The 110,642-nt window shown below is 70.7% G+C and carries 114 protein-coding genes (2 of these 114 only partly in view); 67 read left to right on the top strand and 47 right to left on the bottom strand.

Going from position 1 to position 110,642, the window contains the following annotated elements; all coding sequences use genetic code 11:
* Positions 1-227, top strand: the final stretch of a protein-coding gene (locus tag E3328_RS09675) for a thioredoxin domain-containing protein (protein ID WP_342775080.1). It extends 511 nt beyond the left edge of the window; 227 of the gene's 738 nt are visible here — the last part of the coding sequence; its start codon lies off the left edge, out of view; the stop codon is at positions 225-227.
* Between the two features lie 42 nt (positions 228-269).
* On the opposite strand, the gene E3328_RS09670 is transcribed toward E3328_RS09675, so the two are convergent.
* Positions 270-2,351, bottom strand: coding sequence for a methyl-accepting chemotaxis protein (locus tag E3328_RS09670; protein ID WP_246022951.1), 2,082 nt, complete (start codon positions 2,349-2,351; stop codon positions 270-272).
* 183 nt (positions 2,352-2,534) lie between these two features.
* On the opposite strand from E3328_RS09670, the gene E3328_RS09665 reads away from it, so the two are divergent.
* The 3 genes from E3328_RS09665 (at position 2,535) to acs (ending at position 9,144) form a co-directional block, all read left to right on the top strand.
* Complete coding sequence (locus E3328_RS09665; RefSeq protein ID WP_135364357.1) at positions 2,535-4,451, top strand: acetate--CoA ligase; 1,917 nt, start codon at positions 2,535-2,537, stop codon at positions 4,449-4,451.
* A 155-nt stretch (positions 4,452-4,606) separates the two neighbouring features.
* Positions 4,607-6,952 (top strand): bacterio-opsin activator domain-containing protein, encoded by a 2,346-nt coding sequence (locus E3328_RS09660; RefSeq protein WP_135364356.1) that lies wholly within the window; start codon positions 4,607-4,609, stop codon positions 6,950-6,952.
* Positions 6,953-7,140: 188 nt separating this feature from the next.
* Positions 7,141-9,144 (top strand): acetate--CoA ligase, encoded by a 2,004-nt coding sequence (acs, locus tag E3328_RS09655; RefSeq protein ID WP_135364355.1) that lies wholly within the window; start codon positions 7,141-7,143, stop codon positions 9,142-9,144.
* A 266-nt stretch (positions 9,145-9,410) separates the two neighbouring features.
* Here acs and E3328_RS09650 read toward each other — a convergent pair whose 3' ends face one another.
* The 8 genes from E3328_RS09650 to E3328_RS09615 all read right to left on the bottom strand — a co-directional run bounded on the left by E3328_RS09650 (position 9,411) and on the right by E3328_RS09615 (position 15,746).
* A complete protein-coding gene (locus E3328_RS09650; protein ID WP_135364354.1) occupies positions 9,411-10,055 on the bottom strand; it encodes a hypothetical protein in 645 nt (214 codons plus the stop codon).
* A gap of 108 nt (positions 10,056-10,163) precedes the next feature.
* Positions 10,164-10,379 (bottom strand): hypothetical protein, encoded by a 216-nt coding sequence (locus tag E3328_RS09645; protein ID WP_135364353.1) that lies wholly within the window; start codon positions 10,377-10,379, stop codon positions 10,164-10,166.
* A gap of 302 nt (positions 10,380-10,681) precedes the next feature.
* On the bottom strand, positions 10,682-11,212 hold the full coding sequence (locus tag E3328_RS09640) for an HTH domain-containing protein (RefSeq protein ID WP_135364352.1): 531 nt from the start codon (positions 11,210-11,212) through the stop codon (positions 10,682-10,684).
* 150 nt (positions 11,213-11,362) lie between these two features.
* Positions 11,363-11,824 (bottom strand): NuoI/complex I 23 kDa subunit family protein, encoded by a 462-nt coding sequence (locus tag E3328_RS09635; protein ID WP_135364351.1) that lies wholly within the window; start codon positions 11,822-11,824, stop codon positions 11,363-11,365.
* A gap of 52 nt (positions 11,825-11,876) precedes the next feature.
* Positions 11,877-12,950 (bottom strand): complex I subunit 1/NuoH family protein, encoded by a 1,074-nt coding sequence (locus E3328_RS09630; RefSeq protein WP_135364350.1) that lies wholly within the window; start codon positions 12,948-12,950, stop codon positions 11,877-11,879.
* A complete protein-coding gene (locus E3328_RS09625; protein ID WP_135364349.1) occupies positions 12,950-14,641 on the bottom strand; it encodes an NADH-quinone oxidoreductase subunit D in 1,692 nt (563 codons plus the stop codon). Before E3328_RS09625 ends, E3328_RS09630 begins: the two co-directional genes overlap by 1 nt.
* Positions 14,638-15,336, bottom strand: coding sequence for an NADH-quinone oxidoreductase subunit B (locus tag E3328_RS09620; protein ID WP_135364348.1), 699 nt, complete (start codon positions 15,334-15,336; stop codon positions 14,638-14,640). The genes E3328_RS09625 and E3328_RS09620 overlap by 4 nt, the downstream gene beginning before the upstream one ends.
* A 2-nt stretch (positions 15,337-15,338) precedes the next feature.
* A complete protein-coding gene (locus E3328_RS09615; protein WP_135364347.1) occupies positions 15,339-15,746 on the bottom strand; it encodes an NADH-quinone oxidoreductase subunit A in 408 nt (135 codons plus the stop codon).
* A gap of 174 nt (positions 15,747-15,920) precedes the next feature.
* Here E3328_RS09615 and E3328_RS09610 point away from each other — a divergent pair, with 174 nt between their 5' ends.
* Complete coding sequence (locus tag E3328_RS09610; protein WP_209452151.1) at positions 15,921-16,721, top strand: class I SAM-dependent methyltransferase; 801 nt, start codon at positions 15,921-15,923, stop codon at positions 16,719-16,721.
* Between the two features lie 33 nt (positions 16,722-16,754).
* On the opposite strand, the gene purE is transcribed toward E3328_RS09610, so the two are convergent.
* Positions 16,755-17,408: a 5-(carboxyamino)imidazole ribonucleotide mutase gene (purE, locus tag E3328_RS09605; protein ID WP_135364346.1), complete on the bottom strand. Its 654-nt coding sequence runs from the start codon at positions 17,406-17,408 to the stop codon at positions 16,755-16,757.
* 152 nt (positions 17,409-17,560) lie between these two features.
* Here purE and E3328_RS09600 point away from each other — a divergent pair, with 152 nt between their 5' ends.
* Positions 17,561-19,027, top strand: a complete 1,467-nt coding sequence (locus tag E3328_RS09600) for a PAS domain-containing protein (RefSeq protein ID WP_135364345.1) — start codon at positions 17,561-17,563, stop codon at positions 19,025-19,027.
* 116 nt (positions 19,028-19,143) lie between these two features.
* On the opposite strand, the gene E3328_RS09595 is transcribed toward E3328_RS09600, so the two are convergent.
* Positions 19,144-20,361 carry a 5-(carboxyamino)imidazole ribonucleotide synthase gene (locus tag E3328_RS09595; RefSeq protein WP_135364344.1) on the bottom strand — a complete coding sequence of 406 codons (1,218 nt, stop codon included), beginning with the start codon at positions 20,359-20,361 and terminating at the stop codon, positions 19,144-19,146.
* A gap of 76 nt (positions 20,362-20,437) precedes the next feature.
* Positions 20,438-22,177 carry a flippase activity-associated protein Agl23 gene (locus E3328_RS09590; RefSeq protein ID WP_167837357.1) on the bottom strand — a complete coding sequence of 580 codons (1,740 nt, stop codon included), beginning with the start codon at positions 22,175-22,177 and terminating at the stop codon, positions 20,438-20,440.
* A gap of 217 nt (positions 22,178-22,394) precedes the next feature.
* On the opposite strand from E3328_RS09590, the gene ribH reads away from it, so the two are divergent.
* Together ribH and E3328_RS09580 are read left to right on the top strand one after the other, a co-directional pair.
* On the top strand, positions 22,395-22,805 hold the full coding sequence (gene ribH / locus E3328_RS09585; protein WP_135364342.1) for a 6,7-dimethyl-8-ribityllumazine synthase: 411 nt from the start codon (positions 22,395-22,397) through the stop codon (positions 22,803-22,805).
* A 29-nt stretch (positions 22,806-22,834) separates the two neighbouring features.
* A complete protein-coding gene (locus E3328_RS09580) occupies positions 22,835-24,016 on the top strand; it encodes a pyridoxal phosphate-dependent aminotransferase (RefSeq protein ID WP_135364341.1) in 1,182 nt (393 codons plus the stop codon).
* Between the two features lie 87 nt (positions 24,017-24,103).
* Here E3328_RS09580 and E3328_RS09575 read toward each other — a convergent pair whose 3' ends face one another.
* The 3 genes from E3328_RS09575 to E3328_RS09565 all read right to left on the bottom strand — a co-directional run bounded on the left by E3328_RS09575 (position 24,104) and on the right by E3328_RS09565 (position 25,961).
* Positions 24,104-24,841 carry a hypothetical protein gene (locus tag E3328_RS09575; RefSeq protein ID WP_135364340.1) on the bottom strand — a complete coding sequence of 246 codons (738 nt, stop codon included), beginning with the start codon at positions 24,839-24,841 and terminating at the stop codon, positions 24,104-24,106.
* A gap of 95 nt (positions 24,842-24,936) precedes the next feature.
* Entirely contained in the window at positions 24,937-25,416 is a 480-nt protein-coding gene (locus E3328_RS09570) for an FAD synthase family protein (protein ID WP_135364339.1), read from the bottom strand.
* A complete protein-coding gene (locus E3328_RS09565; RefSeq protein WP_135364338.1) occupies positions 25,413-25,961 on the bottom strand; it encodes a JAB/MPN domain protein-containing protein in 549 nt (182 codons plus the stop codon). The genes E3328_RS09570 and E3328_RS09565 overlap by 4 nt, the downstream gene beginning before the upstream one ends.
* A gap of 318 nt (positions 25,962-26,279) precedes the next feature.
* On the opposite strand from E3328_RS09565, the gene E3328_RS09560 reads away from it, so the two are divergent.
* From E3328_RS09560 to E3328_RS09550, 3 genes are all read left to right on the top strand, one after another.
* Positions 26,280-27,038 (top strand): creatininase family protein, encoded by a 759-nt coding sequence (locus E3328_RS09560; RefSeq protein WP_135364337.1) that lies wholly within the window; start codon positions 26,280-26,282, stop codon positions 27,036-27,038.
* A 72-nt stretch (positions 27,039-27,110) separates the two neighbouring features.
* Positions 27,111-27,398 (top strand): amphi-Trp domain-containing protein, encoded by a 288-nt coding sequence (locus E3328_RS09555; RefSeq protein ID WP_135364336.1) that lies wholly within the window; start codon positions 27,111-27,113, stop codon positions 27,396-27,398.
* 227 nt (positions 27,399-27,625) lie between these two features.
* Positions 27,626-29,536: a Hef-associated nuclease gene (locus tag E3328_RS09550; RefSeq protein WP_135364335.1), complete on the top strand. Its 1,911-nt coding sequence runs from the start codon at positions 27,626-27,628 to the stop codon at positions 29,534-29,536.
* 12 nt (positions 29,537-29,548) lie between these two features.
* Here the strand turns inward: E3328_RS09550 and E3328_RS09545 are convergent, their stop codons facing one another.
* The gene (locus E3328_RS09545; protein ID WP_246022949.1) at positions 29,549-31,213 is read right to left on the bottom strand and encodes a phospholipase D-like domain-containing protein; all 1,665 of its coding nucleotides are present in this window, start codon (positions 31,211-31,213) and stop codon (positions 29,549-29,551) included.
* A 155-nt stretch (positions 31,214-31,368) separates the two neighbouring features.
* Here E3328_RS09545 and E3328_RS09540 point away from each other — a divergent pair, with 155 nt between their 5' ends.
* Entirely contained in the window at positions 31,369-32,637 is a 1,269-nt protein-coding gene (locus E3328_RS09540; RefSeq protein WP_135364333.1) for a tripartite tricarboxylate transporter permease, read from the top strand.
* A 407-nt stretch (positions 32,638-33,044) separates the two neighbouring features.
* Here the strand turns inward: E3328_RS09540 and corA are convergent, their stop codons facing one another.
* Together corA and E3328_RS21950 are read right to left on the bottom strand one after the other, a co-directional pair.
* A complete protein-coding gene (corA, locus tag E3328_RS09535) occupies positions 33,045-34,022 on the bottom strand; it encodes a magnesium/cobalt transporter CorA (RefSeq protein WP_135364332.1) in 978 nt (325 codons plus the stop codon).
* Positions 34,019-34,189 (bottom strand): hypothetical protein, encoded by a 171-nt coding sequence (locus E3328_RS21950; RefSeq protein WP_167837356.1) that lies wholly within the window; start codon positions 34,187-34,189, stop codon positions 34,019-34,021. The genes corA and E3328_RS21950 overlap by 4 nt, the downstream gene beginning before the upstream one ends.
* Positions 34,190-34,335: 146 nt before the next feature.
* On the opposite strand from E3328_RS21950, the gene E3328_RS21945 reads away from it, so the two are divergent.
* Positions 34,336-34,509, top strand: a complete 174-nt coding sequence (locus E3328_RS21945; RefSeq protein ID WP_167837355.1) for a hypothetical protein — start codon at positions 34,336-34,338, stop codon at positions 34,507-34,509.
* 38 nt (positions 34,510-34,547) lie between these two features.
* Here E3328_RS21945 and E3328_RS09530 read toward each other — a convergent pair whose 3' ends face one another.
* The 3 genes from E3328_RS09530 to E3328_RS09520 all read right to left on the bottom strand — a co-directional run bounded on the left by E3328_RS09530 (position 34,548) and on the right by E3328_RS09520 (position 37,295).
* On the bottom strand, positions 34,548-35,195 hold the full coding sequence (locus tag E3328_RS09530) for a DUF6517 family protein (protein ID WP_135364331.1): 648 nt from the start codon (positions 35,193-35,195) through the stop codon (positions 34,548-34,550).
* Positions 35,196-35,273: 78 nt separating this feature from the next.
* Positions 35,274-36,758 carry a cysteine--tRNA ligase gene (gene cysS / locus E3328_RS09525; protein WP_135364330.1) on the bottom strand — a complete coding sequence of 495 codons (1,485 nt, stop codon included), beginning with the start codon at positions 36,756-36,758 and terminating at the stop codon, positions 35,274-35,276.
* Positions 36,759-36,821: 63 nt separating this feature from the next.
* Positions 36,822-37,295, bottom strand: coding sequence for a DUF7523 family protein (locus E3328_RS09520; protein ID WP_135364329.1), 474 nt, complete (start codon positions 37,293-37,295; stop codon positions 36,822-36,824).
* 121 nt (positions 37,296-37,416) lie between these two features.
* Here E3328_RS09520 and E3328_RS09515 point away from each other — a divergent pair, with 121 nt between their 5' ends.
* Positions 37,417-38,292: a CbiX/SirB N-terminal domain-containing protein gene (locus tag E3328_RS09515; RefSeq protein WP_135364328.1), complete on the top strand. Its 876-nt coding sequence runs from the start codon at positions 37,417-37,419 to the stop codon at positions 38,290-38,292.
* Between the two features lie 78 nt (positions 38,293-38,370).
* Here E3328_RS09515 and E3328_RS21940 read toward each other — a convergent pair whose 3' ends face one another.
* Positions 38,371-38,526 carry a hypothetical protein gene (locus E3328_RS21940; protein ID WP_167837354.1) on the bottom strand — a complete coding sequence of 52 codons (156 nt, stop codon included), beginning with the start codon at positions 38,524-38,526 and terminating at the stop codon, positions 38,371-38,373.
* 103 nt (positions 38,527-38,629) lie between these two features.
* Here E3328_RS21940 and E3328_RS09510 point away from each other — a divergent pair, with 103 nt between their 5' ends.
* Both E3328_RS09510 and E3328_RS09505 read left to right on the top strand, forming a co-directional pair.
* The gene (locus E3328_RS09510; protein WP_167837353.1) at positions 38,630-38,974 is read left to right on the top strand and encodes an ArsR/SmtB family transcription factor; all 345 of its coding nucleotides are present in this window, start codon (positions 38,630-38,632) and stop codon (positions 38,972-38,974) included.
* Positions 38,971-39,309 (top strand): DUF7521 family protein, encoded by a 339-nt coding sequence (locus tag E3328_RS09505; RefSeq protein WP_135364327.1) that lies wholly within the window; start codon positions 38,971-38,973, stop codon positions 39,307-39,309. Before E3328_RS09510 ends, E3328_RS09505 begins: the two co-directional genes overlap by 4 nt.
* A gap of 20 nt (positions 39,310-39,329) precedes the next feature.
* Here E3328_RS09505 and E3328_RS09500 read toward each other — a convergent pair whose 3' ends face one another.
* On the bottom strand, positions 39,330-40,430 hold the full coding sequence (locus E3328_RS09500; protein ID WP_135364326.1) for an outer membrane protein assembly factor BamB family protein: 1,101 nt from the start codon (positions 40,428-40,430) through the stop codon (positions 39,330-39,332).
* Positions 40,427-41,452 (bottom strand): M48 family metalloprotease, encoded by a 1,026-nt coding sequence (locus E3328_RS09495; RefSeq protein WP_209452150.1) that lies wholly within the window; start codon positions 41,450-41,452, stop codon positions 40,427-40,429. Before E3328_RS09495 ends, E3328_RS09500 begins: the two co-directional genes overlap by 4 nt.
* Before the next feature lie 236 nt (positions 41,453-41,688).
* Here E3328_RS09495 and E3328_RS09490 point away from each other — a divergent pair, with 236 nt between their 5' ends.
* A complete protein-coding gene (locus E3328_RS09490) occupies positions 41,689-42,879 on the top strand; it encodes a DR2241 family protein (protein WP_135364325.1) in 1,191 nt (396 codons plus the stop codon).
* A gap of 29 nt (positions 42,880-42,908) precedes the next feature.
* Here the strand turns inward: E3328_RS09490 and E3328_RS09485 are convergent, their stop codons facing one another.
* Together E3328_RS09485 and E3328_RS09480 are read right to left on the bottom strand one after the other, a co-directional pair.
* Positions 42,909-43,484, bottom strand: a complete 576-nt coding sequence (locus E3328_RS09485) for a DUF7524 family protein (RefSeq protein ID WP_135364324.1) — start codon at positions 43,482-43,484, stop codon at positions 42,909-42,911.
* Positions 43,485-43,534: 50 nt separating this feature from the next.
* Entirely contained in the window at positions 43,535-43,729 is a 195-nt protein-coding gene (locus tag E3328_RS09480; protein WP_135364323.1) for a methytransferase partner Trm112, read from the bottom strand.
* Positions 43,730-43,936: 207 nt separating this feature from the next.
* On the opposite strand from E3328_RS09480, the gene E3328_RS09475 reads away from it, so the two are divergent.
* On the top strand, positions 43,937-44,116 hold the full coding sequence (locus E3328_RS09475; protein WP_135364322.1) for a hypothetical protein: 180 nt from the start codon (positions 43,937-43,939) through the stop codon (positions 44,114-44,116).
* A 48-nt stretch (positions 44,117-44,164) separates the two neighbouring features.
* Here the strand turns inward: E3328_RS09475 and E3328_RS09470 are convergent, their stop codons facing one another.
* Positions 44,165-45,274, bottom strand: coding sequence for a glutamate-cysteine ligase family protein (locus E3328_RS09470; protein WP_135364321.1), 1,110 nt, complete (start codon positions 45,272-45,274; stop codon positions 44,165-44,167).
* Positions 45,275-45,545: 271 nt separating this feature from the next.
* The gene (locus E3328_RS09465) at positions 45,546-46,931 is read right to left on the bottom strand and encodes an adenylosuccinate synthase (protein WP_135364320.1); all 1,386 of its coding nucleotides are present in this window, start codon (positions 46,929-46,931) and stop codon (positions 45,546-45,548) included.
* A gap of 329 nt (positions 46,932-47,260) precedes the next feature.
* Between E3328_RS09465 and E3328_RS09460 the strand changes: the two genes are divergently transcribed.
* Positions 47,261-47,566: a hypothetical protein gene (locus E3328_RS09460; RefSeq protein ID WP_135364319.1), complete on the top strand. Its 306-nt coding sequence runs from the start codon at positions 47,261-47,263 to the stop codon at positions 47,564-47,566.
* Positions 47,567-47,608: 42 nt separating this feature from the next.
* On the opposite strand, the gene E3328_RS09455 is transcribed toward E3328_RS09460, so the two are convergent.
* Complete coding sequence (locus E3328_RS09455) at positions 47,609-50,560, bottom strand: DUF7527 domain-containing protein (protein WP_135364318.1); 2,952 nt, start codon at positions 50,558-50,560, stop codon at positions 47,609-47,611.
* Positions 50,561-50,804: 244 nt separating this feature from the next.
* Between E3328_RS09455 and E3328_RS09450 the strand changes: the two genes are divergently transcribed.
* The 10 genes from E3328_RS09450 (at position 50,805) to E3328_RS09405 (ending at position 60,778) form a co-directional block, all read left to right on the top strand.
* On the top strand, positions 50,805-51,212 hold the full coding sequence (locus tag E3328_RS09450) for a DUF7541 family protein (RefSeq protein WP_135364317.1): 408 nt from the start codon (positions 50,805-50,807) through the stop codon (positions 51,210-51,212).
* 118 nt (positions 51,213-51,330) lie between these two features.
* Positions 51,331-51,576, top strand: a complete 246-nt coding sequence (locus E3328_RS09445; RefSeq protein WP_135364316.1) for a DUF6684 family protein — start codon at positions 51,331-51,333, stop codon at positions 51,574-51,576.
* Positions 51,577-51,808: 232 nt separating this feature from the next.
* The gene (gene ctaD, locus E3328_RS09440; protein WP_135364315.1) at positions 51,809-53,605 is read left to right on the top strand and encodes a cytochrome c oxidase subunit I; all 1,797 of its coding nucleotides are present in this window, start codon (positions 51,809-51,811) and stop codon (positions 53,603-53,605) included.
* 335 nt (positions 53,606-53,940) lie between these two features.
* On the top strand, positions 53,941-54,225 hold the full coding sequence (locus E3328_RS09435; RefSeq protein WP_135364314.1) for a DUF7520 family protein: 285 nt from the start codon (positions 53,941-53,943) through the stop codon (positions 54,223-54,225).
* A gap of 328 nt (positions 54,226-54,553) precedes the next feature.
* Entirely contained in the window at positions 54,554-54,823 is a 270-nt protein-coding gene (locus tag E3328_RS09430; RefSeq protein ID WP_135364313.1) for an NADH-quinone oxidoreductase subunit J, read from the top strand.
* A complete protein-coding gene (locus E3328_RS09425; RefSeq protein WP_135364312.1) occupies positions 54,820-55,212 on the top strand; it encodes a hypothetical protein in 393 nt (130 codons plus the stop codon). Before E3328_RS09430 ends, E3328_RS09425 begins: the two co-directional genes overlap by 4 nt.
* The gene (gene nuoK / locus E3328_RS09420; protein WP_135364311.1) at positions 55,212-55,517 is read left to right on the top strand and encodes an NADH-quinone oxidoreductase subunit NuoK; all 306 of its coding nucleotides are present in this window, start codon (positions 55,212-55,214) and stop codon (positions 55,515-55,517) included. The genes E3328_RS09425 and nuoK overlap by 1 nt, the downstream gene beginning before the upstream one ends.
* Before the next feature lies 1 nt (position 55,518).
* Positions 55,519-57,636, top strand: coding sequence for an NADH-quinone oxidoreductase subunit L (gene nuoL, locus E3328_RS09415; protein ID WP_135364310.1), 2,118 nt, complete (start codon positions 55,519-55,521; stop codon positions 57,634-57,636).
* Positions 57,636-59,249 (top strand): complex I subunit 4 family protein, encoded by a 1,614-nt coding sequence (locus tag E3328_RS09410; protein WP_135364309.1) that lies wholly within the window; start codon positions 57,636-57,638, stop codon positions 59,247-59,249. Before nuoL ends, E3328_RS09410 begins: the two co-directional genes overlap by 1 nt.
* Positions 59,243-60,778, top strand: a complete 1,536-nt coding sequence (locus E3328_RS09405; RefSeq protein WP_209452149.1) for an NADH-quinone oxidoreductase subunit N — start codon at positions 59,243-59,245, stop codon at positions 60,776-60,778. Before E3328_RS09410 ends, E3328_RS09405 begins: the two co-directional genes overlap by 7 nt.
* 97 nt (positions 60,779-60,875) lie before the next feature.
* On the opposite strand, the gene E3328_RS09400 is transcribed toward E3328_RS09405, so the two are convergent.
* A complete protein-coding gene (locus tag E3328_RS09400) occupies positions 60,876-61,511 on the bottom strand; it encodes a hypothetical protein (protein WP_135364308.1) in 636 nt (211 codons plus the stop codon).
* 45 nt (positions 61,512-61,556) lie between these two features.
* Positions 61,557-62,030: a redoxin domain-containing protein gene (locus E3328_RS09395; RefSeq protein WP_135364307.1), complete on the bottom strand. Its 474-nt coding sequence runs from the start codon at positions 62,028-62,030 to the stop codon at positions 61,557-61,559.
* A gap of 167 nt (positions 62,031-62,197) precedes the next feature.
* Between E3328_RS09395 and E3328_RS09390 the strand changes: the two genes are divergently transcribed.
* Positions 62,198-63,145 (top strand): mechanosensitive ion channel family protein, encoded by a 948-nt coding sequence (locus E3328_RS09390; RefSeq protein ID WP_135364306.1) that lies wholly within the window; start codon positions 62,198-62,200, stop codon positions 63,143-63,145.
* Positions 63,146-63,212: 67 nt separating this feature from the next.
* Here E3328_RS09390 and E3328_RS09385 read toward each other — a convergent pair whose 3' ends face one another.
* On the bottom strand, positions 63,213-63,515 hold the full coding sequence (locus tag E3328_RS09385; RefSeq protein ID WP_135364305.1) for a DUF7521 family protein: 303 nt from the start codon (positions 63,513-63,515) through the stop codon (positions 63,213-63,215).
* 315 nt (positions 63,516-63,830) lie between these two features.
* Here E3328_RS09385 and E3328_RS09380 point away from each other — a divergent pair, with 315 nt between their 5' ends.
* The 8 genes from E3328_RS09380 (at position 63,831) to E3328_RS09345 (ending at position 72,250) form a co-directional block, all read left to right on the top strand.
* Positions 63,831-64,361: a DoxX family protein gene (locus E3328_RS09380; protein ID WP_135364304.1), complete on the top strand. Its 531-nt coding sequence runs from the start codon at positions 63,831-63,833 to the stop codon at positions 64,359-64,361.
* A gap of 157 nt (positions 64,362-64,518) precedes the next feature.
* Positions 64,519-65,964, top strand: coding sequence for a hypothetical protein (locus E3328_RS09375; protein ID WP_135364303.1), 1,446 nt, complete (start codon positions 64,519-64,521; stop codon positions 65,962-65,964).
* Positions 65,964-66,935: an ABC transporter substrate-binding protein gene (locus tag E3328_RS09370; RefSeq protein WP_135364302.1), complete on the top strand. Its 972-nt coding sequence runs from the start codon at positions 65,964-65,966 to the stop codon at positions 66,933-66,935. The genes E3328_RS09375 and E3328_RS09370 overlap by 1 nt, the downstream gene beginning before the upstream one ends.
* 112 nt (positions 66,936-67,047) lie before the next feature.
* Complete coding sequence (locus E3328_RS09365) at positions 67,048-67,497, top strand: SRPBCC family protein (protein ID WP_135364301.1); 450 nt, start codon at positions 67,048-67,050, stop codon at positions 67,495-67,497.
* Positions 67,494-69,800, top strand: a complete 2,307-nt coding sequence (locus tag E3328_RS09360) for a xanthine dehydrogenase family protein molybdopterin-binding subunit (protein ID WP_135364300.1) — start codon at positions 67,494-67,496, stop codon at positions 69,798-69,800. Before E3328_RS09365 ends, E3328_RS09360 begins: the two co-directional genes overlap by 4 nt.
* Complete coding sequence (locus E3328_RS09355) at positions 69,793-70,689, top strand: FAD binding domain-containing protein (protein WP_167837352.1); 897 nt, start codon at positions 69,793-69,795, stop codon at positions 70,687-70,689. Before E3328_RS09360 ends, E3328_RS09355 begins: the two co-directional genes overlap by 8 nt.
* Entirely contained in the window at positions 70,686-71,156 is a 471-nt protein-coding gene (locus tag E3328_RS09350; protein WP_135364298.1) for a (2Fe-2S)-binding protein, read from the top strand. The genes E3328_RS09355 and E3328_RS09350 overlap by 4 nt, the downstream gene beginning before the upstream one ends.
* Before the next feature lie 95 nt (positions 71,157-71,251).
* Entirely contained in the window at positions 71,252-72,250 is a 999-nt protein-coding gene (locus E3328_RS09345) for a substrate-binding domain-containing protein (RefSeq protein ID WP_135364297.1), read from the top strand.
* Between the two features lie 60 nt (positions 72,251-72,310).
* Here E3328_RS09345 and E3328_RS09340 read toward each other — a convergent pair whose 3' ends face one another.
* From E3328_RS09340 to E3328_RS09330, 3 genes are all read right to left on the bottom strand, one after another.
* Positions 72,311-73,420 (bottom strand): ABC transporter ATP-binding protein, encoded by a 1,110-nt coding sequence (locus E3328_RS09340; RefSeq protein ID WP_135364296.1) that lies wholly within the window; start codon positions 73,418-73,420, stop codon positions 72,311-72,313.
* Between the two features lie 190 nt (positions 73,421-73,610).
* On the bottom strand, positions 73,611-75,383 hold the full coding sequence (locus E3328_RS09335; RefSeq protein WP_135364295.1) for an ABC transporter permease: 1,773 nt from the start codon (positions 75,381-75,383) through the stop codon (positions 73,611-73,613).
* A gap of 130 nt (positions 75,384-75,513) precedes the next feature.
* Positions 75,514-76,806, bottom strand: a complete 1,293-nt coding sequence (locus tag E3328_RS09330; protein WP_135364294.1) for a transporter — start codon at positions 76,804-76,806, stop codon at positions 75,514-75,516.
* Positions 76,807-76,982: 176 nt separating this feature from the next.
* Between E3328_RS09330 and E3328_RS09325 the strand changes: the two genes are divergently transcribed.
* Positions 76,983-77,555, top strand: a complete 573-nt coding sequence (locus E3328_RS09325) for a hypothetical protein (RefSeq protein ID WP_135364293.1) — start codon at positions 76,983-76,985, stop codon at positions 77,553-77,555.
* A 31-nt stretch (positions 77,556-77,586) separates the two neighbouring features.
* Here E3328_RS09325 and E3328_RS09320 read toward each other — a convergent pair whose 3' ends face one another.
* Positions 77,587-78,123 (bottom strand): SRPBCC family protein, encoded by a 537-nt coding sequence (locus tag E3328_RS09320; RefSeq protein WP_135364292.1) that lies wholly within the window; start codon positions 78,121-78,123, stop codon positions 77,587-77,589.
* 24 nt (positions 78,124-78,147) lie between these two features.
* Positions 78,148-79,164: a hypothetical protein gene (locus tag E3328_RS09315; RefSeq protein WP_246022948.1), complete on the bottom strand. Its 1,017-nt coding sequence runs from the start codon at positions 79,162-79,164 to the stop codon at positions 78,148-78,150.
* 105 nt (positions 79,165-79,269) lie between these two features.
* On the opposite strand from E3328_RS09315, the gene E3328_RS09310 reads away from it, so the two are divergent.
* Positions 79,270-79,956 (top strand): hypothetical protein, encoded by a 687-nt coding sequence (locus E3328_RS09310; protein ID WP_135364290.1) that lies wholly within the window; start codon positions 79,270-79,272, stop codon positions 79,954-79,956.
* Positions 79,957-80,103: 147 nt separating this feature from the next.
* Here E3328_RS09310 and E3328_RS09305 read toward each other — a convergent pair whose 3' ends face one another.
* Complete coding sequence (locus E3328_RS09305; RefSeq protein ID WP_135364289.1) at positions 80,104-80,412, bottom strand: Hsp20/alpha crystallin family protein; 309 nt, start codon at positions 80,410-80,412, stop codon at positions 80,104-80,106.
* Between the two features lie 165 nt (positions 80,413-80,577).
* Between E3328_RS09305 and E3328_RS09300 the strand changes: the two genes are divergently transcribed.
* The 9 genes from E3328_RS09300 to E3328_RS09265 all read left to right on the top strand — a co-directional run bounded on the left by E3328_RS09300 (position 80,578) and on the right by E3328_RS09265 (position 88,517).
* Positions 80,578-83,619 carry a PAS domain S-box protein gene (locus tag E3328_RS09300; RefSeq protein ID WP_167837351.1) on the top strand — a complete coding sequence of 1,014 codons (3,042 nt, stop codon included), beginning with the start codon at positions 80,578-80,580 and terminating at the stop codon, positions 83,617-83,619.
* A gap of 92 nt (positions 83,620-83,711) precedes the next feature.
* A complete protein-coding gene (locus E3328_RS09295) occupies positions 83,712-84,071 on the top strand; it encodes a winged helix-turn-helix domain-containing protein (RefSeq protein WP_135364287.1) in 360 nt (119 codons plus the stop codon).
* Positions 84,072-84,079: 8 nt separating this feature from the next.
* Complete coding sequence (locus tag E3328_RS21935; protein ID WP_167837350.1) at positions 84,080-84,256, top strand: hypothetical protein; 177 nt, start codon at positions 84,080-84,082, stop codon at positions 84,254-84,256.
* Between the two features lie 13 nt (positions 84,257-84,269).
* Complete coding sequence (locus tag E3328_RS09290; protein WP_135364286.1) at positions 84,270-85,061, top strand: electron transfer flavoprotein subunit beta/FixA family protein; 792 nt, start codon at positions 84,270-84,272, stop codon at positions 85,059-85,061.
* Positions 85,058-86,104 carry an electron transfer flavoprotein subunit alpha/FixB family protein gene (locus tag E3328_RS09285; RefSeq protein WP_135364285.1) on the top strand — a complete coding sequence of 349 codons (1,047 nt, stop codon included), beginning with the start codon at positions 85,058-85,060 and terminating at the stop codon, positions 86,102-86,104. Before E3328_RS09290 ends, E3328_RS09285 begins: the two co-directional genes overlap by 4 nt.
* Positions 86,101-87,495: an FAD-dependent oxidoreductase gene (locus E3328_RS09280; protein WP_135364284.1), complete on the top strand. Its 1,395-nt coding sequence runs from the start codon at positions 86,101-86,103 to the stop codon at positions 87,493-87,495. The genes E3328_RS09285 and E3328_RS09280 overlap by 4 nt, the downstream gene beginning before the upstream one ends.
* Positions 87,492-87,806 carry a ferredoxin family protein gene (locus tag E3328_RS09275; protein ID WP_135364283.1) on the top strand — a complete coding sequence of 105 codons (315 nt, stop codon included), beginning with the start codon at positions 87,492-87,494 and terminating at the stop codon, positions 87,804-87,806. Before E3328_RS09280 ends, E3328_RS09275 begins: the two co-directional genes overlap by 4 nt.
* A gap of 23 nt (positions 87,807-87,829) precedes the next feature.
* Positions 87,830-88,222 (top strand): succinate dehydrogenase, cytochrome b556 subunit, encoded by a 393-nt coding sequence (sdhC, locus tag E3328_RS09270; RefSeq protein ID WP_135364282.1) that lies wholly within the window; start codon positions 87,830-87,832, stop codon positions 88,220-88,222.
* An 85-nt stretch (positions 88,223-88,307) separates the two neighbouring features.
* Entirely contained in the window at positions 88,308-88,517 is a 210-nt protein-coding gene (locus E3328_RS09265; RefSeq protein ID WP_135364281.1) for a hypothetical protein, read from the top strand.
* A gap of 15 nt (positions 88,518-88,532) precedes the next feature.
* Here E3328_RS09265 and E3328_RS09260 read toward each other — a convergent pair whose 3' ends face one another.
* Entirely contained in the window at positions 88,533-88,910 is a 378-nt protein-coding gene (locus tag E3328_RS09260; protein ID WP_135364280.1) for a group I truncated hemoglobin, read from the bottom strand.
* Between the two features lie 177 nt (positions 88,911-89,087).
* Here E3328_RS09260 and E3328_RS09255 point away from each other — a divergent pair, with 177 nt between their 5' ends.
* From E3328_RS09255 to E3328_RS09240, 4 genes are all read left to right on the top strand, one after another.
* Positions 89,088-89,672, top strand: a complete 585-nt coding sequence (locus E3328_RS09255) for a hypothetical protein (RefSeq protein ID WP_135364279.1) — start codon at positions 89,088-89,090, stop codon at positions 89,670-89,672.
* Between the two features lie 526 nt (positions 89,673-90,198).
* Entirely contained in the window at positions 90,199-90,411 is a 213-nt protein-coding gene (locus tag E3328_RS09250) for a hypothetical protein (RefSeq protein ID WP_135364278.1), read from the top strand.
* Complete coding sequence (locus E3328_RS09245) at positions 90,408-91,094, top strand: DUF7504 family protein (RefSeq protein ID WP_135364277.1); 687 nt, start codon at positions 90,408-90,410, stop codon at positions 91,092-91,094. The genes E3328_RS09250 and E3328_RS09245 overlap by 4 nt, the downstream gene beginning before the upstream one ends.
* Before the next feature lie 82 nt (positions 91,095-91,176).
* Positions 91,177-91,365 (top strand): DUF5786 family protein, encoded by a 189-nt coding sequence (locus E3328_RS09240; RefSeq protein ID WP_135364276.1) that lies wholly within the window; start codon positions 91,177-91,179, stop codon positions 91,363-91,365.
* Between the two features lie 151 nt (positions 91,366-91,516).
* Here the strand turns inward: E3328_RS09240 and E3328_RS09235 are convergent, their stop codons facing one another.
* A complete protein-coding gene (locus tag E3328_RS09235) occupies positions 91,517-92,368 on the bottom strand; it encodes a hypothetical protein (protein WP_135364275.1) in 852 nt (283 codons plus the stop codon).
* Between the two features lie 149 nt (positions 92,369-92,517).
* Here E3328_RS09235 and E3328_RS21930 point away from each other — a divergent pair, with 149 nt between their 5' ends.
* Positions 92,518-92,685 carry a hypothetical protein gene (locus E3328_RS21930; RefSeq protein WP_167837349.1) on the top strand — a complete coding sequence of 56 codons (168 nt, stop codon included), beginning with the start codon at positions 92,518-92,520 and terminating at the stop codon, positions 92,683-92,685.
* A gap of 83 nt (positions 92,686-92,768) precedes the next feature.
* Positions 92,769-92,987 carry a hypothetical protein gene (locus E3328_RS09230; RefSeq protein ID WP_135364274.1) on the top strand — a complete coding sequence of 73 codons (219 nt, stop codon included), beginning with the start codon at positions 92,769-92,771 and terminating at the stop codon, positions 92,985-92,987.
* Positions 92,988-93,068: 81 nt separating this feature from the next.
* On the opposite strand, the gene E3328_RS09225 is transcribed toward E3328_RS09230, so the two are convergent.
* On the bottom strand, positions 93,069-93,494 hold the full coding sequence (locus tag E3328_RS09225) for a CBS domain-containing protein (protein ID WP_135364715.1): 426 nt from the start codon (positions 93,492-93,494) through the stop codon (positions 93,069-93,071).
* A 326-nt stretch (positions 93,495-93,820) separates the two neighbouring features.
* Between E3328_RS09225 and E3328_RS09220 the strand changes: the two genes are divergently transcribed.
* The 7 genes from E3328_RS09220 to E3328_RS09190 all read left to right on the top strand — a co-directional run bounded on the left by E3328_RS09220 (position 93,821) and on the right by E3328_RS09190 (position 103,679).
* Positions 93,821-94,987 (top strand): mandelate racemase/muconate lactonizing enzyme family protein, encoded by a 1,167-nt coding sequence (locus tag E3328_RS09220; RefSeq protein WP_209452147.1) that lies wholly within the window; start codon positions 93,821-93,823, stop codon positions 94,985-94,987.
* A gap of 141 nt (positions 94,988-95,128) precedes the next feature.
* A complete protein-coding gene (locus E3328_RS09215) occupies positions 95,129-96,370 on the top strand; it encodes an MFS transporter (RefSeq protein ID WP_135364272.1) in 1,242 nt (413 codons plus the stop codon).
* A 269-nt stretch (positions 96,371-96,639) separates the two neighbouring features.
* The gene (locus tag E3328_RS09210) at positions 96,640-97,977 is read left to right on the top strand and encodes an RNase J family beta-CASP ribonuclease (protein ID WP_135364271.1); all 1,338 of its coding nucleotides are present in this window, start codon (positions 96,640-96,642) and stop codon (positions 97,975-97,977) included.
* A 169-nt stretch (positions 97,978-98,146) separates the two neighbouring features.
* Complete coding sequence (locus E3328_RS09205; protein ID WP_135364270.1) at positions 98,147-100,525, top strand: type II/IV secretion system ATPase subunit; 2,379 nt, start codon at positions 98,147-98,149, stop codon at positions 100,523-100,525.
* Positions 100,515-102,437 carry a type II secretion system F family protein gene (locus E3328_RS09200; RefSeq protein ID WP_135364269.1) on the top strand — a complete coding sequence of 641 codons (1,923 nt, stop codon included), beginning with the start codon at positions 100,515-100,517 and terminating at the stop codon, positions 102,435-102,437. The genes E3328_RS09205 and E3328_RS09200 overlap by 11 nt, the downstream gene beginning before the upstream one ends.
* Positions 102,434-103,177: a DUF7289 family protein gene (locus tag E3328_RS09195; protein WP_135364268.1), complete on the top strand. Its 744-nt coding sequence runs from the start codon at positions 102,434-102,436 to the stop codon at positions 103,175-103,177. The genes E3328_RS09200 and E3328_RS09195 overlap by 4 nt, the downstream gene beginning before the upstream one ends.
* On the top strand, positions 103,170-103,679 hold the full coding sequence (locus E3328_RS09190) for a DUF7266 family protein (RefSeq protein ID WP_135364267.1): 510 nt from the start codon (positions 103,170-103,172) through the stop codon (positions 103,677-103,679). Before E3328_RS09195 ends, E3328_RS09190 begins: the two co-directional genes overlap by 8 nt.
* 1 nt (position 103,680) lies before the next feature.
* Here the strand turns inward: E3328_RS09190 and E3328_RS09185 are convergent, their stop codons facing one another.
* Positions 103,681-103,890 carry a hypothetical protein gene (locus E3328_RS09185; protein ID WP_135364266.1) on the bottom strand — a complete coding sequence of 70 codons (210 nt, stop codon included), beginning with the start codon at positions 103,888-103,890 and terminating at the stop codon, positions 103,681-103,683.
* Between the two features lie 75 nt (positions 103,891-103,965).
* Here E3328_RS09185 and E3328_RS09180 point away from each other — a divergent pair, with 75 nt between their 5' ends.
* From E3328_RS09180 to E3328_RS09170, 3 genes are read left to right on the top strand one after another with little or no spacing between them, the layout of a single operon-like run.
* On the top strand, positions 103,966-104,688 hold the full coding sequence (locus E3328_RS09180; RefSeq protein ID WP_135364265.1) for a DUF7263 family protein: 723 nt from the start codon (positions 103,966-103,968) through the stop codon (positions 104,686-104,688).
* Complete coding sequence (locus E3328_RS09175; protein ID WP_246022944.1) at positions 104,681-105,130, top strand: DUF7262 family protein; 450 nt, start codon at positions 104,681-104,683, stop codon at positions 105,128-105,130. Before E3328_RS09180 ends, E3328_RS09175 begins: the two co-directional genes overlap by 8 nt.
* A complete protein-coding gene (locus E3328_RS09170) occupies positions 105,127-105,672 on the top strand; it encodes a DUF7261 family protein (RefSeq protein WP_246022942.1) in 546 nt (181 codons plus the stop codon). Before E3328_RS09175 ends, E3328_RS09170 begins: the two co-directional genes overlap by 4 nt.
* Positions 105,673-105,678: 6 nt before the next feature.
* Here the strand turns inward: E3328_RS09170 and E3328_RS09165 are convergent, their stop codons facing one another.
* The 4 genes from E3328_RS09165 to E3328_RS09150 are packed head-to-tail and all read right to left on the bottom strand — an operon-like array spanning position 105,679 to position 109,011.
* The gene (locus tag E3328_RS09165) at positions 105,679-106,203 is read right to left on the bottom strand and encodes a DUF7519 family protein (protein WP_135364264.1); all 525 of its coding nucleotides are present in this window, start codon (positions 106,201-106,203) and stop codon (positions 105,679-105,681) included.
* A complete protein-coding gene (locus E3328_RS09160) occupies positions 106,200-107,636 on the bottom strand; it encodes a DUF58 domain-containing protein (protein WP_135364263.1) in 1,437 nt (478 codons plus the stop codon). Before E3328_RS09160 ends, E3328_RS09165 begins: the two co-directional genes overlap by 4 nt.
* The gene (locus E3328_RS09155; RefSeq protein WP_135364262.1) at positions 107,633-108,160 is read right to left on the bottom strand and encodes a DUF7269 family protein; all 528 of its coding nucleotides are present in this window, start codon (positions 108,158-108,160) and stop codon (positions 107,633-107,635) included. The genes E3328_RS09160 and E3328_RS09155 overlap by 4 nt, the downstream gene beginning before the upstream one ends.
* Entirely contained in the window at positions 108,160-109,011 is an 852-nt protein-coding gene (locus E3328_RS09150; protein WP_209452146.1) for a DUF4129 domain-containing protein, read from the bottom strand. Before E3328_RS09150 ends, E3328_RS09155 begins: the two co-directional genes overlap by 1 nt.
* 206 nt (positions 109,012-109,217) lie before the next feature.
* Between E3328_RS09150 and E3328_RS09145 the strand changes: the two genes are divergently transcribed.
* Positions 109,218-109,454, top strand: a complete 237-nt coding sequence (locus tag E3328_RS09145; RefSeq protein ID WP_135364261.1) for an HTH domain-containing protein — start codon at positions 109,218-109,220, stop codon at positions 109,452-109,454.
* 203 nt (positions 109,455-109,657) lie between these two features.
* Here E3328_RS09145 and E3328_RS09140 read toward each other — a convergent pair whose 3' ends face one another.
* Entirely contained in the window at positions 109,658-109,984 is a 327-nt protein-coding gene (locus E3328_RS09140; RefSeq protein WP_135364260.1) for a NifU family protein, read from the bottom strand.
* 236 nt (positions 109,985-110,220) lie between these two features.
* Here E3328_RS09140 and E3328_RS09135 point away from each other — a divergent pair, with 236 nt between their 5' ends.
* Positions 110,221-110,642, top strand: the 5' end (the start) of a protein-coding gene (locus tag E3328_RS09135; RefSeq protein WP_135364259.1) for a HEAT repeat domain-containing protein. 613 nt of this gene lie beyond the right edge of the window; 422 of the gene's 1,035 nt are visible here — the first part of the coding sequence; the start codon lies at positions 110,221-110,223; its stop codon lies beyond the right edge, outside the window.

Here is a 110,642-nt window from a genome sequence, read left to right as displayed (position 1 = left end):
AGGCCATGAAGGAGGAGGTCGACGAACTGCTGGCGGCGCTGCCCGACGGCGTCGCAGTCGCCGGGCTGGACGGCGAGAGCTGTCCCGACTTCTGCCGCGAGAACGCGGTCAACGCGGCGCCCGCGGTCGCCTTCTTCGCCGACGGCGACCTGCTGGAGGCCGTGACCGGCCGCCGGAGTCCGGGCCCGCTCGGCGAGCGCGCCGCGGAGCTGTACGGAACGGACTGAGCGGACTTCTTTTCGGCGGGAAAGTGCGGTCGGCCGGTCCCTTCAGCGGCGGTCGGCGCCGTGGAGCTGGTCGACGCTGTCGACCAGATCCCGGACCGACTCGGTCTGCTGGTCGGTCGTCTCGACGATGCGGCGGGCGGCCGTCTCGGCGGCTTCGGCGTGGTCGCGGGCGTCCTCGATGGTGGTCGTGACGCCCTCGATGGCGTCGGCCTGGCTGTCGTTGGCGTCGGCGACCTCCTCGATGCCGTCGGCGGTCTCGTCGACGGCCTCGGCGATCTCGTCGAGCGCGTCGAGCGCCTCGCCGATCCCCTGTTCGGCCTGCTGGATCTGGGCGCTGGACGCCCGGACGCTGTCGACGGTCTCGGTCGCCTGTGACTGGATCTCCGTGACGGTGCGTGCGATCTCGTCGGCGTGTTCGCTCGTCTCGGAGGCGAGCGTCTTCACCTCGTCGGCGACGACGGCGAACCCCTCGCCGGACTCGCCGGCGCGGGCCGCCTCGATGTTGGCGTTCAGCGCGAGCATGTTCGTCTGCTCGGCCACGTCCGCGATGATCTCGATGATCTCGCTGACCTCGTCCATTCGCTCCTCCAGCTCGGTCACGTCGTCGACCAGTTCGTCGCTGGTGTCGGTGAGCTCGTCCGTGACGGCCTGGGCGCGCTCGCCGGCGCGCTCGCCGTCCTCGACGGCCTCTCTGGCGCGGTCGGCGGCGGCCGACACCTGGTTCGAGGTGGCCGCGATCTCCTCCATCGTCGCGCTCACGTCCTGGATGTCCTCGGCGGCATCGGCGAGGATCCTGTTTTGCTCGGTGACCGCCGACTCGATCTCGTCGGCGGCGTCGGCCGACTCGTCGGTCGCCGCGGCGAGGTCCTCGGCGTTGTCGTCGACCCGCTCGATGAGGTCCGCGAGCGTGCTCGCCATCTCGTTGAGCTCGTCGACGACCTGCAGCAGCGACGCGTCGACGTGGCCAGCCTCGTTGTCGAAGGCGGCGCGGGCGTCCAGGTCCCCCGCCTGGATGGCCTGCATCGTCTCCTCCAGCTCGGTCACCAGGTCGGAGGTCCGCTCGTGGCGGAGCACGTCCGCGGTGCGGTCCTGGACCATCTCGACGACGGCGATAACGTCCCCGTCGTCGCCGTAGATGGGCGCCGCCGAGAAGGAGATGTGGGCCTCCTCGCCGTGCTGGTCCTGCATGACGCTCGTGTCGCGGTAGAGGGTGAACGAGGCGTCGTCGACCTTCGGCACGTCGTAGACCTCGTGGGTCCGCTCGGGGGCGTCGAGCACCTTGTCGGCCAAGGTCTTGCCGCGGCGGCCGTCCGGGTAGAACGCCATGCTCGCCATCTCCATGGCCTGGGCCTCGGCCTCGGAGACGCCGGTCAGCTGTTCGAGCTGGGCGTTCCACGTCAGGATCTCCCCTTCCGCGTCGAGGACGAACAGCGGTGTCCCGATGTGGTGGAGCACGTCGTGGTAGTCCAGCGCGCCGGGACCCGACTCCTCACCGGCGGGTCCCGCGTCCGCGTCGCCGGTCTCGGCCGCGGCGTCGGCCCCGTCCGCGCCGCCGGAGTCGCCCGCCGCCCGCTCCTCGTAGGCCGCGGCGCCGGCCGCGAACACGTCCGTCGTTCGGGCGAGCCCGTCCCGCAGGTCCGAGCGGGCTTCGGCGAGGGTCCCGTGGTCCGACTCGTCGAGGTCCTCGCGGAGCCGGTCGAAGACGGCGTCGACGACGGCGCCGGTCACGACGCGCTGGGAGGCGGCGAACGGACCCGCACCGATGCCGGCGGCGCGGTACTCGTCGACGAGCGCGCCGACCTCGTCGGTGTCGAAACCGAAGGGGTCGCGGACGTGTCGGTCGCCCACGGCCGCCAGGTCCGCGTCGCCGTACACGTCGCCGAGCGCGTCGAGGTCCGGGTCGTATCGACCCTCGAACGGCCGCCCGCCGCGCGCCTCGACCACCGACCCGCCGTCCGGTTCGACGCCCGCGTCGCCGTCCCGGGTGAGGCCCGAGTCGCCACCTGGGCCGACGCCCGAGGCCCCGTCCGGTTCGCCGTCCGCGTCGGTCCGTGCCCCGTCGCTGCTGCCGCCGACCCGCTTGCGAACCCGGCGGAGTATCGACTCCGGTGTGCGCCGTGTCATCGTGCCGGACCCAACAACGAACCGGTACAAAAGCTCACGGGACAAATTATCGCTGGAGATAACGGATCTCGGCCGTCTCGGGCCGGTCGCGGGCGGGTTCGGGCGACCGCGCGGACCCGGCGCCGGGTCGACCGGTCGTTTCGCGCGGATCATTTATGTCGCTGCCCGCGCCAGTCCCACGGGATGGACGACGACTCGGTCGTCGAGACCAACCCGCGCGACCGGGGCGGGGTCGACCCGCCGGCCGCGTTCGCCGAGCAGGCCAACGTCTCCCCGGGGGACGCGGCGGCGTTCGAGGGCGAGTGGCCCGACTGCTGGGGGCGGGCCGGCCGGATGCTCGACTGGCTGGAGCCGCCGGCGACGACCTACGAGGCGACCGGCGAGCGCCGGCGGTGGTTCCCGGACGGGGAGCTGAACGCCGCCGTCAACTGCGTCGACCGCCACCTCGACGACCGCAAGACCCAGGCCGCGATCAAGTGGATCGGCAAGCGCGGCGAGCGGCGCACCTACACCTACCTCGACCTGTACCACGAGGTCAACGAGTTCGCCGCCGGCCTCCGGTCGCTGGGCATCGGCGAGGGCGACGTGGTGACCCTCTACATGCCGGCGATCCCGGAGTTGCCGATCGCGATGCTGGCCTGCGCGCGGATCGGCGCCCCGCACAACGTCGTGTTCGCGGGGTTCTCCGCGCAGGCGCTGGCCGACCGCATGGAGCGGGCCGACTCGGAGTACCTGGTCACCTGCGACGGCTACTACCGCCGGGGGTCGGCGATCCACCAGAAGAACAAGGCCGACAACGCCCGCCTGTCGGTCCCCCAGGAGGTGACCGAGACGGTGGTCGTCGAGCGACTCGACGACGAGAGCGTCCAGCTGGGCGACGAGGACCGCGCCTACGACGACCTGGTCGCCGACCACCGCGGCGCCGAGGTCGACCCCGTCGCGCGGGCCGCCGACGACCCCCTGTTCGTCATCTACACCTCCGGGACGACCGGCGAACCCAGCGAGGTGCGCCACACCACGGGCGGCTACCTCGCCCACGCGACGTGGACGAGCCACGCCGTCCTCGACCTGAAACCCGAGGACACCTACTGGTGTTCGGCCGACATCGGGTGGATCACCGGCCACACCTACCTCGTGTACGGCCCCCTCTCGCTCGGGACGACCACGATGCTCTACGAGGGGACGCCCGACCACCCGGAGAAGGACCGCGTCTGGGAACTCATCGAGCGCAACGCGGTCGACGTGTTCTACACGGCGCCGACGGCCATCCGCGCGTTCATGAAGTGGGGGACCGAGCATCCCCAGTCCCACGACCTGTCGAGCCTGCGACTGCTCGGGTCGGTCGGCGAGCCGCTCAACCCCAGCGCCTGGTGGTGGTACTACGAGCACGTCGGCGGCGGGGACTGCCCCGTCGTCGACACCTGGTGGCAGACCGAGACGGGCGCCATCCTGCTGTCGACGCTGCCCGGCGTCGACCGGATGAAACCCGGCTCGACCGGGCCGCCGCTGCCGGGGATCGACGTGGCCGTGGTCGGCCCCGGCGGCGAGGAGACGACGGCCGCCGAGGGCGGGCGCCTCGCCGTCACCCGGCCCTGGCCGGGGATGCCGCTGAATCTAGAGAGCGACGAGCGGGCCGACGAGTGGCGCTACGTCACCGAGGACGTGGCCCGCATCGACGACGACGGCTACGTCACCGTCCTCGGGCGGATCGACGACACGGTCACCGTCGGCAACCACCGCCTCGGCACGACCGAGCTCGAACGGGCGATCGCGGACGTGCCCGGCGTCGCCGAGGCGGCCGTCGTCGACGTGCGCGACGGGAGCGACGGCTCCGTCTACGCGTTCGTCAGCACCGACGAGCGCCACGAGGCCGAGCGGGACCTCCGCGAGCGCATCACCGACAGCGTCGAGCGCTCGATCGGCGCTTTCGCCGTCCCCGAGACGTTCGTGTTCACGCCGGAGCTCCCGAAGACCCGCTCGGGCAAGCTGATGCGGCGCCTGCTCAAGGACATCGCCGACGACGACGAGCTCGGCGACACCAGCGCGCTCCGCAACCCCGAGATCGTCGGCGAGATCCGCTCCGCGCTCGACCGCGAGTGACGGCCGCGACGCTCCTTCGGTATTCTTCCCCATCCCGAAACGCGACGCACGCACCGACCCGGTAACTGGCGTCGACAACCTCTCGATCCCGGACGAGACACCCACACCTGGCGAAGCTTTATTTCGCAAGGGTACGTTTCCGCGAAACGACTGTCATGGGACAGCGTACCAGGGGCGCCGACGACGCCGCCGAACCGCTGACGAGCGCGGGCTACGAGCGGTTGCGGCGGGCGGCGGCCACGTACCGGGAGGCCGTGGTCGTGCGTCTCTGCGGCGAGGTCGGCCTCCGGCCGGCGGAGGTGGCGCGGGTCCGGCCGGGGCACCTGTGGACCGCCTCGACGCGCGCCGGGGCCCACCACCTCCTGACGGTGGTCGACGACGCCGGCGAGACCGTCAGGGACGCCTACGTTCCGGCGGACGTGCGCTCGGCCGTCGACCGGTACGTCAACGAGCGGGGGATCGGCGAGGACGAACTGGTCGTCGACGTGACGCCGCGGCGGATCCAGATGGTCGTCGCGGAGGTCGGCGAGCGCGCGGCCGACCGGAGCGGCGACGACCGACTGCTGAGCGTCTCCTCGACGGACCTCCGGGGGTACTACGCCCGCCGGCTCGTCCACGAGGCGGGACTCGACCCCCGGGTCGTCCTCGCGGTCGGCCCCTGGGACGGGATCGACACCCTGTGTCGTCACCTCGACCCAGTGGGGATCGACACCGTCCTCGACGCGCTCGAACGGACGGGGCTGGACGGTCCGACCGCCGAGTGGACGCCGGGAGACCTCGGGCGCGCGCTCGCGGGCGCGGACCTCGCGGTCGTCGTCACCGACGCCGACGGGACCGTGGCGTTCGCCAACGACGGCGCCGCCGCGCTGACCGACACGCCCGGGGAGGACCTGGTCGGCGGACCCGCGAGCGCGCTGTATCACGGCGACGCCCGCCCGCCGAGCGAGGCGAACGGGGCGGAACCCGTCCGGCTCGCCCGGCCCGACGGCGATCCCGTCCCGGCCGTGCAGGTCGCCGCGCCCCTGCACGACACCGCCGCGCGGCGGGGCCGGTACGTCGCCGCGTTCGTCGAGACGGACGGCGACGGACCGGCGAGCGCGGGGGCGCCGGTCGAGAGCGGTGTCGGGGCGAACGCGAACGGGGAGAGAGCACCCGTGAGCGGCGACGGCGCGCTCGTGAACGGAAACGGTGCAGACGCGGACGGGGCGCACGCGTACGGGCGCGGGGCGGCTCCGGGCGGAGACGGGGTCGCTCCGGGCGAAAACGGGTCGGGACCGGCCGCGGCGGATTCCGACGGGTCGACCGGGTCGGCCGTCCCCGCCCGCGTGGCAGACGCCATCGACGCGCTCGGGGCGGTCGCCGGGGTGCTCGCGGCGGCGTCGAAGCGGACGGAGGTCGCCTCGCGGGTCTGCGAGCGGCTGGCCGCGGCCGACAGCTACGAGTTCGCGTGGGTCGGCTCGGCGACCGGCGACCGGGGGGTCGTCTCGACGGCCTGGACCGGGGTCGACGAGGCGACCGCGGAGGCGCTGGCCGAGGTCGCTACCGACGACGTCGACGTCCCCGACGTCGCCGCCGACCAGCCGGGCGAGGTGCGGATACTCGCCGCCGACGACCGGGAGGGGCCGCTCCGGGCGGTCGAGACGGACGGCGACGGACCGGGCGTCGACGCGGTCGCCGTCGTCCCGATCACCTACGGCGACACGACCCACGGCCTGCTCGCGCTGGGCGCGACCGGGAGCGAGGCCTTCGGGAGCGCCGAGCGCGACCTGCTGGCCAGCCTCGGCTGGGGGGTCGGCCAGGCGATCACCGACATCAAGCGCCGGAACCTGCTGCTGGCCGACAGCGTCACGGAACTGGAGTTCCGCGTCGAGAGCGACCGCGCGTTCTTCGTCGCGGCCAGCCGGGACCTCGGCGCGGCGTTCGAGCTCCAGGGCCTGGTCCCCGGCGAGGGCGGGAGCCTGCTGTACTTCGTGACGATGCGCGGCGCCTCCCCCGAGGACGTCGTCGAGTTCGCCGACGACGCCGCCGGCATCGAGAACGCCCGGCTGATCCGCGACTACGGCGAGCGCTACCTCGTCGAGTTCGTCGTCGCCGGCGAGGAGCCCGCCACGACGCTGACGGAACTGGGCGGTCACGTCTCCGAGTTCACCGTCGCGGACGGCGCCCAGCGCGTCACCGCCGAGTTCACCACCGAGACCGACGTGCGGACCGTCTTCAACGGCTTCCAGTCGGCGTTCTCGGCGTCGGCGCTGCTCTCGAAACAGGAGGTCGAACGGCCCGTCCAGACGACCGACGGCTTCCGCCGCTCGCTGGAGGACGACCTCACCGACAAACAGCAGTCGGTCCTCCGGGCGGCCTACCTCGCCGGCTACTTCGAGTGGCCCCGCGGGTCGACCGCCGAGGAACTGGCCGACTCCATCGGCGTCTCCTCGCCGACGCTGCACAACCACCTCCGGAAGGCCCAGCAGAAACTGCTCACCGCCTTCTTCGACGACGAGTGACAGGTCGGGCGCGCGGTACGGGCCGCCGACACCGCGGCCCCTTCGGGCGGTCGTCGCCGGCCGTGACAGTCGTCAACATAGATAGTTAGACGGTTCGCTTAAGAGTCTCCTGGGTGATATCCACGACGAACCATGTCACGGAGTGACTGCCACCGGTCGCGACGGGTCACAGGGAGGGGTCGATAGCCATGTCCGAGGACGGCTCCCCGCTCGAATCGCGGCTGACCGAACAGGAGTACTTCCGGCCGCCGACCGACTTCGTCGGCCAGGCCAACGTCAGCGACCCCGACATCTACGACCGCTTCGACGAGAACTACCCCGAGGCCTTCGAGGAGTACGCGGAACTGCTCGACTGGGACGAACACTGGGACGAGGTGCTCGACGACTCGAACCCGCCCTTCTACGAGTGGTTCACCGGCGGCGAGCTCAACGCCTCGTACAACTGCATCGACCGCCACCTCGACGAGCGCAAGAACCAGGCCGCGTTCATCTGGGAGGGCACCGACAGCGACGAACGGGACATCATCACCTATCAGGATCTGTACAACCGCGTCAACGCCGCCGCCGCGTCCCTGCAGGACGTGGGCGTCGAGGAGGACGACGTGGTCACCTGCCACCTCCCGATGCTGCCGGCGCTGCCGGTGACGATGCTGGCCTGCGCCCGCATCGGCGCGCCCCACTCGGAGGTGTTCGCCGGCTTCTCGGCGCAGGCGCTGGCCGACCGCATCGACGACGCCGACTCCGACGTGGTCGTCACCTGCGACGGCTACTACCGCCGCGGCGAGTTCCTCAACCACAAGGAGAAGTGCGACGAGGCCCTGGAACTGGCCGATTCCGACGTCGACACGGTCGTCCTCTGGACCCGCCACGACGAACTCCACGAGGACGTGGAGATCGGCAGCGACGACCCGTACGTACTGGCCGACGACCTGCTCGCCGACAACGAGCGCGCCCGCGTCGACCCCGTCTCCCGCGACGCCGAGGACCCCCTCTTCCTCATGTACACCTCCGGGACCACGGGCCAGCCGAAGGGCTGCCAGCACCGCACCGGCGGCTACCTCTCCTACGTCACCGCCACCAGCAAGTACGTGCTGGACATCGAACCCGAGGACACCTACTGGTGCGCCGCCGACATCGGGTGGATCACCGGCCACTCCTACATCGTCTACGGGCCGCTCTCGCTCGGGACGACCAGCGTGATGTACGAGGACACGCCGGACCACCCCCACAAGGGCCGCATCTGGGAGATCGCCGAGCGCTACGACGTGGACATCTTCCACACCTCGCCGACGGCCGTGCGGATGTTCATGAAGTGGGGCTCGGAGTACGTCGAGGACTACGACTTCGACTTCCGCCACATGACCACGGTCGGCGAGCCGATCCAGCCGGAGGCGTGGCTGTGGTACTACAAGCACATCGGCGACGAGGACGCGGTCATCGTCGACACGTGGTGGCAGACCGAGACCGGCGGCCACCTCATCACGAACCTCCCCGCGCTCAAGGACATGAAACCCGGCTCGGCCGGGTTCCCCTGTCCGGGCATCCAGCCCGCCCTCTACGACGACAGCGGCGAGCCGATGGAGCCCGCGAGCGGCAAGGCGGGCAACCTCGTCATCGAGAAGCCCTGGCCCGGGATGTTGCAGACCGTATACGGCAACGACGAGCGGTTCATCGAGGAGTACTGGCAGGACTTCTCGGACACCGACAGCTCGGACCCCGAGGACTGGGTGTACAAGGCCGGCGACGGCGCCGTCCACGAGGACGACGGCTACTTCCGCGTCCTCGGCCGCCTCGACGACGTGATGAACGTCGCCGGCCACCGCCTCGGGACGATGGAGCTCGAATCCGCGGTATCGGAAGTCCAGGACGTGGCCGAGGCCGCCGTCGCCGCACGCGACCACGACGAGAAGGGCGAGGTGCCCGACGTGTACGTCGTCGTCCGCGAGGGCGTCTCCGCCAGCAACGAGGAGGTCCGCGACCGCATCATCGAGGCGGTCGAGGACGAGATCGGCAAGTTCGCCCGCCCGGCCCGCGTGGTCTTCGTCGACGACCTGCCGAAGACCCGCTCGGGCAAGATCATGCGCCGCCTGCTGGAGAACATCTCCAACGGCGACGAGCTCGGCGACACCACGACGCTGCGTGACCCGAGCGTCCCCGAGGAGATCCGCGACCAGGTCCACGGCGACGACTAGATCCCACTTTTTCCGGCGGAGAGTTCCTCGCGCGCCGGAGGCGCGCTGCGGGAATCCTCCGCCGCAAAAACTTGGGGAAAAAGAACCGGACGCAGCGGTCGCTTCGCTCCCTCGCGTCCGGTGAACCGGCGCCGAAGGCGCCGGATGCTCAGTACAGACTGTGCACGGAGCAGTGGCTTCGGATACAGTAGTCTTTGAAATGAAATCGAATGTGAGATCCCGCAGAGAACAGAATGCGATGAAGACCCTCGTCACGCCAGCGGTGGCTATTCGCTCGCACCGTATGCAGTGAAGTTCATTCGCTCTGGCCCGGCCTGCACTACACTCCCGTTGACCGTACAGGGGGCATCGATGTCGCGATCGAACTCACCGTTCTCGTTCTGGTCGCTGTAGACAACCGTCTGGACAACGTGAAGGCCCGAATACGACCGCTGTAGGTTAACTCTGAATCCCTCGGCGGTAGTGATTGTATCGCCAGTGTCCGCGTGGAACGACGTGCCAGCGACCTCCCCATCGACGTACGCCACCAAAAAGAGGGTCGTGTTCGCAGGGATGGTGAAACTCACACGGACGCTGTCCTGTGTCCACACGTCGTCTCTGTACTCCCGCCAGAACTCGATCCAAGTGCTGTCGGGACAGTTCGTCCCGTTCGACTCGAACGCAACCGGTGTTGCCGAGACGGTAGGTATCGAGGATGACTCGGTGGCCGTTACCGAGGATGGTGCTGGTGACTGCCCCCTATCGGTCGTGGCAGACGTTTCCGGCTCGGTCGGTACGGGTGTTCGCGGCTCGATTGGGGTATCGGTCCCTGATCTCGTCGGCTCAAGCGTCGGCGTAGACTGGGTCGCTGGCGCGCTACATCCAGCGACGAATAGGAGTACAGTGAGTGCAATCGGGAAAGTACTACGCATTATCTTGAGCGATTCAACAGCCCGGTATATGTTTTGTCCTGTTGAGTGAACAAATCGCAAGGGGGACCGACCAGTCACTTCCGGTCGGATCAGCGCGAACGGGCGTCGTTACCCGCCCAGATACTTGTTCTCCGTGTCGACAGTGTTCGGGAGTCGCCGCGTCGAGGCGCCGAACGTCGCCGCCGCGTCGTGGGCGTCGAACGGGTCCATCGGCGCCGGCCCGTCGTCGCCCGGATCGGCGGCGTCGGCTTCGATCTCGGGCTCGTCGGCCGTGGTCTCGGCTGTCGGTGCGTCTCGGGTCTCGGTGGTCGCGTGTGTGCTCATCTGCGGTTGGGGTCGGAGGCGGTCTGCGAACTGGACGACGCCGTCGGGGGAGAGAATCAGCGTACCGCTACTGCGAGCGCCGTCCGTGACATACCTCTCCGGATGCACCCATCGATAATAAAAGTTAATGATCTATTCGGAGGGATAGGTCGCCCGGAGTGGTCGTCGGGGTCTCTCCGCCGGCGTTCGGCCGCGGATTCAGCCGTCGGAAACCGCACGTGGACTCAACCGTCGGAAACCGCACGTGGGTTCAACCATCGGGGACCCCCCGTGGGTTCAGCAGTTGGGAACCGACTGCGTGGTCACTCCTCGGAGACCGGGGCTTCCATCCCGCTGACGGCGATCGAGATCCGGTTGCCGGTGTCGTTGACCGTGTGGACCTCGCCGGCCACGACGAGATCGCCCTGGGCCGTCGGGCCGATGGCGACGGGGTCGCCGACCGAAAGCGACGGCATGGCGGTCTGGAACTCGACCCACGCGCGGCAGTCCGACGGGTGGTTCACGTTCGCGAAGGAGACGGACTCGACGGTGGCGTCGACGCGCTCGAAGCCGTGTGCGACCGTCACCGACTCGCGCTCGGCGTCGGGGTCCCGGTCCAGCACCCGGAAGGCCTTCTCGGTCGGTTCGTACCCGCCGGTCGGCCCCGCGACGCCCTCAACCAGCCCGAGCGACTCCAGCTGTGGCATCTTGTTTCTGATCGTCCCCGGGGTTCTGTCCATCCGCTCGGCGAGGACGCCCGAACTCACCGGGGATTCGCGCTGCTGGTACTCGTTGACCAGCACCGTCAGCGCCCGCCGCTGGGTCTCGTAGAGGTCGAGTGAATCCGCGCCCATCTACCGCCCCTTCGGTCCGAGGCCCTATCGCTATTGGGATCGGCCCCGTATTTGCGCCGCGCGGAGCGTCCGCTCACTCCGTTCGCTCGCGTCCGGTGAACCGCGCTCGCTATGTTCGCGCGGACGGGAGAACCGAAAACTGTGCGCGCGTTACTGGTAGTCGACTTCGCCTTCGCCCTCGCCGATCCAGCCGCCGCGGTCCGGTTCGCGGGACTCCAGCGGGTCGATGTCCTTGTACCAGGGGACGTTCTTGAGCTGTTCCTTGTCGAGGACGAACTCGTCTTTGGTGTCGGCGGTCCACTCGAAGTTCTGGGTCAGCAGGATGGCGTCGACGGGGCAGACCTCCTCGCAGAGCCGGCAGTAGATGCACTGGCCGATGTGGAGGTTGTACTGCTCGCCGTTGCGCTGGTCGTCGGTGACGATCTGGATGGTGTCGTTCGGGCAGACGTTCTCGCACTGGCGACACCAGATACACCGCTCCTGGCTGAACTTGTGGACGCCGCGGAACCGCGGGCTCACTTCCGGCGCGTCCTCGGGGTACTCGACGGTGAACGTCTCGCCGTCGAGCGCGTGTTTCATCGTCGTTGCCATCGACTTGAGGAGTCCTATCATTGGGAGTCACCTCCGCGTGTCGCGGATGTCGGAGTCGGGCTCGGGGTCGCGCTCATGCGTTGACCACCCCGACGATGACGGCCGTCAGGACCAGATTGGCGAACGAAAGGACGAGCATGCCCTTCCAGCCGATCTGGATGAGCTGGTCGATGCGCAGCCGCGGGATCGCCGACCGGGCCCACTGCGTGAACAGGTAGACGGCGATCATCTTCGCGAAGAACCAGACGACGCCCGGGAGCACCGGCCCCGAGGCGCCGCCGAGGAAGATCGTCGCGATGATCGCGCCGCCGAGGAAGATGTGGATGAACTCCCCGAGGTAGATGAGCACGAAGTACACCGAGGAGTACTCCGTCTGGTAGCCGGCGACGATCTCGGTCGGCGCCTCCGGGATGTCGAACGGGTTGCGCCCGACCTCCGCCAGGTTCGCGACCAGGAACAGGACGAAGGCGAACGGGTTGACGAAGGCGTACCACGAGGGGATCGGGATCCCGCCGAGGTTCACCAGCGTCTGGCGCTGCATCTCGACGATGGTCGACATCTGCAGCGACCCGGCGAAGATGACGACCGAGGCGCCGGTCAGCACCAGCGGGATCTCGTAGGCGAGGTTCTGCGCGACCGCGCGCAGCCCGCCGAGGAACGAGAACTTGTTGTTCGACGCGTAGCCGGCCATCAGCAGGCCCAGCGAGGCGATCGACGCGACCGCGAACACGTAGGCCAGCCCCGTCTCGGGGTCGGCCAGCTGCAGGTTGTTGCCGAACGGGATGACCGCGAAGCCCAAAAGCGCCGAGCTGGCGATGACCAGCGGCGCCAGGTCCCAGGCGGGGCGGTCGACGCCCTCCGGAACGATGAGCTCCTTCGAGAGCAGCCGCACTGCGTCGGCCGGGATGATCAGCAGGCCGTAGGGCCCGTGGCGGTTGACCGCGATGCGGTCGGTGAACGCGGCGGTGATCTTCCGCTTGCCCCAGATGCCGAGCACGGCCGTCATCGTCAGCAGCACCGTCGCGATGATGCCGCCGGCGACGATGCTCGTCAGGATGATGACCCACGTCTCGCTGATGTCGAGCCCGAGGAGGTCGGCGATGATCTCGGGGAACGGCGTCCCCGACTGGAGCGCCGGCGCGACCATCACCGATCCACCTCCCCGAGGACGATGTCGAGGCTACCGAGCGAGGCGATCATGTCCGGGATGAACTCGCCCTCGGACATGACCGGCAGGGTCTGGAGGTTCGAGAAACACGGGCTCCGGATCTTGAACCGCGCCGGCTTGTCCGTGCCGTCCGAGCGGATGTAGATGCCGAGTTCGCCCTTGGCGCCCTCGACGGCCCGGTAGATCTCCGTGTCGGGGTCCGGCCGCAGGGTGCGGGGGACGTTCGACTGGATCTCCCGCTCGTCTTCGGGCCAGTCCTCCAGCAGGTCGACGCACTGCTCGATGATGCGGGCGGACTGCTCGACCTCGCGCATCCGGACGAGCAGGCGCGCGAAGTTGTCGCAGCCGTCCTCGGTGACCACGTCCCAGTCGAGCTGGTCGTAGTAGCCGTAGGGGTCGTCGCGGCGCAGGTCGTAGTCGATGCCCGACCCGCGGGCGACCGGCCCCGTGGCGCCGTAGGACTTGGCCTCCTCCGGCGGCAGGACTCCCGTGTCGACCGTCCGCATCTGGAGGATCTCGTTGGAGGTCATCATGTCGTGGTACTCCGTGAGCCGCTCGGGGAGCTCGTCGACGAAGTCGCGGATCTTCTCGAAGAACTCCTCGCGAGGCTCGGGCAGGTCCCACGCCACGCCGCCCAGCCGCAGGTAGTTGAACATCAGCCGCTGGCCGGTCAGGTCCTCCAGGATGTTCTGGACCGTCTCGCGGTCGCGGATGCCGTACATGAACAGCGCCGTGAAGTCGCCGTAGATGTCCAGCGCGAACGTCGAGAGGGCGAGCATGTGCGAGGCGATCCGGCACAGCTCCGCGGACATCGTCCGGATGACCTGCGCGTACTCGGGCACCTCGATGTCCGCAAGGTCCTCGGCCGCGCGGGCGTAGGCCCACTCGTTGAGGATGCCCGCCGAGATGTAGTCCCAGCGGTCGGGGTAGGGCATGATCTGGTGGCGGTAGGTGCCCTGCTGGCACATCTGCTCCTCGCAGCGGTGGAGGTAGCCGATGTCCGGGTCCAGGTCGGCGATCTGCTCGCCGTCGAGGACCGTCTCGATGTGGAGCACGCCGTGGGTCGCGGGGTGGTGGGGACCGATGTTGACGAACATCGTGTCCGTGTCGTCCTCCCCGCGGTGGTCCTCCTGCAGCGGGTTGGCGTGTTCCCGCAGCGTGACGATCTGCGGTTCCTCGCCGCTGAAGTCCTGGGAGAGCGGGTGGCCCTGCCAGGTCTCGGGCAGGAGGATCCGGCGCAGGTCCGGGTGGTCCTCGTACTCGATGCCGACGAGGTCGTAGGCCTCGCGCTCGTGCCAGTCGGCGGTGCGGTAGACCGGCTCGGCGGTCTGGCTGACCGGTTCGTCCTTCGACGTCGGGACGACGACCGACACCTCCTGGGTGGGGTCGTCGTACTTCTTGAGGTGGTAGATCGACTCGTAGCGGTCGTCGTACTCCTGTGCGGTGACGCAGGAACAGTGGTCGAAGCCGGCCTCGTCGCGCAGGGTAAAGAGGGCGTCCTGCACCTCGTCGGGCCGGACGACGAACCCCTCGGCGTTGACGTGCTGTTCGCGGTCGACGACGGTGTCGCCCAGCAGCGCGGCGAGCTCGTCGTAGTCGAGTTCGCCCTCGGAGACGCCGACCTGCTCCTCCGTCGCGAGCACGTCGCTCTCGGGCTCTTCCAGGCTCATGGCGAGTCACTCCAGTTGTACCGCATCACGAGGTCCTCCTCGTCGATCTCGGCGGCGAGCTTGTCGACGAGCTCGTCCTGTTCGAGGTCGCCGAACTGCTCCAGCTCGTAGGGCTTGACCGTCACGGGGGCGGACTCGCCGTTGGCGATGCGCTCCTGAAGCTTGGCGACGCCGTAGACGAGCGCCTCGGGACGCGGGGGACAGCCCGGGACGTGGATGTCGACCGGGATGACCTCCTCGGCGCCCTTGATGACGTTGTAGCCCTCCTGGAACGGGCCGCCGGAGATGGTACACGAGCCCATCGAGACGACGAACTTGGGCTCGGGCATCTGGTCGTAGACGCGCTTCATCCGCGGGGCGAACTTCGAGACGATGGTCCCCGGGACGATGATCACGTCGGCCTGTCGCGGCGAGGCGCGGGGGACGCCGGCGCCGAAGCGGTCGAGGTCGTGTTTGACCGCGTATGTGTGCATCATCTCGATGCTGCAGCAGGCGATCCCGAACTGCAGCATGAACATCGACGAGCCCCGGACCCAGTTCATGAACTTGTCGAACTTCGTGAGGATGAACGGCGTGGAGCCGAACGCCTCCCGGAGCGTCGAGTTGAACCGGTCGTCCGCGCCCTCGCCCAGCCGGGCCTCCTGGGTCGATTGGATGTCTGTGCCGTCGGCCGTTGGTGTGTGGTCGCTGCTCATAGTTACTGTTCGACCCGCTGTGCTTGCGCGCGCGGGCTGCGGATCCATCTGACCGCACCGTTGCGCCACGCCCAGCCGAGCCCGATGACGAGGATACCGACGAAGACGAGCATCGGGACCAGCGCCTCGGCGAGCCCGACGTTGGCGACCGCGTCGCGGTAGATGACCGTCCACGGGAAGATGAGGACGGTCTCGATGTCGAAGACGACGAACAACAGCGCGACCATGTAGTACTGGATGTTGAACTTGATGCGCGTGTCGCCCGTCGGGACCTCGCCGCTCTCGTAGACGGCGCGTTTCCCCTGTTCCGGCACGCTCGGCCGCAGCAGCGACGACACCACCATCATGCTGATGGGGATGGCGAGCGCCACGACGGCGAGCGCCCCGATGGCTATCCATGGGTTACTCATGACTCTCTATCGTTCGACGGTTTGGGGTGGTGCCATATAAGGGTTGATTGTTGTCCTCGGGCGGTTTCGAGCCGCGATTCCCCCGAAACACGTTCGGCCGGCGGTACGCCCGACCTACCGACCCCTCCCGCCGACAGCTTCTTGTCCCCTCGGTCGGTGCTCCCGCTCCCGACCGTGCCCTCCGACGACCCCTTCCGGAGCGCCGAGTCGTACTACGCCGAATACCGCCCCCGCTACGGCGACCGCCCGCTCGACCACCTCGTCGACCGCTTCGCACTCGACGAGTCCTCGCGCGCGCTGGATCTGGGCTGCGGCGCCGGCCAGATCGCCGTCCCCCTCGCCGACCGCGTCGGCCGCGTGGTCGGAGTAGATCCCAACGAGGCGATGCTCGACGGCGCGCGCGAACAGGCCCGGCGAGCCGGCGTCGAGAACGTCGAGTGGATCCGGGGTTCGGACGCCGACCTCCGCGGGTCGCTGGGCGACGACCTGGGCCCCTTCGACGTGACGACGATGGGCCGCGCGTTCCACTGGATGGACCGCGCCCCGACCCTCGACCGGATCCGCGAACTGACCCGTCCGGGCGGCGGCGTCGCCGTCTTCGGCGACACCGAGTGGCTCACGAGCGGCGAGCGCGCGTGGCAGGACGAAGTCTACGACCTCGCCGCCGAGTACCTCGACGACCTGCCCGAGCGCACCGGCCCGCGCACCGAACCGTACGAGAACCCGTACGACGAGATGCTGGCCGACCACGGGTTCGCGGCGGTCGAGACGGCGACCTTCGAGCGGACCCGCGAGTGGACCGCCGACGAGGTGGTCGGCTACGTCTTCTCGCTGTCGTTCTGCTCGCCCGCGACCTTCGGCGGCGAGAAGGGCGACTTCGAGTCCGAACTGCGCGAGCGGCTCGACGACCTGGGCGGCCCGTTCGAGCAGACCGACGAGGTGCGCGTCGTCTCGGGACGAAAGCCGGCCGACTGACCGGCCACGCAGCGGCCGGCCCCGAACGCGGCGCTACTCCCCGTCCCAGTACGCGTCCTTGAATCCGGGCGTGCCGAGTTCGTGGAGGTCCCGGGAGGCCTCGCCGACCCCCTCCTGCAGGCCCTCGTGGTACTCGACGAGTCGCTCGCGGATCTCGGGGTGCTGGCGCGAGAGGATCTGGGCGGCCGTGAGCGCGGCGTTGAACGACTTGCCGGCGTCGACGGCGGTGATGGGGGCGCCCTGGGGCATCCCGATGACCGAGTCGACGGACTTCTCCTGGACGGGGACGCCGATCACGGGAAGCGGGTAGGCGATGGAGGCGGTCATGTTCGGCAGGTCGGCGGACTTGCCGCCCGCGCCGGCGATGATCACGTCGATCCCCCGTTCCTCGGCCGTCTCGGCGTAGGCGTACATCAGGTCGGGCGTGCGGTGGGCCGAGACGACGAACGTCTCGAAGGTGAACCGCGATTCGGGCGGGTCCTCGTAGTCGGTCTGCTCCGCGAAGCCGAGTTCGTCGGCCAGCGCGGCCGTCGCGCCCGGTCGCTTGCCCTTGCCGCCGGCCATCGTCGGCAGGTCCGAGTCCGACCCCATGACGATGCCCACGTCGGGGGTCGCCTCGTCCGGCAGGTCCATCCCGGCCTGTTCGTGCAGCTGGTCGATTATCGACTGGACGGAGTCGGCGGTCATGAGCGAGTGTCCGCGGCGCGGGGCCGTAAGCGTGTGCGATCCGGACCGGACCGCGGCTGCGATCGCCGACAGCCCGCAGGCGCGAGCCGGCGGGGAACTACCACAGTGTTCAGGTACGCCTTTCATCCGCCCGAGCGGTCGATATACGGGGAATGGTGCCGCCACTGGAGGGCGGCGGGTACCTCCCGCCGGAGGCCGAGCTCGACGCGCTGGTCACGGCGTTCCCGGACGTGGGGTTCATCCTCGACGCCGACGGCCGGTACGTGCAGGTGCTGTCGGGCCCGGAGTCCGAGGAGCTGCTCTACGACGACCCCGAGGTGCTGCTGGGCAGCCGCGTCGACGAGCTGTTCGACGGCGGGACGGCCGAACGGATCGTGTCGAACGTCGAGGCGGCGCTGGAGGCGGGCGAGGTCCGGACCTTCGAGTACGCGCTCGACGTGGGCGACGGCGAGCGGTGGTTCGAGGGTCGGGTCGCGCCGGTGCCCGACGACGGGTACGACCACGTCGTCTACGTCGCGCGCGACGTCACTGCCCGCAAGCGACGGGAGCGGGAGCTCGCGCGCCAGCGGGGGTACATGCACGCGATGCTGGACTCGCTGGACGACCTGTTCTACGCGCTCGACCGCGACGGCGAGCTCGTCGACTGGAACCGCACCGTCGAGGCGGTCACCGGGTACGGGAGCGAGGAACTCGCGGGCTGTGGCGTCACGGAGCTGTTCGGGGGCGACGCGACCGAGCGCCTGGCGACGTTCGTCGCCGAGGTGTTCGAGGAGGGGTCGGCCCGCCGGGTCACGGAGGTCCAGCCCAGGAACGGCGGGCCGATCCCCTACGAGTTCGTCGCCGCGCTGTTCGACGACCCGGACGGCGAGGACCTGGTCGTCGGCATCGGTCGGGACGTGAGCGAGCGCCGCGAGCGCGAGGAGCAGGTCCGCGTGTTCGGCCGCGTCCTGCGACACAACATGCGCAACAAGATGACCGTCGTCGACGGCACCGCCGAGTTCCTGGAGCGGCGCGACCCCGCCGGCGTGGGCGGCGACGCCGCGGCGGAACGCATCCGGTCGGCCGCCCGCGACCTGATGCAGCTCACGGAGAAGGCCCACGACGCGACGGAGGTCCTGCTGCAGGAACACCACCACGGCGCGGTCGACGTGAACGCGATCGTCGCGGGCGTCGTCGAGGAGTTCGAGGCGCGCGCGGGCCGAGCGACCGTCTCGTACGACGGCGACGACGACGCGGTCGCCAGAGCGATCCCCGCGGTCGGGCAGGCCGTCGAGGAGCTGGTCGAGAACGCAGTCCAGCACGGGGGCGACCGGGATCCGGGCGCGTCGACGGTCCGGGTGGCGGTCGACGCGGGCGGCGACGCGGTGACCGTGACGGTGAGTGACGACGGGCCGGGGCTACCCGACCACGAGGCCAACATCATCACCGAACACCGCGAGATATCGCCGGTCTTCCACGCCAGCGGCATGGGGTTGTGGCTGGTCCGCTGGATCGTCAGGCGGTCTCGGGGCGAGATCGAGATCGTCGAGCGCGGCCCCGACGGGACGACGATCGAGATTGCACTCCCCCGGGCCGGTCAGGAGACCGACGACGGCGGAGCCGAACCGTCGACCCCGTAACGGCCTCGCCGTCGCCTCGCTCTCGAACCGTCAGTCCCGTCTCGCTCTCGAACCGTCAGTCCCGCCTCGCTCTCGAACCGTCAGTCCCGCCTCGCTCCCGAACCGCCGGGTCCACTTCACTCCCGGAACGTCAGCCCGTCCCGTAGCTCGCGCGCGTCGGCCAGCAGCCGGTCCGCCCGCCCGTCGCCCTCGCCGACGAGCGTCACGTGGCCCATCTTCCGCAGCCGGTAGACCTCCCGCTTGCCGTACCAGTGGAGGTGGGCGCGCGGCCGCTCGAAGACGGCGTCCTCGCCGGAGAGCGTCGCGGCCTGTCGTTCGTCCACGTCGCCGAGGATGTTGGCGGAGACGGTCGGCGCCCGTCGGCCGGTGTCGCCCAGCGGCCGCCCGGTCACGGCGCGGACGTGCTGTTCGAACTGCGAGGTGTGACACCCCTCGATGGTCCAGTGGCCGGAGTTGTGCGGCCGCGGCGCGATCTCGTTGAGGAGGATCCCGTCGTCCGGTCCCTGGAACAGTTCGATACCGTAGACGCCCCGCCCCTCCATCACGTCGAGGACATCGAGGGCGACCTCGCGTGCGCGCTCGCGAACGGCTCCGTCGGCTTCCGGCGGCGAGCGGGTCTCCCGCAGGATCTCCTCGCGGTGGACCGTCTCGGTGACGGGGAACGTGTCACGCTCGGGCTCGCCGTCCTCGCCCCACCGCTCGCTGCCGAGACAGCCCATCACGGCGAGTTCCCGCTCGAAGTCGACCATCTCCTCGACCATCGCGACGCCCGACGGGTCGTCGGAACTGCCGCCCTGGGCGGCGTCGACGATCTCCGCGAAGGCCGCCTCCACCTCGTCGGGCGACTCGACGGGGACGTTCCCGCGGCCGTCGTAGCCGCCCTTGCGGGCCTTGAGCATCGCGGGATAGCCCAGCTCGTCGAGCGCGTCGCGCAACTCCTCGGCGGAGTTCACCTCGCGAAACTCGGGGACCGGGACGCCCGCCTCGGCCAGCCGGCGCTTCTGGACGAGCTTGTCCTCGATGATCCGCAGGGTCTCGGGGTCGGGGTGGACCGGCGTATCCGTCTCCGCGGCGACTTCCTCCAGCAGGTCGGGGTCGGCGAGTTCGATCTCGAAGGTGAGGAAGTCGGCGCGCTCGGCGAGCTCGCGGACGGTCTCGGGGTCGTCGAAGTCGCCGACGACCTGGTCGCGGGCGACGGGCGCGGCCGGGGCGTCCGGGGTCGGGTCGCTGACGACGACCTCGACGCCGAGCGGCGCCGCGGCCTCGGCGAGCATCCGGCCGAGCTGGCCGCCGCCGACGACGCCGAGCGTCGGTCCGGGCGAGGTGAGTGTCATTGCGCCGGGGTTGCCCACCGGCGGGAATAAGCGTGTCCCTCTCGGGTGGGCGTCGGTCTCCAGCGGTGGCGGCGGGTCAGCCGCCGGCGGTGGCGTTCGCAACGTCCTCGCGGACGAAGAAGTGCGTCCGCGTGTCCCGGTCGCGCAACAGGTGGGTTCGCCGCTCGTAGCCCGACAGCGCCGCCGGAGGGCTCGGCAGGTCGCCGGCCCGCGCGACGACCATCAGTGGGCGCTCCCGCTCGACGGTCCGGCTCAGGGTCCGGGTCGAGTCGACGCAGGTCGCCGTGGCGTTCGCCCGCTCGAAGTACCACGGCAGCGGGAGGACCTGTTGCCACGCCGCGCAGGCCGGCCGACGGGGCCCGGTCGCGCCGGGCGCGTCCACGAAGTGGTCCCCGTACAGCACCACGTCCGTCCCTTCGTGGGCGGGCACGGCGGTCCCCAGCTGGCGCATCACCGGCTGGACGCCCGGCGCCGGCTGGGCGTACTGGACGAGCCCGTTGTCCTCGCCGTGGTCGGTCAGGTAGACGCTCCCGGCGCCCGCGAGGGCGACCTGTGCGGCGACGATCAGAACGACCAGCGCCGCCAGTCCCGCGCTCACGCGGTCGCCGTCGGCGACCGCCTCCCGCCCCCAGCGGACGAACAGTCCCAGCCCGACCGCCGCGGGGATCGCCAGCGGGACGACCGCGTGGACCGTCGCCCAGGGCGCCTTGATGTCCGTCGCGATCGGGTAGCCCAGCACCGAGGCCACCCCCCAGTAGAACGCGATCGAGACCAGGTCCGAGGGGCCGTCGGGCCGGTAGCGGTCGGCGACGAAGCCGACGACCGCGAGGAGACAGACCGCGGCGGCGCCGGCCCGCAGCGTCTCGAGGAAGTGACCGAGATACGGGAGATACGGGTGGCGCTGGTGTGTCCCTCCGACCCAGGTGCCCCACAGCGCCTCGGCGGAGCCGACGGTCGCCTCGCGAAGTACCGCCGGCAGGAGCGTCGGGTCGGCCAGTGCCGCGCCCAGTCCCGGGCCGACCGCCGTCTCGCCCCGCGGCGTGTAGAAGACGGCGACGACCGCCAGGAAGCCGAGGGCGCCGAACAGGGCCGCGTCGGCGTGGCGCCGGCTGACCCCGAGGGCGCGGCGACCGTGGGCCCGGACGACGGCCGTCCAGTCCTCGCCGCGGCCGGCCGCGCGGAACAGTCGGTGGTCGAGCAGGAGGGCGACGCCGCCGGCCCAGCACAGCAGGTACAGGAGGGCGTTCTCCTTGACGGTGAATCCCAGCGCGACGAACCCGACGCCGGCGTAGAAGTACCGGCGGCGGCCGGTGTCGACCGCCCGGACGAACAGGGCGAAGGCGGCGACCGTGAACGCCGCGACCAGCGGGTCGCCGCGCATGAACCGCGAGTAGTAGAGGACGACGGGTGTAAACGCCCAGAAGCCCGCGAGCGCGACGACCTCGACGCCGCGCAGTCGCTCGCGCAGCAGCAGCGCCGACAGCGGGAACAGCGCGGTGACGGCGGCGACGACGGCCCGCATCGCGAAGTCGGTCGGCCCGAGGACGCCGAAGACGACCTCGTTGGCGTGCTGAAGGAACGGGCCGTGGACGATCGGCCGGTACCGGAAGTTCCCGCTCGCGGCGTAGTCGAGCGTCCAGTAGGCGACGCGTCCCTCGTCGAAGTGGGCGGTCCGGGCGCCCAGCCGGTAGAACCGCGCCGCGAACGCCCCCGCGACGACCGCGACGACGGCGAGTGTGACCCTGTCGACGCCGTACTGGTTTCGCAGTCGCTCCGCGACGCCCCCCGCTTGCCCCCCCTCTCCTGTGGCTGCCATCACCGTCGTCCACGCCCGCCCGGACAAGAGCCCTACCGGTTGGAAAATCAACCGTTTGAGGCACCGAAAGCGGTCGGGTCGCGAGACGCCCGGCGCGGGGCTGTCGGCGGGATCGCGTGGTGCACGGCGAGAGATTCCGGAGTGTCGCGCGGCGCGCTGGCGCCCGTGTCGGGGCGGGTTCGGTAGTTCTTTTATGCGCGCTCGCTTCGCCCCGCGTATGGTACAGCTCGGTCTGGTGGTCGCCCAGTTCGACAAGGAGGGGACCGTCATCGACGGGATGGAGGCGGCGGCTCGCGAGGCCGCCAGCGAGCGCGACGCCGAGGTCGCCGCGACCGTCGAGGTGCCCGGCTCCTACGACACGCCGCTGGCCGCCGACCGGCTGGCCCGCCGCGACGACATCGACGCCGTGGCCGTCATCGGCGCCATCGTCGAGGGCGACACCGACCACGACGAGGTCATCGCCGACGCCGCCGCTCGGGGGCTGACCGACGTGAGCCTCGACCGGGACACCCCGGTCACCTTCGGGATCATCGGCCCCGGCATGAGCACGGCCGAGGCGAAGGCCCGCACCGACTACGGGGCGACCGTCGTCGACAGCGCCGTCGACCTCGTCGAACAGCTCCCGTGACCACACCGCGGACAACTACAGACACAACCATGGACTTCGCAGCACGCGTCGAACGGATCGAACCGAGCGCGACCGTCGCGATCAGCAACAAGGCCTCCGAACTGGAGGCCGAAGGCGTCGACGTCGTCGACCTCTCGGTCGGCGACATCGTCGACTTCGACACCCCCGAGAACGTCAAGGAAGCCGGCAAGGCGGCGATGGACGCCGGCCACACCGGCTACACTCCCTCGAACGGCATCCCCGAGCTCAGGGAGGCCATCGTCGACAAGCTCCACGGCGACGGCCTCTCCCAGTACGGGACCGAGAACATCGTCGTCACGCCGGGCGGCAAGCAGGGCCTGTTCGAGGTCTTCCAGACGCTGATCGACGACGGCGACGAGGTCGCCCTCGTGGACCCCGCGTGGGTCTCCTACGAGGCGATGGTGAAGCTCTCGGACGGCTCGCTGAACCGCGTCGACACCGCACAGTACGACTTCCAGCTCGAACCCGCGCTGGACGACCTGGCCGAGGCCGTCTCCGACGACACGGAGATCCTCGTCGTCAACTCGCCGGGCAACCCCCACGGCGCCGTCTACTCCGACGAGGCGCTGGAGGGCGTCCGCGACATCGCCGTCGAGCACGACGTGACGGTGATCTCCGACGAGATCTACAAGGAGATCACCTATGACGGCGTCGAGGCCACCAGTATCGGCACGCTCGACGGCATGGCCGAGCGCACGATCACGCTCAACGGCTTCTCGAAGGCCTACGCGATGACGGGCTGGCGGCTGGGCTACTACGCCGCGCCCGAGTCGGTCGTCGACCAGGCCGGCAAGATCCACGGCCACTCGGTGACCTGCGCGGTCAACTTCGTCCAGCACGCGGGCGTCGAGGCCCTGCGGAACACCGACGAGGCCGTCGAGGAGATGCGCTCGGCGTTCGAGGACCGCCGGGACATGCTCGTCGACCTGTTCGAAGAACACGGCAAGGACGTTCCCACCCCCGACGGCGCGTTCTACCTGATGCTGCCCGTCGCCGACAGCCGGATCGACGGCGACGGCGACCAGCCACAGGACGTGGCCTGGGCCGAGGAGGCCATCGAGACGGCCCACGTCGCGACCGTGCCGGGCAGCGCGTTCGGGACGCCGGGGTGGGTCCGCCTGGCCTACGCCAACGACGAGGACCGCCTCCGCGAGGGCGTCGAACGCCTCGCCGAGCACGACCTGCTGTAGCGGCACTCGCCCGTCCCGGTTCTTCGTCTCGCGCTCGGAGACGACTGCTAAAGCCGATACCGTCGCCGCAAATCTGGGTGTTCCCGCTCAGACCAGCCCGACGTGGCTGTGTCGCTTGTAGGCGAAGTACCCGAAGTAGAGCACGCCGGGGACGACGAGGACCGCCGAGAGCAGTCCGATCAGGAAGTGGTTCACCGGGTTGGGCCGCCACTCGCTGTTGAGCCGGACGAACGTGGCGTCCCGGTAGATGCCGACGACGAACAGCGGGAGGCCCAGCATCGCGACGCCGAGCATGATGGGGTTGAGGGCGGCGCCGACCACGCCGACGACGCCGAGCGCGGCGCCGGCCATCGCGACGTACCACCACGTCTCCGAGCCGACCCAGTCGACGACGTACTCGTGGCGCTTGTAGAGGTAGTGCAACACGGCCAGCCCGCTGACGAAGAAGCCGAGCACGACGTACAGGCCGGGGCTGGGCTCCCACTCCAGGTCCTGGTCGGCGACCTTCGAGGCGTCGAGGTACAGGAAGAGCGGAACGGCGACGATCGACAGCAGCCCCAAGACGATGGCGAGCAGCCAGACGATCGCCATCCCGCCCAGAAACGCCGTGAAGCCGGCGCCGGTCGCACCCGCCGAGGCACCCGTTCCCGCGGCTCCCGCCGCGCCCGTTCCCGCGGCGCCGCCGGAACTCGACCCCAGGCTCAACACCCCTACGACGATGATCCCGATGCCGAACAGCGCCGAGAGGACCGTCGGCCCCAGCAGGAACAGTTCCAACCCCCGATACGCCCGCGACGGCACGTCCTCCACCGTGACCCGTTGCATACCCCCCGAGGCGCGCCGCTGTGGATTAAATCCTGCGTTGATTACACAATCTGCCGACACCTCGGGGCGTGCGTTCGACGGTGCGAAACCGGCGACTACCCGCGTTCGTCGAGGATGCGGTCGACGATCCGGCCGGAGGAGAGCAACCCCTCGTAGTCGGGTTCGTAGGCGCTCGCGCGGCGGACCTCGCAGTCGATGCCGCGCTCGGCCAGCGCGGCGCGGACCCCCTCTTCGTCGTGGTGCTGGTCGTAGCCCAGGGCGATCACGGCCGGGTCGAGCTCCTCGATGGGCGCGAAGATGTCCTCGGGGTGGCCCAGCCGCGCCTCGTCGACCGGGGCCAGCCCGGCGACCATCTCCCGGCGTTGCGGGCCGGGGACCACCGGCGGTTCCTTGTGGGTCACGTTCGTCGAGCGGGCGACGATGACGACCAGCCGGTCGCCCATCGCCTTCGCGTCCCGGAGGTAGTGGAGGTGGCCGGGGTGGAGGATGTCGAAGGTGCCCTGGGCGACGACGAGGCGGTCGTCACCGGGCGGTCGCCGGTCGTCCGGTTCGTCGTCGGCTCGCCCCTCGGTCATCGCTCGCCCCACTCGTCGTCGGGCTCCGAGCGGAAGTCCGTCCCCTCGGCCCCGTAGTCGCGCTCCTCCATGAGCTCGGCGTCGATGTCCTCCTGGGAGAAGTCGAAGAACTCGTCCTCGGGCATCTCGATATCGAGTACCGGCAGGTCGACGGGCTCGCCCTCGCGGTCGAACGCCTGCCAGTCCGACCGCCCGTAGGGCGCGCCGACGATGATGTGGACCTTCCCCTTGCCGAACGTCTGGAGGTCGGCGTCGCTCGGGCGGAGCACGCCGTTGGGGTGGGAGTGGATCGACCCCGCCGCCCGGGAGCTGTTGGGGATCATGCTGGAGTCGACGGTGGCGCTGACGGGGTTCGACTCGGTCCCCGGGATGACGAGGATGTCCGTCAGGACGGTGCCCTCGTAGTCGAGGTCGAACTTCCGGGCGTCCTCGCCGCGCAGAAACCCCATGTACTCGTCGGGGTGGGCGTCCTCCGAGGCCTCCAGCGCGAACTCCAGCGCCGCCTCGGCGATGCCGACCACCTCGCCCGAGCGGAACAGTCCCATGCCTACGTCTCGGGTAGCCCGCGTAACAAGGCTTTCCAAACCATCTTTTTCGCGGAGGGGTGGGCAAACCGCGCCCACCCCTCCGCCAAAAACATGGGTGAAAACACCGTCAGAGCAAGCTCTGACGAGCCCTCGATCGCGTCGCTCACGAGGAAGGCCGCTTCCGCGGGGCTTCGCCCCGCTCCAGCGGAAGAACCGGCGCCTGCGGCGCCGGATGCTAACTACAGGTGACGTAGTCACGGCTACGCCTGAAGCTGTCCGCATCCCCATCTTTTGTGTGACAGGATTTTTAAACTATGCGGGAGCATCGCCAACTGCATGCCTTCTCGCAGGTCAATACTCCTTGAGGAGATGGTATGGCCAGAAGTCGAATCGGCGCTCGAAAACGGAACACGGACGGTGATCGTCTCGGTCGGTTCGATCGAACAGCATGGCCCACATCTCCCGTTGAACATGGACACACTCGACGGTGATGAGCTCTCGCGGCGAATCGCAGAGAATCTGGGGGATGCCCTTGCTGCGCCAACGATCCGGCCCGGCTGCTCGGGGCATCATATGGAGTTCCCGGGAACGATTACTGTCCCGCCCGAAACACTGATGAATGTAGTTCGGGGATACTGTCGCTCGCTCGATGAACACGGCTTCGAACATATCGTCTTAGTCCCGACACACGGAGGGAATTTCGGCCCGATCAGGGCTGTTGCACCTGATGTCGCCCGAGAAATCGATGCCACCGTGATTCCCCTCGCTGATCTCGACGAGCATATGCAGTTACTGAATGATGGCCTCAGCGAGGCGGGAATCGACTACGATCAAGATGTGATTCACGCTGGCGCAGCCGAGACGGCAGTGGTGTTAGCGGTGAATGAGAATCTCGTCAGGCTGGAGAACATCGAATCCGGCCCTGAAGGAGAGATTTCTACCGCTCGCCTTCTGAGCGAGGGGTTCAAAACGATCACCCGAAACGGTGTGCTTGGCGATCCGGCTGAGGCAACCGCTGAAGCCGGCGAAACCATCATTCAGAACGTGGTTGACACCTACGTTGATCACATTGTGAATGAACGTCGTTCAGTCTAGACGTTGACTCCACCGGGGTTGAACGAGTAATATGGGGATTCACTTATCGGTGCAGGTAGCGTATCGTACAGTATGCCTGAAGAAGTCCTGTTCAAATCGGAAGGCAACCAGAGTCGAGAAGAGATTGCAGCGTACCTTCGGAAAGTTGCGGATAATCTCGACAGCGGGAACGCGATCAGCCTAAAAGCGGGCTCCGAGTCTGTCACACTGACTCCCCCTGCCCGACCAACCTTCGAGGTCAAAGCTGAACGCGAAGGCCCGGCTGGCAATATGACTGAATTAAGTGTCGAGTTCGAACTCGAATGGGACGAGAACGCCGATGGGGAGGCTAGCGGAAGTGGCAAACTGGAAATCGAGTAGTCACTTCGCACGTCTACTCAGCAGATGATTCGTTCCCAGTGAACCTGAAATCAACCGCTTCGTGACCTGTTTCGTGACGGTCTATATTCACGTCCCGCTTTTTCCTCTGTTTTCGATCGGGAGTGTCCTCGACGCGCGAAGCGCACCTGTAGGTACCCCCAAGGGGAAAGATGGGCGCCGATGTGTTTCCGAAGGTTAAACTGCGGGCGGAGCGGTATCGAGTACAAATGACTCCTGTACCTGACGCCGGGGATTCCGGCGTCGCCGTCCCCGACGGTGGGACGACCGTCTACGACCTCGATTCGAACTGCGACTTCGAGTACGTCTCCGAGGGCGAGCTGTACCTCGCTGAAGTCAACGGCGTCGTCGAGTACGGCGTCTTCGTCGACCTCTCGGACGACGTGTCCGGGCTGGTCCACGCCTCGAACCTCCTCGGGACGTACGAGGTCGGCGACGAACTCGTCGTCGAACTCGAAGAAGTGCGGGAGAACGGCGACCTGGCCTTCGACGAGGTCGACCTGCCCGACTACGAGGTCGAAGAGATCACCCGCGACAGCCACGCCGTCGCCGACCTCGGCGATGTCGTCGGCGAGTCGGTCACGCTGGAGGGCGTCGTCGTCCAGATCAAACAGACCGGCGGCCCGACCGTCTTCCAGGTCCGCGACGCGACCGGCATCGCCCCCTGCACGGCCTTCGAGGAGGCCGGTGTCCGCGCCTACGAGGACGTGCGACTGGACGACGTGGTCCGCGTCGACGGCTACGTCGAGACCCGCGAGGGTGCCGTCCAGGTCGAGATCGACGACCTGCAGGTGCTCGACGGCGACGACGCCGAGAGCGTCCGCGCCGAACAGGACGCCGAACTGGACGACCTCGCCGAACCCCACGACCCCGAGCCGCTCGTCGAGTGGGACGCCTTCGAGAAACTGCGCGACGACCTGCGCGCGGTCGCCGAGCGGCTCCGCCGGGAGATTCTGGAGGGCCGTCCCATCCGGATGCGCCACCACGCCGACGGCGACGGCATCTGCGCGAGCGTCCCGATGCAGGTGGCCCTGGAGCGGTTCATCGCGGACACCTACGAGGACCCCGACGCCGCCCAGCACCTCCTCAAGCGCCTGCCGAGCAAGGCGCCCTACTACGAGATGGAGGACGTGACCCGCGACCTGAACTTCGCCCTGGAGGACCGCGAACGCCACGGCCAGCGGCTCCCGCTCCTGCTGATGCTCGACAACGGGTCGACCGAGGAAGACACCCCGGCCTACCGCAACCTCGCCCACTACGACGTGCCCATCGTCGTCGTCGACCACCACCACCCCGACCCCGACGCCGTCGGCGACCTGCTCGACGAGCACGTCAACCCCTACCTCCACGACGAGGACTACCGGATCACGACGGGCATGATGTGCGTCGAACTCGCGCGGATGATCGACCCGTCGATCACGGACGACCTCCGACACGTCCCCGCGGTCGCCGGCCTCTCGGACCGTTCGGAGGCCGAGGCGATGGACGACTACCTCGAACTCGCCCGCGAGCAGGGCTACGACGAGGTCGAGCTCCGCGACGTTGGCGAGGCGCTGGACTACGCCACCTTCTGGCTCAAGTACGACGACGGCGGCCAGCTCGTCACCGACGCGCTCAACGTCGACTGCGACGACGAGGAGCGCCACCGCGAGCTCGTCTCGTTCCTCGCGACGCGGGCCGAGCGCGACGTGGAGCGCCAGCTCGACGCCGCGATGCCCCACGTGGAACACGAGCGGCTCGACAACGACGCCCACCTCTACCGCATCGACGTGGAGAACCACGCCCACCGGTTCACCTACCCCGCGCCCGGGAAGACGACCGGCAAGATCCACGACTCAAAGGTCGCCGAGACGGGCGACCCCGTCATCACCATCGGTTACGGTCCGGATTTCGCCGTCCTCCGTTCCGACGGCGTCCGGCTGGACATCCCGACGATGGTCGAGGAGCTGAAAGCCGAGGTCGACGGCGGCGGCGTCAGCGGCGGCGGCCACCTCGTCGTCGGCTCGATCAAGTTCGTCCGCGGCATGCGCGAGACCGTCATCGACGCGCTGGTCGAGAAGATGGCCGACGCCGAGATCGACGAGGAACTCGGCAGTTCCGCCGCGTTCGCCGAGGACTGAGTTCCCGTTTCGTCAGCCGCCGACGCCCACGTTCTCCCCGAAGTCGATCCGGCGGGCGACCAGTATCGCGAGCAGCGCGCAGCCGCCGACGCCCGCGGCGATCCCGACCGGGAGCGACGGCCCGCTCCCTCCGCCGTCCCAGTCGGCGGCGAAGGCCGCCTGGTAGTACTCGCCGACCGCCTCGCCTTCGAGCGAGAGGACGACCTCCCGGTTGCTCCGGACCGACTCGCCGTTCCAGTTGAGGCTGCCGACGAGCACCTGGTCGCCGTCGATCACGACCCCCTTCGCGTGGATCTTCTCGAAGTCGCCCCCGGGTTCGGCGAGCTTCGCGGCGAGGGGCAGGCCCTCGCGCTCGGCCACGCCGCGGAGGTGTTCGACCAGCCGGCGGTTCTCTTCCTCGACGTACCACGCGCCGCTCAGCAGGATTCGCACGTCGACGCCGCGGCGGGCGGCCCGGAGCGTCTCGCGGAGGAAGCGCTGGTCTCGCCCGTCGACGCTCATCTGGATCACGTCGATGGACCCGTCGGCGCCGGCGAGCGCGGCGGTGACCGCCGGGCCCGCGTTGTCCGGGGCGACGAACAACCGGGTGCGATTCACGGGCACCGTCTCGGGCGAGCGGTGGCTGGGATACGAACCGTTCGCGACCCCCGCCCGGTCGAACGAGCGGCCGCGCCGGACCTGCGACCACGGGCGGGCGCCCCGCCAGTCGGCGTCGGCGCGGAAGGTCTCGGCGAGCCCCTCGACGATCCGGGGCTGTGAGACGACCGCGCCCCAGCCGCGGCTGGCGTGGCCGCCGGTCCCCGCTGGTTTCCAATTCTCCGTCAGCACGACCGCGCGGCCGTCCGCGACGGCGTACTTCGGGTGGTGGAACGCGTAGCGGCCGTGGGGACCGCCGAGGAGTTCGACGGTGGCGCCGGCGTCGGCGAGCGAGTCGAGCAGCCGGGCCTGTCGGCCGGTGATCCCGTCGACCGGCTCGGCGTCGAGGAGGACGCGCACGTCGACGCCGCGACGGGCCGCCCGTTCGAGCGCCCGCGCGACGCGCCCGGAGGTGAACGTGTAGCCCGCCAGCAGGATCCGGCTGTTGGCACTGCGAAGCACGTCGAGCGGGACGCCCGGCGCGTCGGGGAGCGTGAACGCCCGCGCGGTTCCTCCGGTCGCGGTGACGACCGACCGGTCCGTCCGTCCGAGCGGTCGCCACGCGACCGCGCCGCGGTCGTCGAACCGGGCGATCTTCCCCTCGGGCGCCTCGCGGTATCGGGCACGCGCGACGGTCGCGTTGCCGCGCCGGAGCCGGAGTCGCTCCCCGCCGTTGGCCAGCGCGACGCTCCCGTTCGCCGCGACGACCGGGCGACGGGTGAGGTTCCGGACCGCCCGGGGGGCGGTCGTGACGGCGACGCGACCGCCGACTGTCCGGTTCGGGAGGACGAGTTCGCCGTCGCCGTCGGAGAGCCGGTAATCGCCGATATCCGTCCCGTTTGGGGCGTCGATCACGACGAACTCGCCGCGGTCGCCGTCGGCGACGGGGTTCGGGTAGACCGCCGCGATCCGCGGCTCCGTCGGCCGGGTCGCGTCCGTCACGTTCGACGGCGTTCCGGGGTCGGCGACCGCACCGACCGCCGGACCGACCGCTCCCGCGACCAGCAGACAGACCGCCGCGAGCCGGGCTACTCTGGACACGCGAGTCGCTGGTCCCGCTCTCCGACATAAACCTCCGGACCGGCCGGTGGGGTTCGGTTCCGGGGCGGTCGGTGAGGTTCGATACCGGCGAAGACGAGGGGCGACCGACCCGGCCACCCAGAGTTTATCTGCCATCCCGGGACCACTCCGGCGCGATGGACCAACTGGGCCCCGGGCTGGCCGTCGACCCGTCGGCGACGCTGCTGTTCTGCGGGTTCGTGGCCGGCGGGGTCGCCCTGGGGACCGTCAGCGGGCTGACGCCGGGGATCCACGCCAACACGTTCGCGCTGCTGCTCGCCGGGGTCGCGCCCGCGGTTCCGGGGCCGGTCCGGTACGTCGGCGCGGCGATGCTGGCCGCCGGAACCGTCCACACGTTCCTCGACGTGGTGCCGGCGCTCGCGCTGGGCGTGCCGGACCCGGCGATGGCCAGCTCGGCGCTGCCCGGCCATCGACTGGTCCTGGCCGGCCGGGGTCGCGAGGCGCTCCGGCTGTCCGCGCTGGGGAGCGCCGGCGCGGTCGTGCTCGCGGTCCCCCTCGCGATCCCGATGACCCGGGCGATGACCGCGGCCTACCCGACGCTGCGGGCGCACCTCTCGCTCCTGCTGGCCGGTGTCGTCGTGCTGCTGGTCGCCACGGAGTCGACGAACCTCGGGCGAGTGGGTGCGGCGCTGTCGGTCGCGGCCAGCGGCGGGCTCGGCGCGGTCGCGCTGGACCTGCCCCCGGGCGGGCTCGTCGACTCCGGCGGGATGCTCGCGCCCATCTTCACCGGGCTGTTCGGCGCGCCGGTCCTGCTGGACGCGCTGACCGGCGAGGGCGTCCCCCCGCAGGACGACCCCGCGGTGACGACCGCTCCCCGTACTGTCGCGGGGTTCGCGCTCGCGGGGACCCTCTCCGGCGCGGTGGTCGGGTACGTCCCGGGCGTGTCCAGCGCCATCGCCGCGACGGTCGCGTTGCTCGCCGTTCCCGGCGGTGGCGGGATCGGCGCGGAGCGCGAACCCGACGGTGCGCGCGGGTTTATCGTCACGACCAGCGGCGTGAACACCGCGAATACTATTTTCGCACTGCTGGCGCTGATCGCCCTCGGGACGCCCCGGACCGGCGTCATGGTCGCGATGGACGAGGCCGGCGTGCCGCTGGACCTGCCGCTGTTGCTCGGGAGCGTCCTCGCTGCCGCGGCCTGCGGGTTCGTCCTCGTGGTGACGCTGGGTGACGGGTATCTGCGACTCGTGGGTCAGGCCGACTACACGCGGCTCTCTGTGAGCGTGCTGTGTCTCGTCGTGGTCGTGATCGCCGTGTTGACCGGCCCGCTCGGCGTCGGCGTGTTCGCGGCGTCGACGGTCGTCGGCCTGGTCCCCGTGAAGTTCGGCGCTCGCCGAGCCTCGCTGATGGGTGTGTTGTTGGTTCCGTTGATTCTGGGTGTTTGAGTGGGTGATTCGTGATCATACGGGGGTGAGCGCGCCGTTCGCTCTCCAGCAGTGATCGCTATCAGAGCCGACAGCAAGCGGTGAAAGCCCTCGGCCCGCTCGCGGTCGCTGAGCGACATACCCTCGCGGCCTCGCGGCCGCTTCGGGTAGGGGTCGCTCAGCCGACTCCCGGCGCGAGCGCGCCTCGCCCTTTCAGTCCGCCAGGACCGCACCGCAGACCGCCCCGCACAGCACCGCAGACGGCCACGAGCCTCCCCAGCCGATTCGCGACACGCGAGTCGCGAATCCACCGTCGGAGCACGCTCCGACGAGCCTTCGTTCACACAGTTCACGAAGACCTCGCGCGGCTACGGTCGCGCGCACGAGAGCGCGCGATAGCGCGCGCCACGGCGGACCGTCGCAAAGGCTCAGATGTAATCCTGGCCGCGGAAATAGGAGAGCATGACGAGGGCGACCAGCAGCATTCCGACCATGACGGCGGGGTAGGCGTAGGGCCAGGCGAGCTCGGGCATGTTGTAGGGGCTGTCGGCGAAGTTCATGCCGTAGACGCCGACGACGAAGGTGAGCGGGATGAAGATGGTCGCGACGACCGTGAGCACCTTCATCACCTCGTTGGTGGACTGGGAGAGGGTGTTGAGGTAGATGTCCCGCGCGCCGGAGGCCAGGTCGCGGTAGGTCTCGGTCAGGTCGACTAGCTGGACGAGGTGGTCGTACACGTCCCGGAAGTACTTCTCCGTCTCCTCGTCGACCTGGGCGGGGTCGCCCCGGGCGAGGACGCCGACGGCCTCGCGGGTGGGCCAGGCGAGCTTGCGAAAGGAGAGCAGTTCCCGGCGGACGCTGTTGATGGCTTCGAGCGTCTCGATGTCGGTCGAGGTGGTGACGGCCTCCTCGACGGCCTCGATGTCGTCCTCGATCTCGTCGAGCAGTTCGAAGTACTCGTCGACGACCACGTCGACGACGCGGTAGGCCGTGAAGTCGGCCCCCCGGTGGAGGAGCCGTTCGTCGCCCGAGCGGACGGCCTGCCGAACCCTGTCGACCGGATCGACCGGGCCGGGGGAGAGCGTGACCAGCCAGTCGTCGCCGACGAAGACGCCGACGGGCACGTCCCGGATCTCCTCGTCGAAGGTGGTCTCGCCGCCGCGGAGGGTGGCGCGCTTGACGACGACGAGCGTGTAGTCGTCGTACTCCTCGGTCTTGGGCCGGACGCCCTTGCACACGTCCTCAACGGACAGCGGGTGGATGTCGAAGGCCTCGGCGACCCGGTCCATCTCGGCGCGGTCGGCGCCCGCGGCGTGGACCCAGGTCGTCCCGTCGGCGGCGCGGGCCGCGGCGAGGTCGTCGTACTCCGTGACCTCGTCGGCGCGGTAGACGAGCGCGGCCGTCACGGCTCCCCCTCCGGCGGCTTCGACCGGCCGATGGCCGCGAGCGTGACGCCCACCATCACGGCGGTCACCGACAGCGACCGCCCGGGGTAGGGCGCGGCGACCCCCACCGCGTACCCGACGGTCCCGACCGCGGTGAGCGCGAGTCCGATCGGGAGCGCCGCTCTCATGTCCCTCTCCGATGGCCGCGAGCGACAAAAGCGTATGCCGACCGCGGGCGCCCGTTCGCCGTCAGTCGCCCGCGATGCCGGGTGCGACCGCGGGGGACCTCTCCGGCGGGACAAGACACTTACCGGCACCGGGAGTCGGGGTGCGCATGGTCCACTGCCCCGAATGCGAGACGGAACTCGCCGACAAGGAGGACGTGGAGTTCGTCGACATGGACGCGAAGATGGCCGGGATATTCCGCTCCTCCAAGCGGTTCTACGTGGTCGGCTGCGCCGACTGCGGCGCCGCGATCGGCAGCGGCGTCGCCGGCGGCGGCGGATAGGCGGGCCCGCGCGGACGAGCGGCCCGCCGGGTCGGCGGTCAGGCCGGCGGATGGCGGAGTCCGGCCAGCAGCGTGTCGACCCGCGAGCGCTCGTCGACCGCCTCCGGGTGGACGGCCACGACGGTCACGAAGTCGCCGTCGTGTTCGACCGTCGCGAGGTGGATCGTCGCGTTCGTCTCCACGCCGCCCATCCGCTGGGTGGCGGTGTACTCGGAGACCGTCCGCGACTCGCCGAGGAACTCGACCGACCGGTTGGACTGGAACTGCACGTCCGACAGTCCGGACGAGGCGCCCACGAACCGGCGGACGAGCCGTTCGTTCGAGAGCGAGCCGATGGGGTTGACCGACGTGCCCGCGACCGACGCGGCGGGCGAGGTGAAGACGGTCACCCGCGCGAAGTCGCCCTCGACGCCCTCGGCCAGCTCGACGGTGCGGTTGTACCGCCGGAGTTCGCTGGAGACGACCACCTGTCTGGTCTGGCCCGCGGCCGAGACGTTGTGCGTGCTGTTGGGCGAGCCGCTGGCCGCCAGCTGGTAGCCCGTCTCCTCCAGCGTCGCGTCGTCGACCTCCGTCGCGTTCGCGGCGAACCCGAGCGGTTCGCTCCCGGTGAGAAAGCCGATGCAGCCGGCCGTCGCCAGCAGGACGACGAGCGCGACGCCGATACCCGCCTCGCGTGACCGTATCATGTCACCGACGTTATCGCGACGAGGGATAAACCCGCCGGCGCGGCCCGCGCCAGCGCCCGACCGCGGCCGACGCCCGTGTCACTCGAAGCGGTAGGTCGGCCCGTCGTCGCCGTCTTCGACCGCGACGCCGATGTCGTCGAGCCGGTCGCGCAGTTCGTCGGCGCGCTCGTAGTTGCCCGCCTCGCGTTCCCGCTCGCGCAGGTCGAGCACGAGTTCGACCAGGTCCTCGGCGACCCGCACCTCGCCGCCGTCGGACCCGCCGAACGAGAGGCCGAACACGTCGCCGCCGAGCTCCTCGAAGGCGTCGATGGCCCGCTTGAGGCCCGGGAAGTCGTAACGGTCGCGGTCGTCGACGTGGGCGTTGACCGCCGAGGCCAGCTCGAGCAGGGCGGCCATCGCCTCGCGGGTGTTGAGGTCGTCGTTCATCGCCGACTCGAAGTCGGCGCGGGCCGACTCGACGGCCTCCCGCAGGGCCGGGTCGGCGGCGTTGGCGTAGGCGTCGACGCTGTCGGCCGCCTCGACGGCCCGCTCGTAGCCGCGTTCGAGCCGTTCCCACCGTTCCTCGGCCTCGGCCAGCGTCTCCTCGGAGAAGGTCGGGTCCGCCGAATAGACGGTCGAGACGAAGAACGTCCGGAGTACGTCGACGCCGAACTCCTCGATGGCCGCCCGCGCGGTCGTGAAGTTCTGCAGGCTCGAGGACATCTTCTCGTCGGCCACCTGGACCATCCCGGTGTGCAGCCAGTACTTCGAGAACTCCTGGCCCGTCGCGCACTCGCTCTGTGCGATCTCGTTTTCGTTGTGCGGGAAGACCAGATCCGACCCCGCGACGTGGATGTCGAAGGTCTCGCCGAGGTGGGTCGTCGACATCGCCGAGCACTCGATGTGCCAGCCCGGCCGGCCCTCGCCCCACGGCGAGTCCCACGTCTGTGCCTGCTGGGCGGCCTCCTCGGCGGGCGCCGCGCCCTCGTGCTGGTGCTCCGCTATCTCCGCGGGGTCGACGCCGCCGGCCTTCCACAGCGCGAAGTCGGCGGGGTTGCGCTTCTCGGCGAGTTCGTCCTCGTCGCCCTGGACCTCGGACTCGTCGAGGTCCTGGTTCGAGAGCTTCCCGTAGTCGTCGTCGGCGGTCACGTCGAAGTAGACCGACCCGTTGGACTCGTAGGCGTATCCCTCCTCGACCAGCGTCTCGACCATCGCGACGATCTCGTCGATGTGCTCGGAGACGCGGGGGTACACGTCGGCGCGCTTGAGGTTGAGCGCCCGCATGTCCTCGATGAACGACTCGGTGTAGTGGCGGGCGACCTCGGCTTCGTCCTCCCCCACTTCGCCGACGCGGGCGACGATCTTCTCGTTGACGTCGGTGAAGTTCTCGACGTGGCGCACGTCGTAGCCCAGGTACTCCAGCCACCGGTGGACCACGTCGGTGTGGGTCCACGTCCGGGCGTGGCCGACGTGGGCCGGGTCCGAGGTCGTCAGGCCGCAGAGATAGAGGGTGACCGCGTCGTCGTCGACCGGCTCGAAGTCCTCCCGCTCGCCCGTGAGCGTGTTCGAGAGCTGGAGCGTCATTACCCGAGTCTACGCGGCCCGGCGTTTCAAGGTGGCGGATGGGCGTCGAACGGTGGCACGGTCCTACGCCGCCAGCGCGTCCTCGACCGCCCGCACCGCGTCCGCGCCGTCGCGGCGGCCGACGACCACGACCAGCGACCCGCCGCCGACGGCGGCCGCCTCCACGGCCACCCCGGCGGTCGCCAGCCGACCGAGCACCTGCCGGAGCGCCTCGGCGTCGGCCGCGCCGCCGGCGGTGATCGCCGTGAGCGGCCCTTCGTCGGGGACTAGAGCGAGGTCGCCCACCGCGAGGACGGCGTCGGCGGGGTCGCCCTCGCCGAGGCCGCTCTCCATGCTCACCGGCGGGGCGTCCCCCGGACGCCCGTAGTCGGGGAGGTCGTCGGCGAACCGGCGGAGCGCGGCGACCACCGCGTCGGTCTCGCCCTCGACATCCAGAAAGCGGGCGGCGGCGGTGTAGTTGACCACGCCGGCCCGGAGCGCGTCGTACAGGAACGGGTGGCGCCGGACGGCCTCGCGGGTGTCCGCGGCGAGTGTCATACCCGCCGGATGGACGCCGGGCGCGAAAAATCCCTGGGTGGGGTCGAGACCCGCCGCTCCGGCGGGGCCGTCGGCGACGGCCAACGACACCCCTTTGGGGGATTCGTCCGTACCGGTGGGCATGGAAGCGCTCGTCATCGTCGCCCACGGGTCGCACCTGAACGCGGATTCGAGCACCCCGACGTTCGACCACGCCGACACGATCCGCGCGACCGCCGCCTTCGACGAGGTCCGGGAGGGCTTCTGGAAGGAGGAACCGTCCTTCCGCGAGGTCCTGCGGACCGTCGAGAGCGACGAGGTGTACGTCGTCCCCCTGTTCGTCTCGGAGGGCTACTTCACCGAGGAGGTCATCCCCCGCGAACTGCGCCTCGACGACTGGGACCCCGAGGCCTGGGACTCGGACGGCACCAGCGCCACGCACGCGACGCTCGAAGCGGCGGACGTGGACAAGACGGTCCACTACTGCGGCCCGGTCGGCACCCACGAGGCGATGAGCGACGTGATCGTCCGCCGCGCGGAGTCGGTGACCGGCGACCCCGACGTGGGCGAGGGCTTCGGCCTCGCCGTCGTCGGCCACGGCACCGAGCGCAACGAGAACTCCGCGAAGGCCATCGAGTACCACGCCGACCGCATCGCGGAGATGGACCGCTTCGACGAGGTGGAGGCGCTGTTCATGGACGAGGACCCCGAGGTCGACGACGTGACGGACTTCTTCGACAGCGACGACATCGTGGTCGTCCCGCTGTTCATCGCGGACGGCTACCACACTCAGGAGGACATCCCCGAGGACATGGGGCTGACCGACGACTACCGCGAGGGCTGGGACACCCCCGCCGAGGTGGACGGCCACCGGATCTGGTACTCCGGGGCCGTGGGGACCGAGCCGCTGATGGCCGACGTGGTGCTCGAACGGGCCGCCGACGCCGGCGCCGACGTGGCCGACGCCGTCGAGCGCGTGCGGGCCGAGACCGGCAGCGCCGAGCCTGCCGACGACTGATGTCGCCGACCGTCGGACTGCCCGGCGGGTGACCGCCGGCGGGGCGGTGGCTGGAGGGCGATGCGTCCGGGGCGGCTACTAACCGTCGGCCTCGGCGTCGTCGTCGGCGAGCGCCGCGCGGATCTCCCGGAGGGAGTTGATACCGTACAGCCCGAGCGCGAGCCACGCGATCGAGAACACGACGCCGAGGACGGCGAACGCGAGGCCGAGCGTGGTTTCGTCGATTGCGACCATTGCACTCGGCCCTACCGCGCCGAACCAGTTAAGGTGGTAGCCACGGCTTCACTGGATGAAGTCGAGCCACTGGCTTGACACTCCGGGAGGACGGTGGACACGTGTGGATGAGGACACCGACATCGACACCGTGGCTTCGCTGCTCGGCGACGACTGCGCGCGGACGATCCTCGAGGCCACGGCCGCCGAACCGCTCTCGGCGGCGGAGCTCGCCGAGCGCTGCTCGGTGTCCGGGCCGACCGTCTACCGCCGGCTGGAGACGCTGCGCGAGCAGGACCTGGTCGCCGAACGGACCCGCGTCGACGACGACGGCCACCACTACAAGGTGTACACCGCGACGCTCGACCGCGCCGTCGTCGACCTCACCGACGAGGGCTTCGAGATACGGCTCAGCCGCACCGGACGGATGGCCGACCGCTTCACCGAGTTCGTGGAGGACATAGGATGACCGCACCGCTGCACTTCGCGACGACGGCGAGCGGTCTGATCCCGGGGATCACGACCGCCCTGATCGCCGTCCTGGGATTCGCCGTCGGCTACGTCGCCTACCGCGGGTACCGCCGCAACGAGAGCCTCCCGATGCTGTTCGTCGCCGCGGGCTTTCTCGTCGCGTTCTGGACGCCCGGCGTCCTGTTCGGCGGGTTCGCCGTCCTCGATTCGGCCGCGACGTTCGCCCCCGGGCTGCGGTCGACGGTCCGCACCGCGTTCGCGCTGGCGGCCGACCTGGCGACCATCGTCGGCCTCTGCTGTATCCTCTACGGGCTGTGGACCCCCCGCCGGTGACGGCGGACGGGGCAGTCGCTTCAGGCGGTCGACGCCCGATGGTGACAGACGAGTTCCCCGTCGACGGCGACGAGAACGCCGCCGTCGACGAGGTAGGGCCCGTGTTCGACCTCCGCCTCGACGACCCAGCGGACGCTCCCGTCCGCGGGGTCGTGGGCGACGAGGTCGCCGTCGCGCGTCGCGTACACGCCGTCGGCGTCGGCAGCGACCCCGCCGCCGTAGCGGTCCTCGTACCGGGTGTCGCTGTCGCGGGTCCAGCGGCGCTCGCCGTCGGCGTCGAACGCGACGAGCTCGCCGTGACCGACCCGATACCCGCCGCTCCCCGCGATGGCCACTGACTCGACCAGCCCCGGGAGCGTCCAGCGGGGGTCGCCCGTCGACGGATCGAGGGCGACCAGATCCAGACTCCACCAGACGTGTACCCGCCCGTCGACGAAGGCCGCCCCCTCCGGCGGTTCCAGGTCCCGTCGTCGCCACAGCCGGCGACCGTCGGGGGCGAAACCCGCCGCCCCGTTCCCGGTCGCGGCGAGGACGTGGTCCTCGCTGGCAGCGACGAAGGTGGCCGGTCGACGGTCCCCGTCGCTGTCGGTTTCGCCGTCCGCGCCCGGAAGGTCGACCGTCCACTCGCGCGACCCGCCGGCGGTGGCGACGAGGCGCCCGTCGGCCGTCACCGCGTAGACCCGGCCCGGAGCGCCCGCCACCGCGCGGACCTGGCCGTCGACGGGACCCCGCCACTGTACCCCCTCCGCCGCGAGGCTCGCGACGCTCCCGTCGGCGAACGCGACCGCTAGCGTCCCGTCGCCGAGCGCGGACGCCGTGATGTCGGGGTCGAACTCCCGGTTCAACCGTCGGCTTCCGTCGGCGGTATCGTACCCGGTGACGCTGCTGCGGGTCACCCACTCTTCCGCTTCGAAGTCGTAGGTCCTGGACGACGGCGTGACCCCGTAGAGGACGCCGCCGGCGACGCCGACCGGGTCGTCCCCGTAGAACCCGGTTCGGAAGTCCTCACGCCACCGGATGTCCCCGCCGCCCGGTCGGTAGCCACAGCCCGCGAGGGCTCCACCGAGGCCGAGCGCGGCCGTCACGCCGGCGTCCCGGAGAAAGCGTCGCCGCGAGGTCACGCTCGCTCCTCCACCATCTCCCCCAGCCGCTCGATCCGCTCCTCGGTGGCGGGATGCGTGGCGGGGAAGAGGTCGCTGGAGAGCAGTTCCCGGTCGTCGCCGAACTGGTAGGTGTCGACCGGGGCGACGTAGAGGGCTTCGAGCCCGCCGTCGATCTCGCGGAGGTCCCGGTCCGGCGCGTCGCTCATCTCGTCGTCGACGACACGGAGCGCCGAGGCCAGTGCCGCGGGGTCGCCGGTGATCGCCGCCGCGCCGCGGTCGGCGGCGTGCTCGCGGTACTGCGAGAGCACGCGGAACAGGAGGAAACTCGCCAGCCAGAACAGCGCCGAGACGGTCAGCGTCACCAGGGCGCTGACGACCAGCACGACGACGACGACGAGCACGCCCTTCGCGCCGTCGCCGTCCACGTCGTCGAGGCCGCCGCCGACGTAGAAGACGCCCTTGAGCACGTAGAACGCGGCGATAGCGACGAGGTAGGTCAGCGACGGGAGGAAATACGAGAGGGACATCACGGCCACGTCGCGGTTGCGGACGTGGGCGATCTCGTGGGCCAGCACGGCGTCCAGTTCGTCGTCGTCCAGCGCGTCGAGCAGGCCCTCGGTGACGACGACTGTCGCCTTCGAGGGGCGGGCGCCGATCGCGAAGGCGTTGGGGACGGCGGAGCGGCTCACCGCCACGTCGGGCGCAGGCGCCCCGGCAACCTGCGCGAGGCGGTCGACGCGGGCGACTAGATCGGGGTAGTCCTCGCGGTCGACGCGGCGGGCGTCGACCGAGCGCAGCGCCACCGAGTCCCCGAAGGCGAACTGCGCGGCGAAGCCGACGGCGACGGCCCCGACGACCAGGACGGGGTTCACGTAGAAGCGGCCGTTCCACGGGTCGTCGGTCGCCCAGGCGAGCAGTTCGACGCCGACGGTGTTGGCCGCGAAGACGAACGCGTAGACGAAGGCGACGGGCAGGACGGCCACGAGGGCCAGCCCGAGGGCCATCCGGGCGCGGAGTCCGCGGTCGGGTTCCCACTCCACGGGGATCACCTCGTCCGGCGTCGTCGAACGGCGCGTGGAGGGACGCGTCCGGCGCGTCGGGGAGGGCGGTGTGGCATATCTCGACCGATCGGACCGAGGTCGGCATACGTTTTCCGGTGGGGGGTCGCTGGGCGGTCGCCGCGCCGGCGTGTCGACCGGGAGCCGACCAGGGGGGCGACCCCGGCCAGTCGGCGCAGACGGAGGGCTTTATTCGGGCGCGGTCCCTCGCCTCGGGTATGAACGCGCAGGTGGACCCGGCGCAGGTGGCGGCGGTCGCCGAGGCCGCCGCGGACGGCATCGAGTTCGACGGGTTCGCGGCCGAGCGGGAGGGCGAGGGGTACGTCCTCGCCACCGACGAGGGGTCGAAGCGGGTCGTCCACGACGAGGACCTGGCCGACGCCGCCGCCGACTACGCCGCCCACGTCACCAACTGGTACTTCTGGCACGCCGAGGCCCCGCAGGCCGACGAGCGGTGGGCCTTCCTCCGCTGGCTCGAACGCGCCGACGACGAGCGGGTCCCCGACCGCTACGACGCGCTCGACGCGGGCCTCACCCGCGAGTGGGGCCAGCTGCGGATCACCGCGGCCGTCGACGAGACAGGCACCCGCCGCTACGACCTCCGGCACGTCGACGACGCCGACGCCGACCCCGCCGACCTCGACGACCACGACGACCCGCTGGACGCCCGCGACCTGGCGAAACACGACGACCGCGAGCGCTACCGACCGCTCAAGACCGCGCCCACGCTGCGGACGGGCTGGCACTTTCCCGACCTGGACGCGGCCGACCTGGTCACCGCCGTCGAGTACTTCTACCCCGCGACGGTCGCCAACTGGCACCGCGAACGGGCGGGCGACCTCGACGTGTCCCACTGGCGCGAGACGGTCGACCGCCAGACCGGCATCTACGGCGTCGTCAGCACCTGGGACCGCGGGGAGGGCCACGAGCACGTCGAGTGGGTCGCCGAGGCCTGCTGCGTCGACTCGCAGTGTCTCAAGCGCCGGGAGTGGCAGTACGACGAGGAGACCGACCTCGACGTGGACGGCGGCGACGGCGAGTTCCCCTGCCGCGAGCCCTGCTCGCTCGTCATCTCCGCCGCCCGGCGGTGGACGAAACTGGAGGGCGAGCAGTCCCGCACCTACGAGTTCGAGCTCACGCCCAGCGAGAAGGAGCAGGTCGAGGCGATAATCGACGCGGTCGCGGACGGCCGCGCCGACGAGATCCGCGAGGCCGACGTGCGCGACGACGCCAACCGCTACCGCGCGCGATTCCTCCGCGCCAAGCGCTTCGACGACGAGGGCAACCTCTCGGGTACCCCGACCGGGCCTGACGAGGAAGAGGCAGAAGACGCGAACGCCGACGCCGAAAGCGGTGACGGGGCGGAGTCGGCCGACGAGCGGGAGGAAGACGAGGAAGCGAGCGAGTAGACCTGGGCTGGGCGCCCCGGGTCACCGGGTCACTCGCCGGCCAGCGCGATGTAGCCGGCGACGAGGACGCCGACCAGCACGACGACCGCGCCGGCGAGGACGACGACGTCGTCGACGAACACGACCAGCGCCGCGGCGACGGCCAGCGCGGCGACGCCGAGGCCGACGACGACCAGCTGCGGGCTGGCGGCGACGGTCGCGGACCCGCCGTCGCCGCCGTCGTCGGGCTCGCGGGGCTGGGGTTCCGAGAGGGACTCGTCGACCTCGACGGTGGACTCCTCCTCCTCGGGTTCGGTGATCCGGACGGTGACGTAGCGGGTCTCGGCGCCGTAGGCGGAGGCGATCTTCAGCGTCCCGGTCGCCTCGCCGGCCCCCTCGACGCTGACGTGGACCGCCCGCTGACTCTCCCCGTCGACGAAGTGGTTGCTGGCCTCGACGGTCGCGATCTCCGAGAGGTCGTCGTCGAGGTGGAGGTGGACGTGGACCGACCCGCCGTGGTTGACCACGCCGATGTCGAACGACCCGTCCGTCTCGAAGGCGTCGGGCACCTCCAGCGCGTGGAGCGAGTCCCGGTTGACGTGGACGGGCAGCGTATCGCCTGGCACGTCTCCGAGTCGGCGCGGCCGGTAGAAAAAGGTTCAGGGCCGTCCGCCGCTCAGGCCGGCGCCTCCTCGCGCATGTCCGGCGGCAGCAGGTTCGGGATGCCGTCCTCGATGGGGTAGACCTCGCCGCAGTCGGTGCAGGTGAGCGTCCCCGAGATGATCTCGCCGTCCTCGCGCTCGGTCGCGTCGAGCTCGAGGTCGTGTTTGTCCAGCGGACAGCAGACGATGTCCAGCAGGTCCTCCTTCATGCCCGGGTCTCCGGACGGCGAGCAAAAAAGCGTGCCGGACGGGTGCGGATCCCCGTCGAACCGCGCGACGGCGGGAACGGCACGCGAGCCGGTCCCTCGGGCGCGACCCGCGGCCCCGCCGCCGGGCGGCCGCCCGGAGACGCCGGCGACTGACCACCCGGGAGGCGCCGGCAACAGCGCTACCGCGCACGCGCCGGTAGCGCCCCCATGGCGCACACGCCCGAAGAGCCCAAGCGGTACGTCTGCGAGCGGTGTCTGGTCGTCCACGCCGGGGTCCCGATCCGCGAGTCCGGCGGGAGCCACAGCTTCGAACCGCCGGACGCCTGCGGCGGCTGTGGCGCCTCGTCGTTCGTCGAGTTCGCCGACTGGGTCCACCATCACTCGTAGGCGGCCCTGGCGGCGGCGCGGTCAGTCCCGCCGAGCGGCCCGGCGCGGTCAGTCGCCGACGAGCGGTCCGGCGCGGCGAACGTCGGCGGCGAGCCGGTCGGCGTGCTCCAGCCGGATGTCGCGGGCCTCGGCGGGGGAGACGGTCGCCCGGCCGTCGATCTCGTGGGACACGGGGTCGTAGGCGGACACGTCGAAGCCCATCCGGTCGAGGTACGACCGGACCGACGAGGAGGCCAGCCCGTCCCGGATCGCGTCGTTGACGTAGCCGATGACGGCGTCGAACTCCGGGAGGACGACCTCGTCGTGACCGATCCGGCCGCGGTCGCCCTCGATCCGGACCTCGACCTCGTCCAGCCGGCCGACCAGCGCGGCGAGGCGGTCGGCGAGCCGGACCGCGTCGCTCGGGAGCGCGGCGTCGGGCGAGCGCCACTCGACGGTCGAGAACGCCTCGCGGAACTGGACCGGCGTCCAGACGGCGCTCTCGGGGTCGAAGTGTTTCGCGACCGCCCGGCGGGCGACGCCCGCGTCCATGGCCGCCGTCTCGAAGTCCTCGTAGCGCCGCTCCAGCCGCCGGGTGTACTCCTCGCGGTCGTCGACGTACGGCCACAGCCGCCCCTGGTGGGGGATGTCGTCGTAGGCCATCCAGCGGTAGAGCTTCGAGCGGGCGCCCGCGGCGAGGCGCTGGCCCCGGAAGTACGGCGAGGCGTTGACCAGCGCCAGCGCCGGGTCGAGCGCGACGAAGGCGTTGTGCTGGTCGACCGCGACCCCGGGCTGTTGCTCGACGTGGACGTGCGTGCCCGCGCAGTGGCGGACGTACTCGAAGTCCGACCCGACGACCTCGTTCTGGACGCGCGTGCGAGCCGACGGGAGTTCGGCGACCTCCTCGGCGTGGACCGGCGTCGCGAGCGGGACGAGCCGCTTGTCGACCTCGTCGGCGCGGTCGAGGACCGCCGCCACGCGCTCGGTGAGTTCGCCGCGTAGCGCCGCCGTCGTCTCGCACGGTGTCGTCTTGACCTCCAGCAGCGGCTCGACGAACTCCCGCTCGGCGCCGGGCGACGCGTCGACCAGCGTCCCCGGTTCCGTCAGCCGCCCCCGTTCGTCTATCACCCAGTACTCGACCTCGACGCTCCGCCGTATCGGTGAGTCGTGTGCTGGCACTGTGTCCTCGTGTGACCCCGTGGTTCGCCACTGGCCGGACGCCCACCACCGCAACCGGACTTCGCGTGTGTTTGCTACACACACTCATACACGGGCACCGGGACAAGTAGCTTTCGCGCGGCGGAAAATATTGCACCGGACACGGCCGCGGCTGGAGGGCACGAGCCGGTGTCCGACGGCGGAAACGACCGGACAGCCCGGTTCAGAAAGGGATATCGCGGCGATTCAGAAGGGGATATCGCGGCGATTCAGAAGGGGATATCGCGGCGATTCAGAAGGGGTACTCGCGGACGACGGTCTCCGAGCGGCCGGGGCCGACGCCGACGGCGTACACGTCGGCGTCGAGTTCGTCCTCGAGGTACGCGAGGTAGGTCTTCGCGTTCCCGGGCAGCGCGTCGTAGCCTTCCTCGGCGACCTCGGCCCAGTCGCAGTCCTCCCAGCCGTCGAACGTGCGGAACTCGGCCTCGCAGTCGGCCCACCGCTCGGTCGTGGCGGGCATGGTGTGCAGCTCCTCGCCGTCGAGCCGGTAGGCGTGGCCGACCTTCACCTCGTCGAGCCCGGCGAGGGTGTCGATGTGGTTGACGGCCAGGCCGGTGAACCCGTTGACGCGGGCGGCGTGGCGCAGCATCGGCACGTCGAGCCAGCCGACCCGCCGCGGGCGGCCGGTGACGGTGCCGTACTCGCCGCCCTCCTCGCGGATGTAGGTCGCGAGTTCCTCGCGTTCCGTTTCGGGGTTCTCGGGGTCGCCGTCGTAGCCCGGGGTGTCGCCGGGGACGCCGCCGAGTTCCGTCGGCATCGGGCCGCTGCCGACCCGCGAGAGGTAGGCCTTGACGATGCCGACGACCTCGCCGCCGCCGACGGCGCTCGGGGCGACGCCGGAGCCGACCGCGGCGCCGCCCGCCGTCGGGGTCGAGGAGGTGACGAACGGGTAGTTGCCGTGGTCGATGTCGAGGATCGTGCCCTGCGCGCCCTCGAACATCACGTTGTCGCCGGCGGCCAGCCGGTCGGCAAGGAAGTCGCCGGCGTTGACGGTCATGTCCTCCTCTGCGAGCCGCTCGCCGTAGCCGGCGAACTCGTCGTAGAGGGCTTCGATATCCAGCGCCTCGGGGTCGTCCAGGTCGTCGACGTCGAGACCGAACACGTCCTCGACGAGGGCCCGCTTCTGCGGGACGGCGTACTCCAGGCGGTCACGGAGGACCTCGGGGTCGAGCAGGTCGCCGACGCGGACGCCGCGGCGGCCGGCCTTGTCCTCGTAGGTGGGGCCGATACCGCGGCCGGTGGTGCCGATCTCGTCGTCGTCCTCGCTCTTGACTTCCTCCTCGATGCCGTCGAGGAGGCGGTGGTACGGGAGGATGACGTGGGCGCGGCGGGCGACGCGCACGTCGGGGTCGAGGCCGCGCTCGCGGAGGGCGTCGAGTTCGTCGAACAGCGTGCGGGGGTTGACGACGCAGCCGTTGCCGAGCACGTTGACCTTGCCGCGGATCGCGCCGCTCGGCACGAGCGAGAGCTTGTACTCCTCGCCCTCGTGGACGACGGTGTGGCCGGCGTTGTCGCCGCCCTGGTAGCGAACGACGACGTCGGCCGCCTCGCCGTAGACGTCGACGATGCCACCCTTCCCCTCGTCGCCGAGCTGCGAACCGACGATGGTGACGGTCATATACCCGAGATTCCGCTGGCCGGTGTAAACAGATTACGGTCCGGCGCGCGCCCCGGCCGGGTGCCCGGTCGGGGCGGCGCTTCGCCCGCTGTCCGGCGACGAACCGCGTGCCGTCCCCCGGCGGTCCGCCCCGGTCAACCGCCGAGTCGCTTCCCGCCCGGCCGCCCGCCCGACCGGAATCGTTAACTGGTACCACGGGGAAGTCCGAAAGTGTTAGCCGGCCGCGCGGCCCCCTCGGCAAGAACGCGGCGGTCGGGGCCGCTCGCCCTCCGTCGATTCCCGGGGCGACAGCAACCTTTAAAACCCTCAAACACAAGTTAACAATTGCCATGATAGACAGGCTTGAGAAGGAAGTAGATATGCTGGAGCGTCATCTGCAGGTTCTGCGGATGGTGATCCAGAACGAGCCGATCGGGATCGTGAAGATGTCCAACGAGACGGGCTACCCCCACCACAAGGTTCGCTACTCGCTGCGCGTCCTCGAGGAGGAGAACCTCATCGAGCCGTCGAGCCAGGGGGCCATCACGACCGAACAGACGGGGGAGTTCGTCGAGGACCTGGACGACAAGATCGACCACATCATCGAGAAGCTCGAGGGCATGAAGATCGAGGAAGCGGCCGAAGTCGAGAACTGAGTTTTCGGATCCGCAGTCGAGCACCGCGCTTTCGGGACCGTCTCAGAGTTCCGGGACCGCCAGGTGGAACTTCTCCTCTCGCGCCTCGACGAGACAGAGGTGGTACCCCTGTTTGCGGGTCAGCTTCACGAAGCTCTCGCGCTTGTCGCGGCTGAGCAGCCCGCCGCTGGTCGCCTCGGCGGCCGTCTCCAGCGCCTCCGGCTCGAAGAAGCTCGACGTGACGAGGAACGACGCGCCCAGCGACTCGGTGGACTCGCCGACGTGCGAGGAGGCCGTCACCAGCGAGGACATCATGCTCTCGGAGGCGGCCTGCCGGGAGTCGTTCATGTTCGCGGTCAGCAGGGCGTTGCCCATCCGGTCGCGCATGACCACGTCGAACGACTCCTGGCTCCGGCGCTCCTGGCCGTCCTCGGTGTACTCGGTGGTGACCGAGCCGTTGAGTTCGGCGCGGTCGATCTTCGGGATCGCGTCGTACAGGTCCTGCAGCGCCGACACCTTGCCGGTGTCGCGGATCTCGTAGAGCAGGTCGTTGATGACCCAGGTGACGAAGCGGAACTGCATCGTGTCGCGGAGGAACTCGTCGAACGGGCGGCCGCCGACGGAGACCGAGTCGCTGTCGAACTGGGTGTGGTACTCCAGCCCGAGGTTCTCGGAGACCTCCTGGCGGCCCGCCTCGCCGGCGTGAGCCGTCTCCAGCGTCGGCTTGCCCTTCGACTCGTAGCGGACGAAGAGGTTCGTCTGGTCGAGCGCCTCGCCCGGGCTCAGCCGCTGTTCGGCGTCGACCGCCGCGCCGAACTCCTCCTCGATATCGGCGAGCTGGCCCTCCAGCCGCTCGACCTCCGACTCCAGACCCGCGACCTCCGACTCCAGTTCGTCGCGTTCGCGCTCCAGGTCGTCGCGCTCGGACTCGACGCGCTCGATGCGTGACTGCAGGTCGTCGCGCTCGGCGCGGACGTCCTCCAGCTGCGACCGGAGGTCGTCGCGCTCGTCCTCGGCGGCCGCGAGATCCGCCTCCAGCTGTTCGATCTCGCGCTCGCGGTCGGCCAGCTCGTCTTCGAGCTCCGCGACCCGCTCGTCGGCCCCCTGACTCCGGGGCTCGGGCTCGCTCGCCCGCGACTCCGCCGGCGGGCCGTTCCCGGTCGGCGGCTCGTTCGACGGGGGTTCGGGGCGCGTCTCCGACGCGTTCGCGGTCCCCTGGTCGCGGGGCTCGGTCCGGCCGCCCCGGTCGCTCGCCTCGCCCGCCCGGGAGGCGGACCCGTCGGCGCGGTCCTCGACCGCCGACGTGGCGGCTGGTTCCGGCGAGCCCGTCGCGGCCGCGTCGTCGGGCGTCGGCGCCGCCGCGGCGGCCCCGTCGTCGGACTCCCGGCTGGTCGTCCGCGAGGGGTCCAGCGACGGGATCGAGTGGGTCTCCAGCTGGTCCGGGCTGGTGGCGGCGCCCGCCGCGTTCCCGGCGTCGGTGGCCCGGCCGGCCCCCTGGGGCTCGTCGGCCGGAGCGCCCCGGTCGGCGGTCCGCCCCGGCGAGTCGGCCGCGCCGGCGGACCGGTCGCGGACCGCGTCGCGGTCCGGATCGCTCGACCGCGCGTCCGTCGTCCGCGGCTCCGTCGACTCGCCCTGCCGACGATCCGGCGACCCCGCGCGGCCGGAACTCGCGCGGGACCCGCGGTCGGCGGGCGAGTCCGGATCGCGACCTCCGGTTCCCCCGGAATCGCGGTCCCTGTCCGTCCGCGCGCCGGCGTCCCGGGAGGCGGAGTCGCGCTCCGGGGCCCGGTCGTCCGCCGCGCCGCTCCGGTCGGCGCGGTCGCCGCGACCCCCGGAGCGACCGGTCCGGTCCCGCCGGCCGGCGTCACGATCGGACGCGTCACCGGTCTCGTCCCGACCGGCCGCGCGCCCGCCGGAGTCGCCCGCGCGGTCGTCGTCGGTCGACGCGTCGGCCCCGCCGGCGTCTGCCGTCGACGTGTCGGCTCCCCCCGTCCGGCCGGTGCCGGTCGACTCCGCTCGCCGGTCCGCCGCCGAACCGTCGCCGCGGTCGCGTCGGCCGGTCGCCTCCCGCCGGTCCCTCGACTGGTCGGCCGGCTCCGACGAACCGGCGGACGGCGTGTCGCCCCCCGCTCCGCCGCCGCTCCCGCCGGCCTCCGCCGTCGTCTCGTCCCGGACGGCCGACCCCTCGTCCGGTTCCGGGTCCGCGGCCGTCCCGGGTTCCGCGGTCGAGCCGGAGTCGGCGGCCGGGTCAGGGTCGGCCGGGTCGGTCTCGGTGGAGTCGGGCTCCGCGGCCCCGCCCCCGTCGTCCGGCTCGCTCTCCGCCGCCGGCTCCTCGGCGACCGCGTCCTCGCTCCCGGCGGCCGGGTCGGACTCGGTGTCGTCGGACGCGGCGGCGCTCCCCGCAGCGGCGCCCCCCGAGGCGGCCGTCCCCCCGTCGCCGTCGTCGGCCCCGGCCGCGGCGTCGTTGCCGTCGTCGACCTCGGGGATCTCGACGGGCTCGATCTCGGCGGGGCGGACCTGGAAGATGCCGACCTCGTCGTCGGCCCGTTCGAAGGCCTCGTCGTCGGTGAGCAGCTGGCCGCTGTTGCCCACCCAGGCGACGGCCATCGAGCGGCCGCGGTGGTAGACGACGTAGTAGTCGCCGCTGAGGACGTTCTCCGACAGCTCGATGAACCCGGTGAACCCCCCCTCCGAGAGCGTGTCGTCGACCTCCGAGAGCGGCGTGTCCTCGGAGTAGTACTTCGCGCGGACCTCGTCGTTGCGTTCCTGCATGAGCGCGAGCAACGGAAGCGCGGGCGAGGGCGCCTCGTAGGCGGTCCCCGACGCCCCCTCGAAGTCGTCGATGTCACCGTCGAGGATGCCGACGACCGTCCCGTTGAGCATACAGAGCCTGGCGCCGCCGGCCTCCACGACCCCGGAGAACTCGGAGTCGGCCAACTCGTGCAGGCCGCGATGGCCGTCGCGGAACGGCGACGACTCCCACTCGTCGAACTGCTCCACAGCGCGCGTGGTCATTGTGTTGGACAAGCCCCATGCGGACCAAATACTTTGCGCCCACGTCCGACGCGCGACCGCCGCCCGTGGCCGGTGGTGACCGACGCGAAGCGACGGCACCGGGCCGGATCGGACGCCGACGGATCGGGTCGGACCGACCCCGAACGGGCCGGACCCGACCATATTCGGACCGGCCCGACCATATTCGGGTCGTCGCGCGCGGGAGTCCGGTGTACCTATGACGGACCGGTCCCAACGGCGGGGTATGGAAGAGCAACCGGGACTGTCGGACCAGTATCGGACGGCCAGTCCGTGGCCGCTCCTCGTGGCGGTCGGCTTCGCCCTGACGGAGGTCGGCGTCTTCCTCGGCCTGTTCCCGATCGCCGTCGGCGGGGTGTTGCTGCTCGGGGGGAGCGTCGCGGGCATCCTCGGCGAGTCGGGCTACGCTCGCCGCCCCTGGCGGACGCTCGCGCTGCTGGGCGCCGGGTTCGCCGTGCTGGGCGGCGCCCTCGTCGCGACGCAGGTGCCCGGGTCGTCGGTGACTCTCTTCGAGACGGTCGCCGACCCCAACGGCGTCGTCGGCCGCGGGCTCGCCGTCGCCGTCGCCGGGGTCATGCTCGTCGCCGCGGGCGTCGTCAGCCAGGCCGTCGGGCGCACCGGGCAGGGCATCTGATCGGAACGCCCGGTGATCCCGTCCGGCCGTCGACCGGGCCGAACGGATTCGCCGTCGCCTCGGTCGCTCCCCGGCGCGAACCGACACTATATTTAGCCGCCTGACCCAAGCCCGCGGTATGTCAGAGAAGGTCTTCGACCGCGAAACGCTCCTGGACCTGACGGTCAACTTCATCCCGCTGGGCATCCTGGTCTTCTTCATCGGTGCGTTCGCGCTGTTCCCGCCGTGGGGCGTCGACCCGCTCGTCTCCGGGCTGCAGTTCGCCATCGTCGGCGTGACCGCGCTGCTGCTCGTAATCCTGACCTACTACGCCGGCAAGGCCGTCTCGAAGGCCGAAAACGAGATGGAAGCCGACGGCGAGTAGCGACTCCCCCGGGTCCCGTGTCCACGCCGCGGACCTCGTCGGTCCTCTCTCTCCCGCGACCCTCCAGTTCTCGCTGCGGCCACCCGCGACCAGTCCGCGCGCTCACGTCGTGAACGCCGCGTCCTGCCGCCAGCTGAACGTCACGGTTTTCCATGCGAGACCGCCGCACGCGAACGAGTTCGGCGGAAGGGTTTCCTAACCATTCATATGGCACCAGTCCCGAGTTCCGTGCATGGCATCAGGGCAGCTCGTGCTGACGGTGCTGATGGGGGTCTTCCTCGTCGGCATCGCGGCCTTTCTCTCACGGGTCGAGGACTGGCGCTCGTACACCCCGCTGGTGAGCGGTGGTGGCGGCGGCTACGGCGACGCCGGAGCCACCGTCCACCGCGAGAAGCCGGCCGGTATCACCCGCTGGCTGACCACGGTCGACCACAAGGACATCGGTATCCTCTACGGCACCTACGCCGTCATCGCGTTCGCGGTCGGCGGCCTGATGGCGTTCGGCATCCGCGTCCAGCTCATCGCGCCGACGGGCGCCGTCTTCGAGAACGGCTTCTACAACGCCATCCTGACGAGTCACGGGATCACGATGCTGTTCCTGTTCGGGACGCCCATCATCGCGGCGTTCGCGAACTACTTCGTGCCCCTCCTGATCGGCGCCGACGACATGGCGTTCCCGCGGATCAACGCCATCGCCTTCTGGCTGCTCCCGCCCGGCGCCCTGCTGGTCTGGGGCGGCTTCTTCCTGCCCGGGATGACCGGCGCCCAGACGGCCTGGACGATGTATACGCCGCTGTCGGTCGAACAGGCCAACCCCGGCGTCGACCTCATGCTGCTCGGGCTGCACCTGACGGGGGTCTCGGCGACGATGGGGGCGATCAACTTCATCGCGACCATCTTCACCGAGCGCGACGACGACGTCAACTGGGCGAACCTCGACATCTTCTCGTGGACCATCCTCACCCAGTCGGCGCTCATCCTCTTCGCGTTCCCGCTGCTGGGGTCGGCCATCGTCATGCTGCTGCTCGACCGCAACCTCGCGACGACGTTCTACGCGGTCGGCGAGGGCGGCGGCCCCATCCTCTGGCAGCACCTGTTCTGGTTCTTCGGCCACCCCGAGGTGTACATCCTCGTGCTCCCGCCGATGGGGATCGTCAGCTACGTGCTGCCGAAGTTCTCCGGCCGCAAGCTGTTCGGCTTCAAGTTCGTCGTCTACTCCACGCTGGCCATCGGCGTCCTGAGCTTCGGCGTCTGGGCCCACCACATGTTCACGACGGGTATCGACCCGCGCCTGCGGGCCTCGTTCATGGCCGTCTCGCTCGCCATCGCGATACCCTCCGCGGTCAAGACGTTCAACTGGATCACGACGATGTGGAACGGCCGCCTGCGGCTGACGACGCCGATGCTGTTCTGCATCGGCTTCGTCTCGAACTTCATCATCGGCGGCGTGACCGGCGTCTTCCTCGCCTCGGTCCCCGTCGACCAGATCCTCCACGACACCTACTACGTCGTCGGGCACTTCCACTACATCGTGATGGGCGCCATCGCCTTCGCCGGGTTCGCGGGCATCTACTACTGGTTCCCCATCTTCACCGGCCGGATGTACCAGCGCACCCTCGGCAAGGCCCACTTCTGGCTGTCGATGGTCGGGACCAACATCACGTTCTTCGCGATGCTGTTCCTCGGCTACCTCGGCATGCCCCGGCGGTACGCGACCTACGACTTCAACAACGCCATCGCCCCGCTGGACATGGTGACGCTGGCCCATCAGGCCGCCTCCGTCGGCGCCATCATCCTGCTGCTCGGCCAGATCATCTTCGTCTGGAACCTCGTCCAGTCCTGGCTGGAAGGCCCCCAGCTGGAGGACCCCGACCCGTGGGACCTCAAGGAGACCGACCAGCACGGCCGCGAGTTCCAGTGGCACGAGCGCCGTATCACGACCGCGCTGGCCGACGGCGGCGAGGAGGAGGCCGTCACCGACGGTGGCGAGGTCGTCGACGACGACGCCGCTGCCGACGCGGACGACTGACGCTCGCGGCTCCGATCCGTTTTCCGCGGTCTCGAACGTTTTCGCCGATGTTTCGTGTCGCCTGCCGGGACCGGCGGGACCGACCGGGAGCGGTCGCTGCCCGTGTCGCAGTCGCGCGAGTCACGCGGGGCCGTGACGCCGGGAGCGGAGCGAGCCGGCTCAGCCGCTCAGGACGAGGACGAACGTGGAGACGCCCATCAGCACCGCGATGGCGGTGAGGACGAACAGCAGGAGTTCCTTCTCCGAGAACCGGGAGTCGTCGTCGAAGTCGCTCATACCCGACCTTGCGGCCGCGATGTGAAAAGGCTAACCACCCGCGGTCCCAACGGTCGGCCGTGACAGCCAACACCGACCGACTGGCGCTCGGCGGGCGGGTCGCGGGCTCGCGCGTCGTCCTCGCGGTGTACCTGGCCGTGCTGGGCGTCGCGGGCACGATGGGTGCCCTGCTGGGGTACGTCAACCCCGACGGCATGAATCCGACCCTGTTTTTCGTCGTCGACCTCCCGGCGACGCCGCTCGGGATGGCGACGTTCGGCGTCGTGACCGTCGGCGTCGGCCTGGGCGTGCTCCTGCTGGCGGTCCGGTACGTCTCCCGGTACGACGACGACCGGGTCGAGTAGGCGGACGCCCGGCGGTCGCGGACCGTCCGCCGCCCCCGACCGGGAGCCGACCTCAGGTCGGGGGCGGCCGGGACGGTCTCGCGTCGGACGGCCGTCGGGCGCGCGCGAGCGGCGCGGTGTCCGACCGCGGTGCGCGAGACGCGCATCGGGCGGCCGCGTGACCCCGAGAGCGCCGCGAGCCGAACACGTCAGGTGCCGACCGGGGGGTCGACGCGGGGTGGTCGACGGGCACGCGTCGAATCTGTAACGGTTTCGGGCGCGTGAGCGGCCACGCGCGGGACGATACAGAAATCTTCAAAGGGCGTGCGGTAGGAGATTCGGGACAACGATGGCATTGCTCGAGTCAATCGCGTTTGCGCTGTTCGCCACAGTCACACTGGGGAGCAGCCTGGGCGTCGTGTTAGTGCGCGACGTCTGGCACTCGGCGCTGATGCTCGGCGTCTCGCTGCTGTCGGTGGCAGTGTACTACGTCATGCTCCGCGCCGAGTTCATCGCCGCGATGCAGATACTGGTGTACGTCGGTGGGGTGCTCATCCTCATCACGTTCGCCATCATGCTCACCGAGAGAGACACCCAGCCCGACGAGGTGGCAACATGACCTCCCGGCCGCGGCTGGCGACCGACGTGAACTACGTCAACGGCCTGGCCGCGCTGGCGCTGTTCGCCGTCATGGCCTACGTGTTCCTGACGAGCGAACTCACGAACCCGACCGGCTTCGCCGACGGCAGCGTCGTCGCGAGCATCGGCTACGCGATGTTCAACATGGTCGACCAGGCCGCGATCCCCGCGGAGAGCTTCCTGGTCGCGTTCATCCTCATCGCGCTGGTCCTCGACGCGGCGCTGGACGGGGCCGTGATGCTCGCCCGCCGCGAGGACGACGAGAGCGTCGTCACCGCGCTCACGGACGGGGGACGCCGGATCCCCGGCCGGACGGCCGACGACCACGATGCCGGCGGCGCGAGCGGCTCCGAGGGGGGTGAGGACTGATGGCCATCGCGAGCCAGTACTACCTGCTGCTGTCGGCGGCGGTGTTCTGCATCGGGGTCTACGGCGTGCTGACGCGGCGCAACGCCCTGATCTTCCTGATGTCCGTCGAGCTGATGCTCAACGCGGCGAACATCAACCTCGTCGCCTTCTCGTTTCACCACGGGAACCTCACGGGGCAGGTGTTCTCGCTGTTCGTGATGGCGCTGGCGGCCGCCGAGGTGGCGGTCGGCATCGGCATCATCCTCGTACTGTACCGCAACTTCGAGGACGTGGACGTGACGAAAGCGGCTACGATGAGGTGGTAAGATGGCAGGTGCATTCGACTTCGTTCCCGCGATCGCAGCGCTCCCGTTCCTGGCGTTCGTCGTCTCCCTGTTCGCCGGGCAGTACATGCCGAAGCGCGGCGCCGAGGCCGGCATCATCGCGACCGCCGGGTCGCTGGCCCTGTCGGTCTGGACCGCGCTGACCGTCGCCGGGATCACCGGCACGGCGACCTACTACAACGAGAACCTCTACACGTGGGTTGCGGGTCTGGGCGACGGCGCGCTCACGCTGCGGTTCGGCATCCTGGTCGACCCGCTGACGGCGCTGATGCTCGTCATCGTCTCGCTGATCGCCCTGCTCGTCCACGTCTTCTCGCTGGGCTACATGAACGACGAGGGCGAGACCGGTCTCCCGCGGTACTACGCCGGACTCGGCCTGTTCACGGCGAGCATGCTCGCCTTCGTCTTCTCGAACAACATCCTGATGGCGTTCATGTTCTTCGAGCTGGTCGGCCTCTGCTCGTACCTGCTGATCGGCTTCTGGTTCCGCGAGGACGGCCCGCCGTCGGCCGCGAAGAAGGCGTTCCTGGTCACCCGCTTCGGTGACTACTTCTTCCTCATCGGCGTGGTCGGCATCTTCGCCACGTTCGGCACGGGCCTGTTCGCGCCGATCACCGAGGGCGGTTCGGTGGCCGCCGAGAGCTTCCCCCGGCTCGCCGAACAGGCGCTGACCGACGGCGCCGAGGGGATCTACACCGCCGGCTACGGGGCCCAGACGTGGTTCACCGTCCTCGGGCTGCTCGTGCTCGGCGGCGTCATCGGCAAGTCCGCGCAGTTCCCGCTGCACACCTGGCTGCCCGACGCGATGGAGGGCCCGACGCCGGTCTCGGCGCTCATCCACGCGGCGACGATGGTCGCGGCCGGCGTCTACCTCGTCGCCCGGATGTACGGCTTCTACCTGCTCTCGCCGACGGCGCTGGGCGTCATCGCGCTGGTCGGCGGCTTCACCGCGCTGTTCGCGGCGACGATGGGCGTCGTCAAGCAGGAGCTCAAGCAGGTGCTCGCCTACTCGACCATCAGCCAGTACGGCTACATGATGCTCGCGCTGGGGTCGGGCGGCTACGTCGCCGCCGTCTTCCACCTGACCACCCACGCCGTGTTCAAGGCGCTGCTGTTCCTCGGCGCCGGGTCGGTCATCATCGCGATGCACCACAACGAGAACATGTGGGACATGGGCGGGCTGAAGGACAAGATGCCCGTCACCTACTGGACGTTCCTCTCGGGCTCGCTCGCGCTCGCGGGCATCGTCCCGTTCGCGGGCTTCTGGTCGAAGGACGAGGTGCTCTACGAGGCGCTCATCCACGGGTTCGGGACGCTCGGCGGCGAGGCGAGCACGCTCGGCGTCCTCTATCTCCTCGCGTACGCGATGGGGCTGCTGGCCGTGTTCTTCACGGGCTTCTACACGTTCCGGATGGTCTACCTGACCTTCCACGGCGACGCCCGCACCGACACGGCTCGCGACCCCGAACCGGTGCGCTGGAACGTGAAGGCGCCGCTGGCCGTGCTCGGTATCGGCGCCGCGACGGTCGGGCTCATCAACATGAAGCCGGTCGCGGTCCTGACCGGCCAGGAGATCGACTTCCTGCACAAGTGGGTCCACGGCGCCGACGAGGGCGGCTGGCCCGCGGCGCTGTCGACGGACCTGGCCACCTACGAGACGCTGCTGCACGACGCCGCTCACGTCACCGCGAGCTACCCGCTCGGCGGCGAGGTGCCGACGCTGCTGGCCTCGGCGGCGGTGTCGCTGGGGCTGGCGATCGCGGGCGTCCTCGTCGCGCGGAGCCTCTACGGCGTCGACGAGCCGGTCGAGCACACGGACAAGCTGGGAGGTGCGAAGACGCTGCTCATGCACAACTACTACCAGGACGAGTACCAGGTGTGGCTGGCACAGGGCGTGACGGTCCCGATCGCGCGGGCCGCGGACAAGTTCGACCAGGGCGTCGTCGACGGCGTCGTCAACGGCGTCAGTAGCGTGAGCCTGTTCACCGGCTCGCGGTTCCGCCGCATCCAGTCGGGCGTCGTCTCGAACTACGCGGCGCTGATGACGCTGTCGCTCGCGCTGTTGCTGGTCGTCTTCGTCGTGCTGGGAGGTGGTGCCTGATGCCTATCGCCGGGCCGGTCGAGGCCCTGCTGGGCGTCACGCTCGTCGGCGCGCTGCTGGTCTTCCTCGCGCCCGACGAGTGGGCGGGCAAGCTCGCCGCCGCGGTGAGCCTCGTCCCCGTCGGCATCTCGCTGTGGATGTACACCGCCTTCGACGGCGTCGGCAACGCGCTGCTGGCCGACGGCGATATCGCCTTCGAGTCGACGCTCGGCTGGGTCAGCCTCGGCCGCTACGACCTGGCCTGGCACGTCGGCCTCGACGGCGTCAGCCTGCCGCTGCTCGTGCTGGCGACCGTGCTGACGACGCTGGCGCTGGTCAGCTCGTGGACGCCCATCGACGAACGGCAGTCGCAGTTCTACGGCCTGATGCTGCTGATGGAGGCCAGCCTCATCGGCGTGTTCACCGCGCTGGACTTCCTGCTGTGGCTGGTCTTCTGGGAGGCCGTGCTCGTCCCGATGTACTTCCTCATCGGCGTCTGGGGGGGCCCGCGCCGGAAGTACGCCGCCATCAAGTTCTTCGTCTACACGAACGTGGCGACGCTGGTCATGTTCGTCGGCTTCATGGCCCTCGTGTTCGGCCTGGGCGACTCGATATCGACGTTCGACCTGCCCGCCATCGCGCAGGCGCTGGCCGCCGACGGCAACCTGGGGAGCGTCGCGGGCATCGCGCCCGAGACGCTCCGGGTGGTCGCGTTCACGCTGATGTTCGCCGGGTTCGCGGTGAAGGTGCCCGTCTTCCCGGTCCACACGTGGCTGCCCGACGCCCACGTCGAGGCGCCGACGCCCGTCTCCGTGATGCTGGCGGGCGTCCTCCTGAAGATGGGGACCTACGCCCTGCTGCGGTTCAACTTCACGATGCTGCAGGACGTGGCGCGGGCCAACGCCGGCATCATCGTCGCGTTCGGCGTCCTCAGCATCATCTACGGCGCGATGCTCGCGCTGGCACAGCAGGACCTCAAACGCATCGTCGCCTACTCGTCGATCTCGTCGATGGGCTACGTCATCCTGGGACTGGTCGCGTTCACGCCGCTCGGCTTCGGCGGCGCGACCTTCCAGATGGTCGCCCACGGCCTCATCTCGGGGCTGATGTTCATGACGGTCGGCGTCATCTACAACGAGACCCACACCCGGATGGTCGGCGACATCTCCGGGATCGCCGACCGGATGCCCTGGACCGTCGGCATCCTCGTCGCGGCCGCGTTCGGCTACATGGGCCTGCCGCTGATGGCCGGGTTCGCCGCCGAGTACCTCATCTTCCAGGGCGCGTTCGCCTCGCCGTACATCCCCGCGGCGCCGCTGGTGACCGCCGCCGGGATGTTCGGCATCGTCATCGTCGCCGGCTACCTGCTGTGGGCGATGCAGCGGACGCTGTTCGGTGAGTACTCGCTGGCCACCGACTACGACGTGTCCCGGGCCCCGGTCCACGACGTGGCGCCGCTGGTGGTGCTCCTGGCGCTGGTCATCGCCCTGGGCGTCGACCCGGGCCTGGTGTACCAGATGATCCAGGACGCGGTCAACCCGCTGTTGCCGCCGGGTTCGGCCGCCATCGTCCCGTCCGGGGCGGTCGGTGACGCTGCCGCCGCGCTGGCCAACGGAGGTGTCGCGCCGTGGTAGTCGACATCGCGGGCTTCCAGGTCGCCGACTGGGTCGCGCTCACGCCGGCGATCCTCTTCGGCGTGACCGCCATGCTGCTGTTCATCGTGGACAGCATCGAGCCCCAGCCGGGGACGAGTTCCAACGCGGTCCTCGCGGGCGTGTCGACGGTCGGCGCGCTCGCGGCGTTCCTCGTCGCCGGGTACTTCCTCGTGCTCGGCGTCGGCCAACCGCGTGGGACAGGCGCCGTCGACCTGTTCGGCGACGCGCTGGTCGTCGACGGGATGAGCCTGTTCTTCGTGGTCATCGTCGCGAGCGTGACCGCGCTGGTGACGCTCGCGTCCTACGACTACCTCGCCGGCGAGGAGTACCAGGCCGAGTACTACGGGCTGGTCATCATGGCCGCGACGGGCATGTCGCTGATGGCCTCGGCCAACAGCCTCGCGACGGTGTTCGTCAGCCTCGAACTCGCGAGCCTCCCGTCGTTCGCGCTGGTCGCGTTCCTCAAGGACAACCAGGGCAGCGTCGAGGGCGGCCTGAAGTACTTCCTCGTCGGCGCGCTGTCGTCGTCGGTGCTCGCCTACGGGATCAGCCTCGTCTACGCCGCGACGGGCAGTCTCCAGCTGGAGGCCGTCGCGGAGGCGCTGGCCGGCGGCTCGGAGATCCCGGTCGGGATCCTCGGCGTCGGCATCGTCATGATGCTGCTCGGGTTCGCCTACAAGACCGCGAGCGTCCCGTTCCACTTCTGGGCGCCCGAGGCCTACGAGGGCGCGCCCGGGCCCGTCTCGGCGTTCCTCTCCTCGGCCTCGAAGGCCGCCGGGTTCGTCGTCGCCTTCCGCGTGTTCCTCACCGCCTTCCCCGAGGTCGGCGGGCTGACCGGCGCCGCACCGACGGTCGACTGGGTCACCGCCGTCACCGTCCTCGCGGTCGTCACGATGACCGTCGGGAACTTCGCGGCCGCCACCCAGGAGAAGGTCAAGCGGATGCTCGCCTACTCGTCGGTCGGCCACGCCGGCTACGTCCTCATCGGGCTGGCCGCGCTCTCGCCGGGCGTCGACAACGGGTTCGTCCTCGGCGCGAGCATGATGCACCTGCTCGTCTACGGGTTCATGAACACCGGCGCGTTCCTGTTCGTCGCCCTGACCGAGTACTGGGGCATCGGCCGCACCTTCCAGGACTTCAACGGCCTCTCGAAGCAGGCGCCGCTGGCCTGCGCCGCGATGACGGTCTTCCTGTTCAGCCTCGCGGGCCTGCCGGTCGGCGGCGGCTTCATCTCGAAGCTCTACCTGCTGGCCGCGACCGCGCAGACCGGCACCTGGCTGCTGGCGATCTCGCTCATCGTCAACAGCGCGCTGTCGCTGTACTACTACAGCCGGGTCGTCCGGGCGATGTGGCTCGAGGAACCCGACGGCGACTTCGACCTGGGCGGCTACCCGAGTTCGCTGTACGCCGCCGTCGTCATCGCCGCCGTCGTCACCTTCGCGCTGCTGCCCGCGTTCGGCCTCCTCTCGCCGAGCGCCTTCGACGCCGCGTCCGTCCTGTTCGGCTGACCGGACGCCGACACCCGTTTTTTCGCCGCTCGTCGCACAGTACCGCCTCTGACGGTCGGCTCGTCTCGACGCCGAACGGAGCGGAACAGTCGCCGACCTACTCCGCGGTCACTTCGATGTCGTCGACGTAGTGGGTCGCGTCGGCCTCCCAGACGACGGCGACGCCGACGGAGAGGAACAGCCGCTCGGGCGCCTCGTCGGGGTCCCAGTCGAAGGCGTACTCGCGCCAGCCCTCGGCGAGGTGCAGCGGTTCGCGCAGGCCGCCGTAGGGGGCGTCCGGGACGGCCGAGGAGTTGGCGCCCGGGTCGGGGAAGTCGCCCTCCTCGGTCGGCTCCTCGGGCCCGAGGTAGGCGACGGCGTTCCGGAGGACGTTGAAGCTCTCCGACTCGCTCCAGGCCCGGAACGACACCGAGAACGTCGACGGGTCCTCGGGGGTCGGGAGCTCGGCCGTCACCCAGGCGACCCCGTCGTCGTGGTCGCCCTCGGTGAACACAGCGAGGCTCCACTCGCCCGCCGCGGCCCGTTCCTCGCTGAGCGAGATGTCCCACTCGAAGGCGTCCTGGGACTCCTCGGGACCGATGTGGCCGTGTCGGGTCCAGCGCTCGTCGCTCTCCTCGAACCCCTCGGCGAACAGCGGGTCGGTCCCCGGCGCGCTGGCGCAGCCGGCGACGGCGGCGCCGGTCAGTAGCGCGCCGCTACGGAGCAACGATCGACGTGAGAATCGGGTAGGCACCCGGGGACCTTCTCGAAGCGACCTGAAAAGGGTTGTGTCGCCGCGTCAGGCCGACTCGACGGCGTCGAGTACCGCGTCGTAGTCGGGTTCGTTGGTCGGGTCGTCGGCGACCCAGTCGTAGACGACGGTGCCCTCGTCGTCGACGACGAAGACGGCGCGGTTGGCGTTGCCGTACAGGCCCAGATCGGGGATGTCCATGGTCAGGCCGTACGCCTCGATGGTGTCGCCGTCCATGTCGCTGACGAGGTCGAACTCGATGCCGTGCTCCTCGCGGAACGCGCCCTGGGAGAACGGCGAGTCGGCGCTGACGCCGAAGATGGTCGCGCCGGCGTCCTCGAACTCGTCGAGCCGCTCCTGGAAGGCGACCATCTCGTTGGTGCAGGGCGGCGTGAACGCGCCGGGGAAGAAGGCGAGGACGACCGGGCCGTCGCCGAGGTGGTCGGCCAGATCGAAGTCCTCGTGGTCACTCGTGCCGAGCGTCGCCGTGAACGTGGGTGCGGAGTCGCCTGTGGAAACCATCACCCGACGGTTAGGGCCCCGACGGAATAAAACACCTACCGAACAGGTTTCGAGCGCCGATCGGGCGGGGCGACACCCGGGCGGCTCCGGACTGCTGTGGCCCGGTCGGAGCCGCCAGGGAGGGCACCCCCGGGAACTTAGTGGGCCGGCCGCGAGCGGACTGGCAGATGCGACGGGTCGGGTACCTCTCGGTGGTCGCGGCGGCGGTCGCCGCGGTCGCGAGCCGGGTCGCGGCCGCGACGGTCGCGTTCGACGGGCCGCGGGGCGCCCTCGCGGAGCGGCTGGCGGTCACCGGGCTGCTGGCCGTCGCGGTCGTCCTCGCGACCTACGGCGCCTACCGGCTGGTCGGCGGCTGGCTCGCCGACCGCGCGCCCAGCAAGCGGCGCCGCCACGACCTGCGGAACGTCCTCCGACTCGCGTTCGGGCTCGTCGGGACCGTCGGGCTCGCCGGCGTCGTCACCGAGCAGTGGGTCGGCGTCCTGTTCTCGCTGGGCGTCGTCGGCTTCGCCGTCACCTTCGCGCTGCAGCAGCCGCTGTTCTCGCTCATCGGCTGGGTGTACATCATGGTCAACCGCCCGTATCAGGTCGGCGACCGCGTCGCCATCGAGGGGTCGAAGGGCGACGTGGTGGCGGTGGACTTCCTCGTGACGACGCTGTGGGAGGTCGACGGCGAGCTGGTGGCCTCGAACCAGCCGTCGGGGCGGACGATCACCGTCCCGAACTCCGTGGTGCTCTCCTCGCACGTCACGAACTTCACGGGGGAGTCGTTCCCGTTCGTCTGGAACGAGGTGGCCGTCGAGGTGGCCTACGAGACGGACCTCGCGTTCGCCCGCGAGCGGATGGTCGCGGTCGCCGAGGCGGTCGTCGGCGAGGAGATGGAACGCGACATCGAACGCTACCGCGAGCGGCTGGCCGAGACACCCGTGGAACTGGATGTCCAGTCCCAGCCGACCGTCAACGTCACCCAGGAGGCCTCGTGGGTGAAGCTCCGGCTGCGGTACGTCGTCGACCCGCGGCGCGGCCAGCGGACGAAGAACGAGCTCTACGAGCGGATCCTGGCCGAGTTCAACGAACATCCCGACCGCGTGAAGTTCCCGGTGAGCCGCAACCGGTGAGGGCGCGACACCGGGGTCGCCGGGCTGGACCGGCGACGACGGGTCGGGTTCCGGGCGCGGTCGGGGTTCACGCCCGGACGGGTCGCCCGGCGGGATACAGCGACCGCACGAGCAGCGCGAACCCCGGTGCGACGAGCAGCCCCTGGACGAGCAGGGTCGACTCGGCGTCGAGGCCGAGCGTGACGGCGCCGACCGCCCCGACCAGCGGGCCGAGCGCGACGGCGCCGAGGCCGTAGCTGAGCAGCGACAGCGAGCGCGACGACGTTCGGTTGGCCGCCCTGTGTGCGAGCGAGGCGACGAGCACGCCGAAGACGACGGCGACCGTCGTCACGACGAGCGTCGCGACCGTCAGCGTGGTGTGGGTCGACATGGTGGATCACCGTCGGGGAGCGGTTCGCCGTCCCGGCCGTCGGATCCGCGGCGAGCGGCGACGACACTCGGACCGCGACCGGTGTCCCCGGCCGTGTGAGAAGCTTCCACGGCAGCCTCCTTCAAGCCGGGACGGGCTTCTTACCGCCCGGGAACGGGTGGGCACGGGGCCGTCCGCGGCCGGGTCGGCACACGCCGCTGATTCGGGCGCGTTCCGGCGGTTTTCCGGGTCTCGGGGCGCCGGCGCCGCTCGACCGGGTCCCAGCGGCTGGGAATCACGACACGGCTTATCCGCGTTCTGGGAGAACGTGGGCGTATGGCGACGCGAGAACTCGAATCCAAGGTGTTCGGCTGGGACGTGCAGTTCACCTACTCCGAGACGTGGATCGGCTACGCGCTGTTCGCGCTTCGGGTCATCATGGGCTGGACGTTCTTCTACGCCGGGATCACGAAGGTCGTCAACCCCGAGTGGAGCGTCCGCGGGTTCCTGCTGTACGGGATCCCCGACGGCAACCCGCTGACCGGCCTGTGGACGACGATGGGCAACGAGTGGGCGTGGCTGCTGACGCCGCTGAACCAGCTCGGCCTGACGCTGGTCGGACTCGCGCTGATCCTCGGCGTGCTCGTCCGGTTCAGCGCGTTCTGGGGGGCCACCATGATGCTGTTCTACTGGCTGGCCTCCTACCCCTTCGACAACGCCCTGCTCATCGACTACCACATGGTGTACGTGTTCCTCCTGTTCGGCCTCGGCGCGTTCGGCGCCGGCCGGATCCTCGGCCTCGACGCCCGCATCGAGGAACTCGACATCGTCAAAGACTACCCACAGCTCCGGCTGTTCCTCGGGTAAGTCGGTCCCGTCGGCCGCTCCGGCAGTCCCCTTCTCGGTTTCCGCCGCGGTCGCGAACGGCGACCGCGGCCGCCGCTCACCCCTTAACTCTTGCCGTGTCCACCGCCAGCGTGGAAGGTGGCACAGACGTATTCGAGGGAGCCGCGAACGGACACACATGGACGACGAATCCGGAGTGTCCAGCGACCTGAAGGAGACGCTCCAGCGCCACCGCCGCGGCAGCGGCTCGGACGGGACGCTGGTGCTGAGCGACGAGGAGGGGTACGTTGGCGACGAGATCACGCTGAAGGGGCGCAACTTCCCGGCCGACGAGAAGTACGAGTTGCTGTGGAACTCGACGGAGGGCCGGTGGGGGGTCCTGGAGGGCAACGAGGTCGTCGGCCCGCAGTACCAGCCCCGGACCGACCGCATCGGGACCGTCCGGACCGACGCCGACGGCGCCTTCGACGAGACGTGGACGATCCCCGAGGACTACGGCGGCGCCCACCGGATCCAGGTCACGAACGGCGACGGCAACGTCGTCGCCCGCGACGAGTTCTCGGTCACGCCCCACTTCGAGATCGACCGCACCGCGGCGCCGCTGGGCGAGGCGTTTACGATCACCGGCCACGGGATCGGGCCGAACGTCGTCACGAACAACTATCAGGTGTCCTGGGACAACGGCAACGTCGGCTTTATGACCGGCGTGATGAACCGCGGGACCGCCACCGCGGAGATCCGCGCGGTCGGCCCGCCCGGCGAGCACGTCATCCAGGTGTGGCGCAACTACAAGGGCGTGCCCTACCTCCAGAACAACACCCAGTCGCCCTACGGCCCGGTCGCCGGCGGCCGCCAGTCGGTCTGGACCGTCGAGGTGACCGAACCCGACGACGACCCCCGGACCGCCTGGGTCGACCCGCTGCTCGACGAGCAGCCGATGAGCGTCCACTACCCCGAGATCGACGCCGACAGCGAGGCCGAACTGGAGATCTCCCCGCCCTCCGGCCAGGCCGGGACGACCGCCGTGCTCACCGGCCGGAACTTCCCCGCCGAGACCGAGGTCGACCTGATCTGGTACCGCCACGAGGGCCACCGCGTCAAGGGCATCCCGATCACGCCCGAGCCCAAGCCCGACGTGCTCCCGACCGTCGAGACCGACTCGGAGGGCAGCTTCCAGACCGAGATCGCCATCCCCCGCGCCGAGGGGTCGACCCGGCCGATCACCGCCGCCGTCGACGGCCGCGAGGTGGCGGTGACGGGCTTTATGATGCAGCCCTCGATCGAGACGTTCGCGCCCGTCCGCGGCCCCGTCGGGACGGAGATCGACATCGAGCTGTCGGGGATCGGCTGGACCATCTACGAGAACGCGCCCTTCTTCGTCTACGACAACACGCCGCTGGGCTACGTCTGCGGCACCGCCGGCGACGACAAGGAGGGCACCGTCCACGCGCGGCTCCGCGCGGCCGGCGAGCCCGGCTGGCACTTCGTCGATATCTACCCCAGCCTCTTCGACATGCAGGAGGAGAAGCCGGTCTTCGAGGTGCGGCCGCACCTCTCGTATCTCGACAACCACCCCGTCCGGCCGCTGCCCGCCCTGCACATGGCCTTCGAGGTCACCGAGTGATGGCGCTGGACCTGTCGCTCGCGGTCCACCCGTACGCCTGGACGCAACCGCTCCGCGACGGCCGCGTCGAACCCGAGGGGATCGACCTGTCGGCGGTGAACTACCCCAACCCGGTCCGGTTCTCCCGGATGGTCCGGGACCTGGAGTTCGACGCCTGCGAGCTGTCGATGGGGACCTACCTCGCCACCCGCCGCGACGCCGACCGCTTCCCGTTCACGGCGATCCCGGCCTTCCCCTTCCGGAAGTTCCGCCACGCGTACATGTACGTCCGGGAGGGCGCCGGGATCGATTCGGTCGCGGATCTGGCGGGCCGTCGCGTCGGCATCGTCAACTGGCAGACGACGACGGGGGTCTGGCAGCGCGGCACCCTCGCCGACCGCCACGGGCTCGACCTGGGCGCCGTCGAGTGGGTCGCCGGCGGCTCGGAGATCGTCGACGTGGACGTGCCCGACCGGATCGACCTGGAGTACGTCGGCCACCAGGGGTCGACGATCGGCCTGCTGGAGGACATGATCGAGCGGGGCGAGATCGACGGCGTCTTCCACCCGGTCGACGCCGGCGTCTCGAACGCCCGCCGGCTGTTCGACGACGCGAAGGCCGTCGAACAGACCTACTACCGCGAGACGGGGATCTTCCCGATCATGCACGCCATCGTCGTCCGCGACGAGATTCTCGACGAGCACCCGTGGGTCGTCCAGCCGCTGTACGACGCTTTCGAGCGCGCCAAGGAGATCGGGCTCGGCGCGCTGGAGCGGCCCCGCGAACTCCCGCTCGTGTGGGCGGACGTGTACGCCGACGAACAGCGGTCGGTGCTGGGCGACGACCCGTGGGAGTACGGGCTCACCGAGGACAACGTGGCCGCCGTCGAGACGCTCGCCGGGTACGCCCACGACCAGGGGGTCGCCGCCGAGCGCTACGACGCGGGCGAACTGTTCGCGACCGACCACCTCGACACCGACTACTACGCCTGAACCGCCCGACGCGGTCGGGGCCTGGAACCGGGACGCCGGACGGGACCGCTGGCGCTCCCACTCGGCGGGATTCGCCGTCGGGTGTTTATGTCGGTCGTCCCGACGCTCCCGTATGGAGTTCGAGGGAACGGAGACGGTCCCGGTCGAGCGGTCGGCGGCCTGGGACCTGGTGACCGACCCGGCCGTGTTGACCGCCTGCGTCATGGGCGCCGAGGAGATCTCGCGGGCCTCCGAGGACCGCTACGAGGGGGTGATCCGCCAGCGGATCACGGGGATCGACGTGGCGCTGGACGGCGAGGTCCGTATCGAGGAGCGCGAGCGACCCGAGTGGCTCCGCTTCACCGGAACCGGGACGGACTCGCGGACCGGGAGCCGCATGGACGCCGACGTGACGGTGACGCTGACCGGGGAGGGAGCGGCGACGGAGCTGGCCTACGACGTGGACGTGACGTTCACCGGGCGACTGGCGACGATGGGGTCGCGGGTCCTCCGCCGGCAGGTCCGCGCCAACGTCGAGACCTACTTCGAGAACCTCGTCGACCGCGTGGGGGCCCGGGCGTGAGCCGCGAGCGGTCCGGCCCCGGACCGAAGTCCGCCGTCGGGAAGTCGTCCCCGCGCAAGGACGCCCGGGCGAAGGTCCGCGGCCGGGCCCGCTACGCGACCGACATGGAGCACCCCGACGCACTCGTCGGGGGCGTCGTCCGGTCGCCGGTCCCCCACGCCGAGGTCGCGGGGCTGGACACCGACGCGGCCGCCGCGATGGACGACGTGGCCGCCGTGCTCCCGCGGTGGGACCTCCCGGGGGGGTTCGACGACCGCGTCCGCCACTACGGGGACGCCGTCGCGGCCGTCGCCGCCGAGACCTCCGCAGCCGTCGAGGCGGCGCTGGACGCCGTCGAGTTCGACCTCGACCCGCTGGAGTCGGTCCACGACCCCCGCGAGAGCGTCCGCGCCGACGCCCCGGTCGTCCAGTCCGACCCCGCGTTCGGCCAGCCCGACCGCCACCCCCTGGACGTCGACAACCCGGAGTACGTCCGGAACGTCGACGACTATCACGCGCTCGAAGTGGGCGACCCCGACGCCGCGTTCGCGGCCGCCGACCACGTCCACGAGGCGAGCTACCGGACGCCGCGGGTCACCCACTGCAACCTCGACCGCCACTGCGCGGTCGCCGACTGGGACGGCGACCGGCTCCGCGTGACCGCGACGATGGGTAATCGGGGCCACGCCGAGGAGACCCTCGAACGGCTGTTCGATGACTGCGAGGTCGCGATCGAGCGCCCCCCGACCGCGGGGTCGAGCTTCGGCGGCCGCTCGCTGGCGAAGCTCACCCTCGAACCGGTCGCCGCCGCGCTCGCGCGGGAGGCCGGACGGCCGGTCCGCCTCGAATTCGACCGCGAGACGGAGTTCTCGGCCGCCGAGTCGCGCCACGCGACTCACCTCGACCTGAAGGCGGGGGCGACCGACGACGGCCGGCTCACCGCGCTCGCGGTCGACGCCGTCGCCGACACCGGCCCGTACCCCAACGGCGTCGGCCACGTCGTCCTGAGCGCCTGTCGCGGCCGACCGCTGGACGCCTACAGAGTCGACAACTACCGCTTCGAGGGGGTCTCCGCGTTCACGAACAACCCGCCGGCCGGCGAGTACCGCGGCATCGGCGTCACGCAGGTCACCTGGGCGCTGGAGTCGCACCTCGACGAACTCGCCCGCCGTGCCGGGTTCGACCCGGTCGCCTTCCGCCGGCGCAACTGGGTCGCCGAGGGCGACGAGCGACCCCACGCCGACACGCCGGTCGGCAGTTGCGGCCTCCGGGCGTGTCTCGACCGCGGCCGCGAGCGGTTCGCCGAGTTGCGGACGGACGTCGAATCCGGCGACGAGCGGGACGAGGATACCGTCTACGGCCGGGGCGTCGCCGCGGGCGGACAGATCACGACCCCGGCGGCCGGGAAGAACGACGACTACGCCGAGGCGCGGCTGACCCTGGCGCCCGACGGCTCGCTGGTCGTCCGCACGGGCGCCATCGACGTGGGCCAGGGCGCCGCGACCGCCCTCGCCCAGATCGCCGCCGAGGCGACCGGACTGCCCCTCGACCGGGTGGCCGTCCAGGGGTACGACCCCGACGACGCCGTCGACGACAAGTACGGCTCGGTCGCCAACCGGACGACGTACCTGGTCGGCGCGGCGATCCGCGACGGCGCCGACACGCTCGGTGGGCGCCTGCGCTCCCGCGCGGCCGACCGCCTCGGCGCGCCGTCCGAGGACCTCACCGTCCGGGAGGGACGCGTCGAAGCGCCCGACGGGAGCGCCGTTCCGCTCGGCGCGCTCGTCGACGCCCCCCTCGCGGTCACCGGCCGGGCGGAGACCGACACGGCGCCGCTGGCCTACGGCGTCCACTTCGCCGAGGTCGCCGTCGACACCGGGACCGGGGCCGTCGACGTGACCGCCTACGTCGCCGCCCAGGACGTGGGCTACGCGATCAACCCGACGCTCGTCGAGGGGCAGATCGAGGGCGCCGTCCAGCACGGGGTGGAGTTCGCGCTCACCTCGGAGCTGCGGCTCGAAAACGGTGTCCCGACCAACGCGACGCTCGCCGACTACCCGGTGAGTTCGCCCGCCGAGATGCCCGACCGACTGGCCTGCGAGATCGTCGAGTCCGAGGAGGCGTCTGGCCCGTACGGCGCGAAGGGCGTCGGCACGCCGTCGATCACGCCCGTCGCGCCCGCGGTCACCAACGCGGTCCGCGACGCCGTCGGCGAGCGGTTCACTGCGGCGCCCGTCCGCGACGAGGACGTGTGCTTCGCGCTCGACGGCGGTGCGGACGGTGATGAGGATGCAGGCGGTGACGGGGGTGCGGACGGTGACTGACGGTCGTGCGGACGCGACCGGCGGGACGGAGGCCGACTACTACCGGCCGGAGACGGTCGCGGCGGCGTGTCGGCGCCTGCACGAGGCCGACGGCCGCGCCCGCGTGGTCGCCGGCGGGCAGACGCTGATGCCGCTAGTCCGCCAGGGGCTGGTCGACGCCGACGCGTTCGTCGACGTGAGTGCGATTCCGGAACTGTCGGGCGTCGCGGTCGCCGACGACCGGACGAGTATCGGCGCGACGACGACCTACGCAGAGCTGGCCCGCCACGACCTGAGCGACCGCGCCGCCGCGCTGGGCGACGCCTGCTCGGTGGTCGCCGACCGACAGGTCAGGGCTCTCGGGACCGTCGGCGGGGCCGTCGCGCACGGCGACCCGACGTTCGACCTGCTCGCGCCGCTGTGCGCGCTGGCGGCCTCGGTGGAACTGGCCGACCCGGACGGCCGCCGGCGCGTCCCGCTGGGGGAGTTTCTGGTCGGCCACCTCCGCACGGACCGACGCGAGAACGAACTCGTGACCGGCGTGACCTTCGACCGGCTCGACCCCGAGCGGGCGGGCACGGCCTACGAGCGCCACGCCGCCGTCGAGTCGGGGCGGGCGACCGCCGGCGCCGCCGCCGTGGTGACCCTCGCCGACGGCGCGGTCGAACGCGTCCGCGTCGCGTGCTCGGCGGTCGCGGACACGCCCGTCCGCGCGCACGCGGTCGAGAACGACCTCGTGGGTGGCCCGGCGACCGACGCCGCCGTCGCGACCGCGAGCGAGCGCGCCCCCGAGGACATCGACCCGATCGACGACGAGGCGGGGTCGGCCGCCTACAAGCGCCGGCTCGCCGCGACGCTCGTCGAGCGGAGCCTGCTGAGCGCGGTCCGCCGAGCGGGGGGATCGCCGTGAGAGTCTCCTTCGACCTCGACGGCGAGGAGCGGACCGTCGAAACGGCCCCCGACCGCTCGCTGCGCGAACTGCTCCGGGAGGACTGCGACGCCCTGAGCGTCAAGGCGGGCTGCGACGGCGGCCGCTGCGGCGCCTGCACCGTCCTGCTCGACGGCGAGGCGGTGAAGGCCTGTCTGGTCATGGCCGCGAAGGTCGACGGCCGCTCGGTCACGACCGTCGAGGGCGTCGCCGACGGGACCCTCGGCCGCGAGGTGCAGGACGCCTTCGAGGACCACAGCGCCCTGCAGTGTGGCTACTGCACGCCGGGGTTCGTGCTGTCGGCGCTGGCCTCCCTCGACGACCATCCCGACGCCGACCGCGAGACGCTCCGGTCGGCCCTGTCGGGTAACGTCTGTCGGTGTACCGGCTACGAGAAGATCCTCGACGCCGTCGAGGCGGTCGCGGAGCGCCGGGGCGAAGCGGAGTGACCGCGGTCCCGGATTCGTCCGGTTAAGCGTTGCGTCGCCTCCCGTCGAGCGGGCTTTTCGACCGGGCTTACGGCCGCGACGCGGGAAGTCGAGGTATGGCACTGGATCTTTCGATCGCCTGCTGGACGCGCGACCTGACGCGGTCGCTGCTGACGGGCGCGGTCGAACCCGACGGCGTCGACCCGACCGTCATCGCCGAGTACCCGCCGCGGCGCCACCGTCGCTTCTTCGAGCGGGGCGAGTTCGACGTGTGCGAGGTGTCGCTGGCGTCGTACCTCTCCTCGCGGGAGCGCCCCGGGGAGTACCCCTTCACCGCGATCCCCGTCTTCCCGTGCAAGAAGTTCCCCCAGTCGTTCTGCTACCGGCGGACCGACGCCGGCATCGAGGACCCGTCGGACCTGGCGGGCGAGCGGGTGGGCGTCCAGTCCTGGCAGACGACCCGGGACGTGTGGATGCGCGGCATCGCCCGGGAACGGTACGGCCTCGACCTGTCGGACGTGACCTGGTACCGGCGCAAGGAGGACGACGTGCCGGTCTCGATCCCCGACCGCTTCGACATCCGGACGGTGCCGGGCGAGCAGGGCGGCGAGGCGATGGTCGACCCCGACGACCTGCGGGCGATGTTCTTCGACAGCGACCTGGTCGCCGCCATGGAGCCGGCCAACGCCATGTTCCACAGCGTCGTCGAGTCCGACGAGGCCGCGCTCATGTTCGACGACCCGGTCGAGACCGAACGCGAGTACTACCGCGACACCGGGATCCACCCGATCATGCACACCGTCGCCGTCCGCGACGAACTCCTCGACGACCACCCGTGGCTCGCCGTCTCGCTGTTCGACGCGTTCCGCGAGGCCCGCGACGACGCCCTCGAAGCCAACCTCAGCCCCAGCACTCACACGACCAACACCTGGGCGCACCTGCACCTCGTCGAACAGGACCGGGTCCTCGGCGAGGACGCCTGGGAGTACGGACTGACCGACCGGACCGTCCCCGAACTGGAGAAGTTCCAGGAGTACGCCGACCGCCAGGGGCTGATCCCCGAGCCGTACGACCTCGACGAGCTGTTCGTCGACTGCTCGGTCGCGCGCACCTGAAACGAGCGACCGGAGGCCAGCCCGCGACCGCCGTCGGGGCCGGTCCGGTTCCGGCGCCGGTCAGGCCTCGGCCTCGTAGACCTGCAGGACCTTCGGCTGGAACTGGAGGTTGATCCCGTCGCCGCGGTCGAACTGCCGGTAGCTGTCGGTGTGGACGACCAGCGTCGCGTCGGTGTCGTCGACCCGGACCGTCAGCTCGTAGCGGTCGCCGATGATCCCCTCGGCGACGACGGTCCCCGACAGCTCGATGCGCCCGTCGGTCTCGCCGGCGAACTGGCCGACGTTGATGTCGTCGGGGCGGAGGAAACACGCCACCTCGTCGGTCTCGCCGCCGTTGCCCACGTAGTCGACGTTGCCCAGCGGGAAGTCGACGAACCCCGTCCGGACGACCCGCTCGCCGTCGCCGTCGCGCTCGGTCGTCCCGGTGAACCGGTTGCGGACGCCGACGAACTGCCGGGTGAACGGCGACTCGGGCCGCCGGTACAGCGTCTCCGGGTCGCCGCGCTCGACGACCTCGCCGTCGTTCATCACGAGCACCCGGTCGGCCAGGTAGAAGGCCTCCTGCTGGTCGTGGGTCACGTACAGCACGCTGAGCCCGAGTTCGTGTTGCAGCCGCTGGAGCTCGTAGCGCATCTGCTCGCGCAGCTCCTTGTCGAGGTTGCTCAGCGGCTCGTCCAGCAACAGGAGTCCGGGGTCGTGGACGATGGCGCGGGCGAGCGCCGTCCGCTGTTGCTGGCCGCCGCTGAGGTCGGTCGCCGGCGACTCGGCGAGGTCGCCGATCTCCATCAGTTCGAGCACCTCCGCGACCCGCCGATCGTACTCGTCGCTCGGCACGTCCGTCGCGTGTTCGAGCGGGAAGACGACGTTCTCGTAGACGGTCTTGTGGGGCCAGATCGCGTAGTTCTGGTAGACCATCCCCAGGTCCCGGCGCTCGGGCGGCAGCGACCTGTCCCCGTCGAAGACCGGTTCGCCGTCGACGGCGATCTCGCCGCCGTCGGGGGTCTCGACGCCGGCGACACAGCGGAGGACCGTCGTCTTGCCGCAGCCGCTCGGGCCGAGCAGGGCCACGATCTCGTCGGGTCGGACCGTCACGTCGACGCCCGAGAGCCGGAACTCGCCGCCGAACCCCTTCTCCAGGTCCCGTACCGTCAGCCGCGTGTCCGTGTCCATAGCTGTGGTGGTCTCCCGGCGGGCCGACGAGCCGGTCGTCCCGGTTCGGCGACGGCCCGCCGCGCTCACGTGTCGGTACCGCGCCCACGCATTAACCCCCACCGCGGATTTCTACGCGGTGGGAACGTCCCGGAGCGCGGGGCGCGGGAACTCGGGGGCGAACCGACCGGAGAGCCGGGGCGACCGACGCCTAGTGCTGTCCGAGTTCGTAGAAGGTGATCCCGCAGACACGCATCGCGAGCACCACGAGGACGGTGAGGCCGATGAACACCGTCGAGATGGCGGCGACCAGCGACAGCGCCGGCTCGTACATGTACAGCTGGAACAGCTCGACGGGGATCACCACCGTATCCGAGGAGTAGGTCATCCACGGGATCGACAACAGCTGGAACACGTGGACCGCCAGGAAGAACCAGAGGACGACCGCCGTGTTGCGGAACAGCGGCAGGAAGACCTCGTGCAGCTGCCGGAGCCAGGAGGCGCCGGCGACCCGGGCGGCCTCCTCCAGCACCGAGTGGATCTGGACGACGTTCCCGACCGCGATCCGCGAGGAGACGGGGAGGAAGACGATCACAGAGCCGAGGGCGATGATGGCGAGCGTCCCGTACAGCGTCACGCCGGGGAGCTTGCCGAGCCAGAGGCTCAGGAAGATGAGACCGGCGCCGGTGATGATCCCCGGCACCGCAAGCGGCGTGAGCGTCAGGAAGTCCACCGCGCCGCGGAAGCGCCCGTCGGTCCGCTCGGTGTAGTAGGCCGCCCCGACGACGAGGACCGTCCCGAGCGTCGCCGCGCCGACCGCGACGACGACGCTGTTGGCGAACACCTCGCGCAGCGCCGGGCTCGTGACCGCCGTGACGTAGTGTTCGACCGATAGCTGGGCCGGCTGGACCTGTCCGGTCCACGTCGAGTGCAGCGACGTGAGCGCCAGCGCGAGGATCGGCAGGAGCCACACGAGGCCGACGACGACCCACAGCCCGGCGGCCACCGGCCACCGCCACCGACCCAGGTCCCAGGTCCGCCGTCGCCCGCTCCGCCCGGTCAGCGTCATGAAGTCGCGCTTCCGGGCGGTCACCCGCCGGTAGTAGTAGACGAGCACGCCCGTCACGAGCAGCAGGCTACAGGCGAGCGCCGCGGCCTCGCCGTAGGCGGGCGGGAACCGGGAGTTGATCGCCGACCCGATCACGGTCGAGTACACGTCGAACCCGTGGCGCGAGCCGAGCACCGAGACGATGGCGAACTCGCCCATCCCGTAGAGGAAGACCGTGATCACCGCCGAGAGGACGGCCGGCTTCACCAGCGGGAGCGTGACCGACCGGAGCGTCTCGGCGACGCTCGCCCCGTGGATCCGGCTCACCTCCTCGAACGACGCGTCCATGTCCTGCAGCGCGGGCACCGTCAGGAGGTACGCCGTCGAGACGACGTTGACCCCGGCGACGAACGCGACCCCCCACGGGGTGAACAGGCCGACCGAGAGCGACTCCACGCCGACGGCGTCGGCGACGGCGACCGAGACGAGCCCGTTCTGCGGCCCGTAGGCGGTGACGTACATGATCCCGAAGACGTACCCCGGGATCGCCTGTCCGGACAGCAGGACCAGCTCCAGCCCGCCCTTCGTCGGGAGGTTCGTCCGCACGAACAGCCACGCCAGGGTGAGCCCGAGCGCGATACCGGTGACCGTCATCCCCACCGCGACGATCAGGGTGTTGGCCAGCAGCGTCGGCACGTCGAAGAAACCCTCGCGGTACACCTCGACGAAGTGGGCGAGCGTGAACGCGCCGCCGAGCTCGCCGGGGTAGCCCGACCAGACGCTCGTCCACAGCAGGAAGCCCAGCGGCACCAGCGTCAGGACGGCGACGGCGACGACCACCGTCCCGAGGACGAACCGTTTGGCCGAAAACTGGCGGTCCGCGAGCCCGCCGATGCCGTCCCTGAACGCGGCGACCACCTCGTTGCGGACGCTCATCGTTCGCCTCCGCACGCGTTCGTGGGGTCAGTGCTGTCCATGCTGTGAGTGGAAACCGCCGTCGGGGTGTCCCGTCGGTCGCTTCGTTCGCCGGGGCGGCCTGCGCCTCCCGGCCGGCCGCGACCGTCGGCTACGGCTCGAACATCCCGGTGTCGACGACCTTCTGGCCGAGCGTGGAGTACTCGGCGGACTCCCAGAATCCGATGGGGAAGAGGTTCGCGTTCAGCCGCCGCTCCGTGTAGGGGTCGACGTCGATGCCGGACAGATCCAGGTCGGTCCGGACGGGCACCTGGTCGGTCACGTCGGTCAGGATGCGGCGCTGGACCGGCTTCTCCAGCATCGCGCTGACGAAGTAGCGGGCGACCCACGGGTGGGGCGCGTTCCGGTTGATGCTCAGGCCGCCCTCCGTGGCGTTGCGCTTGGCGGGGTCGGTGAAGATGCCCTCCACCGTCAGGTCCTCGTTCCTGACGAACGGGGCGGCGGCCCACGGCCAGTTGTACAGCATCATCGCGGCGTTGCCCTTCCCGACCTCGCGCATCCCGGCCGAGTGGGAGTCGACCCCGACCACCTCGAAGCGGTCCATCAGGCTCCGGATCCACTCCATCTCGCCCATGTCCGTCTGCGCGGCGTGGTAGCGGGTGATCCAGCCGATCATCCCGGAGCTGACGTACCCGGAGAAGGCCACCTCCAGCCCCTCGTACTGGTCGTCGAACAGATCGTTGTACGTCTCGGGGTAGTCCAGCCCCCGCTCGTCGAAGGTCCCCGTGCTCACCGGGAGGACGACGCCGGCCCCGCCGTTGAACCCCGACACCAGGAACGGGAGGACCCGCTTGTCGGGCAGGGCGTCGGTGAACCAGAAGTTCTCGTCGATCCCCCACTCGAACCACTCCTTCGCGTAGGCGGTCCCCTCCTCGCGGCCCTTCTGTTTGATCCGGTCCCGGAGGTTCGACGCGACGCTGATCACGTCGGCCTTGTCCTCGCCGGCCTGGCGCTCCTGGAGGAGCCGCTGGGAGACCGCGGCGCCGTCGCTGGCGAACACCGTCGCCTCGACGCTCGTGCCGAACTCGTCGTTGATCACGTCGACGAGGTCGTACCACTGCTGGGAGTCGCCCGTCCCCGCGTAGATGGTGACCTCCGCCCCGTCGTCGACGTAGTCGGCGAGCTGATCCGTCGTCCACGGCGGCTCGGGCTCGCCGGCCGCCGTCGCGCTCGCGCCGGCCGTCGATCCGCCCCCGCCGCTCGTCGCCTCCCCGCCCGCGTCGGGCGTCGAGGTCGCCGTCGAACCCGACCCGAGACAGCCCACGAGCGACGCCGCCGAGACCGCCGCGCCCGTCGCGAGAAACGCCCGGCGCGAGGGCGAACCGGTCCGGCGCCGTCGGTCCTCGTGTGGCCGCTCGGCGTCGGCTGAACGCTGGTCCGTCATACACCCGTTGCTACCCCGCGTACGGATAAACGGATAGCGCAGATTGCTATCTGCTGGGAAGACATCGGTCGAACGTTAACGTGAAATACGGGGTCGGTAGATCAGAATGATAACGTGATATTGGCGGTCGAACGTTGACGTGAAGATTCTTGTGCGGGCACGACGAACGACTGCCCATGCGCGGCCCGACGGAGAAGGCGCCGGACCCGGTCGTCTCGCCGCTGTTCGTCAGCGCGATCCACGAGGAGCTACGGAGCTACGCGGGCGAGCGGGCCGGCGACCCGCGGCCGTGTCCCGGCTGCGGGTCGACCGAGCGCCGGAAGAACGGCTCCCAGCGCGAGCCCAAGACGGTCGCGCGGCTGGTCACCGACGAGGGGATCGAGGACGTGGGCGTCGCCGTCCAGCAGTACGAGTGTACGGCCTGCGGGCGCTCCTACCAGGGCGACCTCTCGGGGCTGTTCTACCCGGACTGTGACTACGCCAAGCCCGTCGTCGACCTGTGTCGCTTCCACGCGGCCGAGCGGTCGCCGACCGCCTGCGAGCGGCTGCTGCGGCGCCGGTACGGCCTCCAGGTCAACCGCGACACGGTCGAACGGTACGCCGAGCGCTTCGACGAGCCGCCCGAGCGGCGGCCGGTCGAGATCGCCGGCCACACCTACTCGCTGTCGTTCCTTGCGGAGCTGTTCGGCGACGGCGACCCGGAGGACCCGCCGGGGTTCGTGCTCACGAGCCACAGAGGACTGTGGTGACCCGGGCCGCGACGACGGCGGGCGCCCCCGCTCAGTCGTCGCTCTCTATGGCCGCCGTGAGGTTCGCGAAGTAGGTGTCGATGTCGCGTTCGACGATGGGGCGCAACACCGACGGGTTGAGCGTGGCGGCGCCGCCGCTGTAGGTCACCTCGGCCCTGTAGGCCAGCTTCGAGGCGTGGCGGTCGCCGTCCTGGATCTCCATGGCGGCGAGCACGTCGAACTCGCTGCCGGTCGTCGAGTCGAAGGCGCTCGCGCTCGTGACGACGTGGTCCGGCGGGTCCATCTCGACGAACTCGGCCTCGCCGGACAGCGAGACGGTGAGGCGGCTCACCCCCCGCGTGATCTCCACCGAGTAGCGCCGCTCCGAGAGCCGCTCGATGGCGTCGGCCCCGGGCACGCACTCCGTGAGCGTCTCCGGGTCCGACAGACACGCCCACAGCGCCTCGGGCTCGGCGTCGATGTAGACGGCGTCGGCGAACTCCAGGCGCTCGACGCCGTCGTCGACCGCGGACTCCTCGGGGTCGTCGCCGGTCGGTTCCTCGGGTCGCGTGTCGTCTGGGTGGCTCATTGATGTGCGGGGGGAGAGGGGTCGCTACACCTCGATGATCGTGAACTGGTTCGAGGCGATCCCCACGTTGTAGAAGTTCGCCTCGCCGTCGGTGACGACCACCTCGTAGCCGTAGCTGCCGGGGTCGAGCGTCTCGGTCTCCAGCGTGCCGGTCCACTGGGCGGTCGACTCCTCGCCGCCCTCCTGCCAGGACAGCTCGACGGGGTCGAAGGCGCCGTCGGTCGATTCCACCGTCACGGAGTCGAGCGCGTCGCCGCCGACCAGATCCCCGCTAGAGCCGTCGTAGATGCCGACCGAGAAGGTCACGTCCATCTCCAGGCTGAACTGCCGCTCGGGGACGCAGCCGCCGACGAAGCCGCTCGCGGCCTCGACGGGCGCGCCGTTCCAGAACGTCTCGGTCGTGACGACGTAGTTCGTCGGGTTGGAGTACTCGATGACCTCGATGGCGTCCTCGAGGATGCCCACGGCCCGGAAGTTCGCGTCGCCGTCGGTGACCTCGACGGTGTAGGTGTAGGTACCCGTCGAGATATCGTCGGGGAGCTGCCAGGAGCCGCTCCACTCGTCGGCGGGGTTCTCCTCGTCGTCGCCGGCCCACGCGAGTTCGACCGTCTCGCCGCCGTCGACGTTGACCACGACGCTGTCGAGGTCCTCGTCCGTGAGCTGGTCGCCCGTCTCGGGGTCGTAGATGCCGACGTAGAAGACCGCCAGCATCCCGGGGACGAACCGCCGGGTCGCCGAACACGCCGAGGCGAACGCGGCGCCCTCGGGGACCTCGCCGGTCCCGGTCTCGGCGGTCACGACGTAGTTCTCCGGCTCGGGCTCGGGCGTCGCGGTCGGCGTGTCGGTCGGCGTCTCCGTGTCGGTGGCCGCCGGCTCGGGGGTGGCGGTGTCGGCCTCGCCGCCGGGACAGCCCGCGAGCGCGACGGTGGCCCAGCTGGCGGCGCCGCCGGCGAGCACGCGCCGGCGGGTCGCTCCGCCGTCGCCGTCGTCGGGTCCGGCGAGCGATTCCTCCTCGGTCGAGTAGCTGCTGTCGCGGCTCATACACACACAACTCCCGGAGGTGTCGACTAAACCCTCCCCGTAGTTCCTACTCGCTGGGAGATACGCCCGCCGTTTTACCCGAAACCAGCCGAAGACCCTAGCGAGATGGCTGACGACACCTCCGGCGTCGACCGCGACGACCGCGCGGGCGAACAGGGCGAACCGCCTGGCGAGGACGAACGGTCGGGGTCGAGCGACGGGCGAGTGACGAGACGGCGACTCATGGCGGCGGGCGCGGCGACCTGGGCCACGGCGAGTGTCTCCGGCTGTCAGTACATCACCGACCCCGGGACGGGCGACGACGACACCGACACGCCGACGGTCACGACCGAGACGACCACCACCGACGAGCCCGTCGGCCCGGCCACCCCGTCGGACCCCGGCGACGGCAACGGGACCGACGACCCCGACGGGGGCTCCGAGGAGACCCCGACGCCGACCCCCACGCCGACCCCGACGCCGCCGCCGACGACCACCGCCTGTGCCAGCCTCGGCCGGTTCGCCGCCGGGATGGAGGTCGGCCTCCACGTCGCGCTCTACGACCCCGAGACGGGGGAGCCGCTTGACGACGACGCCGTCGACGCCGTCCGCGTCGAGTTCCCCGACGCCGAGTACGGCCCGCTGGAGCTGAACTGGGAGGGCGACCACGAGGCCTACGACGCCGACACCTGGGGGTCGAAGATCGCCACCAGCCCCGAGACCGAACGCGGGACCTACCGCTACGAGGTCACCGTCGAAGCGGAGGACGAGTCCGTCGAGACGAAGGTCGCCGACCAGTTCACCGTGGTCTGACCCGCGCGGGCCGCGGCCGTGTACCGATAGCGGCGCGCGGGACCACGGGTCCGCGACGACGGGTGCCACGACCGTCCGACGGGGGCAGCGGGGTGCGTCCCGCTGCCCCCGGCCTTTCGGTGCCCACCCCCGCCCGGTCGACCGCCGCTACTCCTCGATCTCGATCGCCCGGCCGGGCGGGTCGTCCTCGGGGGCGACCGGGAGTTCCACGTCGAGGACGCCGTCCCGGTAGGTCGCGGTGATGCCGTCGGCGTCGACGGCCCGCGGGACGTTCACCTGGTGGTCGAACACCCGCGAGCTCCCCGGCCCGCCCGTTCGCCGCGCCGAGACCGTCAGCCGGTTGTTGACCCACGTCACGTCGATGTCCGCCGGATCGAACCCCTGCAGGTCGACGAAGACCCGGTAGATCCCGTCGTCGCGGTACAGCTCGATCTCGTGGTCGGGATGGTGTGTCATCGGACTCGCCTCGTTGGATGCTACCCCACACCGGCGTACCTGCGTTTCGGTAGTTACAGCTCGCTGAGAACGCCGGCCGGCGCGCGGGCCGGTCGGCGGAACTCACGGGACGGGCGCCCCGCCCCGTGGAATACGCTTTTGCGCGCTCGCGACGTAGTTCCCGGCGTGACGGGCAACGGATCGCGGCCGGAGACGGGTGAACGGGACCAGCGCGGGTACGCGGTCGACGGCGCGGACACGGGGGCGACACTCGAAGCCGTCGCCGGCGCGGCCGCGGCCGGCGTCCTCGTCGTCGACGGCGGGCGGGTCGCGTTCGCCAACGACCGCGCCGGGCGGTACCTCGGGCGCGAACCGGCGGACCTGGCCGGGAGCGCCGTCGAGTCGGTCCTGCCCGACCGCGCGGTCGACGCGGTCGCGGCGGTCGCCGACGGCGGCGCGGAGCGGCGAGTCGACCGGCGCGGGCCGGACGGAGACGCCGGGGCGGACGCGAACGCCGGCGCGGACAGAGGCAGAGGCCCGGACGCGGCCGTCGGTGCGGCGGAGGGCGGCGTCGCCGCGACGGTCAGCCCCGCCGACGGCGGGCGGGTCGTCGTGACGCTCACGCGGGGCGAGCGGGCTGTGCCGGCCGCCTCGGACGGCGACGCCACACGCGGCGCGTCGGCGGAGGACGCCGGGGACGACGCACCGGGGGACGACCCGTCCGCGGACGACACCGCCCGCGGCGCGCTGGACGACGATACCGCTCGCATCGAACTCGACGCCGACGGGCGGATCACCGCCTGGAGCGGCGGGGCCGAGGCGCTGACCGGCTGGTCGGCCGCCGAGGCGGTCGGCGCGGACCTGTCGCTTTTGTACCCCGAGGACGCCGACGCCGACCCCGCGGAGACCCTCGCCCGTGCGCGCGCCGAGGGCGCGGTCGAGACCGAGGGGTGGCGACTGCGACGCGACGGGACCGACTTCTGGGCGCGCGTCGCGGTCGCGGCCCGGCGGGACGGTGACGGGCGCGTCCGGGGGTTCGACCTGCGGCTGCGCGACCGGACCGACCGCAAGCGGCTGGCCGACGAGCGCGAGCTGCTGGCGACGGTCAACCACGCCATCGCCGGCGCCGACGGGTTCCGCGAGGGCGTCGAGACGACCCTCGAAGCGGTCTGTGCGCGCACCCAGTGGGCCTACGGCGAGGCGTGGGTCCCGTCCGACGACGGCGACCGTCTCGAACACCTCGTCGGCCACGCCGCGTCCGAGCGGCTGGAGCCGTTCCTGGCGGCCAGCCGCGGCGTGACCTTCGACGCCGACGAGGGGTTGCCGGGACGGGTCTGGGCGAGCGAAGCGGCCGAGTGGATCCCGGACGCCTCGGCGGTGCCCGAGTCGACGTTCCACCGGACGGGGGCCGCCGAGGAAGTCGGTCTCCAGGCGGCGCTGGGCGTCCCGATCGAGACCGACGACGGCGTCGTCGCGGTGCTGACCTTCTTCCTCCGGGAGCGGCGGGCCGCCGACGAGGAGCTGGTCGAGGCCGTCACCGACGTTGCCGCCGACCTCGGGGCGCTGGTGGCCCGCAAGCGCGCCGAGGAGGAGCTGCGCACCTTCCGGAAGGCCGTCGAGCACGCGGGCCACTCCGTCTACGTCACCGACACCGACGGCACCATCGAGTACGTCAACCCCACCTTCGAGCGGGTGACCGGCTACAGCGCCGAGGAGGCGGTCGGCGCCGACCCCTCGATCCTCAACTCCGGCGAGCACGACCCCGACTTCTTCGCCGACCTCTGGGAGACGATCCGCGACGGCGAGGTGTGGACCGGCGAGGTGCGCAACCGCCGCAAGTCCGGCGAGCCCTACGTCGTCAACCAGACCATCGCCCCCATCGCCGACGGCTCGGGGGACATCGAGCGGTTCGTCGCCGTCAACGACGAGATCACCGACCAGAAGCGCCGCGAACGCGAGCTTCGGAGCCAGCGCAACTCCCTGCGGCGGATCAAGCAGATCATCGAGAGCCTGCGGCCGATCAACCGCGAGCTGGCGCGGGCCGACACCCGGGAGGCGGTCGACCGGGGGGTCTGCGAGCAGCTGGCCGCCTCGGAGGCGTACCTCGCGGCGTGGGTCGGCGAGTACAACACGGCCGCCGACGAGGTCGCCCCCCGCGAGTGGGCCGGCGTCGACGACGCGTTCGTGGAAGGACTCGACCCCGGGCTCGGCGACGACGGGCGCGGCGGTGAGGGAGCGGGAGCCGCGGACAGCCTCTACCGCCGCGCGGTCGCCGACGGCGAGGTGCAGGCGGTCCGGGACCTGACGACGGCGCCCGAGGCGGGCCCGCGCCGCGAGCGCGCCCTGGCCCACGGGTTCCAGTCCCAGGCGGTGATCCCCGCCGTCTACGGGGAGTCCGTGCTCGGGGTCGTCACCGTCTACTCGGCGCGGCCCGACGCCTTCGACGAGTACGAGCGGGGGCTCCTGGGCGAACTCGGCGAGCGGGTCGGCCACGCCATCAACGCCGCCGAGAACCGGCAGCTGCTCCACACCGACACCGTCGTCGAGCTGGAGTTCGAGGTCGGCGCCCGCGACTCGCCGGCCGCGAGCGTCGCGGGCGAGCTGGGCTGTCGGCTCTCGCTGAACGGCGTCGCGCCCGCCGCGGCGGGGTCGTACGTGGCCTACGTCGCCGTCGACGGTGCCCGGCCGGAGGCGGTCGCGGAGGCGCTCGCCGACCGCGACGGCGTGGGCGGGGCCCGGGTGGTCGAGGCTCACGGCGAGACCGGCGTCGTCGAGGTGACCGGCGGCGCCGACCCCGTGGCCGCGCTGGTCGAGCGCGGCGCGACCGTCCGCGAGTTCGAGACGACCGGCGAGGCGGCGACGGTCCGCTGCGAGACGGCGCCCCGCTCGGACGTGGAGGCGCTGATCACCGCCGTCGAGGCCGCCGGCGAGGACACCGTCTTCGTCGCCAAGCGGACCCGCGACCGCGACGTGCGGACCGTCGAGCTGACCCGCAGCGCCGTCGCCGAGCGGCTGACCGACCGCCAGCGCGAGGCGCTCGCGCTGGCCTACCACGCCGGCTACTTCGCCTCCCCCCGCAACTCCACCGGCGAGGAACTGGCCGACGTGCTCGGGATCGCCTCGCCCACCTTCTACCGCCACGTCCGCGAGGCCACCAGGAAGGTCCTCGAACTCCTCGTCGAGGCCGAGGACGCGCCACTGGCGGACGTGACACGCGTCGAAGGCTAGTTGACTAGCATTTCGGCGAATTATTCAGATCCCACTCACTAGTCAGATAGCTCCGTCGGCTATGGACGCGGGGGGAGAACGTTCGCGTACAGATGGGCGCAACCAGAGACCGGGCGTTCCTCGACGCGGTGGGTGACGAGGACTGCACGACGATCCTCGACGCGGTGCGCGAGGAGGCCAGGACCATCCCGGAGCTGTCCGAGGAGTGTGACATCCCGCTGTCGACGGCCTACCGGAAGGTCAACCGGCTCCAGGAGGCCGACCTCGTGGCGGAGAAAAACCGGCTGCCGGAGGACTGCCGGCCGAAGAACGTCTACGAACTGAACTTCGACGGCGCCGTGGTCCGGATGGGCGAGGAGGGCTTCGCCGTCGAGTTCGTCGACGAATCACCCGACCCGACCACCCCCGTCTCGCCGGGCGACCGGCCGCCCTCGCCGGTCGGGAGCGACTGACCGGGACGATGGCGCGGTTCAGCGTCGACTGTGACACGTGCTCGTTCGCCACTGAGGCGGGCTCGGTCGCCGAGGCGCTGTCCGCCGAGCGGGCACACAAACGCGACCAGGGCGTCGAACACCGGGTGACCATCGAGCGCTGCGTCGACACCCGGGAGCGACCGACCGCGAGACACGACTACTGACGGAGACCACCACATGACAACGGACCCAACGATCGTCGTCGGCGTCAAGCAGGTGCCCGACGACGACGAAGTACGGATCGACCCCGACACGGGACACCTCGACAGGGCGAGCGCGCCGGCGGTGTTGAACCCGCCGGACCGCGACGCGCTCGAAGCGGCGCTTTCCCTGCGCGACGCGGCGGGCGGGACCGTCGTCGCCGTGACGATGGGGCCGCCGACGGCGACGGACGTGCTCGAAGAAGCGGTCGCGATGGGCTGTGACGACGCCGCGCTGATCACCGACCGCGCGTTCGCCGGCAGCGACACCTGGCCGACGAGCCTGACGCTGGCCGCGGCCGCCGAGTCGCTCGGCGCCGACGTGTTCGTCTGCGGCGAGGAGACCACCGACTCCTCGACCGGCCAGGTCCCGCCGGGGATCGCCGCCCACCTCGGGTGGGCGCAGGTGACCTACGCCGAGGCGCTCGAACCGGAGTTCGACGACGGCCGCCTCGTCGCCCGCCGCGACGTCGAGGGCGGCTACGAGATCGTCGCCGCCGACCTCCCGGTCGTCGTCGCCGTCGCCTACGGCGAGTTCGAGCCCCGGCCCGCGGGCCTGCACCGCAAGCTCTACGCCGAGACCGAGTTCGAGCCGCTGGAGCTGTCGGCCGAGGACATCGGGCTCGACGACGGCGAGGTCGGTATCGGCGCCTCGCCGACGGAGGTCGGCGGCATGGAGACGGTCGAGCCCGTCGAGCGCGAGCGCGAGACCGTCGAGGACGCCGCGGAGCTGGCCGACGCGCTGGCCGACGCGGGGGTGGTCGGATGAGCGGCGAGAAGGCCGGCGCCGTCGACCCCGACGCCTACAGCGACGTGTGGGTGTTCGTCGAGGAGCACGCCGGCGACGTGATGACCGTCTCGTGGGAACTGCTCGGCGAGGCCCGCGGGCTGGCCGACGACCTCGGCGAGGACCTGGTCGCGCTCGTGATCGGCGAAGACGTGGACGAGGTGGCCCGCGAGGCCGTCGAGCGCGGTGCCGACCGCGCGCTGGTCGCCGACGACCCCGTCTTCGAGCCCTACCGCGCGGACCCGTACGGCGAGCAGTTCCGCGCGCTCGTCGAGGACCGCCACCCCGCGGTCGTCCTCATCGGCGGCACCCACACCGGCCGGGACTTCGCCGGCCGGGTCGCCGTGCCGGCCCACGCCGGGCTGACCGCCGACTGCACGGAGCTGGGCGTCGACGACGACGGCCTGCTGGAGGCCCGCCGGCCGGCGTTCGGCGGGAACGTCCTCGCGACCATCGTCTGCGAGGACCACCGCCCGCAGATGGCGACCGTCCGCCCCGGCGTCTTCGCGGCGGCCGACCGCGACCCCGACCGCGACGGCGAGACCGAACAGGTGGACGTGGTCGTCGACGAGCGCGACACCCTGAGCGAGGTCCGAGAACGGGTCGTCGGCGACACGGCCGACATCACGGAGGCCGACCGGATCGTCGCCGTCGGCGGCGGCTGCGACGGCGACCTCGCCCCGGCCGAGGAGCTCGCCGACGCGCTCGACGCGGAGCTTGCGGCCAGCCGGAAGGCCGTCGACGAGGGCTGGGTCGACGGCTCCCGCCAGGTCGGCCAGACCGGCAAGACCGTCCGGCCGGAGCTGTACGTCGCCGTCGGTATCTCCGGCGCCGTCCAGCACGTCGAGGGGATGAACGACAGCGAGGTCGTCGTCGCCGTCAACGACGACCCCAACGCGCCGATCTTCGAGCACGCCGACTACGGCGTCGTCGGCGACCTCTTCGAGGTCTGTCCGGCGCTGGCCGAGCGGCTCCGCGAGGACGGACTCGTCGACGCCGACGCAGAACCGGAGGCCAAACCATGAGCGACGCCGAAATCGACGCAGACACCGACGCAGGAGCCGACCGTATCGACCTGGACAGCCGGGAGACGGCGACGCCGGACTACGACGGCGCCTTCGACGCCGTCGTCGTCGGCGCGGGGCTGGCCGGCAGCACCGCCGCGCTGACGATGGCCGAGAACGGGCTCGACGTGCTGATGGTCGAGCGAGGCCGGTTCCCCGGCGCGAAGAACGTCTTCGGCGGCGTGCTCTACACCCCGACGCTGCGTGAGCTCGTCGACATCGAGTCGGCGCCCCTGGAGCGATACATCGCCGAGCGCCGCTTCGGGATGCTCACCGACGACGACGAGACGGCCGTCTCGCTCAGCCCCGGCGAGTGGCACGAGCCGCCGCACAACGACTCCTACACCGTCCGCCGGGGCGAATTCGACGAGTGGCTCGCCGAGCAGGCGGTCGGGGCCGGCGCGACGCTGGTCTGCCGGACGACGGTCACCGATCTGCTCCGGGAGGACGGTCGGGTCGTCGGCGTCGAGACCGACCGTCCGGACGGGACCGTGCGAGCCCCCTACGTCGTCCTCGCGGAGGGCGGCAACTCGCTGGTGAGCGAGCGGGCCGACCTGAAAGCGCCGGAGCGCCGCGAGAACGTCGCCGTCGGCGTCAAGGAAGTCCTTGAGTTCCCCGACCGCGAGCACGCGATCGCGGACCGCTTCAGGGTGAGCGGCGACGCGGGCGCCTCCTATCACTACTTCGGCGAGGGCGCGGTCGGCGACGCCTTCGGCGGCGGCTTCGTCTACACCAACGAGGACACCGTCAGTGTCGGGCTGGCCTACCGCCTCTCGGACGCCGCCACCGGCCAGCCCGACCCCGAGGCGACGCTGGACGGCTTCAAGACCCACCCGGCGGTCGCGCCCCTGCTTCGGGGCGCCCGCACCGTCGAGTACACCGCCAAGACCATCCCCGAGGGCGGCGCCGAGGCGATCCCCCAGCTCGTCCACGATGGCGCGGTCCTCGTCGGTGATACCGCGGGACTGGTCCTCAACAACGGCCTCCACCTCGAAGGCACGAACATGGCCGTCGAGAGCGGCTATCACGCCGGCAAGGCGGTCGCCGACGCCGTCCAGCGGGGTCGCACGGACGCCGACGCGCTCGCGGGCTACCGCGAGGCCCTCGAATCGTCGTTCGTCGTCCGGAATCTCGACCGCTACGAGTGGCTGATCGAGCGCGTGCAGGAGGACCGCCAGCTGCTGTTCGAGGAGCTGCCGCGGGCGGTCGCCGACGCCGGCAGCGAGTACTTCCGGATGGACAGAGCGCCCAAAGACGACCACGCCGCGACGGCCAAGCGGGAACTCCTGCAGGCCGTCGGCGGCTACACCGGGGCCGCGAAGCTCGCGGTCCGTTACCGAAACCTGCTATGAGTGTCCAACCAGGCGTCCCGAACGTCGACAACGAATCGCTCGAAGACCGCCTCTACACCGTCAAGTACGAGGACCCCGGCGAGTCCCACCTCGACGTGACGATCCCCGGGATCTGCGCCGAGAAGTGCCGCACCGACGACTGCGCCGCCGTCTGTCCCGCCGGCGTCTGGCGCGTGGGCGAGGACGGCGTCCCGGAGATCGCCTACGAGAACTGCCTCGAATGTGGCAGCTGCCGGTGGGCCTGCCCCCACGGCAACGTCGAGTGGACCTACCCCGACACCGGCGCCGGGGTCACGTACAAACACGGGTGAACCCCGGGCCACGAGTCACACCGATGACCGACACCTACGACCGGGGGGTCGTCGAGGACTTCGGCCGGTGGCGGGAGTTCAGCGCGGGCATGTGGGCGTGGATCCTCCACAAGTTCACCGGCTGGCTGCTCGTCGGCTACCTGTTCACCCACATCGCGGTGTTGAGCACCGCGACCGCCGCGGACCCGGCGGTCTACACCGAGACGCTCCGGGCGCTGGAGGCGCTGCTCGTCGTCCGCCTGCTGGAGATCGGCCTGCTCGCGGTCGCCGTCTTCCACATGCTCAACGGCGTCCGCCTGCTGTTCGTCGATCTGGGGGTCGGGCTGGACCGCCAGGCGACGACGTTCTACGTCACGCTCGTCGTGACCGCCGCGATCACGGTCGCGAGCGTCCCGACGTACCTCGCGGGGGTGTGACCACACTCGGACCCGACCCTCGTCGAACCCGGCGCGCTCGGCCGACTACCACCGGACGACCGGACTACCACCCGACCGTACACCCATGACCGACAACTGGTACTGTCTCGACTGCGACCGGCGCATCGATCCGGACGACCGCTCCCGCCACGCGGCCGCCGACCACCGGCTGCGCGGGGTCCCGCTACCGGCCCGGCAGACTTCGACGGCCATCCGACGGCCCGACCCCGACGAGACCGCGATCCGTCCGGTCCGGGCGACCGAGACGCGACTCGCTCGTCGGCCCGGGGACTGATCCGTCGCGGCCGACTCACTCCTCGTCGGCCGGCGTCGCCAGCAGGTCCGCCTCGTAGGCCGCGACCGCCTGGACGACCCTGTCGGCGTCCTCCTCCGGAACGTCGAACGCCGCGAGCGTCGCCTCCAGGATGTCGATCGCTCGCAGGATGTGGTCCTCGGTGAACGGGACGTGGAGGTGGGCCTCCCGGACCGGCGCCGCGTCGTACGTCTCCGGGCCGCCCGCGGCCTCGCAGAGGAAGTCCGTCTGCGTCCGCCGGAGCATCTCCAGGTCCGAATCCTCGAAGAAGGGCCCGAGTTCGTCGTCGGCGACCAGCCGGTCGTAGAACTCGTCGACGACGGCCTCGATCCCCTCGCGTCCGCCCAGCCGGTCGTAGAGCGTCTCTCCGGTCATGAGCGTACGACCGCAGCCGACGGGTTTGTACCTCCCGCTCGTTCCCAGCGGATGGCAACTACCGCCGGCGGACCGTCCCCACCCGCCGCGCCCGGTCCCGTCCGGGGCCACCACCTGCGCCGCCGGGCGAACGCTCGCCGGGAAAAGCACTTCCCGTCGGGCGACGAGCCGACGCCCGTGAACCGTCGCCAGGTCCTCGCCGGGCTCGGAACCGCCGTCTCCGCCGCGACCGCCGGCTGTCTCTCGGGCCTGGTCGGCGACGCCGAACGCGCGTCCGGCGACCCGGTCGCCGACCTGCCCGAGACGCCCGGCGAGTACCCGGTCAGCACCGGCGACCTCGGGGGGTTCGCGCCGAGGGAAACCCACCGGCGGGTCGAGGTCGGGAGCCGCGAGGGCGTCCACGAGGACTTCCAGCCCCACGACGTGGCCGTCTGGAACGCCGCCGGCTACCCCGAGACGGGCGTCGAGGTCGTCGACTACACGACGGAGACGCGGCCGCTCGACCGGACGTTCGCGGTCCCCGAGGGCGCCGCGGTGCGGGTGTCGCTGCTGGAGCCGGCGCCGTATCTCGTCACCGTCCGCGTCCCCGACGCGGGCGTCGAACAGACGCTCCGGGTGCCCTGCCCCGTCTTCGACTGCAACGACTCGGCCACCCAGGTCGGGCTGTTCGAGGACGGGATCCGGTCGGCGGCCTGGACGACGCTGCTCGCCTGTCGGTCGGCGACCTGCGTCCCCGAGGTGGAGGTATCGATACTGGACTGAAATCGAAGCAGGTCGAGGTCCGGGCCGCAGATGCCCAGTGGGACCTCGCAGGCAGTCGTTCCCACGTATGGCTCGCGTGGGGCCCACCGTAGACCAGTCGCAGGGAGACTGGGGTTGGAAGGCAGCTGTGCACGCCCTCGGCCGGATGGCTTCATCGGGCACCGCTGCCCGGGCCGATACACAGTCCCTCGACTGGGCGGGCTCGTGACGACCGTCGCTTCTCGCTCGGGTCGCTTAGTGGTTTGGGAAGGTATTTGATTGCTGACCAGATCGCCGCTGCTCTCGGCTCCGGGCCCGTGGGATCGCAGAGCGGTCCGCTCCGGGCGGTCGAGCGAAACGTATTTGTCTCGACCCGGTGTAGCGGACTCGTACTGACGGCCTCGTCCCGTCTTTCTCCGTTCGCCCATCGGTTCGCCGCCCCACGGGAGGCGTCCTTCGATGGCACTGCTCTGAGATGCGCCGTGCCGGATGTCGACCTGTGGTGGTGACGCTGGGTCTCCCCGACGGGACCGAGTACGCACCCACCATGAGAGAGATCGACCTCCCCTGTTCCGAGTGTGGCACAGAACTCGCCGAACGCGTCGTGTTCGCGGCGGACCTCCCCGTCGAGACCGGTTGGCGCGGGAGCGTCCGCGTCGCCGAGTGTCCGTCGTGTGGCGCCCGGTACTACCCGCGACAGACGGTCGCGCAACTGGCAGGGCGGGCGAACGAGACTCCCGCGGGGACGGCCGACCAGTGACCGACGACCCAGGCGCGGAGCGCGAGTTCTCGGTACCGGGCGCCGACGCGGTTCCGGACGGACTCGTCCCCGGTTCGACGGTCCTCGTGGCCAGCGTGGGCGATCCGACCCACTCCGCGCTGCCCCTCCGGATCCTCGCTGCGTTCGCCGACGGCGACGACACGGTCCTGGTCGTCACGACGACGGAAAGCGCCGAGACGACCGTCGGACGCTCGCGCGAGGTCTTCGAAGCGGGGGACCGGCCGTCGCTCGGCGTCGTCGACACGGTCTCGAAACAGCAGTCGGTCGCGTCCCGCTACGGGGACGTTCCCGCGGTGTTCACGCCCTCGTCGAGTGACCTGGAGCGGCTGGTCGTGGCGCTGAGCGACCTCTCCGGGGCGGAGCCGCCGGCGACCGGCGACCGACACCTCCTCGTGCGGTCGCTCACGCCGATCCTCCGGGGGGCCGCGACCGACCAGGTCTGTACGGTGCTCCGGCAGATCTCGGGGATTCGAACCGAAACCGGGCTCACCCTCCTCGGGGTCGACGAGACCGCGCACGACGGCGCGACGATACGGGCACTGGCCGAGCAGGTCGACGGCGTCGTCTGGGTCACGACGGCTGCCGACGACACGCTGGAGCTGACCTACCGACCGGCGACGGGCCGGGTCTCGGATCGTTTCGGGTCTGCCGATCGAGAGTGATTCCGATCCGGCTTCCGAACACCGACGTTCCCGTCCCGATGGGACCGGTCGGCTTTAGTCGATGGCGAGAGATCTATCTGATATGGGTTTCGGGAGCTACGACGAATCCGAGCAGGAGAACCAGAACGTGGACGCCGACGACGACGACAGCGAGGCCGTGACGGTCCACGAAAACGACCATGAGGGGGAAGTCACGTTCGAAACCGACGCTTCGACCGACGACTTGGTCGACCGGCTGGCAGACATCAAAGACTCCTCCGAAGAAGCGTAGGAAGTCCACAGTGCGCTCGTAGTTTCTGATATTTTCACGTCGCTACGGCTCCGTATCCGGATCTCACGAAGGGGTATCGATACCGGAAACTCCGGCTAGTGAGCCTGAACAGAGACGTGTCTCTACGGAGAGTGCGAGCACGCGAGCCGAATCAATCGAGGGCGGATTCGAGCGACCGACGAACGTCGTCGAGCGGTCGCTCCTGTTCGTAGTCGCCGTCTGTGAGGAACACGAAGCCAGCCCGCTCGTCGTCCGGGACCCAGACTTGCACGAATCCGTGAGACCCCTCGATAGCCGGCTCCTGGGAGATGGGTTTCTGCCAGAGTTCCGCTTCATCGCCCGTGTACACCGGATGGATACCGTCGGGGAGCGGTTTCACGGTCTGCCGTCGGAAGTCGGGGTCTTGGTCGAGCACCGACCGGATGTCGCCTTCGATCAGGTGGGTTTCGGCCGTTTCTTCGAGTTCTGCGTAGAAGGCCGTAATAACGTCCCGGGCGAACGTCTCGAGATCCCTCGCGGGGACGAGTCGGTCGGCGTCGGAGAGTATCTCTTTTTCGTGTGAGAGCGGGGTCGCGTTGATCCCCACATCGATCTGCTCCCCGACGGGATTCTGATAGAACGCGACGTTCGCTCGCGGTTTCGAGCCAGGGAGGTAGGTATCGGGAATCGTGAGAAACGCGATGTGTTCGACCGATTCGATCACGGCGAAGTGCTTCGAAAGATACGCTCTGAGCAGTTTCATCTCCTTTTCGCTGGGGGATATCGACAGCAAGCGACGGAGCACTTCGTCGTCGGGGTCGGGGTCGCGATAGAAGAACTCGTGTTGGGAGTAGCCGTCGAGCGACACCCAGGTGAGATGGTCGACAGGACCGTCGTCGACGAAGATCGCTTCGTCGACAGTGTGGTCGTCGGCATCCGGATACTTGTCGAGAAAGATGTCGGCAAGCCGGTCGATGTCAGTTCCCGGGTCTATCTCGTACTCGTCGGGAATGTTGTCGAGCATACGGTCGGCGGTCCGGTAGGCGGTACAATAAACGGTACGGAAGGGCATCCGACCGGGGTAGAGCTGTCGAATCGAGCGTAATTCATTTCCTCGCCGGAAGGGGAACTCGATCCGTGTCCCTAGATAGCGATATCCGAGACCGGGTAGTGATGGTCGGTGGCAAGGTGTCCGGGCTCGACTGTCCGAAGTGCCAGTTCGACGGGAGCGACCTCGACCTCGACGCGTATTCGATCGAGGCGATCACCTGTCCAGACTGCGGGGCGACTATCCTGACGGAAGACCAGAAGGCACAGCTTCGACAGTCGGGCAAACTGTGAGCGGGCGTTTTCCATCGGCGGCGGTCGGCCGCGGGACCGATCAGGCGCGAGCATCTATCGGGCTGTAGCTCGAAGTCGGTAGCATGATGGGGGAAGTCACGGACGAGGAGACCGCGATCGACGTGGCGACGGAGTACGCCAAGGAGGAATGCGTCGGCCAGGTGGGGGATGTCGTCACCGCGGAGCGCGACGACGCTACCTGGGTCGTCGAGTTGACGACGCACACCTACTCCGACGAGTACGACCACCGACTGAAGGTCAACCGCGCCGGCAACGTGTTCGCACACGAGCGACACGGGTGAATTCGCTCCGGATCTCGCCCGCTTCGGCGGTCCGGGACTCGCGGGTCCGTGCTCGCGTCGGGTCGGCCCGGAACGACCGCATCAGGGCTGGTAGTCGGGCGACTGGGACTCGATGGTTTCGGAGACGTTGTCGAGTTGCTCGCCGACGGTTGCCACGAGGTCATCAAGCGTCGCGATGCCGGCCAACTTGTCGTTCTCGTCGACGATCGGTACCCGACGGACGTTGTGTTCCTCGATAGTTCGGGAGAGCTCCATCGCCGGCTCGTCCTTGCGAACCGTGACCGGGTCATCGGTCATGACAGATTCGACCGACTGGTCGGCGATGTCCTCCGTGTTCCCGACTTCGAGCGCGATGTCGCGGTCAGTCACGATACCGACGGGCGAGTCGTCCTCGGTGACGACGACGGCGCCGACCCCCTCGGATTCGAGCGTGTTGGTGACTTCGTCGAGCGATGCATCCGGTGACGTGGTGACGGCTTCCTCGGGGCCCAGGTTTCCGACAGGCATACGGTCGCTTTCAGGGCCTCGGGAGCGGTGAGATACCGCCTTTCGCTCGCAAGCGGAGCGTGCCAGCACTAGGTCGGCCGCTGTGTCCGCGCTCACTCCGTAATGATTTTTTGGCCGGACTGCGGAGTAGACACGTCGGGTCGACCATGACTGAGCCCGACGGACGACCCCGACCGGTCGGCACGTCGACCGGCGGTGTCGCACACGCCGTTCGCGGCTGGACTCGAAACTCGGGAGTCGCAACACCGTCCGCCCCGGTAGGTCGGACGGTCGGTGGCTTCCGGGTCGACCGTGACGTTTCGACGTTTCTTTAATCGATGTCTTCGATGCATCGGCCGAACATGGAGATCACAGATGTCGAGACGTTCGTCGTCGACGCGGACTGGCGCAACTGGTTTTTCGTTCAGGTGGAGACCGACGAGGGCATTACCGGCGTGGGTGAGGCCCTCGGTGCGGAGGGACTGACTGGCGCGCTTGAGGAAGTCGCCGAGACACACAAGCACTACCTCATCGGCGAGGACCCGCTGAACCGGAACATGCTGAACCGGAAGCTCACCCGCTACCCGTTCGCGTGGCGGGCGGGCAAGCTCATCAACGGCGTCGCCGCCGCCTTCGACATTGCGCTGTGGGACATCGCCGGCAAGTACTACGACGAGCCGGTCTGGAAGCTGCTGGGCGGGAAGGTTCGCGACGAGGTTCCCGTCTACGCCAACGGCTGGCACATCGGCGAGCGCACCCCCGAGAACTACGCCCACCACGCCGAGAAGGCTATCAAGGACCAGGGCTACGCCGCGCTGAAGTGCGACCCGTTCGCCCACTACGAGTACTCGCTGGACAACCAGCAGATGCAGGAGATCGAGGACCTGATCGGCGCCGTCCGCGAGGCCATCGGGCCGGACCCCGGCATCGCGATCGACTGTCACGGGCGGTTCACCCGTCGGGGTGCCATCGAGGTCGCCAACGCCCTCGAAGAGTACGACATCATGTTCCTCGAGGAACCGGTCGAACTCGAGGACCCCGAGGTGATGGCCCAGGTCACCGAGCAGGTGAACATGACCGTCGCGACCGGCGAGCGCATCTACAACAACGCGAACATGGAACAGCTGATCCGCAAGGACGCCTGTGACATCATCCAGCCAGACGTGACCAACTACGGCAGCCTCGCGGAAGCCCAGGACGCCGCGGCGATGGCCAAGTCCCGCTACATGACGATCGCCCCGCACAATCCCAACGCCGGCGTCTCGACCGCCGCGTCGCTGCACCTGTGTGCCACCCTCGAAAACCTCGAGATCATGGAGCACATGAGCCGCCAGCCCGAGTGGGCCGACGAGATCGTCGAGACTCCCTGGGAAGTCTCCGACGGGACCATCGAGGTGCCCGACGAGCCCGGCCTCGGCGTCGAGTTCGACCCCGACGCGGCCCGCGAGTACCCCGGCACCCCGAAGGAACAGAACAGCCTCTTCGACGAGGAAGGCGCGCTCAAGCGGCCCTGAGCGGCTCTCGAGTCACCGGTCCGGAACGAGCGACCGAAGTCGAGCACGTCGGACAGATCGAGGAACGCCCCCGCCCCGTTGCGGGCGGATCGCTCCGGATCCGGAACCCGTTTTTCCGGCGACCGATCACCGCCACGTGTGATGACGTACTCCCACGACGAGCTGCAGTTCTCCTCGCTCTACCTGGCGCGGTTCGCGTCGAGTTTCGGCTTCATGACCGTCCTGACGCTGCTGCCCGACTACATCGACGCCCTGGGGGCGACCGGCGTGACGATCGGGCTGTTCGTGACCGCGCTGGAGGTCGCCCGGACGGTCGGGATCGTCCCGCTGGGCTGGGCGGCCGACCGGTACAGCAAGCGGACCATCCTCCTGGGCGCGCTCGCACTGAGCGCGGTCGCGTACCTCTCCTTTTCGCTCGTGGCCTCGGTCGACGGCTTCCTCGTCTCGCGGACGCTCCAAGGACTGGGCATGACCGGGACGGGTCTCGTCGGGCTGGCGCTGATGGGCGACCTGGCCCCCGACGACAGCCGGGCGAACTACATCGGCCGCTACAACGCCGTCCGGATGGCGGCCGGCATCGCGGGCACCGTCGGCGTGGGGTTCCTCTACGCACTCACCGGCTTCGACGTGGTCTTCGGGCTCATCGCCGTCTTGTTCGTGCTCGCGACGGTCGGCATCTGGCTGTTCGTCGACGCCGACGAGACGAGCGTCGCGGGCTTCGCGTTCACCGACCTGGCCCTGAACCGCCGCATCCTGACGATGACCAGCTTCCGCGCCCAGTACGCCGTCGCCGTCTCGCTGGTCCGCAAGTGGGTCCCCATCTTCGTCGGCGTCTCCGCGGCCCAGGGCGGTCTCGCATACGGCTCGGCCATCGTCGGCACGGTGCTGGCGGCCGAGAAGTTCACCAACATGCTCGTCCAGCCGGTCACCGGCCGCCTCTCCGACCGCCACGGCCGTGCGCTGTTCGTCTTCGTCGGCGGCGGCGCCTACGGGCTGGTCGCGATGGCGTTCCCCTTCGCCGCCGCGTTCGAGAGCCTGCTGTCCGTCTCCGTGCCGGTCGCCGGCGAGGTCACCGGCGCGGTCGCCGCGGCCGTCTGTCTCAACGGCCTGCTCGGCGTCGCCGACGCGTTCCGCGAGCCGGCGAGCATGGCCCTGTTCGCCGACGAGGGCAAAGGCGAGGGGATCACCAGCAGCTTCGGCGTCCGCTCGCTCGTCTGGAAGCCCGGCAGCATCCTCGCCCCGCTCGCCGGCGGGTGGGTGATGGGCACCGCCGGGATCGAGTGGGTGTTCTTCGCGGGCGGGTTCGCCGCGTTCTCCGGCGTCCTCACCTTTTTCGGCGTCCTGTCGTGGACCCACGGCCAGCGCGCGCTCCGGCAGTGGTGACCGGACTGTCCCGTTGCCCGTCTCGGCGTAGCGACGGTGGGGCCCGTCGACCATCGGCCGTCGACCAGCCCTCACAGGCGATCCCCGTTTCGGGACCTATTTACGCCTCGGTCGCGGATGCCAACGTAACCGAGACGCGTTGTCCCCGGGAAGGCCGTGCCGCGTTCCGTCGCGATCCGTTCTGTGCCGTCGACGGAACCCGTCCGGCCTGCTCTCCTTTGTCGGCGGACTCTGAGATGGGTTCTGGGATCGCTCCGATCGGACCTATCATGGAACTCGAAATCGCAACTATCGGCGGCTACGAGGAAGTCGGCCGCCAGATGACCGCCGTCCGTGCCGACGACGACATCGTCGTCTTCGACATGGGCCTGAACCTCTCGAAGGTACTGATTCACGACGACGTCCAGACCGAGCGCATGCACAGCCTCGACCTGATCGACATGGACGCGATCCCCGACGACCGCGTCATGGCCGACCTCGACGGCACCGTCCGAGCCATCGTGCCGACCCACGGCCACCTCGACCACATCGGCGCCATCTCCAAGCTGGCCCACCGCTACGACGCGCCGGTCGTCGCGACCCCGTTCACGCTCGCGCTCGTCAAGGAGGAGATCGACGACGAGGGGAAGTTCCAGGTCGACAACGACCTCGTCGAGATGGAGGCGGGCGAGACGATGTCCATCGGCGACGAGACCGAACTGGAGTTCGTCAACGTCACCCACTCGACCATCGACGCGATCAACCCCGTCCTGCACACGCCCGAGGGCGCCGTCGTCTACGGCCTCGACAAGCGCATGGACCACACCCCAGTGGTCGGCGACCCCATCGACATGGACCGGTTCCGCGAGATCGGCCGCGAGGGCGTCCTCTGTTACATCGAGGACTGCACCAACGCCAACAAGAAGGGCCGCACGCCGAGCGAGGCCGTCGCCCGCAGCGAACTGCGGGACCTCATGCTGAGTCTGGAGGACTACGACGGCGGCATCGTCGCCACGACGTTCGCGAGCCACATCGCCCGCGTCGTGAGCCTCGTCGAGTTCGCCGAGGAGATCGGGCGCCAGCCCGTCCTGCTGGGCCGGTCGATGGAGAAGTACTCCGGCACCGCCGAACGGATCGGCGCCGTGGAGTTCCCCGACGACCTGGGGATGTACGGCCACCGCAAGTCCGTCGACCGGACGTTCGAGCGGATCATGAACGAGGGCAAGGAGAACTTCCTGCCCGTCGTGACGGGCCACCAGGGCGAGCCGCGGGCGATGCTCACCCGGATGGGTCGCGGCGAGACCCCCTACGAGCTGGACAGGGGCGACAAGGTCATCTTCTCGGCGGGGATCATCCCCGAACCCACGAACGAGGGTCAGCGCTACCGGAGCGAGACGCTGCTGGGCATGCAGGGCGCCCGCATCTACGACGACGTGCACGTCTCCGGTCACCTCTCCCGGGAGGGCCACTACGAGATGCTCGACGCGCTCCAGCCCGAGCACGTCATCCCCGCCCACCAGGACCTGGCCGGGTTCTCCGGGTACGTCGATCTGGCGACGAGTCAGGGCTACGAGCTGGGCGAAGACCTGCACGTCACCTCGAACGGGAACACGATTCAGCTGGTCTGAATCGGGAGTTTTCTCCGACCACTCCCGCATGGACGGTTCGAGCATCCGCCCAGCGAGTGCCGTGATCCGTCGGTCCGGCGGTCGTGTTATCCGCCACAGATAAAAACGAGACTACACGTCCAGTGAGGTGCAAGATTTTATAACACATCGGGGAGCCAAGCCCTCGTAGATGTCGACCGACCGACTCGAACTCGTCGACCGGGGGGACGGCGGCGGGGCGGTCGCGCCGCCGCTGCCGCCCGACGACCCCGAGGCGTGGTACGCGCCGGACGTGCGCTCCCAGACCGAGGTCTCGCCGGGCGTCGTCGTCACGATCCGCGAGACTGCGACGGGGTTCGACTACCAGGTGCGCGAGCCCGGGCTCACGGACGACGGGCGCGGCCAGCTCGACCGCGTCCTCGACTACTTCGGCGACGCGAGCCTGGAACGACCGCGCACCCGCGAGGGCGCGGCCGAGCGGATGGCCGACGGGTTCGGCCCGAAACACCGGCGGGTCATCGACCGCCTGGTCGACGCCGCGCCCGGCGTTCGGCGCCGGATCGAGTACCACGCGCTGTCCGAGCTGGGGTGTCTCGGCCGGCTAACGCCGTACGCGCTCGACGACCGCATCGACGTGGCCGACGTGACCGGCGACGGCGTCGTCGTCCACACCGAGCGGTTCGCGCCCGCCGAGACCGACCTGCCGGCCGACCCCGCGTACCTCGACCGGTTCACGAGCGAGCGGCTGGACCGCCACACCGTCGACTTCCACGGCTTCGAGGTGCCCGTCGTCGTCTACCGCGAGAACCTGCTGGGATCCGACTCGTGGATGACGAAGTACGCGGTCCGCGAGCCGGACCTGCTGCCCGGTGACGCCGACCTCGTCGCCGAGTGCAAGGAGCGCATCTGGGAGACCGACGTGGACGGCGTCGTCGACGACGAGGCGGCGTTCGTCCGCGATCGAGCCCGCGAGTTGCTCTCCCGGCGACTCACTGCCCGGAACACGCGCGCCTGGTTCGATGCCGCTCGCCACCGCGTCCGGAGCGCGCTCGCCGAGTGGGGGCTGGCCATCCCGCCGGTCGACGACCGCTACGCGACCGACCGGCTGGACGATCTCGTCTACTACGTCCTCCGGGATTACGTCGGCTACGGCAAGCTCACCGTCCCCGTCCGTGACGACCGCCTCGAAGACGTGGAGGCCAACCGCGTCGGCGAGCGCGTCAAGGTCGTCCCCCGGGACGAGGTCGGTCACTCCGAGCGGATCCCGACGAACCTCACCTTCGACGACGAGAGCGAGTTCGTCAACGTCGTCAAGCAGCTCGCCGCCGAGGACGGCACCGAACTCAACGCGGCCAACCCGAGCGCGAAGGTCAACCTCAGCCCGCCGGGCGTCTCCGAGACGATCCGCTGTGCGGTGGCGCTGCCGACCGTCAGCGAGGACGGCCCGCACATCTCCATCCGCAAGCAGGCGCCGGACGTGATGACGCCCGTCGACCTGCTCGAACGGGACAGTCTCCCGACGGAGCTGGTCGCGATGCTCTGGCAACTGTACGAGAACCAGGGGGTGGTCCTCTTTTGCGGCCCGACCGGCGTCGGGAAGACGACGCTGATGAACGCCCACATGCCGTTCGTCAGCTTCCGGGACCGGCCGGTGAGCATCGACGAGGGGTCCCGGGAGGTGTGGCTCCCCCACGAGACCGGCGTCTCGCTGACTACCCGGGACCATCAGGACGACTACAAGCAGGTGACGATGGCCGATCTCATGACCGAGACGAACTACCTGAACCCGGACGTGGAGCTCATCGCGGAGATCAACACGCCCGAGAGCTTCGAAACCTTCGCAGAGGTGTTGAACACTGGTCACGGGGTGATCGGGACCACCCACGCCGGCGACGTGGAGACGCTCGTCAACCGCGTCGTCGAGCAGGACCTGCCGACGTACCTGCTCTCGGAGATCGACCTGCTGGTCTTCCCCCGGAAGGTCGACGGCGAGCGCTACGTCGGGGAGGTCGTCGAGTTCGTCGGCGAGGAGCGGTTCAGGGAGTACGACCGCGACCGCGACGACGACGCCTGCGGCGTCGTGCGGAAGGGGGAGACGACGGTCTACTGGAACACCGTCGCCCGCCGGACCCACGACGGGTCCTACGACCTCGCCTACGAACACCCGGACCTGGGCGACGACGAGCGCCGGGTCGAGACGGACCTGTTCGATCGGATCGCCGACCTCACCGACCAACCGGTCGACGCCGTCGAGAACGCGTTCCATCGCAAGCACGGCTACGTCAGGTACCTGCAGCGGGAGGGCGTCTCCGACGGCGACGAGCTGTTCGCGTTCCTCGCCGACCTGCAGACCAACGAGGCCGCGACCGTCGAGCGCATCGGCCAGCACACCGACGAGGGCTCCGAAACCGCGACTCCGACGGACGAACAGGCGGGCCCGGCGGCTCGCACGGCGAGTCGCGAGACGATCACGCTCGACGACGCCGGGTCGAGGAACGACCGCGGCCGTGCGGAACGACACGCCGGCCCGGACGGGGGCGAGCCGGAGGGCGAGGCCGATGGCGACTGAGAACCCGCCGGCGACGAGCGCCGACGGGACCGTCGCGTTCGTCGACCGCGCGCTGTACGCGCTGTTCTCCCGGCGGGCCGACAGCGCGAAACACGAACGCGACCGCCACCGGTATCGCGCGGCCGACCTCGGGACGAGCTTCGACATCTACATCTCCCGGGTGTACGGTCTCTCGTGGGCGCTCGCGACGGTCGCGTTCGCGGTCGCCGTGGTCGTTCTCGGGCTGTTGCCGCGGTCGGCGCTGACCGCGGTTCTCGAGTTCGCTCACGGTGCAGTTCCGGTCCTCGACCGGGTGGCGCTCCCGGTCGTTCCGCCGGTCGTTCCGGCACTGGCTGCGGGCGTGGTCGCCGGAGCGGTCGTCCGCTGGGGGGTCGTTCGATCCGGTGGGCTGTACCTCCGCTGGCAGGCCGACGCCCGGCGGGCCGACATCGAGACGACGCTTCCCGGCGCAGTCAGGTACCTCCGCGTGCTCGCCTCGGGGAGCAGCGACCAGCGGGCGATGCTCCGGCGCGTCGCCGACCAGCGCGCCTACGGCGAGACGGCGACCGCGTTCCGGCGCGCGCTCAACGAGGCCGCGCTCACCGGCAGCCTCGACGCCGGCCTGGAACTGGTCGCCCGCGACACTCCCTCCCGAGACCTGCTCGCTCCGTTCCTCCTGAAGTACCGGGAACACGCCAACCAGGGGACCGACGCGCTCGCCGAGTACCTGCGGATGGAGAGCCGTCTGCTCTCACACCAGCAGTCCCGGACCCACGACCGCGTCGCGGGCTACCTGGAGTTGCTCGCCGAGCTGTTCGTCGTCATGCTGGTGTTCCCCGCGCTCACGGTGCTCATCATCACGGTCATGAGCGTCCTCGCACCCGGGCTCTCGGCGACGGTGGCCACGCCGCTGGGCCCCGTCACCGCCCGGGAGGTGCTGATCTACAGCAGCATCGCCTTCGTCCTCGGCGTCGGGCTCGCGACGGCCGCCGTCGTCGCCAGCCTCAGACCCGCCCAGCACGCGATCCCCGGCTACGAGGTACCCCGGAACCTCGCCGATCTGGTCCGGTCCGTACCGACGAATCCGGCCAGTGCAGCGGTGGTCTGCGCCCCGCTCGCGGCCGCCTTCGCGGTCGCGCTCTGGACGCTGGGGTACAGACCCGCCAACGTCCTGCTGGTTGGCTACGTCGGGTTCGGACTCCCGGTCGGGTTCGTCGCCGTCCGGCGGGCGCGTATCGACGAGGCGAAAGACCGCGAGATTCGCGATTTCGTCCACGCTATCGCCGGCCACGTCGCCCTCGGACAGCCGTTCTCGACGGCCGTCGACGAGGTCGCCGACGAGGTGGACCACGGTGCGCTCCAGCCCGACGTGGAGTCGCTCGCGTTCTCGCTGTCGCTGACGACCGACGCCGGGTCGGGCGACGGCGACGTGCGGGCCGCCGCGCTCGACAAGTTCGTCGACGACGTCGGCACGCCGATGGCCGAGCAGACGATGGGGCTGGTGGTCGGCGCGCTCGAATCCGGGAGCGACACGGAACAGGTGTTCGAGGCTCTGCAGACGGAAGTGGGTCGTCTCTACCACGAGCGGAAGCGGCTTCGGTCGACGTTGCTGGTGTACGTCGCGGTGGGGTGGACGACGGGGTTGCTCGTCCTCGGGATCATGGTCGCGGTCAACGTCTCCGTGCTCGACGGCTTCTCGCAGCTGGCGTCGGTGTCGAACGTGGAGGGGTCGGCGAGCGGCTTCGCGCTCGACCCGGACGCGGTCCGGCCGGCCCGCGAGCAGTGGCGGTTCTACCTCGTCACCCAGGCGACGATGCTGTCCTGTGGCTGGTTCGCCGGCATGGCGAGTCGCGGTCGCTACGAGGCGCTGTTGCACTCGGCCGGGCTCGTCGGGATCACCTACGCCGTCTTCGCGGGGGCGGGGATGCTATGACTCGAAACGGTGCGCCCGCGGACGTACGCCGGGAGCGCGGGCAGTCCAGCGTCGTCGGCGTCGCACTGCTCCTCGGCATGACGGTCGTCGCGCTCGGCGTCCTGACCGCCAGCGTCGGCGCCCTGGTCGAGGGACACGCCGCCCGCGCCGACGCCGACCGCGTCGCCGCCGACCTGCAGTCCGGGCTCCGTCCGGTCGAGTCGACCGGCCACCGGACGACGACCGTTCGATTCGCCGGGGGACGGCTCTACACCGCCGAGCGACGGCTGCGCGTCTCCGACGCCGCCGGGACCGTCGCGGCCGTCGATATCGGAGCGCTCGTCTACGAGAACGCCGACCGTCGCGTCGCCGCGGTCGCCGGGGCAGTCGTCCGCGGTCGCGGCGAGAACGCGTGGCTCGTCGAGGATCCGCCGATCGTCGGGTCGGACTCGAACGGCGTCCTCGTCGTCGGCGCCGCGAACCTCTCGGCGACTCCGTCGTCGGTGGGAGGGGGCGTGACCGCGAAACTCTCCGCGAACGTCACCCACGACCGACGGTCGCTCGGTCGCGGGCGCTACGAGGTGGCCGTCGAGACCGAAGCGCCCGCGGCGTTCGAGCGGTACTTCGCCGACCGGGGTGCGAGCGTCAGCCGGTCGGATCTCGACGGGGACGGGGTCGTCAGCGTCGTGGCGGAGTTCCCGGGTCGGCGGCGGGCGTACCTCGTCGAACACCGGATGCGACTGGAGGTGGCGGATGGCTGACCGGGTCGGAGCGGTCTCTCCGAGGTCGGAGCCGCGATTCGGCCCGGGGACGCGTGGCGTCACTCCCGCGGTCGGCAAGACCCTGGAGATCGGGATCGTGGTCCTGTTCGTCGGGCTGGTCACGACCGCGCTGCTGGGCGGCGTCGTCCCGGACTACCGGTCGGCCGCGGGTTCGGAGGTCGGGGACCGCGTCCTCGCCGCGACCGCCCAGGAGATTGAGCGAGCCGTGCCGCCGGGCGCGCGGGAGGTGTCGGTCCGCCGGTCGGTGGACCTCCCGAGCACCATCGCCGGGAGCGGCTACACGGTCCGGGTCGACGGGTCGGCGCTCGTCCTCGACCACCCCGACCCGACCGTCGGCGGGCGTGTCGACCTCTCGCTCCCCCGGCGTGTCGACCGTGTGACCGGGCGGACCGATGGAGGGGCAGACGCGGTCGTCGCAGTCCGGGACAGCGGGGGCGGTAGCGGGCTGGTGGTCGAACTCCGCGAGGGGGGTGACCCGTGACTCACTCCCCGCCCAGCGCCCGGAGGAGGACGGCGGCGACGACCCCGATAGCGAGAAACGAGAGTCCGAGCGCGCCGAAGCCGTACGCCAGCCCGACCGCCGGGGAGCCGGGGAGCGCCACCACGTACACGAGCGCCGCGACCGCTCCGCAGATGGCCGCGAGCATCACGCCGAGAAAGAGCGGGAAGTCGGGCGTCAGTTCCGCGGGCACGACCGACACGTCGGAGTCGAACCTGGTAAATCCCGCCGTTCCACGGGAGCGAGTCGCCGGTCCGGGGTGGTCGATGTGAGCCGGGGACGAAGACGGGCGGGCGGCGAGCGGCCGCCGCCCCACTCGGGTCGTGCTCAGGCGAACCTGGCCGCGCTGGCCGCGGCGCTGTTCGCGCTGGCGACCGTGACCGTCCTCGGTGTCGCGGCGGCGAACGGCGCTCTCGTCGGCGAGTTCCGGGACTCCGGCGACCGTCACGCGGCGACTGCGGTCGCGGATCGGATCGTCGCCGACGCGTCGCCGGTGACCAACCGGTCGAACGTCGTCGACCGCGGTGCGCTCGCGTCGCTCGACGCCGCGACGCTCCGGAGCTACTATCCGATACTCGACGGGCGGTCGTTTCGAGTGACGGTCGACGGACGGGCGGTCGCGGCCGCGGGCACGCCGAGGGGCGGGACCACGCGGCGCCGGGTCGTCCTCGTCGAACGCCGGCGCAACGAGACGGTCACGCCGTCGTTCTCCGGACCGAACCGGGTCACGCTCCCCCGGCGAACCCCGTGGGTCGAACTCGACATCGACGCGCCGGACAACGTCTCGGTCAGCGGCGTTCGAGCCAACGAGCGGACCGTGCTCCGGGACCCCGACGGGCTGGACGGACAGTACACGGTCTCCGTGTCCCGGATGGAGACGGTCCAGTTCACGTTCGTCGCCAACAGCACCCTCGACCGAGGCGACGTGACCCTCGCGTTCGCACCGAGCAACACGACCAAGGCGCGGCTGGGGGTGACCGTCGATGGCTGACGCCACCGGGAAGCGGCGTCCCCGCGCGGCCGAGGACTGCGGCGACCGTGGGCAGCTCCCGATGCCGGCGGTCGAGGGCGCACTCGCGGTGTTGCTGGTGCTCGGAGTCGCAGCCGGGTTCGCGCTCGGCGTCCCCCAGCCGGGCGGGACGCAACAGCTCGACGCCTACGCCGAGGACGCGGCGACGATCCTCGCACAGGAACCGCCGCGCCACCGCGGCGGAACGCGTCTCGTGGAGGTGATGCGGTCGGCGGACGCGTTCGAGCGCGAGCGCGACGCCCTCGACCGCAGGGTCGGGCGCATCCTGCCCGACAACGTCATGTTCAGGGTCGAGACCCCGCACGGTCGGGCCGGGTACCGAAAGCCCGCTCGCGTCCCGACCGGCACGGCCACGGTGACCACTCGCCACGGCGACCTGACGATCAGGGTGTGGTACGCGTGAGCCGACGGCCGACCGCGGTCACGGACGACCGCAGGGGACAGATGGTGTTGCTCGCCGGCGTCGTCGTCGCGCTCGCACTCGTGGCGATGCTCGTCGCGTACCTGCAACTGGGGTACCACGCCGACGTGCGGACCGCGGCCGTCGACGGCGAGGCCGCGGCCGACGGCCGGGCGTACCTCCAGCGAGCCACGCACGACGCGGCTCGCGCGCTCCGGAGCAATTTCACCTGGAGCGAGCGCGGCCGGGCGGTGACCGAGGCCCGGAACCGCCTCCGGCCGCGGATACGCACGCTACAGCGGTCGCGGGTCGAATCGGGCGTCGCGTATACGGTCGCGTTCAACGGGACGGCCGCGCGGCAGTGGGCGACTGCGAACTGCCCCGACGGTCCGGGACGGGAGTTCGGCTCCTGTGCGGCCGACCGCGGCGTCGCCGTTCAGGAGCGCGGCGGGCGAACGCTCGTCCTCGCCGTCGGCTACGACCTCACCGTGACGACCGACCGCGAGACGGTCCGACTCACCGTCGTCACGCCGGCGGTGAAGTGACCGGTCCTACCGGAGCGCCGGAACGACGGCGGCGACGCCGACAAGCAGGGCGAGCAGCGCGACCGTCGAGTCACCGGGTGCGGCGACCAGATAGGCGCCGTAGCCGAGGCCGACGCCGCCGACGCCGATTGCCGCGGTCAGCGCCGAGTGAGTGACGGCGACCCGCGTCGTCGCCGCCTCGCGGCCGAGTTGCTCGCCGAGCGCGATCCCGTAGCGACCGGCGTCCCAGGCGAGCACCGCGAGGAGCGCCCCGAGCGCGACCGGCAGCGGGGCCGTACCGCCCAGGCCGGCGAGGACCGCGCCCGAGATGACCGCGACCGCCCCGTAGTCGACCGCCTGCCGGGACCCCCGGATCGCACCGCCGGCGACGAGTACCGCGCCGGGGACGCCGACGACTGTCCCGACCGTGCCGGGCACGACCGCGACCGACAGCGCGGTCATCGCGACGGCGAGCCCGGCGCTCGCGCGTGAAGGGGTTGGGTCGACGGCTCCCGCGTCGCCCCGGTCGCCGGCCGCTCCGCCGGCGGTCACGGCGACCACCGCTCGCGGGCGCGAGCGACGGCGGCAGCGATCCGCTCGTCACGACTCCAGTCGACGACCGGGATCCCGGCCCGCCGGAGATCGGTCAGCCGGTCGGCGCGCTCCAGTCGGGCGACGGTCTCCCCGGGCCCGTCGTCGGTCGTCGGGTCGGGGGCGAGGACGGTGACGGGGTGGCCGCGCGTATCGAGCCGGCGGGCGACCGTCGCGGAGTAGTCGTCACAGCAGGGCGAGCAGAAGACGACCTGGGAGGCGGCCGGGAGCCGGCGGCGCAGCGCCGCGACGGCTTCGCGCCGCAGTTCCGCGCGCCGGTCGGCCTGGAACCCCTCGAAGGTGCCCCGTTCGGGGGGCGTCGGCGCGAGCGCGGGTTCGGTCGTCAGGAACTCGCGGCCGCGGGCCCGGTGGTCCGGACCAGTCCCGGGCGCGAGCCACGCTTCGGGGCCGCCGGCGAAGGCCGCGAGGCCGACCCGGTCGCCGTCGTCGAGCAGTGCGGCGAACAGCCGGTTGGCCGCGGCGACGCTCCGCTCGACGGCGTGGACGGCGCCGGGCGCGGGGGCGCGATACGCCGCGCGGCGGGCGTCGACCACCACCAGGACCGTCGCCGCGCGTCGCTCGCGGAACTCGACGGTCCCGAGCTCGCCCGTCTTCGCCCGGCGGTTCCAGTCGACGCGGGCGAGCGGATCGCCCGGACGGTACTCCCGGGTGGCGTGGAAGGCAAGCCCCGGGCCGCCGGTGGCCGTCTCGTGGTGCCCGGCGGCAGGCGCCGTCAGGTCCTGGAGCGGCGCCGCGGCGGTGTCGACGGCCGGGAGCGCACAGCGCAGCGTCGTCGCCGCGGGGACGGGCGTCTCCCGCTCGACGCTCCCGGTCGGGTCGGCGGCCGCGACCCTGGCCGGCTGCCAGTCGTGTTCGCCCCTGGTGGCGACCACCGTGTAGGCGAACCCCGTCGACCCGCCGGGGCGGAGCACCGCGCTGTGGCGGGGCGACCCGTCGACGACTTCGAGGTCGGGCGGGACGCCGTCGACGACCCGCAGGTCCGTCAGCAGGCCGTCGCCCTCGTTGGCGACGGCGACGGTGACGGTCACCTCGTCGCCGGGGTCGGGCCGCTCGGAGTCGAGTTCCCGGCGGACGGAGACGACCGGGTCGCCCGTCTCGGGGTCGGTGAGCCGGACCGGCTCCGCCGAGCGGGCGGCGACGGCGAGGACCGCGCCGACGACGCCGGCGAGGACCGGGCCCGGTGCGCCCGCGAGCACGCCCGCACCGCACGCGCCGAGCGCGAGCGCACCGATCCCGGTCCAGCGGCCGGTCGCGTGGTCGACGACGGGGGTGTCCTCGACGGTGCGGTCGGCGAGGCGGGTGTCGGCCGTCGCGCCGTCGGCGGCGTCTGTGGCGGCCGTCGCCGCGTCGCCGACGCTCGCGTCGTCGCTCATCGGTCGCTCCCCTCCCGGAGCGCACGGATCGCGCGGACGGTCCGCTCCAGCACGAACGCCTCGACGGGCTCGCGCCGGAGGGCGAGCCGCAGGCGCGTCCGCCCTCGCAGGTCGACGGCTCCGGGCGTGAAGTACTGCCGGGCCACGGAGTCGTCGGTCCAGGTCCCACCGTCGAGGCGGTCCGCGGCGTCGGCGGGCGTACAGCCCGTCGCGTCGACGAGCGACCGGACGGCCAGCCGGCGGAGTCGCTCGGTGCGCTCGCGGCCGCTCAGGTCGGCGAACCCGTCGTCCGGCGTCGGGACGCGCCGACCGCGTTCGGTCGTCGGTGGTCGCCACCGCTCGGGCTCGGCGAGGCGGCGCTCCAGCAGCTGGCCGGCGCCGAGCGTGACCGCCACGACCCCGAGCAACGCCGCGGCCGCCGACGCGAGGGAGTCGTCGCCGAAGTCCAGTGACGGCGCGGCGACCAGAACGACGAGCCCGACGGCGACGGCCACGAACCCGAGGGCGCGGAGCCGCCGGCCCATCAGTCCTCGTCACCCCCGTCGGCGTAGGCCGCCTCGATCCGGCGCAGCGTCGCGAGCGCCCGCTCGGCGCGGGCCTCGGGGTCGCGGTCGCCGTAGCGGACCGCCTCGAACAGCTCGGTGAGTTCGGCCACGTCGTCGGGGTCCATCCCCGCGGCGGTCGCGGCGTCGGCGAACTCGCCGGGCGTCGCCGTCTCGGGGTCGGCCACGTCGAGGTGGGCGACCATCTCGGTCCACGCGCGGTACACCGGGTTCGTCCCGGCCGAGCCGTGTTCGATCCGGTCGGCCGCGTCGCCGGCCGCGCGGCCGACCCGCTCCAGGTCGCCCGCCTCGTCGGTGTCGGCCGTGTCGCTGTCGAGCGGGTCGCGGTCGTCCTCGACGACGAACAGCAGCGCGGCGCCGCCGACCAGCGCGAGGAGGAACCCGCTGACCAGTAGCGGCGCCGGCGGCGCCGCTTCGATGGCGACGCCGACCGGCGGCAGGGCGGCCAGCCCGGTCCCCAGGTCCACGACGACCGGCGGCGGGCACAGCGCGACCGCGAGTGTCAGGACCGGCCCGCCCGCGGCGACGCCGAGCGCCGGGGAGTCGCGCCACCACGCGAGCGCGGCGGCGACGGCGACGGTCCCCGCGACGACCAGGGCGAAGCCGCCAGGGTCGGCCAGGACGGCGGGACAGCTCCGGCCGGTCGACGGCTCGACGGGGGCGGGCAGCTCCAGCGGCGTCGCCGCGGGCTCCCGCGGCTCGGGCGGGGGCCCGCTCGACCGGTCCCGCGGGTCGACCGTCGCGGCGACGCCGCCGAACGCGACGGCGAGGAGGACGCCCGCGAGAAGCGAGCGCCCGCGGTCACGCCACATCGGTTCTCGGCTCGACGGAGGGGGCGCGGGGGCGGGGCGGCAGTGCGATCCGGGCGTGCATCGGTAGTGTCGCCTCTACATACTGTACGTCGAGAGAACACATTACATCTGTCGGTCGCACTCGTCGCGTCCGGCGCGTCGCGACGTGACCCGGCGGGTGGTACCCTCGTGGGAACTCCTAAGAGTCGAGCGGCCCTACCTCGGGTATGGTCGACCCCGGCCGCGAGACCCAGTACACCGAGTCGGACGTGATCGAGGTGTTCCGCGACCGCAGCGACTACGCGGAGCCGCTGACCGCCAGCGAGGTGGCCGAGGCGCTGGGCTGTTCCCGCCGTACCGCCCTGAACCGACTGCACGACCTCCAGGCGGAGACCGACGTGACCAGCAAGAAGGTCGGCGGTCGCAGCCGCGTCTGGTGGATCCCCGTCCGCATGGAAGACTGACGCGACGCGTACGCCGTCCGCCCACACGGTGGCGGGCCCGGACCGCGCGCGTCCGCCCCACGGCCGCGCGCATCCACCGGTGGACCGGTCGGGCCGGCTCCCGGGACGCGACGCTGTCGGGGCACTGTTCGTCGGAAAACCTGGAGGGGGTTCGAGTCGGTGGCTCGCCCGAGCGGGCGGGCCGGTCGCGGAAGGACGACGCTCTAGAACGGCGGGCTGTAGTCCTCGTACTCGTCCATGTCCTCCATCTCGTCGGTCTTGGAGGGCATCACGGCGGCCCGCGGCCCGCCGGCGCGGACGACCTCCACGTCCTCTAGGCCGTCGACGCTCTCGGGGAGTCGCTCCTCGATGGCCTTCATCGTCATCGGCGCGATCCCACAGCCCGAGCAGGCGCCGCCGATCGCGACCGTCGCCGTCCCGGCGGCCTCGTCGACGTCCCGCACCTCGAAGTTACCGCCGTGCTGCTGGATCTGCGGTACGTTGTTGCTCAGGTAGTTCCGCGTCTGCCGTTCGAGTCCTTCGGCGCTCATACACGACCCACTTCGGCCCCAAGTATCATAAATCTGTGTGTTTAGGGGTGCCTAAAATCGGCGTAGTAAAGCGCTCATTCGGATGTATTTTTGGGCGCGCCAAAATCCTGTATCTCTATCTGGTATTTTTCGCCGGGCCTAAAACACGGTCGGCGGCGTCCGGTCGTCGCGGCGTCGAGGCCGACGCGACGAGCGCAAGCGGTTTGTGGGTCTCCCGCGATACGGGGCGTGAACGGATGGACGGGGATTCGTCGGCGGCCGACCGGGTAGTGGAGGCGATCGAGAGCGGCGCGACCGGGGAAGCGCGGGCCGCGCTGGACGACCTCGCGGCCGCGCCGGCCGACGCCCGGAAGGACGCGGTCCGGGAACTCCGGGCGGTCGCGGACGAAGCGCCCGCCCTGTTCGACGGGGTGGCGACGGCGCTGACCCCGTTTCTGACCGACGACGAGCGGTCGGTCCGGCTGACGACCGCGAAACTGTTCGTCGCGGTCGCCGACGGCGAGCCGGAGGCCGTGATCCCGGCGGTCGAGGCCCTCGCCGACCGGCTGGCCGACGACGGCGAGTTCTACTACGTCCGCGCGCGTGCGGCCGAGGGGCTCGGGTACGTCGCCCTGGACCACCCCGACGCGGTCGCGTCGCCGGACGTGCTGGCGGACCT

Source organism: Halosimplex halophilum (genome assembly GCF_004698125.1).
In the GTDB taxonomy this organism is placed as follows: domain Archaea; phylum Halobacteriota; class Halobacteria; order Halobacteriales; family Haloarculaceae; genus Halosimplex; species Halosimplex halophilum.
This window is presented reverse-complemented; position numbering and strand designations above follow the sequence as displayed.

What these genes read in the sequence shown, in the direction of transcription:
- E3328_RS09670 (WP_246022951.1), bottom strand. Translation starts at nt 2,351, where the DNA reads ATGACACGGCGCACACCGGAGTCGATACTCCGCCGGGTTCGCAAGCGG.
- E3328_RS09665 (WP_135364357.1), top strand. Translation starts at nt 2,535, where the DNA reads ATGGACGACGACTCGGTCGTCGAGACCAACCCGCGCGACCGGGGCGGG.
- E3328_RS09660 (WP_135364356.1), top strand. Translation starts at nt 4,607, where the DNA reads ATGGGACAGCGTACCAGGGGCGCCGACGACGCCGCCGAACCGCTGACG.
- acs (WP_135364355.1), top strand. Translation starts at nt 7,141, where the DNA reads ATGTCCGAGGACGGCTCCCCGCTCGAATCGCGGCTGACCGAACAGGAG.
- E3328_RS09650 (WP_135364354.1), bottom strand. Translation starts at nt 10,055, where the DNA reads ATGCGTAGTACTTTCCCGATTGCACTCACTGTACTCCTATTCGTCGCT.
- E3328_RS09645 (WP_135364353.1), bottom strand. Translation starts at nt 10,379, where the DNA reads ATGAGCACACACGCGACCACCGAGACCCGAGACGCACCGACAGCCGAG.
- E3328_RS09640 (WP_135364352.1), bottom strand. Translation starts at nt 11,212, where the DNA reads ATGGGCGCGGATTCACTCGACCTCTACGAGACCCAGCGGCGGGCGCTG.
- E3328_RS09635 (WP_135364351.1), bottom strand. Translation starts at nt 11,824, where the DNA reads ATGATAGGACTCCTCAAGTCGATGGCAACGACGATGAAACACGCGCTC.
- E3328_RS09630 (WP_135364350.1), bottom strand. Translation starts at nt 12,950, where the DNA reads ATGGTCGCGCCGGCGCTCCAGTCGGGGACGCCGTTCCCCGAGATCATC.
- E3328_RS09625 (WP_135364349.1), bottom strand. Translation starts at nt 14,641, where the DNA reads ATGAGCCTGGAAGAGCCCGAGAGCGACGTGCTCGCGACGGAGGAGCAG.
- E3328_RS09620 (WP_135364348.1), bottom strand. Translation starts at nt 15,336, where the DNA reads ATGAGCAGCGACCACACACCAACGGCCGACGGCACAGACATCCAATCG.
- E3328_RS09615 (WP_135364347.1), bottom strand. Translation starts at nt 15,746, where the DNA reads ATGAGTAACCCATGGATAGCCATCGGGGCGCTCGCCGTCGTGGCGCTC.
- purE (WP_135364346.1), bottom strand. Translation starts at nt 17,408, where the DNA reads ATGACCGCCGACTCCGTCCAGTCGATAATCGACCAGCTGCACGAACAG.
- E3328_RS09600 (WP_135364345.1), top strand. Translation starts at nt 17,561, where the DNA reads ATGGTGCCGCCACTGGAGGGCGGCGGGTACCTCCCGCCGGAGGCCGAG.
- E3328_RS09595 (WP_135364344.1), bottom strand. Translation starts at nt 20,361, where the DNA reads ATGACACTCACCTCGCCCGGACCGACGCTCGGCGTCGTCGGCGGCGGC.
- E3328_RS09590 (WP_167837357.1), bottom strand. Translation starts at nt 22,177, where the DNA reads ATGGCAGCCACAGGAGAGGGGGGGCAAGCGGGGGGCGTCGCGGAGCGA.
- ribH (WP_135364342.1), top strand. Translation starts at nt 22,395, where the DNA reads ATGGTACAGCTCGGTCTGGTGGTCGCCCAGTTCGACAAGGAGGGGACC.
- E3328_RS09580 (WP_135364341.1), top strand. Translation starts at nt 22,835, where the DNA reads ATGGACTTCGCAGCACGCGTCGAACGGATCGAACCGAGCGCGACCGTC.
- E3328_RS09575 (WP_135364340.1), bottom strand. Translation starts at nt 24,841, where the DNA reads ATGCAACGGGTCACGGTGGAGGACGTGCCGTCGCGGGCGTATCGGGGG.
- E3328_RS09570 (WP_135364339.1), bottom strand. Translation starts at nt 25,416, where the DNA reads ATGACCGAGGGGCGAGCCGACGACGAACCGGACGACCGGCGACCGCCC.
- E3328_RS09565 (WP_135364338.1), bottom strand. Translation starts at nt 25,961, where the DNA reads ATGGGACTGTTCCGCTCGGGCGAGGTGGTCGGCATCGCCGAGGCGGCG.
- E3328_RS09560 (WP_135364337.1), top strand. Translation starts at nt 26,280, where the DNA reads ATGCCTTCTCGCAGGTCAATACTCCTTGAGGAGATGGTATGGCCAGAA.
- E3328_RS09555 (WP_135364336.1), top strand. Translation starts at nt 27,111, where the DNA reads ATGCCTGAAGAAGTCCTGTTCAAATCGGAAGGCAACCAGAGTCGAGAA.
- E3328_RS09550 (WP_135364335.1), top strand. Translation starts at nt 27,626, where the DNA reads ATGACTCCTGTACCTGACGCCGGGGATTCCGGCGTCGCCGTCCCCGAC.
- E3328_RS09540 (WP_135364333.1), top strand. Translation starts at nt 31,369, where the DNA reads ATGGACCAACTGGGCCCCGGGCTGGCCGTCGACCCGTCGGCGACGCTG.
- E3328_RS21950 (WP_167837356.1), bottom strand. Translation starts at nt 34,189, where the DNA reads ATGAGAGCGGCGCTCCCGATCGGACTCGCGCTCACCGCGGTCGGGACC.
- E3328_RS21945 (WP_167837355.1), top strand. Translation starts at nt 34,336, where the DNA reads ATGGTCCACTGCCCCGAATGCGAGACGGAACTCGCCGACAAGGAGGAC.
- E3328_RS09530 (WP_135364331.1), bottom strand. Translation starts at nt 35,195, where the DNA reads ATGATACGGTCACGCGAGGCGGGTATCGGCGTCGCGCTCGTCGTCCTG.
- cysS (WP_135364330.1), bottom strand. Translation starts at nt 36,758, where the DNA reads ATGACGCTCCAGCTCTCGAACACGCTCACGGGCGAGCGGGAGGACTTC.
- E3328_RS09520 (WP_135364329.1), bottom strand. Translation starts at nt 37,295, where the DNA reads ATGACACTCGCCGCGGACACCCGCGAGGCCGTCCGGCGCCACCCGTTC.
- E3328_RS09515 (WP_135364328.1), top strand. Translation starts at nt 37,417, where the DNA reads ATGGAAGCGCTCGTCATCGTCGCCCACGGGTCGCACCTGAACGCGGAT.
- E3328_RS21940 (WP_167837354.1), bottom strand. Translation starts at nt 38,526, where the DNA reads ATGGTCGCAATCGACGAAACCACGCTCGGCCTCGCGTTCGCCGTCCTC.
- E3328_RS09505 (WP_135364327.1), top strand. Translation starts at nt 38,971, where the DNA reads ATGACCGCACCGCTGCACTTCGCGACGACGGCGAGCGGTCTGATCCCG.
- E3328_RS09490 (WP_135364325.1), top strand. Translation starts at nt 41,689, where the DNA reads ATGAACGCGCAGGTGGACCCGGCGCAGGTGGCGGCGGTCGCCGAGGCC.
- E3328_RS09480 (WP_135364323.1), bottom strand. Translation starts at nt 43,729, where the DNA reads ATGAAGGAGGACCTGCTGGACATCGTCTGCTGTCCGCTGGACAAACAC.
- E3328_RS09475 (WP_135364322.1), top strand. Translation starts at nt 43,937, where the DNA reads ATGGCGCACACGCCCGAAGAGCCCAAGCGGTACGTCTGCGAGCGGTGT.
- E3328_RS09465 (WP_135364320.1), bottom strand. Translation starts at nt 46,931, where the DNA reads ATGACCGTCACCATCGTCGGTTCGCAGCTCGGCGACGAGGGGAAGGGT.
- E3328_RS09460 (WP_135364319.1), top strand. Translation starts at nt 47,261, where the DNA reads ATGATAGACAGGCTTGAGAAGGAAGTAGATATGCTGGAGCGTCATCTG.
- E3328_RS09455 (WP_135364318.1), bottom strand. Translation starts at nt 50,560, where the DNA reads ATGACCACGCGCGCTGTGGAGCAGTTCGACGAGTGGGAGTCGTCGCCG.
- E3328_RS09450 (WP_135364317.1), top strand. Translation starts at nt 50,805, where the DNA reads ATGGAAGAGCAACCGGGACTGTCGGACCAGTATCGGACGGCCAGTCCG.
- E3328_RS09445 (WP_135364316.1), top strand. Translation starts at nt 51,331, where the DNA reads ATGTCAGAGAAGGTCTTCGACCGCGAAACGCTCCTGGACCTGACGGTC.
- ctaD (WP_135364315.1), top strand. Translation starts at nt 51,809, where the DNA reads ATGGCATCAGGGCAGCTCGTGCTGACGGTGCTGATGGGGGTCTTCCTC.
- E3328_RS09430 (WP_135364313.1), top strand. Translation starts at nt 54,554, where the DNA reads ATGGCATTGCTCGAGTCAATCGCGTTTGCGCTGTTCGCCACAGTCACA.
- E3328_RS09425 (WP_135364312.1), top strand. Translation starts at nt 54,820, where the DNA reads ATGACCTCCCGGCCGCGGCTGGCGACCGACGTGAACTACGTCAACGGC.
- nuoK (WP_135364311.1), top strand. Translation starts at nt 55,212, where the DNA reads ATGGCCATCGCGAGCCAGTACTACCTGCTGCTGTCGGCGGCGGTGTTC.
- nuoL (WP_135364310.1), top strand. Translation starts at nt 55,519, where the DNA reads ATGGCAGGTGCATTCGACTTCGTTCCCGCGATCGCAGCGCTCCCGTTC.
- E3328_RS09410 (WP_135364309.1), top strand. Translation starts at nt 57,636, where the DNA reads ATGCCTATCGCCGGGCCGGTCGAGGCCCTGCTGGGCGTCACGCTCGTC.
- E3328_RS09395 (WP_135364307.1), bottom strand. Translation starts at nt 62,030, where the DNA reads ATGGTTTCCACAGGCGACTCCGCACCCACGTTCACGGCGACGCTCGGC.
- E3328_RS09390 (WP_135364306.1), top strand. Translation starts at nt 62,198, where the DNA reads ATGCGACGGGTCGGGTACCTCTCGGTGGTCGCGGCGGCGGTCGCCGCG.
- E3328_RS09385 (WP_135364305.1), bottom strand. Translation starts at nt 63,515, where the DNA reads ATGTCGACCCACACCACGCTGACGGTCGCGACGCTCGTCGTGACGACG.
- E3328_RS09380 (WP_135364304.1), top strand. Translation starts at nt 63,831, where the DNA reads ATGGCGACGCGAGAACTCGAATCCAAGGTGTTCGGCTGGGACGTGCAG.
- E3328_RS09375 (WP_135364303.1), top strand. Translation starts at nt 64,519, where the DNA reads ATGGACGACGAATCCGGAGTGTCCAGCGACCTGAAGGAGACGCTCCAG.
- E3328_RS09370 (WP_135364302.1), top strand. Translation starts at nt 65,964, where the DNA reads ATGGCGCTGGACCTGTCGCTCGCGGTCCACCCGTACGCCTGGACGCAA.
- E3328_RS09365 (WP_135364301.1), top strand. Translation starts at nt 67,048, where the DNA reads ATGGAGTTCGAGGGAACGGAGACGGTCCCGGTCGAGCGGTCGGCGGCC.
- E3328_RS09345 (WP_135364297.1), top strand. Translation starts at nt 71,252, where the DNA reads ATGGCACTGGATCTTTCGATCGCCTGCTGGACGCGCGACCTGACGCGG.
- E3328_RS09340 (WP_135364296.1), bottom strand. Translation starts at nt 73,420, where the DNA reads ATGGACACGGACACGCGGCTGACGGTACGGGACCTGGAGAAGGGGTTC.
- E3328_RS09335 (WP_135364295.1), bottom strand. Translation starts at nt 75,383, where the DNA reads ATGAGCGTCCGCAACGAGGTGGTCGCCGCGTTCAGGGACGGCATCGGC.
- E3328_RS09330 (WP_135364294.1), bottom strand. Translation starts at nt 76,806, where the DNA reads ATGACGGACCAGCGTTCAGCCGACGCCGAGCGGCCACACGAGGACCGA.
- E3328_RS09325 (WP_135364293.1), top strand. Translation starts at nt 76,983, where the DNA reads ATGCGCGGCCCGACGGAGAAGGCGCCGGACCCGGTCGTCTCGCCGCTG.
- E3328_RS09320 (WP_135364292.1), bottom strand. Translation starts at nt 78,123, where the DNA reads ATGAGCCACCCAGACGACACGCGACCCGAGGAACCGACCGGCGACGAC.
- E3328_RS09315 (WP_246022948.1), bottom strand. Translation starts at nt 79,164, where the DNA reads ATGAGCCGCGACAGCAGCTACTCGACCGAGGAGGAATCGCTCGCCGGA.
- E3328_RS09310 (WP_135364290.1), top strand. Translation starts at nt 79,270, where the DNA reads ATGGCTGACGACACCTCCGGCGTCGACCGCGACGACCGCGCGGGCGAA.
- E3328_RS09305 (WP_135364289.1), bottom strand. Translation starts at nt 80,412, where the DNA reads ATGACACACCATCCCGACCACGAGATCGAGCTGTACCGCGACGACGGG.
- E3328_RS09295 (WP_135364287.1), top strand. Translation starts at nt 83,712, where the DNA reads ATGGGCGCAACCAGAGACCGGGCGTTCCTCGACGCGGTGGGTGACGAG.
- E3328_RS21935 (WP_167837350.1), top strand. Translation starts at nt 84,080, where the DNA reads ATGGCGCGGTTCAGCGTCGACTGTGACACGTGCTCGTTCGCCACTGAG.
- E3328_RS09290 (WP_135364286.1), top strand. Translation starts at nt 84,270, where the DNA reads ATGACAACGGACCCAACGATCGTCGTCGGCGTCAAGCAGGTGCCCGAC.
- E3328_RS09285 (WP_135364285.1), top strand. Translation starts at nt 85,058, where the DNA reads ATGAGCGGCGAGAAGGCCGGCGCCGTCGACCCCGACGCCTACAGCGAC.
- E3328_RS09280 (WP_135364284.1), top strand. Translation starts at nt 86,101, where the DNA reads ATGAGCGACGCCGAAATCGACGCAGACACCGACGCAGGAGCCGACCGT.
- E3328_RS09275 (WP_135364283.1), top strand. Translation starts at nt 87,492, where the DNA reads ATGAGTGTCCAACCAGGCGTCCCGAACGTCGACAACGAATCGCTCGAA.
- sdhC (WP_135364282.1), top strand. Translation starts at nt 87,830, where the DNA reads ATGACCGACACCTACGACCGGGGGGTCGTCGAGGACTTCGGCCGGTGG.
- E3328_RS09265 (WP_135364281.1), top strand. Translation starts at nt 88,308, where the DNA reads ATGACCGACAACTGGTACTGTCTCGACTGCGACCGGCGCATCGATCCG.
- E3328_RS09260 (WP_135364280.1), bottom strand. Translation starts at nt 88,910, where the DNA reads ATGACCGGAGAGACGCTCTACGACCGGCTGGGCGGACGCGAGGGGATC.
- E3328_RS09250 (WP_135364278.1), top strand. Translation starts at nt 90,199, where the DNA reads ATGAGAGAGATCGACCTCCCCTGTTCCGAGTGTGGCACAGAACTCGCC.
- E3328_RS09240 (WP_135364276.1), top strand. Translation starts at nt 91,177, where the DNA reads ATGGGTTTCGGGAGCTACGACGAATCCGAGCAGGAGAACCAGAACGTG.
- E3328_RS09235 (WP_135364275.1), bottom strand. Translation starts at nt 92,368, where the DNA reads ATGCTCGACAACATTCCCGACGAGTACGAGATAGACCCGGGAACTGAC.
- E3328_RS21930 (WP_167837349.1), top strand. Translation starts at nt 92,518, where the DNA reads ATGGTCGGTGGCAAGGTGTCCGGGCTCGACTGTCCGAAGTGCCAGTTC.
- E3328_RS09230 (WP_135364274.1), top strand. Translation starts at nt 92,769, where the DNA reads ATGATGGGGGAAGTCACGGACGAGGAGACCGCGATCGACGTGGCGACG.
- E3328_RS09225 (WP_135364715.1), bottom strand. Translation starts at nt 93,494, where the DNA reads ATGCCTGTCGGAAACCTGGGCCCCGAGGAAGCCGTCACCACGTCACCG.
- E3328_RS09220 (WP_209452147.1), top strand. Translation starts at nt 93,821, where the DNA reads ATGCATCGGCCGAACATGGAGATCACAGATGTCGAGACGTTCGTCGTC.
- E3328_RS09215 (WP_135364272.1), top strand. Translation starts at nt 95,129, where the DNA reads ATGACGTACTCCCACGACGAGCTGCAGTTCTCCTCGCTCTACCTGGCG.
- E3328_RS09210 (WP_135364271.1), top strand. Translation starts at nt 96,640, where the DNA reads ATGGAACTCGAAATCGCAACTATCGGCGGCTACGAGGAAGTCGGCCGC.
- E3328_RS09205 (WP_135364270.1), top strand. Translation starts at nt 98,147, where the DNA reads ATGTCGACCGACCGACTCGAACTCGTCGACCGGGGGGACGGCGGCGGG.
- E3328_RS09200 (WP_135364269.1), top strand. Translation starts at nt 100,515, where the DNA reads ATGGCGACTGAGAACCCGCCGGCGACGAGCGCCGACGGGACCGTCGCG.
- E3328_RS09195 (WP_135364268.1), top strand. Translation starts at nt 102,434, where the DNA reads ATGACTCGAAACGGTGCGCCCGCGGACGTACGCCGGGAGCGCGGGCAG.
- E3328_RS09190 (WP_135364267.1), top strand. Translation starts at nt 103,170, where the DNA reads ATGGCTGACCGGGTCGGAGCGGTCTCTCCGAGGTCGGAGCCGCGATTC.
- E3328_RS09175 (WP_246022944.1), top strand. Translation starts at nt 104,681, where the DNA reads ATGGCTGACGCCACCGGGAAGCGGCGTCCCCGCGCGGCCGAGGACTGC.
- E3328_RS09160 (WP_135364263.1), bottom strand. Translation starts at nt 107,636, where the DNA reads ATGAGCGACGACGCGAGCGTCGGCGACGCGGCGACGGCCGCCACAGAC.
- E3328_RS09155 (WP_135364262.1), bottom strand. Translation starts at nt 108,160, where the DNA reads ATGGGCCGGCGGCTCCGCGCCCTCGGGTTCGTGGCCGTCGCCGTCGGG.
- E3328_RS09150 (WP_209452146.1), bottom strand. Translation starts at nt 109,011, where the DNA reads ATGTGGCGTGACCGCGGGCGCTCGCTTCTCGCGGGCGTCCTCCTCGCC.
- E3328_RS09145 (WP_135364261.1), top strand. Translation starts at nt 109,218, where the DNA reads ATGGTCGACCCCGGCCGCGAGACCCAGTACACCGAGTCGGACGTGATC.
- E3328_RS09140 (WP_135364260.1), bottom strand. Translation starts at nt 109,984, where the DNA reads ATGAGCGCCGAAGGACTCGAACGGCAGACGCGGAACTACCTGAGCAAC.